We start from the raw sequence: 115,343 nt of genomic DNA, 5'->3' as shown, positions 1-115,343 counted from the left end.
ATCAAGATAAAATCATAGTTATTTTGTATCGGTTGCAAGGCTTTATATAAAAACGTTTCTCTATGATTTCTTTCCATCAAACTGACCTCAGCAACGGTCAAATCACTATTGCCAGGAATTAAATCGTAGCCACAAGTGGTGGTAAGACAAACTTGCTCGGCAAGACAATCATGTAGTAATACATCATTAGTGGTATGCACCAGTTGATTTTTATCAACGCCACTACCCATAGTTGCATTGCCCTGAGGATCTAAATCAATCAATAGTACCTGTTGTTTGTTTGCAGCCAGCGAGGCGGCTAAATTAATGGCCGTAGTGGTTTTTCCCACTCCCCCTTTTTGATTGGCAATGGCTATGACTTTCGCCATAATTATTCCTTAGTTGAGTTATCAATCAAGACACAGCAGCGTTCTCCTTCAACACTGTCAACCGTATAGTTTATTACGCGAAACGGTTGATGGATGAGTGCTAATTCAGCTTCAGGATAACGACCTTTCATCGCTAACCATTGCCCCCCTTGGGCAATTAGGTGTTGTGTCCAATGAATCATTTGTTCAAGGCTACTGAACGCTCGGCTTATTACTGTATCAAAACCTTCATCTGGGTGGTAGTTTTCGACTCGAAATTGTACAATTTCAAGGTTTTTCAAGTCAAGTTGTCGTTTTACCTCATTGAGAAAGCGCGTTTTTTTGCCATTGCTGTCGAGTAGAACAAATTGAATTTCTGGCTTGGCTATAGCTAAGGGAATGCCTGGTAATCCCGCCCCAGTTCCTACATCTAGAATTTTATTCCCCTTTATCCAGGGTAAAATAGCTAAACTGTCCAGTATGTGTTTGCTCACCATGGAATCCAGATCGCGCACTGCGGTGAGATTATAAGCCGCATTCCATTTGTTCAATAGGAGTAAGTAGTTGAAGAGTGGCTCGCAAAGCGAACTCAAACCAAACTGTTTTAGTCCTTCTTCTAGGTGTAATTTAACTTGTAGCATGGCTTACTCTTCTCCACGTCGAGCGGTTTCTCCGAGGGCGCTGAATGAGAGCAAGCGGATATTTTTTAACTCATTATTCATGCGTGAAGCCGATTTTTTTTCAAGTGAACTAGCAATAAAGACAGTGCCGCAGGGGTTACTCCTGAAATACGGCCAGCTTGCGCTAAGGTAGTAGGCCTGATCTTCGCTAATTTTTGTATCACTTCGCTGGATAGACCGGTGACTTGATGATAATCCACGGTGTCAGGCAATACTGTATTTTCGTATTTACGCAATTTTTCGATGTCTTGCTGTTGTCGCTCAATATAACCGGCGTATTTGTTTTGAATTTCTACTTGTTCCATTACATCTAGCGGTAATTCTGGTAAATTTAAGTCTTCCAGCATTAATAGGTGTTGATAATTGATTTCAGGGCGCTTTAAAAATTCAGAGGCGCGATTATCGTGGAGCATCGGACTGGTTAGCGTTTCTTTAAACACTTCATTATGAGTAACACGAACCCAGGTACTATGTAAAAGGGATTGTGCTTTTTCAATAGACTCGCGTTTTTCTGAGAATATTTGCCAACGCTTATCCCCCACTAAGCCTAACTCCCTACCTTTAGGTGTCAAGCGCAGATCTGCATTGTCTTCTCGTAATAGCAGACGGTATTCAGCGCGAGATGTGAACATTCTATAGGGTTCTTGAGTACCGCGGGTTATCAAATCATCGATGAGTACACCAATGTATGCTTCATCCCTACGTGGGCACCATAGATCTTTTTCCTGAACTTGTAAGGCTGCGTTCATTCCGGCAATAATGCCTTGTGCTGCAGCCTCTTCATAACCTGTTGTGCCATTGATTTGTCCGGCAAAGAACAAATTGGCTATGGCCTTAGTTTGCAAGAACGTGGTTAGTCCTCGAGGGTCAAAATAATCATATTCTATGGCATAACCAGGTCGTGTAATATGTGCCTGCTCAAAACCTTTAATAGTGCGTACAAATTGTACTTGGACATCAAACGGTAGACTGGTAGAAATACCATTAGGGTAGATTTCTTCGGTAGTTAATCCCTCAGGTTCAACAAAAATTTGATGCGATAATTTATCAGCAAAACGAACTACTTTATCCTCAATAGACGGACAATAACGTGGTCCCACCCCTTCGATTACTCCCGCATACATAGGGGATTGGTGCAGATTTTTACGAATAATGTCGTGAGTTGCTTCCGTGGTATGGGTAATATGGCAAGGGATTTGTTGTGGGTGATCATTGATTGATCCCAAGTAAGAAAATACAGGCAAAGGAGTGTCGCCTGGCTGTTCCGTCATTTGGCTGAAATCCAAACTACGTCTATCTATACGTGGAGGGGTCCCTGTTTTTAAACGACCAACCGGTAAGTCTAAATCACGTAAGCTGTTTGCTAAGGCAATGGATGGTGGATCACCTGCTCGCCCCCCGGAAAACTGATTCATGCCCACATGGATTTTACCACCTAAAAAAGTACCTACAGTAAGTACTACTGCTTTAGCTCTTAGAGTGAATCCCATTTGGGTTATTACACCAGTAACTCGCCCTTGCTCAATTAATAAATCATCAACAGCTTGTTGAAAAATATCTAGATTAGTCTGAGACTGTAATTGTGCTCTTATTGCTTGTCTATAAAGCACTCTGTCCGCTTGGGCTCGGGTAGCGCGAACGGCGGGGCCTTTTGATGCGTTAAGTATACGAAACTGAATTCCTGCCTGATCCGCGGCTTTCGCCATAGCACCATCTAAGGCATCTATTTCCTTTACCAAATGGCCTTTGCCAATACCACCGATTGCTGGATTGCACGACATTTGTCCAAGCAAGTCTACATTATGTGTGAGTAATAAGGTGCTTACGCCCATACGAGCTGCAGCGAGAGCGGCTTCAGTTCCAGCATGTCCGCCACCTACGACAATTACATCATATAACTTTTCAAGATTCATGTCTGATCACTAATTGAGCCAGAACGTACGCAAAAAAGAGCTATTTTTTGTTTTGCCTAAGTTCTGTGTTGTAACAAAAACAATCATTATACACTTTTTTAGAGGGATTTGTTATGCGAGGTGCAAATTTCTCGTCATCGACGGTTATTAACGCTACTGGCTAATCCTGAGGAGCTCCTGAGTGTGGCTGAATGCGCTTTGCAGGAGCGCCTTCGCGGTGCTCTGGATGACAGTTAAGGCAACAAATTGTCTGACTTAAATAAGAAAAGGGAAAGAGGTCTATTGGACATATATAGATGATTTTTCGAGTGGAGTTATGGTGACAATAATCGTCGGGCAATTAGTTGCCCGACCTATGTTGGTATCACTCTCTGAACAATATTTTATTGCGGTTGACTCTTATACTCGTCAGATTCATCAAATAAGAATGAGATGCTCAGATCCTCCTCATTTTGCTCCTCTATTTTTTCTGCTTGCGGCAATTGCGCCTCAGGCTGTTTCGTAGAGGAAGAGAAGAATGTTTGCGACTTTGCCGCTTTAGGATCCCAATGTTCAGGATCTTTACAGAACACCTCAAACTCCTGCTCATTAAACTCACCCAGCTTTTCTTTTTCAGGCTTAAACGCCGCATTAATAATGAAATGTGATGCAAGAGTTAAAGCGAGAACAGCACCTAATATGCCAAATCCTGCCCCGATCGGTAAAAAAACAAAACTGGCAAAAATTACAGCAGGAAGCAACGCTTCAAACAAAATGGAACGGATTAAATGCATGGTTTGTAAAACGACCATTTGCTCTTGATAACTGGTTTCTGCTTTTAGCTTTTTGATTTCAAGGAAAAGTAAACGTTTTTCATTGTCATCAAGCGGCGGATCATTTTTTAAGAATAAAGCTATTTTATTCGCACAATCTTCCTGTACCTCGCTTGCTGACTGTTTTGCCTTATAGATTTCTATACCACCTCTTACTGCATTGTAAATGACTGTAAGGGCAAAACAAAGCACTGCTCCTGTCACAACGAGCGCTAATGCTGCAGGACCTGCAATAGGAAGGAATGGAGTAGTTAACAAAGCAAAGGCTAACATTAAACCTGCGGCATATGTTATGTTATTGATTAAACTTATTTTTTGGTAGTCCCAATCTTTTTTGCATTGTGTTTGTGCTTTTTCTAAAGCGAGCAATTGAATTTTATACTCAATGAGCATTCTGTCGTAATCTTCTTGTGATTGAGTATCCTCTTTAGGCTTATTGATTTGCTCCTTCAATTTTTTAATATTAGTCTCATAATCTAACATTTCTTTATTGTGGCGCGTTTTTTGTTCTTCAAAATCCCATACAGCCATACTGATGTCAAAAACTAAAAGTACCAAAGTGAGGAGATCTCCCCAAGTTCCCAATACCCCTTTTCCAGTAAGCCAGAAAAAACAGACCATATTCGCTGTAGCCCATAAGGAATCATTAAGTAAAGTGAATTTCCTTTGGTCCCATTGAGTCAGGAATCGTTCTGTCCAGGGAGTCTTTTTCTCTTCTTTACTCATCCATGGACCACTAATGGTATGCTTGAGTAGGAGGCTTAAATTTAAAGCAAAACGGAAATAGTATAAGATCCAACTCATGTAGCCGGTATATGGATCGGGAGTTCTTATTGCTTGTTTGGCTTGTTCTACGTTGAAAATATCTGCAGGCATTAAATCCAGCGTGGTTTTTAATAGTGACGATCCCCAAACCCAATACAATCTTTTTTCATTAACTGCCCCCATTACTTCCTTGATTGTTTTAGTTTTACGATCTGCCCAGTCGACCATCATTCCTGCAAACCATTGTCCCCAAGAAAGACCTAGATATTGAACAGGATAGCCGTCTGTAGCATAGCCATGATCTGGAGCGAGCTTCATTTTTCTTGCTTTACGCTCTTCTTCATATTGGATGGCATCAATTAATTGGCAGCAATTTTTAATATGAGCGTTGTATGTTGTTACATTCTCTGTTTTTTGATGCTGTAATTCATGTCGCTTTTGCGTCATTAACAGTAATAAGGCAACTTGTAGATCACGTAATACTTGCTTTTTTTTCTCTGCAGTCATGAAAGGTAACATGGCTTGCTCTGTATCTTCTAAAATTGAGATGTAGTGATTAAGGGGGGTGAGAAAGTCGGCACCTCTATTCGTTTTAAGAAACTCTTTAACTTTCTTGTTATAGCTCTGCTTATCTTTCTTACCGTTAGAAACGGTTTTAAAATAGGACTGAAGAATTAAGCTGCTGGTTGCCATAACATCACCTCTGTATTTAGGAGTTTTTGGTGACTCACTGTCGATTGACGAAAAAGGTTATTTGTTAACACCATTGGCTTAGGTGTTACATGATTCCACCACACTATTGGTGTTGTAGGATCCTTTTTTATCAGTCACTCATTTCTAATTATGATACTAAAAAAACAAAATATGTACTTTTTTATAACATAGCACCTATTTTGCATACTACTTATTTGGAAAACAAGCGAAATGCTTGGAGATTTACATTATTGATACTAAAATTTGCACAAATTTTGGATATCTACGAGAGTTTTTACGTTTCAGTGAATTATATGAGGCATGATTAAAACCACGTTCAATACTGAATGATTAGGTTGTTTTGTTACATATTTACAATAATGATTTAGAGCATCCCAAATTATAACCATACTTAGTATGATAATAAAATGATTTAACATGTTTTAATAATGAATGGATGTTTTTTCAAATGGTTACAGAAAAAAATATCATAGTTCTACAGCTGTCACATCTCTTCTCGCATAGATGTCGTCGAAGCGTTTAATATCATCCTCCCCTAAATAGGTTCCGCTTTGTACTTCTATAACATAGAGTGGTTGATTTCCGGGGTTGCTTAAACGATGGCGTGTATTTTGTGGGATGTAGGTTGATTGATTGACAGCGAGGCGAAAGTTTTTGTTGTCATTAATGACTTCTGCTTCACCACCTACAACAACCCAATGTTCTGCACGATGTTGATGCATTTGCAGAGATAATTTCGCTCCTGGTTTAATCATAAGACGTTTTACTTTAAATGCCGGACCTTCAGCTAATATTTCATAATAACCCCAGGGGCGTGATACACGTTGGTGATCTTGAGTTAATTGATGATGGTCTTTGCGTACTGAATTAACCAGTTCTTTAACTTGTTGTGAGTAACGCTTATCGGCCACGAGTATGGCATCGTTAGTAGCAACAATAATTTGGTCCTGAATACCTACGGTGGTCACTAAAATATCTTCACTATTGATCAGACAATTGTAGCTGTCTTTCGCTATTACTTTACCGGTAATTGTATTGCCATGTTCATCTTGTTGATTGGCGTCAGCAACGGCGGTCCAACAGCCTAAGTCGCTCCATTGCATGGATACAGGAATAACCACTGCTTTATCCGTTTGCTCCATGATGGCATAGTCAATAGACAGTTCTTGGCATTGGGAAAAATACTCTAAATCAAGGCGTAAGAAATCATGGTGGTGTTGGCTTAAAACCAAGGCTTGTTCGCTAAATTGATGGATATTGGCGTTAAACTTCTGTAATTCATCAAGATAAGTTCCTGCCGTGCAAACAAACATACCGCTGTTCCAGAAATAATTACCTTGCTCTATAAATTCTGCAGCTGTTGTGGCATCGGGCTTTTCTCTAAAGCTGATTACTGCACGTACCTTTTCAGTTAAATTGAATCCTGACTCTATGTAGCCATATCCTGTTTTAGGGCTGTCTGGTGTAATTCCAAAAGTTACTATAGCCTTATGTTCTACGGCAAATTGCCCACCAACGAGCATGGCTTCTTTCCACGCATCATCATCAGCTATCCAATGGTCTGATGGTAAGACCAGCATCACTGCATCTTTACCCACAGTGCGGACTAAGTGATGAGCGGCACAAGCAATTGCAGGGGCGGTATTTCGTGCGCAGGGTTCTAATAAATAAGTCGTTGGGATATTAAAATTTTGTAACTGTTCCTGGCAAAGAAAATAATGGGCATCATTACTGACAATCAGCATTTGATTGCTGTTCAGGCTGAGTGCTCTTTGCATTGTTTGTTGTAGCAAAGATAATTCACCGTTTAAGGCCAAGAATTGTTTGGGAAAATTTTGGCGCGATAATGGCCATAAACGAGTACCGGAACCACCGGCAAGAATTACTGGATAAAGATTAGTCGTCATGACATCCCAAGTTGTGGCATAATTGCTTGGCATTTTAACAGGATTATTCATAAGCAAGCAATGCTCAAAATTATTACCCATGGAAAATGGAGCCGAGTTTGTAAGTCGGGCAACCAATAGCCCAATTTTGCAAGGCGTGATGAGCGGTCTTGAGTCGAGTTATTTGTAGCGCGATCTGCTTATCGTTGTGACGCAGGAGGACTTAATCATTTTTCCAGGTTCTAGAGCATTATTTGATGAGAGACTATTGAGGCGAGATAAAATGAAAAAAGCGGTAGTATTATTTTCCGGAGGGTTAGATTCAACCACTTGTTTGGCCCTTGCTAAATCTCAAGGCTTCCATTGCTATGGCTTGAGCTTTTCTTATGGACAAAGACACTCTGCTGAATTGCTTGCCGCAGCAAGAATTGCTCAGCATATGGGGATAGAGCACAAAATAATCAAGCTTGATGTAAATTTGTTTGGTGGTTCTGCGTTGACTGATACAACGATTGAAGTTCCTAATTATCAGGAAAGTGAAGCGATTCCTGTTACCTATGTGCCTGCACGCAATACCATTTTTTTATCTATGGCTTTAGGTTTGGCCGAATCTATAAATGCGAGAGATATTTTTATAGGAGTCAGTTCAATAGATTACTCGCACTATCCTGACTGTAGACCTGAGTTTATTCAGGCATTCCAAACCTTGGCTAATTTAGCAACTAAAGCCGGAGTAGAAGGCGATCGTTTTTCTATCCATGCTCCTTTACAACATTTGAGTAAAGCCAAAACCATAGAGTTAGGCAATAAATTAGGCGTTAACTACAGTTTAACTGTTTCCTGTTATCAGGCGAATGATGCGGGAGAGGCCTGTGGTCAATGTGACAGTTGTACTTTTCGACGGCAAGGGTTTGCTGCGGCGCATGTTAATGATCCAACGATATATCAGAAAGCATAGCCGTCTTTTTGTCTAGGAGCTGCCGCCATGTGGGATTTATTAACGCAATGGTATAATGAAAATAGAGTCTTAGTAGGGCTGTTTTTGCTTATATCAATTGGTATTGGGCTTCTCATTACGGGAGCCTGTTTTTTCTTTCCTTCTCTTTTAGTGAATCTTGCTTCCTTAACTTTTTGGGGGATGACGCCATTGGCTTTTTTACCAATGATACAATTGCCCTTGGCGTTGCTTGTTTTAGGAGCAATTACAACAACTGCTGCTTTTGCTGTGGGTATCGGAGGTTCTTTGATAGTAAATCAATTAGTCTCTATGGGGGGGCATCTATGGAGTCTATTTGCTAAAGAAACGACAACACCAAAAGAGCAGCCCATGAATGAAAGTTATTCTTATCTTCAGACTCATTTAAGAACTACTTCAGATTATGTGGAGGAGGTGTTTGATGAGGATTATGAAGAGATAAGCTCCAGTAACTCTTGTGAGCAGGAGGAGTTACGCAGTAGCTCGACTTATTCTCATTCCTCTCCCTCCTCTTCTTTGCGCTCAGGTGTTGATGATGAGCACAGCACATTTATTAGTTTTCCTCGTTGCGGAACTATTTAACGAATAGACTTCTTGGCAATCGCGACTATTAGTTCTTTAATCAAGTGTTCCACTCATCATTATCGATGGGTCTATTTTGTTCAGTTCGTTGTATTTTTTTCCTTGCGTGGATTTAAATAGGGTCGTCAAGAGGGGGGCGATGTTTAAAAATAAATGGTCGATGTTCTGAATTAGGCTATTTTGTCACATTTATAATAGAAAGTTCGTTTTTTGTACAAAAAAGGCTTGTTTTTTGTAATATTTTTTACAAATAACTCGATGACTTTACTCTTTTGTTACAACATATTGCGCATTTTTGATTCACATCTTGCAATGGCGTTGCTACAATGCGCCTCGATTTATAACCTTGGAGTAAAACAATGACAGCTAAAGACTTTTTTACAGGTTTTTTCTATTTACCTGCAAGAGCGTTTAGTACTATTACGGATTTAGTACTTGGTTCTTACAAGCGTAAAGATGATGGTAGTATTAAAGAGGCTTCTAAGGAAGCATCAAATACTAATCCTGGTTTACTAGGTTTTGTTTTTGAATCTGTGATGTATATTGCACGAGGCATTTCTAATTTCATATACAACCATCAAACAGCTATTGCTGCTGCATTCTGGGCTTCTTTAGTTCTTTCTGGCGCCGCTGCTCTAACTGTATTCTTATGGCCTGCTGCTTTAACTGCTGTCGCTACTTTCAGCATCTATGGTTTGTCAATCGCTGCTATCGTTGGCACTGAAGCTGCTGCTCAAATTGGCGCTATCGCTGCTCTTACTTTCGCTGTCACTAGCGTTGCTACTTATGCTATTGCTGCTGTTGTTAATACTATTAACTGGATCAAAAGCTGTTGCACTAAAACTAACCCAGACGAAAATAAAGGAAAGCAGTTTGATCTTGGGAACGAAGAAACAAAAGAAAACGAAGACACAAAAGAAAACGAAGCAACAAATAGTTCTGCTAAAAAAATGGCAGAAAAACTTGGAACTCCAACTCCATTTACTCAAGTTCAAAAAGAAGAGAAAAAGGATGACACCGCTCCAGTAACAGGAGTTAAAATGTTCGGAAAACCAAAAGGTGAGCAAGTTGTTGAGCAGACAGTTGAGCAGACAGTTGAACAAATGTCTAAGCCAGTAATGGTGTAATGCAATTACTATAATTGCTACGGCAACAATAAAAAACGCGGCTTAGGTCGCGTTTTTTATTGTTCACCCCAGCGTTTTACCAAACCACTATCTATATCAAATAAATCTAAAACTCTTCCAACGGTCTCATTAATTAAATCATCGATGTTTTGTGGCTTATTATAAAAAGCGGGTACTGGCGGATAAATAATGCCCCCCATTTGGCTAATAGCAACCATATTATTTAAATGTCCTAAATGCAAAGGAGCTTCCCTAGGAAGAAGGACTAGTTTTCGGCGCTCTTTCAAAACGACATCTGCGGCTCGTGTCAGTAAGGTACTACTAATTCCATGAGCTATTTCGCCCAAAGTTTTCATAGAGCAAGGAGCTATAATCATACCCATGGTTTTGAATGAGCCACTGGCAATACTAGCAGTAATGTCCATACACGGGTGATAGACGCTAGCCAAAGTTTTAAGCTGTGCTGCACTATAATCGGTTTCATGAGCTCTTGTTAATTGTCCTGCCTTACTAACAACCAAGTGGGTTTCAATATTTAATTGTTGTAGAACCTCAAGCAATCTTATTCCGTAGATAATTCCGGAAGAGCCACTGATACCTACAATAAGACGTGGATTTGGGGTCATGGAGTATCACATATAACGAAAAGTTAAGTTGATATTAGCAAATTATGGGTAATAACAAAAATTTACTTGGATAATTAAGTCAATTGTAGGTTGTTGGAGCAAGGCCTAACCTATCGCATCGAGCATTTTATCACTAGTCGAGACACTGGCCGTTGCTTTCTATGAGGGGCGCTTTGCGTTATAATTATTCATTTTCTCCTCGAGGTATTCTATATTCATGACAACAGAACGAAAAATGCTGGTGACCAGCGCGCTTCCTTACGCTAATGGTCATTTACATCTTGGGCATTTGGTAGAGCATATTCAAACGGATATTTGGGTACGCACTCATAAAATGTTGGGTATTCAATGCATTAGTGTCTGTGGTGATGATGCTCATGGAACTCCCATCATGCTTAAGGCCGAGCAGTTGGGTATTACTCCTGAAGCATTAACGGCTGAAATTAAATTAAGTCATGAACGTGATTTTGCTGCTTTTGCCATCAATTATGATTGCTATCATACTACTCACTCGCCAGAAAATCAGGCTCTAGCTTCAGCGATTTATGAGCAACTGCAGGCTGGTGGTAATATTATAAAAAAAACAATACGCCAAGCGTTTGATCCTGTAAAACAAATGTTCTTGCCCGATCGCTATGTCAAAGGTACCTGCCCTAAGTGTGGAGCTGTAGATCAGTATGGTGATAATTGTGAGGTTTGCGGCGCAACTTATTCGCCTACCGACCTTATTGATGCGGTATCTGCAATTTCTGGGGCTAAACCAATAGAAAAAGATTCAGAGCACTATTTCTTTGATTTACCTCGTTATGAACAGTTATTAAAAGAGTGGACTAGCCATGGCCATTTACAAATAGAGGTAGCGAATAAACTGAGTGAGTGGTTCGAGGCAGGCTTAAAACAATGGGATATTTCTCGGGATGCGCCTTATTTTGGTTTCCCTATTCCAGGAACAACAGATAAATTCTTCTATGTGTGGTTGGATGCTCCTATAGGCTATATGGCCAGCTTTAAAAAGTATTGTGATGAACAAGGCGTTTCTTTTGACGAGTTTTGGAACAAAGATTCCAAGACGGAGTTGTATCATTTTGTTGGTAAGGATATTGTTTATTTTCATGCCTTGTTTTGGCCGGCAATGCTTGCTGCTAGTGGCCATAGAATGCCAACCGCAGTATATACCCATGGTTTTTTAACCATTGACGGGCAAAAAATGTCTAAGTCCCGTGGTACTTTTCTTGAAGCACGCACCTATTTGAATCACTTAAATCCTGAGTATTTACGCTACTATTTTGCTGCCAAATTAAATGGCCGTGTCGATGATTTAGATTTAAATTTTGATGACTTTACGAATAGGGTTAATGCGGATCTCGTTGGCAAAGTGGTTAATATAGCGAGCAGATGTGCAGGATTCATTAATAAGCGTTTTGCTAATCGTTTGAGTAGCTCTTTAAGTGAGCCGCAGCTATATGCTGACTTAGTTAACGTTCGAGGGGCAATAATTGAAGCTTTGGTTGGGCGAGATTATGCACGCGCCATTCGTCAAATTATGGATTGTGCTGATAAAGTCAACCAGTACATAGATGCGAATAAACCTTGGGTTCTAGCTAAACAAGAGGAGCGCTTATCTGAGGTACATGCCATTTGTACTATGGGAATCAATCTGTTTCGTATTTTAATTACTTATTTGAAACCAGTACTGCCTATTATGGCCAAAGCTGCTGAAGGGTTCTTAAATTGTGAACCTTTATCATGGAACTCTATAGATACGCCTTTATTGAATCATGAAATTCATGATTTTCAACCTTTAATGGTTAGGGTTGAGAAAGAGAAAATTGAGGCCATGTTTGCACAAAACAAGGAGTCGGTAGCGACTGCTAATGCAAGCGCAAATAAGCCACAATCTGAAGAGCCTACTATTAGTATTGATGATTTTGCCAAAGTTGATTTACGTATTGCCAAAATTGTTGCTGCTGAACCTGTAGAAGGAGCCGATAAATTATTACGTTTACGTCTTGATTTAGGTGACAGCCAAAAACAAGTTTTTGCGGGAATTAAAAGTGCTTATGCCCCAGAAAATTTGATAGGACGATTGACTGTAATGGTAGCCAATTTAGCTCCACGAACTATGCGTTTTGGTGTTTCTGAAGGAATGGTATTAGCGGCTGGCGACGGGAAGGGAATTTATTTACTACAACCTGATGCAGGAGCACTGCCTGGCATGAAGGTGAAATAATGGCTTCTGTTAAAGAAATAGACGCACTTTTGCCGCAAACACAGTGCGGCGAATGTGGTTACTCGGGTTGTTTGCCTTATGCTGAAGCTTTGGCTCAAGGGAGCGCTTCTATTAATAAATGTCCTCCAGGAGGCGTTGCTACACTTCAATCTTTAGCCACGTTGTTGCATCTTGATGCAACGCCGTATATGCAAGAAGTTAAAGAAAAGACTCGCTCGCCTTCAGTAGCCATTATTCGTGAAGCAGAGTGTATCGGCTGTACTAAGTGCATTAAAGCCTGTCCAGTCGATGCAATTATTGGTAGTGGTAAGTTAATGCATGCCGTTATTGCTCATGAATGTACGGGCTGTGGTTTATGTGTTGCTCCTTGTCCGGTGGATTGTATTGACATGGTGTCTTTGCCGGCAGAGGAATATGATCGTGATTTAGCGCGGCAACGATTTAATGCCAAGCAAACGAGAGCTTTACGGGATGAGCATGAAAAGCAACAAAATTACCGTGAAAAACGGCAATTGGTTGAGCAAGAAGCAGATCGAGTTCAGGATATCCAAGCTAAGCAAGACTATATACAACAAGCTCTTGCTCGGGTAAAGGCTAAGAAGACATGATGAATAAGACGCAACGACATGAAGTTTTTGCCCGTTTTCGTCAGGAAAATCCTCATCCAACAACGGAACTACATTACAACTCACCTTTTGAATTGCTTATTGCCGTAATCCTATCGGCTCAAGCTACTGATGTGAGTGTGAATAAGGCGACGGAAAAATTATTTTTAGTAGCCAATACCCCTCAAGCCTTTGTCGATTTAGGGGTGGAGCAATTAAAAGAATATATTAAATCTATAGGCCTATATAATAGCAAAGCGCAGAACATCATTAAAACCTGTGATTTATTGATAACGAAGTATAAAGGACAAGTGCCTAATAGCCGTGAATCTTTAGAGTCTTTGCCCGGAGTTGGTCGTAAAACAGCCAATGTAGTGTTGAATACAGCATTTGGCCAACCAACAATGGCTGTGGATACTCATATTTTCAGAGTAGCTAATAGGATTGGCTTGGCTAAGGGTAAGACGCCTTTAGCCGTAGAGTTAGAATTATTAAAAAATATAGAGCCAGAATTTTTGCAAGATGCTCATCATTGGTTAATTCTTCATGGCCGTTATGTGTGTACCGCGCGCAAGCCGCATTGCAGTACTTGTCTGATAAACGATTTATGTCAATTTAAAGATAAAAATTTGACTTGATAACTTAAACTCTTCTTCATTCTCTTCTTACTTCAGTCGACTTTGGCCATTTTCAGGAAATTATTTTTATACTAATTAGCGGCAAAAGCCGGTATCCATATGCTGTTGAAAGACTGATGGGGGCCGACTTTCGTCGGCAATTCGGAAAAGGCCAAAGTCGGCTGCCTCAGTAAGTTTAAAAATAGTCTAGTTTGGATGATAAGCACTCTGTTTAAAAGACTAGTATTTCTTTTTCTTTACTCATACAATGAAATTTATACTGCCGCTAAGGAGAGCAATATGGGCTGGTGGAGTTCAGTCGTAGATGGCGCTAAATTTGTATATCAAGGATTGGGGACTTTAGCTAATGGGGCAACTAGCAGTGCTAAATGGCTTTGGAATAATACCTCAGTAAAAAAAGCTGGTGTGGCGGTATTTAAGTATGGATTTAATACTTTTTTCGAGGGCATAGACCAAATTAAGGCGTTACAAAAAGCCATCCCGACCTTGGTTAATAATGAAAGTGCTCGACAAATTGTAAATGAAGTTGCTCACTTGGTGACTTATGATGTGTTACCAATGGTAACACTTAATGCAATTAATAATGGGGTGCAGAATTATTTTCGTGAAGGATATCCCGATGATGCACCTTGGCTGGCTCCTTATACGCTTTTTTTATCTAGCTTGACATTAGTTAACTATGGAGTAACGGCATATACTTGGCGGCAAGGAAGCCAAGCGTCTGTTCGCATGCTTGCTTTAGCTGTCTATGGTCCTCCTGCCTTTAATTCTAATAAGGAAATAGCACTTACATCTAATTCCAATAAGGAATCAATACCTACACCTTCCTCTGATGAAGGTATAGGGGAGCAGTTAAACGGGATAGCACGAGAGCCAATAATATTAGCTGCAAATGACGGACTCGCTTGGGGCGTTAGTTTCATACCCGGTATTGGTCCCAAGGCAGCCTTGTTCATAAGAGTTCTTAGTAATGGCCGTTATATAACTCGACTAGTCACTCCAGAGCGCCCTGAAAATGACAAAGCAATGAAGCAAGAATCCGTATTGGCTTTAGGTTTAAGTTATGAGCTCTCTTGTGTCTTGATGGACTTGTTGTTTGAGCACACGGTTGGCTTACCTCCATTTTTATACCATAGAATTTTAAAGCAAGTATTGCTTCTGTTGCACGTCAATACTGCAGCGCATATGAATATACCTTCGGTCAAACCTGAGGACGCGACAATTTGGCCAGATCCTTTAAATACTTATGAATGGATATGTCGTTTTATCTCGAATGTTATTTTTGCTGGATTGATAAAAAGAATACCCATTGATTTTAAACGCCCTAAAGATGTTCCACCGTTAATTCCGCTGTCTTCGGCACTACAATTCATGACAGCGGCATTAAGGAGTGATCTAAAGAAAGAGGATTCAAGTCCTGTCACTGAGCCAGTTGTTCCATTGGTTGCTAGTCGTGATTTGGTTGTGCTGCCAACCAAATCTCAAGCGTTAACGGTGCAACCTAAGGAGCCGTGGAAATTGCCCTCATCTCTTCAGCGATTTGAAGGGGTAGTCAATGACCCAATTGGCACGCTTAAGTTTTTGGCATTACCGCCGATGTTTCGTAGTGTTGATGGTTTGATTAACGATGATATCATTTTTCGTCATTGGTCTGCTTTACGGGAAGGGTGGATTGGCGCCATTGATGCTATGAAAACCTATGGCAAAAGTAATGCTGCTGCCACATTGGCATGGGCTCCCAAAAGTGTTGCTGCGGTACTGTATTGGAAATTTGGCGTAGCTAAAGGCGTGACTCGCACTGTATTAATGTTAACCCAGGAAAAGGATTTTTGGGATTTGGCTAACGCATTGAAAGCTTGGTTTGAGCGCCATGATGTGAAATTTGAAGTAAAATTAGCAGATAGATCGCGGTTAGCATTATCAGGGGGGATAAAAAAAATCGAGCTGCCTTCGGTAATAAGTGATTCTTCACCAGTAGTTCCTGCAAAAACGCTAATATCTGAACGAAAACTTAAGCCAGTGATTTCCGCCAATGATTTGGTACCAACACGAAAGCAGTCTACCTCCTCTCCAATTAGTCCTCAGAGTTTGCTTACCACAAGAAAACGTGAAGGGGTCTCTAAAACTAGCGGAACCAAGCATGACGATGAACAAAGGACGGTTCCTACTTTGTCTATATCTAATCCTGAAAGTTTGTTTACAACGAGGAAACGCAGAGGGGGCTCTAAAATCAGCGAAGCGGCGCAGAATGATGAAGAAAAAACTGTATCTATGTATGATCCCGAAGATCTGCTGACGACGAGGCGAAGGGGACAGCGCGTTCAGGACAATGACACAAATTTTCATGATGTAACAGTAACGGAACATACTTTATAAAACATAAGTCAGCCGTTCTTTTCTGGCATCTTTGGTTTTATTCTCGGGATGGATTAGGCTGACTTGCCTTAATAAGAACAATAGTGCTATATTTGCGGCCCAATTAGAGCAATAGTGGCCTTGCTTCATCGCGGCTTTTGCCTGATTGCTACGCAGTAACCAATTCTAAGAGCCTCAATGAATTGCTTAGGATGTATTTAAAAATCAATACGAATAAGGGTTGTTGTCATTTTGTCTCACAGAAACAGTCACAAAAAAGGAAATGATAATGCTCCTTAGGACAAAACTCTTTAAGTTTGGCTCACTTGTTATACTACGGAACTTTGTCTAACATGATTCGCTGTTCATCCGCACAACAATCTTCTTGTTTTTTGTTTTTAATAGCGAGTATGGTTGCTTGTCTTATTTTATTAATTAATGTTTCTTTTAAAATCATTCTTCTTCAGGGAATTGTATTTGCTGCTAGTAGTTTAATTTGTCCCTTAATTGCGGGGTTTTATTTGGTGGTATTGCGAAATTGTTCTTTTAAAGAGCAGCGACACGTGCTTAATATCGCATTAATGACTCTTTATATGTTTTGTATCGGTGTGTACGTATTGGTAAATTTACCTGCCACTGAATACATGCATGATCATCCTGTCTATCAAATTATTTTTGAAGATATTCCTAAAAAATTTTTTGCAACGACTATTTCTTTTGCCTTAAGTTTTTATTTACCTCATTTGTTATTTTGTTCTAAAACTAATAATTTATTATCTTCACCAAAACAATGTATGCTTTGGGCTCTTTTAGGGGGCCTATGTTTTTTTTGTATGGATTTCTTTTTTTTATTTTCGGATCCCCATGCTCGCAGCTTTAAGCAAGTTTTTTGTGACTCACTAATAATTGCGTCTCTTTTTCTGCTCATTATTGGTGTGAGCTATTTATCTTTTTTGTTATTCGAACGAAAAAAAAATAGCGATTCGAGCTATTTTGAGGACTGTTCGACTTTCCCTCTTTATCACTATCTTGTTTGTTTGGCAGTATCGGTGATGTTGATGTGCATTGCCTGTGAGTACCGAATAGTCGCGTTTAATAAAGACAGCATTTTGACTGCTAGTTGCTTATTTTTTCCTATTACCATCATGATTAGTACCTTAATTAGTGAGTTATGGGGTTATCATGCCAGTTTAAAGCTAGCCTTAGTTTTAATAGGCGCTCAATTAATTTTTGATACTTTTTTGATGGGAATAGTTGCCTTACCTTCCCCTCCTTTTTTTAATTTGAATCCCTTCTACAATTATGTCTTACCGAGGCGACTCCCTGCTGCATCACTTTCTTTATTTGTTACTTTTATTAGCAATGCGATGCTGCTGCATTATTTAAAACATTCCCGGTGGAAAATGAATCGTTTGCTGCGTATTTTGATAGCGAACACCTGCGCCAACTCTTTGTTATGTCTTGTCGATTATAGTTTGCTATTTGGCGGTATTTATCCCTATGAGCAGATCATTAATTTGGTCATTAACGTTTGGCAATATAAATTATTGATGACTCTTGTTTCATTGCCTTTGTTGCTGTGGTTGTGTAAGCATTTGAAAAAGAATAATGCTCTAGTATTGCAGTTTCAGTAGTCATTCCTGAATGGTGTCAACTTAAAAAGTAGGTTGGCCATTTTGCTCCAACAACTTTCTCAAAAAGCTTAAGTTGACGCCATTAATCGTGAGCGATTACCAAATGGTTATCAATCCTTCTTCTGTGGTCTTTTCCAACCCAGAAGGGTTTTTTGTTTGGACTCTGTTAAGGTCAGCTCATCAGCAGGTGCATTTCTTCGTATGGTACTTCCCGCCCCAATAGTGGCGTTGGCGCCAACCGTTACCGGAGCAACTAATTGCGTATCGGAACCTATGAACGCCCCATCTTCGATAATGGTTTGATGCTTATTGACTCCATCATAATTACAGGTGATGGTGCCTGCGCCAATGTTCACCTGTTTACCTATAATCGCATCACCTAAATAGCTCAGATGGCTTGCTTTGCTTTCTTCGCCAAAAATCGCCTTTTTAGTTTCTACGAAGTTTCCTATTTTACAGTGTGAATCTAATTGTGTTCCTGCTCTTAAGCGAGCGAATGGGCCAATATGGCAATGATCAGCAATACGACAATCTTCTAGTACGCTATTAGCATAAATCTCACAATGGGCTCCCACGGTTACATCGGTTAAATGGCAATTAGGTCCTATAATACAACCGTCACCAAGAATAACCCGACCGGTAAAAGTACAATTGATGTCAATGAACACGTCGTGACCACAAGTTAATTCACCGCGAAGATCAAAGCGCTGGGCATCTGCAATCATAACCCCGCTTTCCAATAAGCTCTCTGCTTTTCTTTGTTGCCATATGCGCTCTAACTGTTGTAATTGCAATCGGTTATTAACTCCCTGAACCTCAACTGGATCGGTAACGGCCATAGTTGTGATTGGCGTTTTATTTTTAACCGCTAAGGCAATAATTTCGGTAAAATAATACTCCCCCTGGGCATTATTATTACTTAACTGTGGTAACCAGATTGCTAAATCAGCCGCTTTGGCGCAACAAATCCCTGTATAAATTTCTTTTATATTCTTTTCTTGCTCATTTGCATCTTTTTCTTCTACAATGGAACAAACTTTAGCTTGATTGTCTCTAATAATGCGTCCAAGACCATAGGGATTGTCTAAATGGGCAACCAGAAGTGCTAAAGTAGATTGATAGGAGTTTGCTGTACCGCATTCAATTAATGCCTGGATGGTTTTACGTTGAATAAGAGGAACATCAGCTGATAAAACCAAGACTAGTGATTCTGGCGGCACATGAGGTAAGGCTTGCATCACCGCATGACCTGTTCCAAGTTGTTCTGTCTGATGTACCCAGTTAACTGGTAAATCAGGGAGTGAATTCTTTATTTGTTCTCCTCCATGGCCATAAATAACATGTATTGCAGCGGGATTTAGTTGCTGTGCTGTTTCTACTACCCGTTCAAGCATGGGTTTTCCTGCTAGACGATGAAGGACTTTAGGGGTTTGGGAGTACATTCTTTTCCCTTGGCCTGCGGCTAAAATAATAATTTGTAAATTCATGAGATTTATGATTTCCTAAATTAATTACATAACAGGTGTTCAATTTAAACAGTCTGCACCATAGTTATGAATGATGTAAATACTGGATGTAATACTGACTATAATAAAAAAATTGCAGATAAAGGAGTAGAGCAATGACAATTTTTCTCACCGTACTAAAAAAATTAATTAAAGAGAAATTAACTACTACGTCAAAGAATTTAAAGTGGCAGGCACAATATCCTTTACTTTATACTCAAGCACTCTCTTTACAAAAGCAACACATTATCGACCTTTTAGAAATAGAAATTCAAGACTTTAAAGGGAGTGATGATGACGAAGCTGATGCCGTAGCCATTAAGAAGATAATAGGAGCTGCTCGAGTTAAAATTCAAGATAAACATGAACAACATCAAAAACCAAGAGATGAGGGAGATACTCTTGACATTTTAAGCAACCTAATCTTTCATATTGATGCTTTTTATACAAAGTTATCTACTTTTAATGATAAAATGAAAGCAGAAAATAGATTAATTTTAATTAATAAGTCCTGTAATTGTTTTGAGCCCGCAAGTATTATTTACTATCACTCTGCGTGTTATTTGGCGGAGGAGATTTTTAACCCATCTTCTACTCTTGATACAGTTATTCGAAACGCAAAAGAAGAGGCTGTACGTTCAAGAATTCAAGCCCTAAGTGAACGAATAAAGCCTGAAATGGAACTTGAAGAGCGTAAAGAGAAAGCGATGGAAGCATTAAAAGATCTTTCAACGGATAATCAGAATATTATTAACCCTAAATCAAAGGGGGGATTTAGTCTTCCTTTTTTTAGCTTCGGCGGTGTTGTATCAGTTAAGTTACCCTCCGAATGGTTTAATCCTAGCGAAGGTCGTTTTGGCCAAGAATTTAGTTTGGCAGTAAGTCTCGTTCAGGAATTATCAGAATACGATTTTAAGACAAAATTCAAGGGTGAGGTGGTGGAGCTAAAGGAGCAGGAAGATCCATCGCGAGTGACAATAAATATGTGACTATAACACGATAGGCTGGGTGACACTGAGTCCAGCCTATAACAACAAATAAATTTAATGCTGTAACTCACCACATAAATCAGTTTCCATCAGTTGTTTTATCTGGGTGATATCCAAGTTTTTACTCAATAAATACAAAAGCTTGCAATGAGCAGCTTCCGGAGTAATATCGTGGCCACTAATAAGACCGGCTTGTTTTAATGTATGCCCAGTAGCATATTGAGCCATTTCCACTCGGCCTTGTTGGCATTGAGTGCAATTAACGATGATTATTCCTCGGTCACAGGCCTCTTTTAAGAGCTTTAAAAAGCGAGGGTCATTATTTTGCGCATTGCCTGCTCCATAAGTTTCCAGGATGAGTCCACGTAAAGGCTGATTCAACATAAAATCCAATACATCGGACGCAAAGCCAGGGAACAACCTAAAGTTGGCAATAAAGTGTGGCATGATGGTTTGTAAATGAAAGGGTTTTTTTGAAGGTTGCAATAGCAGATGCTGATGTAATTTGATGTCTATACCTATAGAGGCAAGATGAGGATAATTAGGGGAGTCAAAGGCATTAAAGCATTGGGCGTTGATTTTCTGCGTTCTATTGCCGCGTAACAAGCGCTGATTGAAATAGATGCATACCTCGTTAATGGGTTGATGAGCACAGAGCCATAAAGAAGTAATAACGTTGTCTATCGCATCATTACGTACTTCAGATAAGGGAATTTGAGAACCAGTTACAATCACGGGTTTACTCAAATGCTCTAGCATAAAGGATAATGCTGAAGCGGTGTAGGCCATGGTGTCGGTACCGTGAAAGATAACGAATCCATCAAACTTATCGTACTCATGAGCAATATCATTGGCTATTCTATTCCATTCATTAACGGTCATATTGGAGGAATCAAGAAGTGGTTGATATTCCTTGATGATATATTCAGGCATATCCGGGTGCTTTAACGCTGGAATTTGTGCTAAAGTCGACTCTACATAACCCGATGCGGGTTCATATCCATGGGTTGTTTTCACACTACTGATAGTTCCACCAGTATTGATGATTAATATGCGTTTATTCATAAGTATTCAGGCATAAAATGTTTCCACTGATTATATAGTGCTTTGTGATGGATAGCGAAAAAATAAAAGCAAAATACGCGCACGAAGTGGTAATAAATATGGCGGATAGATGTTATTCGATGATCAATTCTAATAATATTTTCAGATTTAATTGCCAAGGTCTTGCTGTTTGTGGAAAAATCAAGATATTAACGATTTAGTCTAAGCAGTGACATCATGGTGATTGATCGAGCCGGTTACCGATTGAATGTAGGTATTGTCCTTGTCAACGAATCGGATAGAGTATTTTTGGGCAGAAGAAGTGGTCACGATGCCTGGCAATTCCCCCAAGGCGGCTTGGCCGCAGGTGAATCGGCCTTACAAGCGATGTTTCGAGAGTTGCATGAAGAAGTAGGTTTGGAAAAAGGTGATGTAGAGGTTATAGGTTCTACCAAGCGTTGGCTTAAATACCGATTACCGAAACAATATCTTCGTCATGGCAGTGACCCTTTGGTTATAGGCCAAAAACAAAAATGGTATCTATTAAAGCTTGTTGCTAGTGAGCAAAAAGTTAAATTGGATTTAAGTGAGTCGCCAGAATTTGATAGTTGGCGTTGGGTAGATTTTCATGAGCCAGAGGAACGAGTGATCTTTTTCAAACGGCAAGTGTATATCCAAGCGCTAAAAGAACTAGAACCCTTGTTAAAAAAAGCTCGCCGTACTCCCTACGGTATAAAACGGAAAAGAGGTAATCATAGGCCATAGATGCTAAAAGTATTAAAACGAATAGTCCAAGATGTAACCGCTGCTAAGCATTTAAAAGACGCTCTTGGCATATTAGTGCAGCATATTAATAAAGCCATTAATGCTGAGGCCGTTTCCGTTTACCTTATTGATAACAAACACGCTGAATATGTTCTAATTGCTACAGAAGGCTTGAATAAGCAGGCTGAATTTCGGGTGAGAATTGCTCTTGATAACGGTTTAGTTGGTTTAATAGGCCGAAGAGAAGAACCTATTAACTTGGAAGATGCGCCGTCTCATCCTGATTTTTACCATAACTCCTTATTAGGTGAAGAACATTTAAACGCTTTTTTGGGTGTTCCCATTATTCAGCATAGAAAATTATATGGCGTTTTAATTGTACAGCAAGTAGAGCAACGTTGCTTTGATGATGCAGAAGAATCTTTTCTAATTACTCTTGCAGCACAACTGGGCGGGATTATTGCCCATGCGGAGGCTACCGGTGAATTAGCTGAGTTAACTCAACCCAAACCTTTAGGTGTTGCTAAAGTTGAGGTCACACCAACTGCTTTGACGGGTATAGGCAGTGTTCCTGGCATTGGAATTGGTACGGCGGTCGTTGTTTATCCTTCAGCGGATATTGATGCTGTTCCGCGAGCCCCAGCAGAAGATCTGGACAGTGAGATTGTTGCTTTCTACCAGGCTTTAGAAGCGGCGCGAGATGATATGCGTCGTCTAAGTAAACGTATGAAGGCAACTGTTGCGGAAGAGGAGCACGCTTTATTTGATGTCTATTTGCGTATTCTTGACAAAGACAGTTTGGGCGCCGAAGTCGAGCAAGTTATTCGCGCAGAAGAAATTAGCGCTCAAGCTGCATTAGCGACGGTAATCAAAAAACATGTGGCGCAATTTGAAGGCATGGAAGATGATTATTTGCGCGAACGTGCCAGCGATTTTCGTGATTTGGGTCGGCGAGTTTTAGCAGAATTGCAATGGTCGCAGCGCGAGGAGATTTCATATCCTAAAAAAACCGTTCTCATTGGCGAAGAGGTCACCGCTGCAGCGCTTGCCGAAGTTCCTGAAGGGCAGTTAGCGGGGGTAGTGTCTGCTAAAGGCTCTAATAACTCTCATGTTGCTATTTTAGCTCGTGCTTTAGGCGTACCCACCGTCATGGGGTTACGTGGTTTAAAAGTTGAAAATATCGCCAAACGAGCATTAATCGTTGATGGTTATTATGGCCATGTTTATGTCTCTCCATCGAGGGCATTGCTCTCCGAATTTAAAGTACTCGCTCAAGAAGAACAGGATTTAAATCAAAGCCTAGTTAGTTTACGGGATAAGCCTGCAGAAACTACTGACAGTTATCGAGTATCCCTACAAGTGAATACTGGTTTAGCTATGGATGCGGGTATGTCTATGAGCGTTGGTGCTGAAGGGGTCGGTTTATATCGTTCGGAAGTACCCTTTATGAGTCGCGATCGCTTTCCGTCCGAAGATGAGCAAACCATTATTTACCGACAAACGCTTAAAGCGTTTGCTCCTCGTTTCGTTACTATGCGTACCTTAGATATAGGTGGCGATAAAATTTTGCCTTATTTTCCTATTGCAGAAGATAACCCTTATTTAGGCTGGCGCGGTATACGGGTTACTCTAGATCATCCCGATGTATTCTTGGTGCAGGTTCGCGCCATGATGCGAGCTAGTGAGGAATTAAATAATTTACGAATTATGCTTCCCATGGTCACTAACTTGAGCGAGGTCGAAGAGGCCGCTTACTTAATTGAGCAAGCTTTTGAGGAGCTATTAGAAGAGGGTTGTGTTATAGAAAAACCGAAAATAGGCGTCATGATAGAAGTTCCCGCAGCAGCCTATTTAGCGCGAGAAATTGCTAAACGTGTTGATTTTATTTCGGTAGGTAGTAATGACCTCACTCAATATTTATTAGCAGTAGATAGAAATAATGCTCGCGTTGCGGGTCTTTATGATGCATTACATCCTGCAATGTTACGCGTATTGCTTAAAATAGTTGAGGGTGGACATGCTGCAGGAGTTGAGGTCAGTATTTGCGGTGAAATCGCGAGTGATCCCCTCGCCGTTATTTTATTAATTGCTATGGGCTTTGATACCTTAAGTATGAACTCCTCTAGTTTGCCCAGAGTAAAATGGGTGATTCGCAATTTTGCTATTGCCAATGCACGTAAGATTCTTGCTGAAGTACTTGAGTATGAGCATCCGGCAGAAATACGGTTCCATTTACAAAAAGCATTGGAGGATGAGGGGTTAGGCAGTTTAATTCGTGCAGGGAAATCGTCGTGATTGTGGATTTGCTTTTTCACGGAGTTATTTATGCTGTCATTGGTGTCTTTGCGGGTTTTATGGCCGGTATTTTAGGTATAGGCGGTGGCATTATTGTGGTGCCTGGCTTAGCCTTTCTTTTTCAGATAAATCACTCTATTCCTGAATCCAGTATTATGCATGTTGCTACAGGAACCTCATTAGCGGTCATCACTTGTACGGCTCAAGCTTCTTTGCGGGCTCACCATACTATGGGTGAGGTTTTATGGTCTGTTTTTTACAGATTGTTGCCTGGGGTTATTTTGGGAGCGATCTCAGGAGCCGTGCTGGCCGCATTCGTTTCAACGTATTGGTTAAAAATTATATTTGCAGTTTTTTTACTGTGTGTTGCATGTAAAATGCTCTTTGATAAACAGGCAGAGCGCCCACAAAAAGCCCCTAAACCTTGGCTTGATCGTTTGGTCAGTTATTTCATTGGTTTAAAATCCGGGCTCTTGGGGGTAGGAGGCGGTATTTTAACTATTCCTTATCTTACCTATTGTGGAGTACCGATAAGAAAAATTCCTGCTATATCCAATTTATGTGGTATCACTGTAGCATCAGTGGGGACTATTATTTTTATCATTACAGGGTGGCACGCAATGGCCACTGTACCTTACTCCACCGGATACATCTATTGGCCTGCCGTTTTCTGGATAGCGATTCCTAGTAGTTTAACTGCCCCTTTCGGTGCTAGGTTAAATTATGTATTACCTGTGAAACAATTAAGATATGTTTTTATTATGCTCCTACTTTTAACAGCAATTAAAATGCTATTTTAAAAGGATTTTACTCTTTATGCTTACATTTCCTTATATAGATCCTGTGGCTTTTTCTTTGGGGCCAGTGAAGGTTCATTGGTATGGACTCATGTATCTCGTAGGTTTTGTTGCGGCCTGGTTACTGGCTTATTGGCGGACAAAACATTATAAGTTGGATTGGACCACTGAACAGATTAGTGATCTAATTTTTTATGCTGCTCTTGGTGTAATTTTGGGTGGCCGTATTGGTTACATGCTGTTTTATAATACTCAAGAATTGTTTCACCAACCTTGGATTTTATTTAAAATTTGGGAAGGTGGGATGTCCTTTCATGGCGGTTTGATCGGCGTTATCATTGCTGTTTGGCTGTTTTCTCGTCGATTTGGTAAGAAATTCTGGGAGGTCGGTGATTTTGTCGCTCCTTTAGTTCCTTTGGGATTAGCGGCCGGACGTGCAGGCAATTTTATCAATGGAGAGCTTTGGGGGCGAGTAACTGATGTTCCTTGGGCAATGGTTTATAGTCATGTTGATAATCAGCCTCGTCATCCATCAGAAATTTATGAATTTGGTTTGGAAGGTGTCGGTTTATTTATCCTGGTTTGGTGTTATGCTGCCAAGCCTAGAGCTACAGGGCGTGTTTCTGCTGTTTTTCTAATGGGTTATGCAGTATGTCGCTTGATAGCCGAATGTTTTCGCGAACCCGACCCTCAATTAGGGTATATTGCGTTTAATTGGTTGACTATGGGACAGCTTCTCTCTATACCGATGTTATTATTCGGATTTTGGTTATGGTGGGTTAAACGATGAAAGCTTATTTACAGTTATTAGAACATATATTACAGCAAGGAGCGGAAAAGACAGATAGAACTGGAACCGGTACCTTGTCTGTTTTTGGTTACCAAATGCGTTTTGATTTGAACATTGGTTTTCCATTAGTAACCACCAAAAAATTGCACATGCGTAGTATTGTCCATGAATTATTATGGTTCTTGCGCGGCGATACTAATATTGCTTATTTACAGGAGAATGGCGTTACCATTTGGGACGAGTGGGCTGATAGTGACGGGGATTTAGGCCCTGTCTATGGGCGTCAATGGCGCAGCTGGCCCACTGCAGACGGGCGTACCATTGATCAACTATCTGATGTGATACAACAAATTAAAACTAACCCCGATTCACGCCGTCTCATTGTCAGCGCTTGGAATGTGGGTGAGTTAGATAAAATGGCGTTAATGCCATGTCATGCCTTATTTCAATTTTATGTGGCGAATAATAAGCTTTCTTGCCAGTTGTATCAGCGTTCAGCTGATGTGTTTCTAGGGGTACCTTTTAATATCGCTTCCTATGCATTATTAACTCATATGGTAGCGCAGCAATGTAATCTTGGGGTTGGTGAGTTTATCTGGACAGGTGGGGATTGCCATTTGTACCTTAATCATTTGGATCAAGCCCGTACTCAATTAACAAGAGAGCCGTTTCCTTTACCTACATTACATATCAAATCTAAGCCTGAGTCTTTATTTGAATATAGCTATGATGATTTTGAGTTTGCTAATTATCAATTTCATCCGGCAATCAAAGCGCCGATAGCAGTTTAGGCAACAACTGCTCACGCCATGGCGTGAGCTTAAGTGATTTATTCCCTTATCTAGGAATGGTTGGTAAGGAACATATAGGTAAATTCCTCCTCTTCCTGACCATGCTCCATTTTGCTTGACTCCTTGAATTCCGGGCTGTGGTTGGGCAGTTGATGGATTTTTATTTGCTTATGTGGTTTAATATTGCCTCAAGTGGTCTAATGGTTTTCATCATGATTAAGAAAATAGTAGTAGTTTTATTAGCATCTTTAAGTATTGGTATAAGTACAGGACATAGCAGTAGACTTAGCAAATTCTTAAATAAATTAGATGAAGAGCAAAAGCAAAGAGACGCACGGGAATGGCAGCAAGATATGAATTTTGGTGATTTTGTATTTCGTTTACAAAAACGCTATGACGAGCGCGGCCAACATTGCCGAGATTATGAATTTCGTTCTCGCTCCAACCCCTACAGACATGGCTATTACACCGTTTGTGATTAAGCGCTATTAATCCTTGAGTTGTTGTGGTGTAAATAATCTATGTAGCACGGTTGCTTGCAAACGGGGGCAAGTCGTTGTGGGTTGGGCAACAAGTTGTTACCTTACCGAATCACTTAAAAAAATCACGGACTTTTTCCGGTAATGGTACGGATTTACCTTGTACATAGTCCACCCATACGACCTTACTGATGCCTTGGGCCATCAGCACTTCATTTTGATATAAATCATGATCCATGATCATACTGGAATTACCCAAACTATCGACGCTACTGCGTAGTGTTACCGTAGCCGGGTAGATAACTGGCTTAAAATAAGTACAGGCTACATGAATAACGACGGGGCCTATTTTCTCGGTTAAAGTGATATTAAGATCTCTTAACCATTCGATGCGTGCCTCCTGAAAATAATCAAAATAACGTGCATTATTGACGTGCCCTAATGCATCCATGTCTCCCCAAGCAATATCGAAGGTTTTTTGATGTACAGTAATTTTTTTATCGGTCATGATAGGTCCATAGGATCAACATCCACATTCCAACGGATTCCGTTGCTTAATTTGGTTATTGTTAACCACTCTCTTAATTGCGTCAACGAACTATTTAGTATTTTCCTTGAGTGGGATTTTATGAGTAATTGCATGCGATGTTGATTCGCCTTACGCGGTAAAGGGGCTGGGGCTGGTCCCATAACTATTAGTGGGTGAGTTTTAATTTGGTCTTTAGCCGCATGCATAAAGTTTAAGACTTTATCTATGGCATTACCTTGAGCTCGGATAACCGCCAAAAAGTGAAAAGGAGGTAATTCTGCTTGTTGGCGAGTAGCCAGTAAGGCATCAGCAAACTCATTATAGCCTTGTTGAATTAATAAATTGAGTAAAGGATGATCGGGCGCGTGAGTTTGGATTAATGCCTGACCAGCTTGTTCGGCCCGCCCCGCTCGTCCAGAAACTTGCGTGAGTAATTGTCCTAAATGTTCTATTGCCCTAAAGTCTTGATTGTATAAACCAGCATCTGCTTCAAGCACTACTACTAAGGATAACCGCGGAAAATGATGTCCTTTCGCTAACATTTGTGTACCAATAATGAGTTGCGCTTCGCCGCTGTTGATTTTGTCGAGATAAGTATCTAAAGCATGCTTTTTGCGTACTTCATCCCGATCTATACGAACTATATTGGTATGGGGAAAGCGCGTACTTAAAAACTCATGAATCCTTTGTGTTCCCGTGCCTACAGGGATTAGCTCTGTGCCTTTACAGTGATGGCATGCCATCGGTTTTTTTTGTGTCAAACCACAATGATGACAAATCATTTGCCCTAATTGCTTATGCAAGGTTAGGTGGCTATCACAGGCGCGGCAATCAGCCATCCATCCGCATTGATGGCAAAGCAATACAGGTGCAAAGCCCCTACGATTAATAAAAATCAGTACTTGATTCTTGTTCTGCAAATGTTCTTCTATGATCTTTAGCGTAGGTATTGCCAAGCCATGTTGGATTGTTTGGGAGCGTAAATCGATTAGTTGATAATGCAGCGGGGTTGTTGTTAACGCTTTATGATTTAATTTTAATAAAGTGTACTTATTTTGTTTACAGTTCTGCATGCTTTCCAAACTTGGAGTAGCAGATCCCAAAATAATGGGGATATTAGCGAAATGAGCACGCATTAATGCGGTGTCTCGGGCCGAATAGCGCACCCCCTCCATTTGTTTGAGTGAACTATCATGTTCCTCATCAATGATAATGAGTCCTAAATCGGGCATAGGAGTGAATACAGAAGAACGAGTGCCAATGACCATGCTCACGCGCTTTTCTTTAGCTAATTGCCAGGCAACTTGTCTTTCCGATTCATTTAAATTGGAGTGAATCACGGCTATAGGTTGCTTGAATCGCGCGGTAAAGCGAGATAATAGTTGAGGAGTTAAACCAATTTCAGGAACTAGGATGAGCACCTGTTTTCCTTGCTCTAAAACCTTCGCGATGACCTGCAAATAAACCTCTGTTTTACCACTGCCGGTTACGCCTTGTAATAAAAAACTCCGGTAATGATGTAAATGCTCTGCTATCGCAGTAACTGCTACCGCTTGTTCAGGATTAAGGGCGAGGGGCGGTGTTATCGATTGTTCTGTTCTTTCTGGAATAATAATCTGTTGTGACAATTGAATTATTTGTGCCGCAAGTAAGGCCATTATTGGGCTAGCATTAAAACCATTTTGCGTCAGTTTTTGTCTAGAAACCTGTTTTTGTTGTGTGTCTAAAAAATCAATAAGTTCTAATTGTTTGCGCGCGCGCGATGGGACTAGTTTTTTAGCTTCTTCTGCAGGTATTTTTAATTGATAAAAATCACCTACGGGTAATTGGCACGCTTGACCTAAACGATATTTTTTGGGTAAGGCTAAAGGGAGTACCTCAGAAAGAGGTGATTGGTAATAATTGCTAATCCACAAACATAAGGCAAGCAAATCCTCTGTAATTAATGGGGCATCGTCTATAACCGCACCGATGCTTTTTAATGATGTTCCAGTAAGTTGGGTTTGCCCTTTACTAATGACTATGCCCAGGCGGGTTTGATTACGAAAAGGAACCCACACTCTGCCACCGATACAAGGCATTAAGCCTTGAGCATCATAATCGAAATAATTACGACTGGTATGAGGAATACAGACCTGATACACCGTACTGGAGCTCGTTCGCAACTCTGCTACGGAGGACATTGGCGTTACTGCGCACTCAACGCCTCCTTGCCCCTCCACTACGAGTTGTGAACGAGATTTATTCATCTCAGCCACTCATGGCTTGCTGATTGTCCAGGGGCGGAGAAAACCTTGACCACTACTTTCTCTATGCGATGTCTATCGAGTTCTTCATGTTCTTTAATGAGTTCATTGACAAACCAACGTGATAATTCTTCAACAGTGATATTGGTCAGTGGCATGAGTGTCACGTCTTCTTTCAGGAAAGGAATTTTCTTATGGTTAAAAGTAAAGTAATAATATTCCTTATCTTCACCATACTCTAAAAATGGTGAATATTGTGGCATAAGAAATGTTTGGTTTAACTGACGACACAATTTATGAATTCGCTCCTTATAATAACGATAATCAAAGGTCATTCCATTTTCTTCTACCCAGGTGGTAAGGGCTAAATAAACATTGTACATATGCCCATGCAAGGGCTCTCTTTCTGTGGCGGAGAAAATAGTGGTATGGCCTGCGGAAAACTTCATGGATTCTTTTTGTAGTTCCACCGTTGTTAGATATCTTTTTATCATTTATAAACTCGCTCGTTTATCTTGTAATTGAAATCCATGTAAATCGATTTCCATGTTCTTAATTAGTGCCATGACCTTAAATAGCTCACCCATTTCGCTGTGCTGGGTTAGCTGTTTTATGGCCTGCTTCGCGGAGAATTGTTCCTGCTCACCTTCCAAATTATGGATTAAGCTTAACAAACCATTGGCTAGCAAAAAAGAGGCTTGATTAGTATAACCTGCAATATGGAATCCTGCTTGATGCCCTGCTTCGGCAACGTGAGTAAAATCAACGTGAGCAGTAATGTCTTGCTCTCCAGGATGTAATAAAGGATCTGGGTGACTATGATGTCTGTAATGACACATTAATGTTCCTTGATGTCTATCAGCATGATAATACTCGTGTCGCGGGAATCCGTAATCTATTAATAAGGCCACTCCTTGCTGTAGCATTTGGTAGACATTTATGAGCCAATCATCAAGAAAAAGATTAACTTCTGATAGGTAAGGTGTGGGGACGTCTTGCAGATGACTATTAACATAGCTAAGTAGTCGCGGGTTTTGACTGGGTTTGAATATCTCTTTTAATTGATGTTGTTCATTCAGGGTGATGTAGCTTTCCTGAACCCCATCTTCAGTGAGGATGAAGCGATTGACTGGCATCGCATCTAATACTTCGTTGGCTATAATAACCCCATTAAATGCATGTTCTGGCCAGCGTTCAAGCCAGTGTACCTTAGCGGCTAGATGAGGGATTGTTTGCTGAATTAGTTCTTGTTGTCTATGGCGCAGATTAGCACTGACTTCTAGAATGGCGTAAGATTGAGGTAAACAATCAAGTTCTTCTAAACGGCATAAGATATCCACACAAAGTCTTCCTGAGCCGGCACCAAATTCAAATAAAATTGGGGAGCTTAGGTTGGGTAATATTTGTTGGCATTGATTGGCCAGGGTATGGCCAAATAATGGGGTTAGTTCAGGTGCTGTAATAAAATCACCTTGTTTGCCTAATTTCGGTAAGCCAGAACTGTAATAGCCTTCGCCTGGGGCATATAATGCCAGTTGCATGAATTCTACGAAGGGTATTTCTTTGCGTTGGGCTAAGTGGGCATGCAGCGTTTGTATTAAACTCATAATCGATATAAATGACTTAAAATGGGGAACATACCTTGAATCAGGCAAACAAACAAGCAGCGAAAGTGGCTTTAGTGACTGGCGGGGCGCGACGTATTGGGGCAGCCATCGTTACTTTATTGCATCAAGCTGGATATAAAGTAGTGATTCACTGTCGTAATACTTTGAGTGAGGCTCATGCGCTTGCTGTAGAACTGAATAATAAACAACAAGATAGTGCTCTTATTTTGCAACGAGAGCTTACTGAAGATCTTGCGGCACAGGAAATAATGACAACAATATCTGATTGGACTGGCCGTTTGGACTTATTAGTAAATAACGCGTCAATTTTTGTGCGTACGGAGTATGATTCATTTAGCGCCACCGATTGGCAAGCGCTTTTTGACATTCATGTCAAAGTTCCTTTTTTACTTAGTCAGGCAGCTTATCCTTTATTAAAAGAGCGAAGTGGATGCATTATTAATATAACCGATATACATGCAGAAAAACCGCTGAAAGGATATAGCGTTTATTGCCAAAGCAAAGCCGCCTTAAAAATGCAAACGGAATCTTTAGCGCGTGAATTTGCCCCCGAAGTCAGAGTCAATGCCGTTGCCCCTGGCGCTATTATGTGGCCAGAAAATGTTAATAGTTTAACTAGAGAAGAGCAGCAAAAGATCATTGCAAAAACGCCGTTAAAACGGCATGGTAATCCCCAGTTTATTGCACAGGCTGTTTTAAGTCTGGCGCAAAACCCATTTATCACTGGACAAACATTAAACGTCGATGGGGGGAGAAGCTTGGTAGGATAGAGAGTACAGAACCGAGTCTAAGTATAAATCGAACCCTCGGCTCATAGCTGCGGCCTGGCAGATTTACCCGTGTTTACGCAACGATTTTTGACTGTCTAAGTCTTGTTTTACCCAATTAATTAATCCACCTAGGCTGAGCACTTCTTTCTGACGCTCAGATAAAGTATGTTGCACGATTACATCCTTGTGATTAATTTTTATGGTCCATTCTTCTTTATCTAAAATAGTCGGTAAGTTACTAATTTCGATGACATCATTGAGTTTGATTGCGTCATAGTCTTTAGGATTTTTGAAGACCAGTGGCAAGATGCCAAAATTAACTAAATTTTGCCAATGAATACGAGCAAAACTTTTGGCTATGACCACTCTTAGACCCAAATACCGAGGAGCTAATGCCGCATGTTCACGACTGGAACCTTGGCCATAATTGTCTCCCCCAATAATGGCATGGAATCCCTTATGCCTTTTGGCACGAGGTACATAATCCTTATCAACATGGGTATAGGTAAACTCACTAATTTTAGGAATATTACTGCGATACGGAAGTACTTTTGCTCCTGCCGGAGAGATCTCATCCGTTGAAATATTATTTCCAACTATCAGTAATACAGGTAATGTTAATGAATTGGGCAAAGGATCTAATTCAGGTAATGAAACAATATTTGGTCCCTTAACTAAAGAGATTTTTTTTGCCTCCTGCAATGTTAAAGGAGATTCAAGACAGGCACGATTTAATATTCTATTCTTTGGCAGCGTTATTTTAGGGTAAGGCATTTTTAATGTTCTGGGATCGGTGATTACTCCCATTAATGCAGATGCCGCTGCAGTTTCTGGACTGCACAAAAAGACGTGGTCTTCCGTTGTTCCTGAGCGCCCAGGGAAGTTACGAGGGACAGTCCGTAAACTATTTTTTTCAGTCGCAGGTGCCTGTCCCATACCAATACAGCCATTGCAACCGGCCTGGTGTATGCGGGCTCCCGCATGAATAAGACTGCCTAAGTGTCCATCACGAGCTAACTCTTCTAAAATAGTGCGAGAACTAGGATTAATGTCAAAGGAGACAGAGGGCTTTACTGTTTGTTTTTTAACTATTTCAGCAGCAATAGCAAAATCTCTATAGCCAGGGTTAGCCGATGATCCTATATACGCTTGGTAAAGCTCTTCACCTGCAATTTCTGCTACGGGAACTACATTACCAGGGCTGGTTGGTTTGGCAATAAGGGGTTCAAGAGTAGATAAATTGATTTCATCATGTTTATCGTATGTGGCTTCTTTATCCGCTTTAAGTTCTTTCCAATCGGCATCACGACCTTGGCTTTTTAAAAATTCATAAGTGATTTCATCTGAAGGGAAAACAGACGTCGTAGCTCCTAATTCCGCCCCCATATTGGCTATAACGTGCCTATCCATGGCTGATAAATGTTTTAATCCCTCTCCATAATATTCAATGATGTAGCCAACACCTCCTTTAACATCATAACGACGTAGCATCTCTAAAATAATATCTTTGGCGCTGACCCAATCAGGTAATGAGCCCGTTAATTTAACGCCGAATATTTTAGGCATTTTGATGTAGAGAGGATAACCAGCTATCGCCATGGCGACTTCTAATCCTCCTGAACCAATAGCAATCATGCCAAGAGAGCCCGCTGCGCAGGTATGGCTGTCTGAGCCGGCAAGAGTTTTTCCTGGGATGCCAAAATTTTGCATATGCACCGCATGACTTATTCCATTACCTGGCCTACTGTAATAGATACCAAAGCGTTTTGTCGCACTTTCCAGGAAAAGATGATCATCTGCATTCTTATTATCTTCTTGAATTAAATTATGATCGACATATTGCACCGAAACCTCTGCTTTGGTGCGTTCCAGGTCCATGGCTTCTAACTCGAGCATGACTAATGTTCCTGTAGCATCCTGGCAGAGCGTTTGATCTATTTTTAAGGCTATTTCTGTTTCTGGTTCCATCTTTCCATGCAGGAGATGAGCATGGATTATTTTTTGGGTGACATTCATGGCCATGTTATTTCCTTATAACTAGGGGGGATCATTGATAAATAATAGCACAATTATTTTGTGCCTAGTTAAACCATTTGCAGATCTAGGACGTGTTGCAAATAAAGTTCAATAGCTTCTATAGACGACAATTTATAAAATTGTTCTAATTGCTGTTGATGAAGCTGTTGTCTAAAATAATAACGTATTAGCGATTTACTTTGCAGTATCGCTTTAAACTCGTCTTCAAGACGGGCTAGACCTTCAAGATGATATAGGAATAATTTTATTTTCTCGGATTGAGTGATTTCCATAGCATGTTGTTCGAGAAGCTCTTGATAGAGCCAAGGGCGCCCACTGCCTGCTCTTGCTATCATAAAGGCATCACAGGAACTTGTTTTTATTGCTCTTTGTAAGGTTAAGCTGTCATGGATATCACCATTAGCAATCACAGGAATGCTGATGCTTTGTTTGATTTGCGCTATTTGCTCCAGGTCACAAGCAACATCATAATCGTCTATCCAGCGTCGACCATGAACAATGAGGGCATCAGCCCCGGCCTCTTCGATCCTTTTAGCTAGTGTTTCATCGTTGCTATTTCCCTGAATGCGAATTTTAACTGTTAGGGGGATCGATATGGTGGCACGAATTTTTTTTATAATATCGACTAGTTTTTGTGGTTCGTCCAAGAGGGCACTTCCCGCTCCTTTTTTACGGATTTTAGTTTTCGGGCAACCACAATTGACATCAATTAGATCAGCTCCGTGAGATTCTAATAATTGCGCCGCTTGCGCCATAATATGCATGTCATTACCTGAAATTTGATAGGAGAGGAGTTTCTCTTGGGGAGAACGGTAACGATAGCGAGATTGCGGGGCATGTTTGTTGATAATATCGACGGCCGAACTCATTTCTGTCACACAAAAGGCAGGGGGAGTGAATTGATAAAAAAGCTGACGAAAAGGAGCGCAACTGTAACCAGCCAAAGGGCCTTGAATCAACCTATTAGGAAGAGTTAAAGATCCTATTTGCCATGGGCTATTAATAATTGTGTGCATATAATGAATTCAAGGATATAATTCGCTCACATTTTACCATAGATCAGTAAATAAGAGCTCGACATTACCTATCGATGATGCATGAGCCATTGTTTTACTATGAGTCTCGTTATATATAGGGCTCAGGTTTGTTATATAAAAGCACTTTAGAAACAGGAAACATTTTACCATGGACAAGCGTTATTTATCTCCTTTAGAGTTGCTTAGTGTTGCAACACAACATGCTTATGCTGCAGATTATTTAATGCAGCAGATAACTAGTGGCAGCGCGCCTGGAGGGGATTCTATCGATGCTTTATCATCTGTTACTTCTCTGATGTATGTTGCGTTTCAACTGACGTTCAAAGCCTATTGTTTACACGAGCATAGACCTATAAAGGAATATAAAAAGTTAATGGAACTGGTTGAATTAAATAGTCATCTTGGTTTCTCTAGTCAGGAGCTGCTCTTGCTAAAAACGCTGTCACGTCAACAAGTGTTTAATAAGGGAATTAGTTATGATTTATGGGAGGATCAGCAACAACTACATGTGTTTTGCGAGGAAATTATCTCATTATATGAACATCTGCAACAGATGATGCCTCTGGAATTGCAGCCAGATTACCATTCATGAGCATCCAGGCTAGTATTTTCCCATAAAAGAAATTTTGGTAGATGCCTAGTTAAAGTAGAATAGATCCTCTTAAATAACCATGGGGCAAGGAGATCAAAACACTGGGCATGTCTTTTGATGTGCTAGAGGAATTCATTTTAATGAAATTACTATCCTAGCTTCATAATAAACTATTGAGATCTACTTAGCGGGTTTTATATAATATCAGACCAACACTCGCTAGGTAGTTGCTTTACTTGGCATCCGATTGAATTCACGTTAGGATTAAATCTTTTAAGAAGGTGAATGTAATGGAGCAGTTAGACGATAAAGTCGTGGTTTCTGTACAAGAGCAAATGTTACAACTCAGCAACCATCTGAACTCACGAATTTTAGGTCAAAAGGGCTTGATCTCTCGCTTGTTAATAGCCTTACTTGCAGACGGCCATTTATTAGTTGAAGGCGCGCCTGGGCTAGCAAAAACTCGTGCAATTAAGGAATTATCTGATGTAGTTGAAGGGGATTCTCATCGAATCCAGTTTACTCCAGATTTATTACCTGGTGATTTGACCGGTACAGATGTCTATCATCCTCAAGACAATTCATTTGTATTTCAGCCTGGTCCCATATTTCATCACTTGATTTTGGCTGATGAAATTAACCGAGCCCCTGCTAAAGTACAATCAGCTTTACTTGAGGCCATGGCGGAAAGGCAGGTAACCATTGGCAGTAAAACCTATCCCTTGCCCGAATTGTTCTTAGTCATGGCGACACAAAATCCAATCGAGCAGGAGGGGACCTATCCTTTACCTGAAGCTCAATTAGACCGCTTTTTAATGTACGTGAAAATTGGCTATCCTGATGCTAAAGTGGAGCATGAGATTTTAGCTTTGGCTCGAAAAGAAGCCCAAGGCACCCCTACTAGTAATATAAAGGTTAAGACCGAGAAATTAGCACAAAAAACTCTATTTGAAGCACGTCAGCAAGTGCTTAAAGTGCATACTAGTGAAGCATTGGAACATTACTTGGTGCAATTGGTTGTTGCAACACGTAATCCAGGTGTTTACAGTGCGGAGTTAGGTCGATGGTTGCGTTTTGGTGCTAGTCCGAGAGCCACTATTGCCTTGGATAGATGTTCTAAAGCCCATGCTTGGCTTGCTGGTAGAGATTATGTCACTCCTGATGATATTCATGCGATCGCTCACGATGTATTGCGTCATCGGATCTTATTGAGTTATGAAGCAGAAGCTGAGGGAGTAAATAGTGATGATTTCATTGATGCCTTATTACGTCTGGTCGCTATTCCTTAGAGGTTTTTATGGCTGATGGTGTTGTCGCAGAATTAAATGAATTGATTGGTCTTAGACGCTATGCTCAGTCAGTGCAATATCCACCTGAAATAAAAGCCCTGCGTTCTGGAAATCATTTATCTAAAATACGTGGTCGGGGAATGGATTTCGCTGAAGTGAGAAATTATCAGGCTGGGGATGAAATTCGTCACATGGAATGGCGAATTACTGCTCGTACCGGGAAACCTCACGTAAAACTCTATCAAGAGGAACGAGAGAGGCCTGTTGTGATTCTTGCTGATTTCAATCCGTCTATGATTTTTGGTACAAAAATAGCGTTTAAATCAGTAATTGCTGCTCGATTGGCCTCAATCATTGCTTGGACCGTTATTAAGCAAGGAGATCGAATTGGCGGCTTTCTTTTTTCTGCCAGTCAACATAGTGAATTTATTCCACGCGGACGTGATGCCGGGGTTCTTCCTTTATTAGCGGCACTGAGTCAGTATACTGATCAAACTGAAGCACAACGCGAGGAAAAACCAAGAATGCTTAGCGATGCTTTAGTGCGATTACGACGAGTCATAAGACCTGGAAGTATTTTGGTATTAATTAGCGATTTCTATTCTATGGACAGTGAGTGTGAGCAACACTTGAATCGGTTAAGAGGGCATAATGATGTTCTGGCTTATCACGTCTGTGATCCTATAGAGTTAGCACCACCTAAACCTCAGCAATATGCTATTACTAACGGTCAACAAGAAATTTTACTTGATACCAAGCTTGAAACGGTTACTACTGCTTATGAAGATTATTGCCAACAAAGGATACAGCAGTTAAAAGAGCAATTTAAAAGCTTACAAATCCAGTATGTACAAATTACTGCTGATGCGGATTTAGCACAGATTGTTCGTCTGACTTTTCCCAGGAGGACTCGTGGCTAAAGCGGATGAGTTAACACAATTAAAAGACATTCATCTCCCCGATTCTATAGGTTGGTGGCCATTAGCACCTGGTTGGTATGTGGTCATGTTGATGATCCTTGTAATGGCGATTGTATTTGCTTATTTCCTTCGTAAAAGACGTCGCGATGCTTTGGCAAAAAATCAAGCCTTAGAATTATTGAAGAATTACACCATTCAATATGAGAAAGAGAGAAATGCTCAATTAACAAGTGCCTGCATTTCAGAGTTATTAAGACGAGTAGCGTTAGTCTATTATCCACGATCGGCAGTAGCTAGTTTGCATGGTGATGGATGGATTGAGTTTTTAAATAAAACAGGTAACGGTGTGGATTTTTATTCTGTCAAATCCATGTTACTCGATTCTCCTTTTAAAACGAGTGAAACTGTGGATCTACAGCCGCTTATCATTCAGGCCCAACTTTGGATTAAGCAAAGGAGCGCGCCATGTTCGAACTAGCCACTCCTTGGGTTTTACTGTTCCTTCCTTTGCCTTTAATCATTTGGTATTTAGTGCCACGAGCAAAAGTAAAATTGCCAACGGCTTTAAAAGTTCCTTTTTTTGACGCCATGTTAAACATAGTGGAGCATGAAAGACATTCCATGTCCGCACAATCACTGTTATTAATTCCTGCACTAATCTGGGTATTACTGGTTTTTGCTTTGGCAGGACCTCGCTGGATTGGTGAACCTGTACCCGTGACTCGCGAGGGATATAACATCATGATGGTTCTGGATTTATCCAATAGCATGGATATCAATGATATGATTTTGCATGGACGCCCAATGAGTCGATTAGCGGTGGTGAAACGCGCTGCGTCACAATTTGTCCAAGATAGGACTGGTGATAAGATTGGTTTAATTCTCTTTGGTAGTCGAGCTTATTTGCAGACTCCTTTGACTTATGACAAGCACAGTATATTGATGCGCATTGAAGACGCTACGCCCGGCCTTGCAGGTCCAATGACATCCATCGGTGATGCTGTGGGATTAGCGGTAAAACGTTTGGAAGAAGTACCCGACACCGGTCGTATCATTATACTGCTAACCGATGGCGCTAATAACGCTGGTATATTAAGGCCACTAAAGGCTGCGGAACTAGCCAAAGAAGATGGGATTAAAGTTTATACTATAGGTTTAGGTGCTGAGGCTGATCCAAGAGCGCTGGCTAATGATCTGTTCATTCCTAATGCTTCCGCTGATCTTGATGAAGAGACGCTGAAAAAAATGGCACAAATAACTGGTGGTCGTTATTTCCGCGCTACAGATACGGAAACCTTACATTCAATCTATAAAACGATTAATGATTTAGAAACAACAACTCAGGAACAGGCTACAATACGGCCGCAAAAAGACTATTACCCTTGGTTTGTGGGATTGGCCTTATTGTTATGTTTTTTCTGGATGGCAGGAAAAACTGATCTTGTTCCACGAGTGAATTCTTTGCCTCGCCAAAGGGAGGTAAAATCATGATGGCTGAATTTCATTTTTTAAGACCTTGGTGGTTATTGGCTATTATTCCTCTAATAGGATTTGCTATTTTATCATGGCGGCAAGCCCCGCAGTTGCATGCTTGGAGTGAAGTATGTGATAGCCATTTATTAGCTCATTTGGTGCAGAAAAAGGGGCAGGGTAAGCGTATGACTTCTTTGTCTTTTTTATTTCTTAGTATTTTGTTTATGATTTTTAGCCTTGCGGGCCCGGCCTGGTACAAACTTCCAACGCCAACCTATAAGCCAATAGAGCCAAGAGTATTGGTTTTAGATATGTCTCCCAATATGATGGCGACTGATTTGACCCCTAATCGCCTTAGTCGCGCTAAATTTAAGTTGCATGATTTATTTAGTCGTAAAAATGAGGGGCAGTTTGGATTAATTGTCTATACAGGGGAGCCCTTTGTTGTGTCTCCTTTAACCGATGACGGGCAAACTATAACGTCGCTATTATCCGCGTTAACTCCAGATATTATGCCGGTGCGCGGACACAAATTAGAATCTGCATTAAATGAGGCAAGTAAATTGATTCAGCAAGCAGGCTATAAACAAGGACAGATTTTGGTTTTAACGGCGGATTCTCCTAGCTCAAGTGCCATAGAAACAGCGAATACCTTGGCTCAGTCTGGTATTTTCTCTTCTATTATGCCCGTAAAAGCAGATAAAAATTTGAATCCATTATTTCAGCAATTTGCGAACTCTGGCCATGGTCAGTTATTAGTCTATTCACCCGATTCAACAGACTTAGAGCAGTGGCTAAATTCTGCAGGTAAGAATACTGATTTTGCTCTTAATGATAAAGATAATATTCCTCTTTGGCGTGACGAAGGTCGATGGTTTTTAATTGTCGCTTTAGCTTTTTTGTTGCCAGTATTTCAACGTGGTTGGTTGCAGAGGGTAGCAGTATGATACGACGGGTACTCTTTTTAATAATTATTTTATTTTCGTCACCTATTTTAGCTTTTAGCTGGCAAGATTTATGGTATACCCCAGATCAGCAAGGCCAGTCATTAATGAATAGGGCACAATATAAGAAAGCAAAAGAGACTTTTGAACGTATGGATTGGGCTGCAACAGCGAGTTATAAAGCTGGGGATTATCAAAAAGCAGGAGAGTTATATAAAGGGCTAAAAACAGAGCAAGGTTATTATAACCAAGGTAATGCTCTAGCTCATATGGGTCAATATGAGCAAGCTATAGAGGCTTATAATAAAGCATTATCGTTAAATCCAAACAACCAAGACGCAATTTATAATCGTAAATTGCTTAAAGATTTATTGAAAAAAGATCAAGAGAAGAAGCAAAACAAAGATCAACAAAACAAAGATCAGCAAAACAAAGATCAGCAAAACAAAGATCAGCAAAACAAAGATCAACAAAGCAAAGATCAACAAAACAAAGATCAGCAAAACAAAGATCAACAAAGCAAAGATCAGCAAAACAAAGATCAGCAAAGCAAAGATCAACAAAGCAAAGATCAACAAAGCAAAGATCAACAAAGCAAAGATCAACAAAGCAAAGATCAACAAAGCAAAGATCAACAAAGCAAAGATCAACAAAACAAAGATCAACAAAACAAAGATCAACAAAACAAAAATCAGCAAAACAAAAATCAGCAAAACAAAGAACAAAGTCAGAAGAATCAGCAACAGAAAAAACTTAATAAAAGTGAAAAAAATGATCAAAATCAAACTGATCTAGAGCAGTCAGAAGGGGCTAGAGAAAAACAACAAGCAAAAGAGCAATGGTTGCGATTAATTCCCGATGATCCGGGGGGATTATTAAGAGAAAAATTTTTACGTGATCATTTAAGACGAGAACGTGGGTGGTATCAATGAAAAAGTTAATCATGGGCGCTGTTTTAAGCTTATTCAGTGTATTGGCACATGCTGAAATACAAGTGCAGGTTGAACCGTCACAAATAACGCGAGGGGAACCCTTTAAATTATCCCTAATTCAAGATGACCCTCAAAATCATGGCGTTCCTGATCTCACCGTATTACAAAAGGATTTCGTGATTCTCGGTACAGAAAGAAATGTAAGTTATTCAATAATCAATGGGCAAGCTCAATCGTCTAGCCAATGGATCGTGGCATTAAAAGCAAAAAAAACAGGGGTTTTAACTATTCCAGCTATAAAAATTGGTTTAGAGCAAAGTACTCCGTTTACAGTTAATGTGGTTGAAGGAACATCCACCCAAAGTACGCAGCCGCAAGTGAACGCCAACCAATCGCAGGATGTATTTTTAACTACAGAGGTTAAAGAGAAAAAAGCTTATGTAAATCAACAGATTACATATACTATAAAATTATATACCGCAAATGATACGCAATTATTGAATGGAAACTATCAAGATCCGCGGGTTGACGATGCTTTATTAATTTCCTTAGGAGACACTAAGCGTTATCCAGTAGTACAAAATGGTACGAATTATTTTGTTGAGGAGCAAAGTTATGCCATTTTCCCACAAAAAAGTGGCACCTTAAAAATAAAATCTCCTGTATTTACTGCACTTGTTTATGACCTAGTTCCTCAGCGTGTCCAGGCGCAAGATAAAGCAATCAATGTAACTGTTCAACCAATTCCTGCTCAATACACGGGAAAAATATGGTTACCAGCAAAACAAATTAAGTTAACCGAGCATTACGAAAACCCTAGTCAGACAATCAGTCAGGGCAGTACGTTAACTCGCATAGTGACTATAGAGGGTACGGGTATTCCCGCAGAATTATTACCTTCTTTAAAGTTCGAGGAAGCCAATGCCTTTAGTGTCTATCCAGAAAAAGGCGCTGATAAAAATCAAGTGAATCAAGGGGAAATCATTGGTAGCACGGAAATTAAAGTGACTTATTTATTTAATAAGGTTGGCAAAGCAATTATTCCTGAACTACGTCTTCCTTGGTTTAATACAGAAACAGGTAAGGAGGAAGTTGCCATTTTAGCGCCAAGAACTTTAGAAATTACTCCTGCAACAACTGGAGTGGTAAACAATGAAAAACCTAAAGCGGCCAACAAAGAAGTTGTTGTAAAGCAACCCCCAGCAGAAGCGTCATCTTCCTCACAAGCCAATAACTGGGGATGGGTAGCGGCCGCGGCCTTCGCTCTTGCTTGGATTATTACTCTTGGTTTATGGGGATGGCAGCGCCGTTCAAGAAAGCTGGGTAAAGGACAATACAAACATGCTTTAGATGAGCTAGAAAGGGCTTGTTCGGAAGGAAACCCAGCACGAGCTCGTGATGCGTTATTAAAATGGGCTTCATTACATTGGCCAGATGCACCTTTATTGAATTTAACAGACCTTACCAAATTAGTAATAGATGCTCATTTAAAGAAACAATTGCATCTGTTGTCACAAGTCTTATATAGACAAGAAGATGGAATTTTATGGCGAGGTGATGAGCTATTACGGGCAGTGCAGTCAATGAAGAGAACGCAATCGAATGTAAAACGAAAATCACAAGTGTTGCCGCCAATTAACCCATTTTAATTTGTAATGGTTCTCCGTTGGCTTTATGTAAATTTTGCAATTCAAATTCTGGATGTCTTGCATTAAAGCAAAATCTTCGGGTTATAGATAAGATCTATTATTTTGTAAGGAGCAAAGAATGCAGGTGAATGAATATGTATCCTTAGATGTACATGAATTGGCTTCTCTTATAAGAAATCGTCAAGTGAGTGCCAAAGAGGTACTTAATTGTGCCTTTGGGCGCATTGATGAAGTCAATCCTGCTATTAACGCTGTAGTGACGGATTGTTCTGCATTTGCTGAGCACTGTTTAAGCGAAATGCGTGGTGATGAGCCTTATTACGGAGTTCCTTTACTAGTAAAGGATCTAGGACATGCGCTTAAGGGAATTAGAAGTACAGAAGGCTCTCGTTTTTTTTCCAGCAATCAGGCTCCGCAAACGAGTGATTTACTAAAAAAGTTAATTGCTTTAGGATTTGTTCCCTTTGCTAAAACTAATACTCCAGAATTAGGTCTTTCATACGTTACTGAGCCGGTATTGTTTGGCGCTTGTCGCAATCCTTATGAGCTCAGTAGAACTCCCGGAGGCTCTTCAGGAGGATCGGCTGCTGCAATATCTTCTGGCATTGCACCTGTGGCTACAGCGAGTGACGGAGGCGGTTCCATTCGTATCCCTGCTGCCTGCTGTGGTTTGTTTGGCTTTAAACCGACAACAGGATTAACGCCAACAGGGCCCTGGGTTGGGGAGTTATGGTCTGGTATGGCTACTAATTTTGTACTTGCTCGATCCGTACGCGATACTGTTGCTTTATTTGGGAAATTGGCTAACTTAAACCAAGTGCATCCTCTTTCTGAGCAAAGAAGGCCATTAACTATTACTTATTTAGAGGGGGTTTTTGCCCCGGTTCCTGTGGCATCTCCTTATCATGCGGCGGTAAAGAAAGTTCAGATGTTATTGGAAGACGCAGGTCATCATGTAGATAAGAAACATTTAGAATTAAATCTGGATGCAATAGGTGAATGCGCTTTGATTCTCATTGCTGCTAATACTTGTGCGGCAATCAATTTACAACAGCGTATATTAGGTCGAAACGCGGAACGGCATGAGCTAGAGCCAATTACCTGGGAATTTTATCAACGAGGTAAAGCGATTCATGCGCATGAATTAATTAATGCAAAAAATAATTTATACCAATTACTGAATCCTCTTCATGAGTTCTTGAGGCATACAGACGTAGTACTAACTCCAGCTTTAGCGCAGTTACCATTGGAGATAGGGCAATTAAGAATGGATGATGAGTTTTTTAGCTATTTGCAGAAAAATACAGAGTTTTCGCCATTTACTTCTATATTTAACCAAGCAGGTCTTCCAGCTATGACCCTACCGGTGTCGTTTCATGAGCAATTGCCTATCTCCATCCAAATGGGGGCGGCTCAAGGCAATGATTTACTATTATTATCGTTGGCGACGGAACTTCAGTCCATGTTATCTGATTTAACTTTAATTCCTCCTATATAATTCAGTAAGCAAATTGTGGTTAGGCAATGCGTGTTATTGATATATTTAGTGGATTTTCTTTTCGGACTAAGCTAACTTATATTTTGAATAACCTATTGAAAAACAATAAGTTATTCATTATGCCTCATGGCTAACCAGTATCCTTTACTTTATTACCGCATTATTTATGTTTCTATGGTGTTTCTTTACTTTAGACAAACACCGCCTTATGAAACAGAACTATTTTGTTTTCAAGTGTGATGTATTTATGGGCTAAAGGACTATTGGGTCGTTGATTTTTCTTAATCTATTGATTCGATTATGCTCAAATAAAAAAGGATTTTTTATGAAGAACTTACCCAATACAGTAATTTTTGTTGGTGCAGGACCAAGCGCTTTATTTGCTGCACTCAGACTGGAACAGCTAGCTCAAGAACAACAGAAAGAAATAAAATTTATTTTTTTGGAGAAAGAACCTGTAGTTGGTGGTAAATGTCATACTTTTTCTGATCCTCAGCACCCCAATCTAAAAACAGAATGGGGGGCAGGGATCGTTGCTGCAAATTACGGTGTTGTTCTTGACGCATTAAATAAATACGATATTGGTTTTGAAGACATGATTCCTACGGTTCCTGAGACGGTTGAAATCAGAAAAAAATATGACAATTTGTCGCCTTCTGAAAAGATAACGTTCATGGGCCAGGTAACTCAAGAGATTACCGTATTTAATGGTGATTATGGGGTTTATAAGAGGGCAAAACAGAATAAAACAGAGCTTCCTGAGTCGTTATTAGTACCATTCATGGAATACGCCAAGCTAAGAAATATGCAGCATATTCCTCTTTTATTAAAGTCTTTCGTTCCTGGTTTTGGTTATGGCGATTTATCTCACTGTCCAACCTATAGCGTGCTTGAATACATGGGGAAAATGACCATTCCGGAAATTCTGGTTTCAGACACGATATTGCGGCAGCCTGGTTTGCTTGCCATTCATGGCGGTTTCCAGCTAGTAATGGAGAAAATTGCTGCTCATTGGGATGTGCGTTTGTCAGCTAAAATAACAGAGATTAAAAGAGAATCAGATAAAGTAACAGTACAATACCAACAAAATGGAATAGCTTATAGTGAAACAGCTGATGTATTAGTACTGGCGAACTCTCCTAAAAACTGGCCCACTTTGAATTTGGATATGAGCGAAACGGAACGTCAATGTGTAGAGCAATTAGAATCTTACCGTTATCCAGTTGCAGTTTATAGAATCAAAGGATTACCTGCTCGGCAATATTTTTTCCCAAATGCACTAGAAGAAAATGGGTTTGGGCAGCTCGCCCTAATTACATCAAGGGATAACCGTCCCGATCCAGAGGAGGGACGATTATGTACGGTTTATATCAATTTGCCACCTAACACTAAAGAATTTACTTTTGATCATGAGGCGATTAAAAGGGAGTTAATGACTATTGAAGGAGTTACCGACTGCTCTGTGGTAGAAGAGAAAATTTGGGAGGATTATATGTCTACTCTACCGTGGCATCTTCGCTTGGAGTTGGATAAAGAGCAGCAAAATGGTAATACCCTATATTTGGGCTCTTATGTACTCGGTGGATTTGAGGATGTTGCCTGTGTGGCCAATAAGGCTACTGATACGATCAATGAATTATTCTTTTCTAATAAGACTTATGAAGAGGATTTTTCCTGGGTCAATGTCGGGCGTGCATGGAGATTTTTCACTCAACCTGTTTACCCTCCGTTGGACTCTTTGGATGAGGCTCCTAAGCCTAAGGATAGATGCATTATCATATGATGAGTTAGTTCAGCCACTATTACTGTCATTATTTAACGTTATTCTCGGATAAGAATGTCACTTACATCGGAACCCTTTGTGCTGAGGAGATGCCGGGATACGAACTTGCTTATCTGAAGCGAACGTTATTTAATGACAGTGATTTTATCTTCTATTCATATCTTACTTTTTTCTATAGTGATTACAAATAAAAGGTAATAGGTTGATAATGGCTCTAAGAGGATAATATTGGGTCATTTATTAAGTAATTTGTACCTATTGCTCGTCATTTGTTACATTTCATGGTATAATCATAGATACTTGTATTATAAGCTTTTGGTTAAAATCTTGTTTTTCGTGAAAATCCCTGCCTTAGTGCTGCTGATAGCAGCTAATCTACTGCGACCAAACGTAACACTTTATTTTTTCTTAGAAGCACCTAGTGCAAGTATTTATTTAATTTTATTTGGAAAATCGAAATGTCTGTGAAAGAAACTGGTCACGTAAAGTGGTTTAATGATGCTAAAGGTTATGGTTTTATTAGTCGAGATAATGGTCAAGATGATGTGTTCGTGCATTTTCGCGCCATCGTTGGCTCTGCTGGACGTAAATCTTTGGTAGAAGGTCAGCGCGTAGAGTTCGTAGTGAGTAAAGGTGCTAAAGGGCTTCAGGCTGAAGAAGTAACTGCTCTGTAAAAACACATTTTTGAATCCTCTGCTTTTGCGTGTTATACGACATGAAAAAGTGGGGATGTGAAAGGTTGCCTTTTCCTTAATGTTCCGTGACGCGGTCACGGACTCCTGTAATGGTGAGGAAGTTTTACATCCTGCGGCAGAAGCGTGGGATGTAGAAATAAAGAAAGATGTGGTCTATTACCGGAAGAGACTATCCCTGCCCCATTTAAATAGCTATCAGTTATTTACGACCTTTAATAGGTTATTTTTTCCTGTTAACTATTTGTATCAATACCTGTTTCGTATAGAAACTAGGGAGTAAGGGTATTATTTATTAGATTTATTCGCAAAAAAAACAAAAGCTAGCTTTCATTATTGTCTTAGGTATAATGCTATTATCAAACTTGGTCAGGATGACTCAATGATAAAGTCCGCTACCCTGTTTTTGCTTGCCTGTTCTTTTAGTGTCAATGCGTCTCATGTCGTTAGTGGAACTTTTGAAGCGACGCAATCCTGCCCAGCCTATATCTCCAAAAATAAAAAAACCAATCCGGAACATTTAATGGTTCGGCCAACCTATCATTATCCACTCAAAGAAATTAATAAGAGTCCTCCTGACTGGGTGCGAATAGAGTTACCAGAAAGCCATAATACACTCCGTTGGGTCAATGCCAATTGTGGAATCACCGAGTATAATCAACGCGATACGAATAGATGCAGTGCTGATGCGGGAAGAGCTGATTCTTACGTTTTAGCTTTAAGTTCTCAACCTGGATTTTGTCAAACTTACGGTTATGAAGCAGGTAAACCCGAATGCAGTAAATTATCTCCTAACTCTTACCAAGCTACTCACTTAACGTTGCATGGTTTATGGCCCAATCAAGATGCCTGTGGACAGCGTTATGGATTTTGTGGTGTTAACCCGCGAGCCAATCATTGTGATTACTCTCCTTTAAATCTGAGTCCTGCTGTAGCGGAGCAATTAAAACAATTGATGCCTAGCTATCATTATGGCAGTTGTTTAGAGCGGCATGAATGGAATAAACATGGCAGTTGTCAAATATTAATGCCGGATGATTATTTTACTCTGGCAATGCGCTTAACAACAGAAGCGGATCAATCTGTTTTTGGACAATATTTAACCCATCATAAAGGTGAAGTAGTAAAATTAGCGACCCTACGTGAGTTAATTGCCACATCATTTGGCAAAAATAACGAGGATAAACTCTATCTAGGATGTAAAAATGGGGTATTAGTTGACATATTTATCCAACTGCCGCCACTAATTCCTTTTAACGAATCTTTAAATGTTTTAATCAATAAGGCTCCAGCCTATCCTGAACATGATTCTTGCTCTAGTAATGTGATTTTATCTAATTTTTCTAAAGAGTCTTGGTTTTAAGTAAGATGTGCTGTTGCACATTGCTAGAACTTATTCTAATGTAGAGGGATTATTGTTTCAGGAAATAAGAACATGTTAAAGCGGTGTTATTTATTGATTTTAATTGCCTTTTTTCTATCAGGATGTGCTCATCACTCACGACAAAAAATGCCTCCCCCACAGCTACAGTATTCTGGGCATAGTTTTAAACAATATCGACAGGTTGGTGCGTTTACTCAGGTCAATGCTCAAGGACGAATTAATCTCAATTTGCATACTGGTTATAAAAAGCCACAAGTTATATTAATGGGAGATCCCAGAGATCTTGCTCAAGTAACAACTGCCGTTAGTGGCACCACCCTTTATTTAGCGATAGGTAATGGTTATCCTCGTTATGGAGAGGTCACTGCCGATGTTAGAGGACAATTTCTTAATACCCTACGTTATACAGGAGCGGGCATAGTTAAAGGAAATAGGTTACACACGCGCTTTTTAGAACTTTATCTAGCGAATCAGGGCACCACGCAGTTGGGTGGCAGTATTGGCTTGCAAAAAATAGTGGTGGCAGGGAATGGTTTAACGCAAATCAGTGGCATTACCTCTCATGATGTGCAAATTCGTCTAAAAGGGAACCCTAAGGTTCAGTTAACTGGCTTTGCTAGTCTATCTAAATTAGATATAGAGGGTGGTGGTTGGCTTAGTTTTTACTGGATAAAGAGTAATCACTTAACGATTAGAGCAACAAAGGCGGCAAAAATCCAATTAGCTGGTATTGTTAATAGACTCGAAGTGGAGTTATGGGATAATGCTCGTTTTAAAGGCCGATATTTGCGCGCTCAACGCAGCTTTGTTAAGACACATGATAGATCCGTTGCTGAAATTTCCTCAGTAAACCATCAGAGCAGCCTGGCGACGGACGCGAGTGATATTTATTATTATAATATTCCTACAACACGCGCTGATTTTATGGCTAATAATGGCTCGGTATTGAATATGAGAGAGTGGAGTCTGTTCGATACAGAACAATTTAACCGTTACAATAAACAGTTCCCATAGAGCGTGTTTAATGGATTTAGCAGAAATAATTCTGCTAAATCCTAATAAAACAGTATGGGGCTAAGGTAGTGTGCGCAGTAGTTCCTCTCTTCCCTCATTATAACGATGGTTGTTTCCTTCCCCAAATTCCGTTAGCATTTCCACGAGACAATCTAGAAATGAAGATGAGCCCTCTTCTTGGGATGTTTCAGCGATTTCATCATCATTGGCCGCACTATACTCTAGGGCCAAATATGCAGTAGCTATAGTCATAACACCTAAAGCGAATTTTCCTACTTCTTTTGCTGTACTTGCCATAGTTTGAGAGGGTTGAGAAGGAAAAAAGGAAAACATTTAAAACTCCTTAAAATCAAATGAGGGAGAAAAATAATGTAGTTAGTTCATTTTTTCAATAGATTTTTTGCTATTTAAGCATTACTGATAACTATTAATGCATTGAATGATTTCTTGAACATCATTATCTAAGGGAAGGAGATGGGCGGAATTTTTTAACCAATGTATCGTTGCATTGGACAGAGATGAAAACAGTTTTTCTACTTCTGCAGAGGCAACAACTTCATCATAGGTTCCTAAAAATAAATCAGTTGGGCAGGTTGGTGGTATCCATTGATAATTTTGTGCTAAAGAAAGCATTTCAATGATGGTTACAATAGGTAGTTTTCTATAAGTAATTTCTGCATGCTGATTGGAAACAAGATTACCTGCAGAGTTGCGTAATTGGTGAAATCCCAAACATTTTAACACTTGAGCTAATTTTAAGGACATGTTGACATGCATATTTAACTTAAGAGCGGGAGCCAAAAGGAAAAGATGGTTTAGGGTAAAATGTTGGCTTAGTTCACAAGCTAATAAACCGCCTAGCGATAGACCGAGAACATCCACTTTGCGGTATTCCTTTAATAAAGACTTGCAAGCAATATGGGCACTAAGGCGCCAATCGTTTGCTGTTGATAGTGAAAATGCTTCTATACTCTCAGCATGTCCTTTTAAGGCTGGACAAACTATTGCGTCATAATGCTTTATTTGAGGGAGTAGATATCTAAATACTGCCGGCGTAGAAGAAAATCCATGGAGTAGGAGTAATGCTTTTTCATTACCAGAGCCTCGTTCATTTATTGGTTTTATAAGTGGAAGATCATCCCTTGTTAGCGAAGAAAGTTGCTTGCCTCGACGCATATAGCGAAAATCGTTATAATTCATGGTTAACCTTCGTATAATTAACTTGTACTTTGCTTCCGATAAAGTAATTGCAAAAGGAGAAGCATCCAAACTGCAAAATTAATGTAAATTAGCGATGACTGTCACTTATTATAAGGCAAATTTTGTTATGATGACCTTACTATATTGATATTATTCTACTAATTTGTGCATAGGATAAAAGTAACGTTATTTTGAATTCAGATAATGTCGTCATATTAACTAATGATGTGCTATCTTTAAATTAATAGAATAAGTTTTTTGAGGTTTATTTCATGTCCACTCCAGAAGACAATGTTAGCAGCGATCTAGAATCAACAACTCCTGATCCCGGAACAACTCCTGATCCCGGCACAAGCCCTAGCCCACAAAGTGGGCCAGCCCCGACTCCTCAGTCAGGAGGGGATGGGCTATTGGGGAAAGTAAAGAATGTAGCTAACAGCGCGGTTAGTAAGGTAGCTAATAAGGTTGGCGATCAGTTGAAAAAGACCCTTCTTGGTCAAGGCGGCGAAAACGACAAAAAAGATGACAAAGATAAAAAGAAAGATCCTATGTTGGAGATGATGGATAAGCTTGAGCAGTGGGTGACAAGCGTTAACCAAGGACTAAATAGCCTAATTGTCAAAGCTGTAGTAGCGGGATATAATAAAGCTAAAGGCAATTCTTCAGCACCAGATGCCCCGACTCCGGACGATCCAACGGCGCAACAGAGTTCAACACAGCAGACGACACCACAAGCTCCGACACCACAAGCTCCGACGCCACAAAGTAGCTCTACAACACAGCAAACGCCAGCGCCTCAGGTTGATAGTTCTGCTCCTCAGGTTGATAGTTCTTCTCCCCAGGTTGATAGCCCTGCTCCGCAGATGAGCAGTTTATCTCCGGCTCCTGATCCTGTTACTAATCCTTCACAATCATTGAGTTCAGCTAGTGACCAGCAATTTGACACTGGACAAGCTCCTAAGCCAGATAGTACCCCTTCTACTCCTGAAGTTACAGAAGGTTCTTCATTAGGAATGTGATTTAGGATGGGATTTATTCTTCGAGGGCCACCTCTTCTTGATGTGGCTCTAGGAAAAAAGTAGTCGGTTGCCTTCGATGACATCATTCATAAGTTATATAGATATAGGCCTTACATTACGTTCAGAATGAGCGTAACTGTTCTTTCAAGTAAGTGCCGATTTAAGCGTTTATAGCTCGGTTCCTGGTTACAACCTCAATCAATTGGTATAGCCTTGAATACGCGCTGCATCAAGGCTACATTCTTTTTTATCGTTCTAATAACTTATGTGGTAAACTTTCAATACGCCCTGCCTGTGTTACAACAACATAATTTAATTTGCGTTGTAATTCACTAATAGTGTCTGCGCCAGCATAGGTCAAACCTGATCTTAATCCACCCACGATGTCAGCAATAATAGCATCGGTATTTTCTTTGAAGGGTACCTCCGTTGCTACTCCCTCTGCGGTTTTCCATTCGTGCATCTCACCAAGAAAGGCTTCTTGCGCTTCTCTAGAGGCCATGCCACGATAGCGTTTTACTTTACTGCCATCTTCTTTCTGGATTGCCTCTCCTGGAGTTGGTGCTGTACCAGCAAGCATTCCACCTATCATGACAAAGTCTGCCCCAAAAGCGAGTGCTTTCACTATATCCCCTGGAGTTTTAATCCCACCATCAGCGACTATGGAGCGATCAGAACGAGAGCAGTCTTGAATACAGGTGAGCATAGGAACTCCAAAACCCGTTTTGATACGAGTACTGCATACAGAGCCTCCGCCTATACCTGCTTTAATAATGTCGGCGCCACAGGAAGCAAGATAGTCTGCTCCTGCATAGGTTGCGACATTTCCCGCCATGATACAGCGGTCTGCTAGAAGGTGACGTAAGCTTTTTAAAGTTTTGCCTACATATTTTGCATGAGCATGAGCAACATCAACGCAGAAATAGTCCGCCCCTGCATCACGCAAGGCTTCTGCTCTTTGTAGCTCAGCAGTAGTACAACCAACAGAAACAAAGACATTGCCTTTACATTTCTTAAACTCAGCAATGTTTTCTTCTATAGTCATGAAGCGATGTAATGCTCCCATGGCGCCTTTACTGTGCATGAAATTAGCCATGCCACTTTCGGTAATGGTATCCATATTGGAACTGATTACCGGGAGATTTAGACTGAGTTTGCCTAATCGATCGGTGCTGATTGTTTCTACAACTCTTCTTGATTCATGATGATTATATGAAGGGACAAGAAGAACATCATCAAAAGTGATGGCTTGATCGGTCATTTTTTATCCTCGTAAAACGCGTACTATAAATGCTCAGCAGCATAAAATGCAAGTCTTGATCGTTCTCCACGCGTTAAAGTCATGTGCGCACTATGCTCCCAATGCTTAAATCTATCTACTGCAAAGGTTAAACCAGAGGTGGTTTCTGTCAAATAGGGAGTATCGATTTGTTTGATATCGCCGAGACAAATAATTTTACTGCCTGGACCAGCACGAGTGACTAAGGTTTTAATTTGTTTGGAGGTTAGATTTTGTGCTTCATCGATAATGATGTAGCGATTTAGAAAAGTACGCCCTCGCATAAAATTTAATGAACGAATTTTAATTTTATTTTGTAACAGATCTTGAGTTGCTCCCCGGCCAAAGCTACCGCCGACTTGTGAGCCATGTAGTACTTCTAGATTATCCATTAATGCGCCCATCCATGGCGTCATTTTTTCTTCTTCTGTGCCTGGTAAAAAACCAATATCTTCCCCTACAGGAATGGTAACGCGCGTCATTAGAATTTCATTATAGCGGTTTTGATCGAGCACCTGCGTTAAACCTGCAGCGATGGTGAGTAATGTTTTACCTGTACCAGCCGAACCTTGTAAGGTCACGAAATCAATGTCTGGATCAAGCAGCAAATTTAAAGAAAAATTTTGTTCTCTATTTCTTGCATTGATACCCCAAACTGAATGTTTAGGTTGAGTATAATCGCGAACAATTTGCACGATGGCATTGTTGCCATCTAATTTTTTGACTAAGGCTTGGAATGAATTATCTTCTGTACTAATACCATCATTGGGATTCCATTGTGATACTAATGGTCCTGAAACACGATAAAAGGTTTTACCGCTTTCTTGCCAAGAATCCATACCTTGAGCATGAGTGTCCCAAAAATTGTTATCTAGTATATGTAATCCACGATGGAGAAGATTAACATCATCTAACACCTGATCATTGTAGTAGTCCTCTGCGGGAATACCCAATATTCCGGCTTTGATACGCAAATTAATGTCTTTAGAAATGATAATGACTTGCTTTTTGCCCGTGAATTTTTTTTGTAATCCTAAGGCTGTGGCAAGAATAGTGTTGTCTACTTTATGCCCAGGAAGAGAAGAAGGAACGACCTGTGCAAATTCATCAGTTTGAAAAAAAAGCTTACCACTGCTATTTTGCTTATGAGAATTAACAAAACTAGGAATAGGCAATCCATTAACTATCTGTTCATGAGATGCATTGCTCATTAACTCTACTAACATACGGTTTGTTTGTCTTACGTTGCGGGCAACTTCTGAGGTTCCCGTTTTATGACTGTCTAACTCTTCTAATACCACCATGGGTATATAAATATCGTGTTCATCGAAATGATAGATAGCAGTTGGATCGTGCATTAAAATATTAGTATCAAGCACGAACAGCTTATGCCCAGTTTTGCTAGTATCCATAGGTCACCCCGTAAACTAAAATAGAGTTTCTTCTCATTCAAATCACCTACAGTTTTAGTAGGTTTGTTAAATGGAAAGATCTACCTTCATTGTGCTAAGGGAGGGGGTGTCCCGTCAAGAATTATATTTTTTTACAAGAGGATACAGAAAATCACTTTCATCACCTATACTTAAAAGACTATATCTTCAGCGAGGCGTTCGGCTTTTAATTCTTTATTGTGAAAGACAATCAATGCACATAAAGCCATAGAAAATAGAAAGAAACCAACATGGTAAATACTTTCATGACTAACTAAGCGGCCAGAAAAAGTACCTAGAGCAGCAAAACAAAGTAAGATAAGACTACGAACAGCTGATGCAGAACCTCTATAATCGTCAAAACATTGTAAGGCTCTAGAGGTCGATCCTCCCCAAAGAAGCGCTGAGCTCAGTATGTAAATCCCCAGAATAATTGCATTGAATAGTGGATAATAATTCCACTGCAGGTATTCGCCACATAGAAGCATTAGGCTACTGGTTAATGCTAATTGAATAGCAATATTGATCGTTTTATCAACGCCAAGGCGTTTAAATAAATAGGATGCTAATAAAGAGCCAAATACAAAACCGGCTGCGGTGATCATTAACAAAAGTCCCATATAATCAGGTGAGATCTGTTTATGGGCATAATAAAATGGGGCCATGGTAAGAAAACACCACTCTCCGCAATTTAATAGACCGAATAAGGCTATATAGGAGATGAACGTTTTATTTTTTAAAATGTGGCCATAGATACTGATTCTATCTTTAAAAGACAGTGAGTTCATTTCTTTAGATGTGTTTTGTTGTAGTGAAAATAACATGATGAAGCATAGGACTGCAGAAAATACGGCAATGCAATATAAATTAGCATGCCAACCATAGAGGACGTCTATTTTCCCGCCAATTGCAGGGGCAAAAAGAGGCATTATCGCTGTGAGGGTTCCAACCAATGTCATAATGCGTGCTCCCTCATCCTTAGGGAATAGATCTTGCACCAAAGCCCAGCCTGCTACTGGAACAACAATGCCTCCGGCTCCTTGCAAAAAGCGGCATAGTAAAAGGGATTGAATTGAAGTTGCAGTCAAGCTGAGCATGGAGCCTATAAAAAAAATAAGCATTCCTAGGAATAAGGTTTTTTTCCTTCCAATGAGATCTGCAATAATTCCCCAGAACAATACTGTTGCAAATTGTCCAATGAGAAAAATGGAAATAATCATTTTGGCATCATTTGAAGAGATAGAAAAATGTTGAGCAATTTGCGGTAGGCTGGGTAGTAAAATATCAGTAGACACTAGAGTTAGTATGCAGGTGGCTACGACAATCATTAGTTGGATATTGCGGTTATACATGATCTACTCTTGATAAGGAATGCTTATTTAGATAATAAATCGAGCTAATTGTAACAAAATTTAATCGCTTGTTCTAGAGGAAGTGCTTTTTTTAAGGCAAAGAGAAATTAATTGCACAAAAAAATGTTATTGCTCTCCGGTTACAAGGGAGTTATTCGCTTGCCGGTTGGGCGAAGACTCATGGCCGTCAAACTAAGAACCAAATATCCTTCCAAGATCCTCTCCATCGAGGATGAGGAGGAATGTGCCTCAATGCCGGATTACGACTTCGTCTAAGCGGGACTATACATCCTTAAGTTGACACCATTACGTGAACGCTTAGCGCTGAGATGCTAAGACAATGGCTTTAATGTATTAAGCACTTCTTCTACATGCCCTTTCACACTAACTTTGCGCCATTCATGTTTTAAAACCCCGTTAGGGTCGATGATGAACGTACTGCGTTCAATGCCACGTACCTGCTTGCCATACATGGATTTCATTTTAATGACATCGAATAATTGGCATAAATGCTCTTCACTATCACTGATTAATTCGAAAGGAAAATTTTGTTTTGCCTTAAAATTTTCATGTGATTTTAGACTGTCGCGTGAAATGCCGAAGATGTGAGCGTTTAAGGCCTGGAATTGAGAATAGGCATCTCTGAAGTCTTGTCCTTCTGTGGTACAGCCAGGAGTTGCATCCTTGGGGTAAAAATAAAGAACTACGGTTTGGCCTTTATAGTCGTTAAGATGAGCGTTCAGGTTATTAGTCGCTTTAAATTCAAAATTAGGCACCACGTCATTTATATTCATTAATTATCTCCGTATTCTAGGGCTTGTTCACCTTGCTACTCTCTTGGCCAAACCGCCTCTAATATTTAATTGATTTTTTTCATGATACGGGAGCGGTCTCTTTGCCACTCTCTGTCTTTAATCGTATCCCGTTTGTCATGTTCTTTTTTACCTTTAGCCAGAGCAATCTTCAATTTAATTTTATTTTTTTTCCAGTATAAGGAGAGCGGAACAATAGTATAGCCTTGACGTTCTACACTACCTATCAAGTGATTTAATTCCTTTTTATTGAGTAATAATTTTCGGGTGCGTGTTGGATCGGGTATGGTATGCGTTGATGCTGTGGATAACGGCTGGATTTGAGCGCCTAATAAAAAGGCTTCTCCATATTTGATAATCACATGTGCATCCGAAAGATTGATTTTCCCTGCACGTAAACTTTTGACTTCCCAGCCTTCAAGAGCTATCCCTGCTTCATACTGTTCTTCAATGAAATAATCAAAACCGGCTTTTCTATTAAGCGCAATACTAGAATCCGATTGCTTTTTGGCAGTCATAAGATACCTAATGTATAAAAAAATATTATTATAGCTGATGTCTTGGCAATTGAGGACTTCCTTTATTCGAGTTTCTTCAAATCTCTACTGTCTCAGGAAGTTGCTTCGGCGGTATGGTGCTCGAATCTATGGGTATGCTCCAGTTCTGTGCTCCGTTCCTCCTCACTCTTCGCTTGATACAGCGAATTTCGAAGGAAGTCTATTTATTCTTCATCGGATTGCCTTTATAAATAAGATAATTGTCGTTATCATGATGTTTCTACTTATCTACAGGCTACGTGCCTGATTAGGTCTCAATAGGGAAATTGATCATGAGGAATATATTATTGATCTTAGCGTTGCTAATAAATAACGCTATTCATGCAGGCACCATTCCTGAATTCTATGGCTCAATAGAAAAAGTTGCTGTGGGCAAGGCAACACTATCTTATTATCATTTTGGTCATGGTAAACCCTTAGTTTTAGTCACGGGACACGGTAATAGTATGACCATGTGGCATCCTGAGTTTCTAAAACAATTAAGTGAGCATAGAGAAGTGATTATGTTTGATTATCCTGGAATAGGAGAGTCAACTATTGACGGGGCGTATCCCAACAGCATGGAGCAGTTATCCTTATTAGTTCTATCCTTCATTGATAAGCTTAAGCTAGATAGACCCGATATACTGGGTTTTTCCATGGGCGGAAGTTTAGTGCTGTATATGGCTACTCAAAATAGTAGTCGTTTTGATCATCTTATTGTTGTTGGAGCAAAAGCAGGAGGCAAGCAAACCATTTTGCCGCAACGAAGATATTTCGACATGCTAAGTGATCCTCATGTTCTTCCCTCCGTTGCAATAAAGACGCTGCTATTTCCTAGCAAAGCGAGGAAGCAAGCTGATGATTATCTCAATATTCTCAATCAGTTTCCCCCTCAAAAAATGAATAATGCTGCGCTAAAAGCCCAGGCTCAAGCGGTTGAGGCTGAAAATACAGGTGAGGGTATTTGGAGACATCTCATCTTTATTAAAAATAAAGTTTTGGTTCTCAACGGAACTCATGATGTATTAACCCCAGTGGAAAATGCGGTGATGATTACAGATGCAATTCCTGGTGCTTGGCTTATTCAACTTAGAGATACAGGGCATGGGGTATTGTTTCAGGAACCTGAATATTCTGCGAAGATTATTGATTTATTTTTGCGCTCTTAGTTTATTGGTGGCTAGCAAATAGATTGAGGCATTTTGATTGCAGGGGGCGGGTTAAGGATGAAATGAGGTAAATTTTCCCCCTCCCTCGAGGGAGGGGATACGGCATGGAATACTATTCAGTAGTTCGATCAAGATTTCGATCGTGTTTATAGTCTTGAGGAAGCTGAGGGTAAACACGTTCTAGTTTGTTATTGACTGCTACTCTATCATCAAAGACAAAACAATCACCTTCCCAAAGTGATTTATCCTCAGGCATGGTTTCTATATAGTTGAGAATTCCGTCTTTCAGATGATAAACATTATGGAATCCTAGTTCTTTTAAATAAGCAGTTGATTTTTCACAACGTATCCCACCAGTGCAGAACATAGCGATTTTATTATCTTTCTTATCTTGTAAATGTTGTTGCACATATTCAGGGAAGTTTCTGAAATTTTCTGTATTGGGATTTATTGCGTTTTTGAACGTACCCAGATCAAACTCATAGTCATTACGTGTATCAATCAGAATAACTTCTGGATCTTGAATAAAGTCATGCCATTCTTCTGGGCTAAGATAAGTGCCTACTAATTGTGTCGGATCTACTTCTTTTATGCCCATGGTCACTATTTCTTTACGCAGTTTGACTTTAGCTTTGGAAAAAGGATTTTCTTCGTCAAAAGTTTCTTTAAAACGTAAATCTGCTAATCTGGAATCTTGATGAAGGTACTGGTAGTACGTATCCATGTCTTCACGTGTTCCGGCAAAACTACCGTTAATCCCTTCTTTAGCTAAGATAACGGTTCCTTTTATATTGGTCTCATGCATTTTTTCGAGCATAGGCTCACGCAGCATTTCAAAATCAGCCAAAGAAACAAATTTATAAAAAGAAGCAATAACTATATTTTTCACTTTACTACCTGAAAATAACAAAAATAACTAGAAAATATCATTTACTCACTATTTAATCAATAGGAATGAATTAAATGCATAGTACAAAAGAACTCGTTTAGTACAATTAAAGAGAAAATTGACAACTCTTTAAGTGCAGTCGTATTATTATTGATCAGGCTATGCTTCCATCATAGTCTTTAATTCAAGGAGGAATTATGATTGATTATAAAAGGATTTTTCGTAAATTGTCTATTGTTTTAATCTTTATCCCGTCATTTTGTTTTGCTTCTCTTCCAGTAAAATCAATGGTTGTTTTTGGTGATAGTCTTTCGGATATAGGGAATACAACTCACCTGCTTAAAAGTTTACGGCAAGAGGAGAATCCTGCTTTTATTGTTGCTCCTTTTAAAGCTTTTGTAATTAATAAGATGGTTGATTTTGCAAATGAATATTATGTTCCGCAGATGGTTCTTGATGCGGGTTTAAATGTAGTAACTGATTTTTTTGATCAAGAATTGGCTCCTTATATTGCTACGTTGATCAGTAGAATTAAATTAGTACCCATACTGCCAGGAAAGCCTTATTGGAATTCAAGATTTTCCAATGGTCAGGTATGGAATGAGTATTTGGCGCAAATGTGGTCCGTCCAAAAAAGCGATGAGGATGTCTACCTTAATAAATCCTTTGGTGGTGGTTGGGCTGCAACTTATGATTATCAATTAACTGTTTGGAATTTGATTCGTCATCCTTTGGGAACGATTAAAACACTCATTGTTGGTAAGCTGATTCCTCCAAGCCTTGGGTTAACCGTACAAGCTTATTTAATGGAGCATAGCAAACTAGATAATCAAGCCGTATATTTCGTGTTTTCAGGAAGTAATGATTATATCAATGTTCTGTTATTCGAGGATAATTACAATCCCGCCATTATGAGTAATTATGTAGATAACGTAGTTGAGGGGCTTAGTTCGGCTATTTTAAAGTTGGAACAGGCTGGAGCGAAACGTTTTGTCATTATGGGGATCCCTCATTTGGGTGAAACGCCACGGTTTATTAAAACCACTGACCGAGACGTATTAAATGCGGCAGCAGATCAACACAATCAACGTCTGGCGGCACGTGTTGAGGAATGGAAAAAGTTGTATCCCAAGGCTGACTTTTTATTTATAGACATACAACAATATTTGGCAAAAGCGCTAAATAATCCCTCGCAATATGGATTTTCTAACGTTGCAGATGCATGTATCGATGTGAAGTTTCCTATGTTTGATGCACTTGCCCGTTCTCCTTTTGCCCATAACTATGTGTTGAGGTACGCACAAGTATTACATTATAAAGACCCGCAATTGGCTTTCGGAGAGAGTAATTATCAAATATGTGATACCCCGGAAGAGTATTTATTCTGGGATGAAGTACATCCAAGTACTCGTGCTCATCGTCATCTAGCATTTGAGATTTGTTCTACTATGAAAGAGCATGGATACTCCGTAAATTGTGAGGCGCCCGATGTTTCTAGCTAGAAAGTAATTTATTGCCTGTTTTTTTTATCTAGTCCAGGTACTTTTATTGTTTATTTTAGTGATTTAAGAATGTTTATGGCATAATTCGCAATTTTGTTGTTGATATACTTTATACATAATGATGTTTTTGACATCAGTTATCAATAGACTTCTTTCTGAACCCATTGATTTTGAAAGAAGTCTATAGCTTAAGGAATGTGCCTAATGATGATCAACTGATGATTTTTGATTGAATTACTAACATAGAATTTACAAGAAATTGGATTAAATATTTTAATAGACTTCTGCGGAAACTCGCTACAGAGAGAGAAGTACGAGGAGACGTGACGTAAGTACATGAGGATTCGAGCATCGCATCGACGAAGCAATTCTCCTCTGGAGTAGCGTTTCTGAGGAAGTCTAATGAAAACGCTTAATCTGACTCTGTATGAAGAAAAAAATAGAGCGTAATTGGCATTTTTTGTAAATCTAAATAAAAATAAATAAGTGAGTCTACAAAAAGTAGTCACTAATGAGGAGTCGGTTATGTGTGGGATTATGGGTGCTGTTTCAGAACGTGATATTAGCAAAGTTTTGCTAGAGGGTCTGCGTCGACTGGAATATAGAGGTTATGATTCGGCTGGTATTGCTGTGATTGATTATCACTCCCGTTTAAAAAGGGTAAGAATGCAAGGGAAAGTACAGAATCTGGCTGATGCGATGCAAGAAACAGCAGTAGCGGGTAATCTTGGTATTGCCCACACTCGTTGGGCAACTCATGGTAAGCCGTCGGAGCAAAATGCTCACCCCCATTTATCCCATGGCCAAATTGCTTTGGTTCATAATGGCATTATTGAAAATCATGATCATTTACGCCAGCGACTTATTGCAAGTGGTTATCAATTTACCTCTGAAACAGATACAGAAGTTGCGGCTCATTTAATCCATTTTCATTACATTCAGCATGAAAATTTATTACTCGCTGTGCAAACTGCAGCAGCCGAGATGCATGGTGCTTTTGCTTTGGGGGTTATTCATCAACAAAGACCTCAGGAGTTAGTTGCCATTCGCAAAGGCAGTCCTTTAGTTCTTGGACTGGGTATAGGGGAAAATTTTATTGCTTCTGATGCGCTCGCATTAAGAGCTTTTGCTCAAGCAGTTATTTATCTAGAAGAAGGCGATAGCGCTTGTCTTACTGCACATGAAGTGAAAGTTTATAATTTTGCTCGTAGCCAAGTTGAGCGAGTGATACATCCATTAAATAACGATGCCGAAGTTGCTAGCAAAGGTCCTTACAGACACTTTATGCTGAAAGAAATATTTGAACAGTCCAAAGTATTAACAGATACCATCGAAGGAAGAATTAATAGTCTAGAGGTATTGAGGGCTAGTTTTGGCGAACGTGCATCCCATATATTTCCACAAGTAAAACAAATTCATATTGTTGCCTGTGGTACTAGCTATCATGCTGGAATGATCGCCAAGTATTGGCTGGAGTCTTTAGCAAGACTTCCTACGCAAGTAGAAATTGCTAGTGAATATCGATATAGAGATGTCGTCGTTCCAGAAGGAACCTTATTTATTACTGTATCTCAGTCAGGTGAAACAGCGGATACCCTGGCTGCTTTACATAAAGCAAAAACCTTGAATTACTTAGCTAGTTTAGCTATTTGTAACGTAGCAACAAGTACCTTAGTTAGAGAGGCTGATTGCGTCTTTCTCACTCGTGCTGGTATAGAGATTGGCGTTGCGTCTACTAAAGCGTTTTCAACACAGTTGGCATCGTTTCTTATGTTGGCAGTTGCCCTTTGTGAGGATGAGCGTTCACCGACGGTATTAAAACAGTTACAAGAACTACCCGCGTGCTGTGAACGTGTGTTACAAATGAATACGGAAATTGAGTCTTTAGCTTCTTTATTTGTTAATAAAGCACATGCCTTATTTTTAGGACGAGGAGTGCAATATCCTGTGGCATTGGAAGGTGCCCTAAAATTAAAGGAAATCTCTTACATCCATGCAGAAGCTTATCCTGCTGGGGAGCTAAAGCATGGTCCTTTAGCTTTAGTCGATAAAGACATGCCGGTTATTGCCGTGGCACCAAATGATGAGCTCCTCGATAAGTTAAAATCTAATTTACATGAGGTCAGTGCGCGCGGCGGTCAATTATTCGTTTTTGTTGACGATGGGCAAACGTGGGAGCCCAGTGGTGCTCGATTAATCAAAGTGCCTTCTTGTGGTACTTGGATTGCCCCCATAGTCTATACGCTTCCTCTGCAGCTTTTAGCTTATCACGTTGCTGTTGCCAAAGGGACTGATGTGGATCAACCACGAAATCTTGCTAAATCGGTGACTGTAGAGTGAATAAAGGGCAACAGTTTTGGGTCGAGTTGTGGCGCGAAGGGCGTACTCACTTTCATAGGGAAGAAGTAAATCCGGATTTAATTGCTTATTGGCCCAGTTTGCACAATGCACTTAATGCAACAATACTCGTTCCCTTGTGTGGAAAAAGTCTTGATATGCTTTGGCTAGCTCAGCAGGGGTTCAATGTTATTGGTATCGAGTTAAGTGAGGACGCTGTGAAGCAATTCGCTGCCCAACACCAGTTAGACTTGCAGCATGAAACATTAGGTCATATATCCCATTATTTTACACCTTCTATCAGTTTATGGGTTGCCGATATTTTTGCCTTAGCTCCCTCTCTTATTGCCCCTGTTGATGCCATTTATGACCGGGCTGCTTTAATTGCATTACCTGAAAAGTTAAGAGCTGGTTATGTTGATAGTTGTTTGCAGTGGCTTAAACCACGGGGAGCTATTTTACTTAAAACGCTAAGTTATAATCAGCACGAAATGGAGGGGCCTCCTTTTAGTGTTTCTGATGAGGAAGTGATTCAATTATATCGCGATCAATGCTCAGAAATTCAATGTATAAAATCTTCTGAACGTGAAAAAAATTTAGATGACCACCTCTTTCAAAGAGGGGTAAGCAAAATCAAAGATAGTGTATGGTCTATTAGAAAAAAGTAAATTCAGTATAATAGGCCAAAGGTTGTCATTCAGAGCCTAGCGAAGAATCTCCTTGTGGGTGGGCGCGAAGCCTTACTCTGGAGCTCCTCAGTTCTATTTTGGATGACAGAGTAGTTTTGTTGTTAAGTGGGTTTGTTAGTAGTGTGGACATATTTTATATCGCAATGTGGACTGCGATGAGTATATAATGTGGCGATTTTTTATCATGTATTACGGGGATGTGAATGGCTCAAGAGAAGTTGACGTCAGCTGCGATTATTGCACAAGAACTTAAAGTCAAAGTAACGCAGGTAGAGACTGCTATTCGTCTGCTAGATGAAGGGGCAACAGTTCCTTTTATTGCTCGTTATCGTAAAGAGGCAACAGGGGGCCTTGATGATGTGCAATTACGTATTCTTGCAGAGAGATTAATTTATTTGCGTGAATTGGATGAGCGACGAGCAGTTGTTTTACAGTCCATCCAAGAACAAGAGAAATTAACGCCTGAATTAGAACAGGCTATTTTAGCTGCGGATACCAAAACGCGCCTGGAAGATTTATATCTACCATTTAGGCCTAAGCGGCGTACTAAGGCGCAAATAGCTATTGAGGCGGGGCTAGAGCCTTTGGCGCAGGCATTATGGAATAATCCAATCCTATCTCCTGATGAAGAAGCGATAAAGTATATTAGCGCGGAGCACGCCGTGGAAGATGCGAAGGCTGCTCTTGAAGGTGCTCGCCATATATTGATGGAGCATTTTGCCGAAGATGCTGAGCTAATTAATGAATTACGTGAATATTTATGGCAACACGCTATCGTTAAATCAGTGGGCAGCAGTAAGAAAAAAGAAACTGCTAATAAGTTTGCTGATTATTTAGATTATTCTGAGGCGATTAAAAAAATTCCATCCCACCGAGCCTTAGCCTTATTCCGTGGTCGTAGAGAGAGTGTTTTACAAATAAGCCTCACTTTATCAGAAGCAGATGCTAATTATGGTGAAAATAAAGTAGCTGAATATTTCAACATAGTGGATCAACAGAGAAATGCGGATAGCTGGTTGATGGAAACCGTACGCATGACTTGGAAGGTAAAGTTATTCACCAAGCTAGAGTTAGAATTGCTGACTCGGTTACGTGAGATGGCCGATGAGGAAGCAATTAAGGTATTTTCTAGGAATTTACGTGATTTACTTCTTGCTGCTCCTGCTGGGCCAAAAGTTACTATAGGTCTTGATCCCGGTATTCGTACTGGCGTGAAAGTTGTTGTTGTAGATACTACTGGTAAGTTACTCGATTTCACTGTTATTTTTCCATTTGCTCCACAGAACGAATGGCATCAGTCCATTGCCGAACTGGCGAAGTTGGCGGTAAAACATGAAGTCACTCTAATCAGTATAGGTAATGGGACTGGCTCTCGTGAAACGGAGCGATTAGTTGCGGATATGATAAAAATGTATCCTGATATGCAACTTACTAAGATGATGGTGAGTGAAGCAGGGGCTTCTGTTTACTCTGCTTCAGAAATAGCAACTAATGAGTTTCCTGATTTAGATGTGAGTTTAAGAGGGGCTGTTTCTATTGCCAGAAGATTGCAAGATCCTTTGGCCGAATTAGTAAAGATAGAAGCAAAATCAATTGGGGTAGGTCAATACCAGCATGATGTGAATCAGGCTCGCCTCGCACGCAGCCTCGATGGTGTTGTTGAGGATTGTGTGAATGCTGTGGGTGTCGATATTAATACGGCTTCAGCCGCTTTACTTGCGCATATTTCCGGGCTTAATGAGTCTTTAGCAAAAAATATAGTGCAATATAGGGACGAACATGGGGTATTCGTTAATAGAAATCAATTAAAGAATGTGAATCGAATGGGAGAAAAAGCATTCCAACAAGCTGCGGGTTTTCTCCGCATCATGAATGGTGATAATCCCTTAGATGCTTCTTGTGTTCATCCTGAGGCTTATCCTTTGGTAGAAAAAATAATTACGGATAAAAAAGTTGATATTCCTCATTTAATAGGTAATAGAGAGTTGCTCAACAGTATTAAGCCAGAGCAATATGTTGATGAGCATTATGGACTACCCACCATACGAGATGTTTTACGTGAGCTGGAAAAGCCAGGGCGCGATCCTCGTCCTGAATTTAAGACGGCTCAATTTAAAGAGGGTGTTGAGGACATTAATCATTTGCACGAAGGAATGATTCTTGAGGGGGTCGTGAGTAACGTGACTAATTTCGGTGCTTTTGTCGATATTGGTGTGCATCAAGATGGTCTAGTGCATATCTCTGCAATGACTAATCGTTTTATTACTGATCCTCGCGCGGTAGTTAAAGCGGGTGATATAGTTAAAGTAAAAGTTGTTGAGGTAGATAAGGAACGGAAGCGTATAGGTCTGAGCATGAAATTAGAAGACGAAAGTTCGGCTCCTGCTCAGAAGAAAGTAGTTAAAACCCAGCAGCCTAAAAAGCAGCCAGAGGGTAAAAAGGCGGAATCCAAGAGAAAGCCTGAAGCGCCTAAAAAAGCGGAACCAGTGAAAAAGACGGTTTTTAATACGGCTATGGCTGATGCTTTAGCTAAGCTTAAGCGTGGTGGATAATGATGATAAAAATGCCTAAAGGAGAATTAACTATTCAGACCTTGGCAATGCCGTCAAATACCAATGCAAATGGCGATATATTTGGGGGATGGATAGTCTCCCAAATGGATCTAGCCGCTGGAGTATTGGCAAAAAAGTTGGCTCGAGGACGAGTTGCTACGGTGGCAATCCACTCCATGACCTTTTTAAAACCTGTCCATGTGGGGGATGTCGTTAGTTGTCATGTCGAATTGCTCAAGCAAGGAAATACTTCAATGACCGTTGGTGTTGAAGTATGGGCCTATTCAGTGGTCCTAAATGAGCAATATCAAGTGACTGAAGGTGTGTTTGTTTTTGTTGCCATAGATGAACGTGGAAAACCAAGACAGGTACCTAAAACAGCATGACTATCTCCTCTGAAGAATTGCATCATGTACTTGCAGAAATGGCGGCATTGATTGAGCAAAATGACGATCCTGATCCTCAGCTATATACCCCTTTTTTCCTACACCCAGAATTTGCCTTCGAGCTTATAGAGCTTATTAATAATTTGGAAGAGGAACTGGTTCACGAAAATCCGCCGCTTTATTCGGCTTGTATTTTCGCTTTGGACATTTGCGTTGCTCAATTGCAGGCTGCAGTGGATGCGAATAATAAACTCGGAGTGAAATCTTTAAATCAATTAATGAATCTATTAGCTGAGTTAATTAATACCAATAAACACTCGTTAAGCTTTTGGCTCCCGGTATTAAATGCATTTTATGAGGTGCATGTTGAATTAACCCAAGAGTTAAAAGATGCTTATTTTGAATTAGCCAGTAATGAAGACGATGTCATTGGCGAAGGAGATCCATCATCTCATTTAGAATCAATTAGAGATCTAATTCATGAGTTATCGGATCTGTCTGTCTTTGATATAGCAGAGAATTTCTTCGCACAAAGTTATGCTATGCCCCCTGAGTTTTTTGCCGATTTAATTATTGATTTATATAATATTGAAGAAGGGCGGGAAATCGCTTTATTGATCTTGTTGCACCCTAAAGCAGAGGTCAGAGCTATTGCTGCGGCCACCTTAGATCTGTTAATGGAAGAAATTACGTTGACTTCCACTTCCCTCTCTCGCTTACAAATTATCAAATATTGGTATGATGAATCATATCATTCGACTTTTGATCGCTGGATTAAGATGCAGCGTAAAAAAGGCGTTATATTTGCGCATGAGACTACTTGTCCTAAAATACTCATTAGAGCGACCGAAGTCGATGGCAGTGGTTCGCAGGGTATTTTTATTCAAGTACGCAAAAATAAAAAAAACAGACTTTGTGGTTTGCTAGTCAATGAAAGTTCGGGTATTAAAGATGCATGGATAACACCAATAATTTCTGCGGCAGATGTAAAAGATTATTATAAGCAGGCCTTCGCTGAGAATGTCACCTTACGAGAAGTAGACGGCCATTATTTTGAATTAATAATAGAACATTTTCTTGCTGTAACTGTGGCGCGCGGCGATATCCCTTATCTGCATTTTCTAGAAATCCAAGAATTATTAGGATTTCGATTCAGACCCCATAAGCTGGATCTGGATTATCTTTTTGAGCAATTAAGTGTGCAAATCGTTCCCTTTACTCAAGAAGTTATTCAGGAAGCGCTGCAGCGCTCCAAAGCCTGGTTGAAAAGTAAAGCGTTTACCGAGTCTTGGTATATAGAAAATCCAATAGTCGATAAAATTGTCAATCATAACAGCAGCTTTGTTGAGGGGGTGAAGGTGTGTCGTATGGCTGATGCTATGGATGCTGTATTTACCGAAGAGATGGAGTTAAATAGGAATAAATGGCAATTTCATTTTTTGTGGGTAGCACTGTGGAGTAAAGCAAAACCACGGAAAAATGAAAAAACATGGCAAGATAGTTTCCTTATTGCCTATACTATTCGCGAAGGCACCCCATTGAAAGAAATCCCTGTAATGAAAGAAATTTGTCGCCAAACGGTTATCAATAGTGTTGAAACCATGCAGGAACGAAGAACACATTTGAGCCAAGAGTAAGTAAGAATTATATTGCTAAGAGCTTATTGACCAATTCATAGAACAATATTTATTAAAAAGAAGGTTGCACTCGAGATTCTTCATAGCAAGGGATATCTGGTGCGCCGCAGATATCAGCAGCAATGGCACAGGGATAAGTGATAAACAGGCTGCCTACCGCAAGGAATACCCCTATTGCTGCAAATACGCAAGTTATTGTAGTAAGAACAGGTAAAATTGGTATTACGAAGGTGAGAATTCCACTCATCACTGTAGCTGCAGCTAAATTATCAAGGCTCTCAGCCTTGCTACCGTTCCCTGCATTGGCAATTCCAAAAAAAGTAGTAGTGTACGGCGAGATGGCAAATTTTGCACAGTCTCTAAAGAAAGAACTATAACCAGTAGTTAATGCTAGAGTATTTGACATTCATTGTCTCCTGATGAGTTAACTTCAAGAAGTCGTTCTATCAATGACGAGTGTTCACATTATAATCGAGAAATATTAAAAAATATTAGGAAAGAAGCGGCAATTAATTGCTTTTTGGGAAAAGTCGCACTTTTTCATGTGGATATATAGAGTTAGGTGCTAATGCTATGGAGCAAGTAAATCGAGAAAAAACCCAAGTAGTCGTTCTTAACTATTGACCTAATGATGCCAACCTATGTTAAAAAAGCTTAGGTTGACGCATTAGACAAGTTACCTGGGCTCTTCTCCCGATGCAGCAATCTATATTGCTAAAACAGATCCACTTTCAAGTTCAAACTCTTCCTCACAGCTCTTTCCAGTGCATGCATCAATAGCAATAGCAAATGGATAAGTCGCGATCATACTAAGAGCGGCAAGCGATGCGGCAATCATAGATAATGTAGTAGTGAATGCTGAAATAATCGGTAGAATAGGTACTACGAAGGTAAGAATGCCACAAACAACAGCCGCTGCGGCTACATGTTCAAGAGAGTCTTCTTCTCTACATCCATTGGCACTTGCAATTCCTAAGAATGTAGAAGTGTAAGGAGATACGGCAAATTTGGCACATCCCCAAAAAAAAGAACCGTAGCCACGAGTTAAAGATAGAGTAGCGGACATTGATTGTCTCCTTGTAAAGTTAACTTAAAAAAGCAGTTCTACCGATGACGAGCCTCTGATTTTGTGTTGGTTTCGAATCTCGATATTGCTTAACTGCAGGCGTCATTATAAAGGAGAAACCTTAAAGGAATATTAAATTACTAAAACAAATGATATTGATTCGTTCTTTTTGTTTTTTTATGAGTCAAATGGTGGCGTTAACTTAACGTCATTTTCGGATAAGAATGTTACCGACTTCGGAACCGTTCGTGTTGATGTGTGTGGGGGGGGGGACCTCGTTTCGAAGCCATCCATTCAGATAAAAATCTTGTGTGTATGCTTCGAAACGGGACAAAAAAGCGCCTCCTCAGTATGAACGGACTGGGGAGATGTCTAGCACTATCTTCATTTTTACATCAACTCGATGTAGGTTGTTTTTAGAACCCTAAACTCCACTTGTTTGCTTGAGATGGCTTTACAGCCGGTTGATGAATGTCTTTTATATCATAAATAATATCGTCTCTTTTCACCCAGCGTTCATCAAACCAGTGCACGTAGTCTATGACTTGATATCCCATCTTCTTCAGATGATCTACTCCAATTGGTTGTAGCTTGTCTTTTTCTGTTTCAAATAGTTCGGCAACGCGTAGTGTATAAAATGGATTTTCAGGTACAGCTTGCATCGCCATTTGATAATGTTGGTTGATATCGGCAGCCGTAATATCAAAATACAGTTGGGCGTCAGCTAATAGAAAATGTGCTTTTCCTAGTTTTAGGCATAACTCTTTGTCTTTGGTTCCTTCCAATAGTGTGATTAATTCTTTTAATGTTTTGATAAAGGTGGCTATAGCTTGTTGATGTTTGTTTTTATGCTCATTTAACTGAGAAAGATCCGTTGGGGGATAAGAAAAAGAAATTGTTTCACGTAGAGTATCAATGTGACGCATGAGCCCATTAGCAAGAGCAACCGTCTGCAAGCATTGTTCTTCTTTATCTGTCGAATGGCATTCTCTCAAAAGAGTAATAGCCTTTTTAATAGTAGCAATATCACTTTGCTCTGGTTGGTATAAATCTAAATCAGCATCAATTAATGCTTTTGCATACAAACGCTTATGAATGTATACCTCTTCTAAGTTTTTTTCGGTTGGGTTTAAATGATGTGCTGCTTTTTTCTGAATAAGGCTAAAATGATAATTCTGTAGTGCATCATTCCATTCTTTTTTAGCTCTATGATTTTTAGCTAGATCATATTTTTTTTCTGCAGCATCAAAAAAAATTTGAGCTAATTTTTGACGTTCGGACGTAGAAAACACAATAGTCGATTCATGTCTTTTAAATACATCATAAGCTTTTACATAATTTTTCTCTTCAATGGCTATAGAAAAAGATGCTTCCGGGCTAATTTCTTCAATATTAGAGTACAATTGTTGTGCTAGGGTATATTGTTTTTTTTCTAAATGGTATTTCACCAGGATAGCTGCTATGGATGAATCTTTTTGAATTAAGGCAAGACGCTCTGTTTGTGGAATAGTCAGCAAGTAATTCAGGATTAATTTGGAATCTGTCAATGAATCAATTAAATTAAAAGCACTTTGATATTCTCTTTGGGCAATATGATGCTCAATAAAGCTTTGCACATTGTTCTTGGCAATTTCTGGATCATAGACCAATGCTTTTGCAAATAGGTCTGGGCGCGGATCAGTCCAAAATAGTCGCCCCAAAAAAGAAGGAATGGGGGTATTCTGCGCTTTGTTACAATAATAGCATGCGGCTGCTTGTGCATATTTGCTATTAGGTAAAAAAACAATGTCTGTTGGCGAGATATTGCTTTGGTCAAGAACTGCGATCACTTCGGCAATTAAACTGTCATTTTGCGGATCTAATTGAGGGATTAGTGCAAAGGCATTTATTTTTGCCCAACTTTCACCAAACTGGTGATGTGGGTTAAGTCTTTGAGAGTTCACATTAAGATGTGGTTCGAGCCTAAAATAACTTTTAATAAGTTCACACTGTAATTGTGCTGTAGTTAGATCATTGTAATTACGTACTACCAAGTCCTTAACTTCAGATAACCTATGGTAATAGGACAGGGGCAAAAAATCGGGTTGAGGAAATTGTTTTGTATAGCCATAATAAGCCAGTTTGTTCAAAGTATAGGAAACTTTTTCTGGATGGCAGTAGTTTTCAAAACCAAGCCAGCCTTTAATCGTTTGCAAGACATACATGAACCAGTTAGTAGGTCTTATTTCATATCCATTCGTATAAAGATAGCGGGCTGAAATTAATTGGTTCCACAAATTATTATACTGTATTTCATTGAGTTGCCAAAGAATTACATCCGGGTAGTAAGCCATTGTGTCACGAAGATATTCGGGGATATTCTTGAGTAAACTACTATTAATATAAGGCATGTATTAGTCCGCGCAATCCAGAACGATTGCGCGAGTATATTAAATTTTTCTTAAGAAACTATTAAGGGTTTTGTCTCAATTTGAGAGTGTAATACCCCAAGTTGGGCCGACATGGGGCGCATGTGTTGCACGTTATTTGTAGAGCATCATTACTATTTCTTCATATTATGATTTTTACTGTTTGAGTTTGTGTAGATGTTTATGTATTGTAAAAGGACAGCTCTTAATGAAAAGGAGGCAAGACAACTTATTATGTATTGAATTTTTAAAATCATAGATTTGAGCCTCTAGAGAGAAAGATTCTGCTCGGTTGGTTTAACTACTATAAGCTAATGGCTATTCAGGGAGAAAACCATGATGCGACGATTCATAAGTGGTACAAAGCCTCAAATAAGGACACAAAAAAGTAGTTTTTTCACTCCTCAACGGTCCACATCTAGTGTGCACTCCGTCAGCGTCGAACAAGAACCTATAGTAGCTCATCAAGAAAAAAAGGTTGGTACACCAGCTACTCATTCTCAAACTGCTCCAACAGACAAGTTTTTTGCGCAGCTAAAAAAAGAAGAGCGTAGACAATTTACTAACAAAAGGCGTAAGCGCTTTGATTATGTAGACAATTATAGCGCCGCGCTTGCATTACCTTATTCCAATGAGGCATTAAGACAGAATCAGAATGAGCAAAGCGCATTATTGGCTATGTCAAAAGATAATGTGATTGAACACTCTAACCGACGGGTGGATTTGTTTTTTTATACATTAGTCGCTTACTATAAAACAATGTTCATTCCCGTAAGAGGCCATACTCATCTGCAGCATGGACGTGGCCGTCATGTATGTGATGATAAATGCGTCACCGAAGCATGTCATAGTAGTTTTACTCCTGCAGTAGTGGATAAAACTATCTACCAAAATAGTCGATTCAGCAAAAAGCGTAGAAGCCTACTTTGTGGTACTCATCTTTTGGAGAGTCTAAACTCCACTGTTGAATTACCCTCAGTTGCTAATGATTTAGATGATGTGTTAGAAAAAATTTATGGCGATAGATGCCTGCAAATACTCCGCGAGGTATCTTTAGGGCGGAGCAGTCCTATTGACGGATTGAATCAATTTCTAAAAGAAATTCAAGAGGTACTTATCGATATACAACAGCAAATTGCGACCAACAAATATAGCTCCTTACTAAGCCATTCATTAGTGGGAAAACGAGAGGATCATTCTAATCTAATTGAGTTAGTGTTGCGTGGCACTTTACGAACCACGTTATCGAAAAAAACACAGAAAGCCTCTGATGAGTACATTCAACTGCTACTTAGATTGACTCCGCAAGAAAAAGAGTCATGTAATAAAGATGAAGGTAGTAAAGAAGCGTTATATTTGGAGAAAATTATAACGATGCAGGAGGAGATCTTGCAGGCCCAAAATAATAAACTCCGTGCAAGACCGTAGTTTTTTGCATGCAGCGATTGTCTTGATAATTTAAGGCAGTTGCTGTTTTCTTGCCCCTAATAAACTGAGCTCCATTTTTGTCTTTAATTTAATCTTTGCTATGCTTTAAAATACTAGTTCACACAACATTATGAAGTTAAAAGATTATTGGCTTTATTCACTATTGATTAAAAAAGGACATTAATGATGAAGAAGGGCGCTCTTTATTTATTAGCTTTTATTGGTGTTTTGTCCTTATTATATGGTGCATATTCTTCCCTATTCCGTGTTACTGGTGCAACAATGTATGGCGGCAGAGTTTCCTCTGTTCCTGGAGGCGCCTCTCCTATGATTGCTTATGCCAAATTGGATAATGCAGCAATGACTCCCGGCACACCACCAACATCTCCTCCTCAAGAAAACATCATGAGACGGATGATTATTCGTAATGCAAATATCACATTACAGGTAAGTAATATAAATCAGGCCATAGATACTATTGCCAACATGGCTAATACTTCAGGAGGATATGTTGTTCGTTCTAATGTCAGTCAGAATACAGGCAATACTTCTGCTGAAATCAGTATTAGAGTTCCTGCGGAAGGTTTAAATAGTGTATTAAAACAGTTGAAATCACTCGCAACACAAGTGACCCAGGAGACTGTGAGCGGTGAGGATATTACCCAACAATATGTCAACTTACAAAGTCAGCTGGAAAACTTGCAGCAGTCAAAAAGCCAGCTTGAGAAAATTATGTTGGGGGCAACTAAAACTGAAGATGTGCTTAAAGTACATCAACAGCTGAGTGAGACTCAAGGACAGATAGATGTCCTTGTAGGGCAAATAAAATACTATAAAGAATCAGTAGCCTTATCTTTAATCACGATTACTTTGAATATGAATCCGAGCATTCAGAGCGAATATCAAAAGCAATGGAGAATTGCTGAAGTATTCAAGGGGGCTTATGTCAATTTAATTGATGGGTTACGCAATTTTACCTACAGTCTAATTCAATTTGTTGTTTATTTTTTACCATTAATCCTGCTGTGGGGTTGTTTGTGTCTCATCTTGTTTTGGATAGGAAAAAGAATCTATACTCTTTTTAATCGCTAATTATGCCTAATCTCCTAAGCTGCGATTTGTTTGGCATAGCGCCTCGTCATCAGCAAAGTATTTTGCTTTGTACTATAATCGTAATCTAATAGTATTTTTTCTAATTTTGTAATGACCTAATAAGGATGTCTTGTTATTTATGAGAAAAAGACCAATCAATTTTAATGCTGGGCCTGCCGCAATTCCCGAAGTGGTGCTAAAAACGATAGGGAATGAATTATTAAATTGGCACGATACCGGCGTTTCCATTCTGGAGCTAGGGCACAGGACTACAGAGTTTTCTGCGTTAGGTGAAAAACTAGAGGCCTCTGTACGTCGTATTTTAAAAGTTCCTGACGAATTTGGTGTCTTATTTTTACCCGGAGGGGCTCAAGTTCAATTTGCCATGGCTACTATGAATTTAGTTCGAGGCTTTTCTCATGCGAACTATGTTGAAACAGGTTATTGGTCAACCATGGCTATCAATGAAGCCCGAAAATATATTGATGTTCACCTCGCTGCTAGCGGCGCAAAACAGAACTTCACGACTATTCCCGAGGTAAGTACCTGGGACATTCAACAAAACGCAGCATTTCTACATTTTACAGATAATGAAACTATAGGTGGTGTTGAGTTTCCGTTTGTACCTGAAATTGATGGCATGGTGTTGGTGAGCGATATGAGCTCCAACATTTTCTCAAGAGCGATTGATTTTTCACGATTAGGATGTATTTATGCCTGCGCTCAAAAAAATCTGGGTATAGCGGGTATGTCTTTAGTTATGGTGCGCCGCGATTTATTTGATAGGGCGCTTCCTGAAACACCTGTGGTTTTTCACTATGCAACACAAGACAAAAACCATTCCCTTGCCGCTACACCGCCTACTTTTGCTTTCTATGTTGCTTCTTTGATATTGGATTGGCTTGAGGATAAAGGCGGCGTCGCGGTCATGGCTACACGCAGTGAGCAAAAGTCACAGTTACTGTATCAATATATTGATGAGAGCAATGTCTATCATAATGCGGTCATGCCGCAGTATCGTTCTCGCCTTAATGTGCCATTTACGTTAACTGATTCTGAGCAAGAGCCCTCTTTTTTCAAAGCAGCAGAACAACAAGGGCTATTGTATTTACAAGGACATCGTAGCGTTGGAGGAGCAAGAGCTAGTCTTTATAACGCGATTAGTTTGCATGATGTAAAACGACTCATTGAATTTTTACGTTTCTTTGCAGCACCCTAATGGTGGATTTATGTCCTATATAGACTCTGACTTATGGCAACCTAAAACTCCAATTGATGTCTTCTTTTTCGATTGGGATGGTACCTTATCATTGATTGAAGGAGTCGATTTATTAGCTACTATGAATGGCGTTGCACAGCATGTACATGAAATAACACAGCGATGTATGTCGACCGCAGGGCTTACCGTAGCAGACTATAGAAGGCGATTAGACTTTATTAAGCCAAGCCAAGAACAAATAAAGCAACTGGCTAAACAGTACGACACTCATTGTGCTCCTGGGGCGCGTGCAGTCATCAATCTTCTTAATCATCTTGGGAAAAAAATTTATATAATTTCTGCGGGTATTAAATCAGCTATTTTACCTTTAGCAGAACAGCTTGGTATTCCCGAGAGTAGAATATTGGCCGTTGATGTCTATTTTAATGTGGATGGGAGATACGAAGGCTTTGATGAGCATAGTGATTTAGTCAAGCCCAAAGGTAAATCCTTACAAATAAGCAAAATTTTAAATGCGAAAGAGCATTCTTTATTGTTAGGTGATGGATACACTGATTGGGAGGCGCAAACATCGGTGACCCGATTTGTTGGTTATGCTGGGGCGTCTCCCAAAACTTGGGTGCAGGAGCATTCTTATTTTTACATTCAACATAGCAATTTATTGCCTGTATTGGCGTTAGGTTTAACTCATGAAGAACAATTAGCTCTTACAGGGGAGTTCCGTGCTTATTACGAGCAGGGACTAAGTGACCTACAAAAGGGCCTCGTTCTAGTTAAGGAGCCTTGATAATGTTCAACATACAAATTCTTGACAATATCGCACCAACGGCATTAACCCTGTTTGCTCCGTCCAAGTATCTAGTAGGGAGCAATTTTGATGATCCTGATGTTATTCTAGTTCGCTCTCGTCAACTGCACCATCATTCTTTTTTGGGGCAGCTTAAAGCAGTAGGACGCGCGGGTGTGGGTACCGATAATATTCCAGTGGCTTCTTTGACGACTCTGGGTATCCCTGTATTTTATGCTCCTGGAGCAAATGCCAATGCTGTTAAGGAACTGGTATTGGCTGCGATGTTAATTGGCTATCGTCATTTGGATGAAGCAAGGACATTTTTAAGTCGCCTAGGAGAGCAGGACAAAGAGTCATTATCTCGAGAAATTGAGTCGCAAAAAAAGAAATTTGTAGGCCATGAAATTTCAGGAAAAACCTTGGGGGTAATAGGATTAGGGAATATAGGTGTTAAGGTCGCTAATGCGGGGCATGCCTTAGGTATGCGTGTATTAGGCTATGATCCTCATATGACGCTTACCAATGCTTTAGCATTAATGCCTAGTGTAGAGAAAACTATTGATCTGAATACAGTACTCTCCAGTGCTGATATTATTACCTTGCATGTACCTTTAACTGCAGATACTACTTATCTGATTAATGAAAAAAATGCCCCATTCATAAAATCACAGGCATTGTTACTTAATTTTTCGCGAGAGCAAGTAATTAGCGAAGCAGCAATAATTCATCAATTAGAAACGCAAAATCTTCTAGGCTATATTACCGATTTTCCGACCCCTAGCCTTGCTGCTCACCCGCAAGTATTAAGCTTTCCTCACTTGGGAGCAAGTACTACTGAAGCAGAAGCGAATTCAGCGGAAATGGTAATTCGTAACATCTCTAATTATCTTGAGTTTGGGACTATTGAGCATTCAATTAATTATCCTGATACATTTTTATCAGCAACAAAGATGCCTAATTGTTATCGTCTTGTTGTCATCAATCATAATCAACCTGGGGTGATCGCTCATTGTACGCAGAGAGTTTCCCAACTGAGTTACAATATTGAGCGTATGGTAAATACCTCTAAAGAGAATATTGCGGTTAATCTTATCGATATCTCAGGGAGTAAAGAGCATCTGGAGAGGTTGGTTAAAAACTTGCTTTCTATAGAGGATATTATTAGGGTTCATATTATTCCTTTTCCAGATATGCCGTCATGATTTTTGTGCAGTGCAAAATTATTTTTTATAAAAAATAATTTTGTTAATGAACTCTTAAGCTTTGGTGTTTTACACTGATAAAAAGCAAAGAGGAGATGACCATGCCAAACAAAAAATTAGCTGAACGTTTGAATTATGAATTAGACGAACTTGGTGTTCCTGCTTTAATGGCTGAGCGCGTTCAAGTGTGTGCTAAATTATTTAAATTACCGCCATTTCAAATTGAAGCTTTATTAAATGGTATCGTTGCCTTTAGTAACAACGCCATGCAAAAAGTTGCTGATGAACTTAATGTAAGTAAAGATTGGTTGTTAGGTGATAGCAAAAAGAGCGTACAACATTAATCTAAGCAACCAACGTAGCAACTGTCTTGAACTACATCCAGTAGTTGCTACTTTTGCTATTCCTGTCATCTCGAACGTAACGAAGGCTCTCCTGTAAAACGCGTTGTGCCTGATTCAGGAGATTCTTCGTCGCAAGCACCTCTGGATGACTGCGCCAGGCAATTTTTTGCCTGGCATAAAGTAACGTTTACATGTCCTGCGTAAGTTGTGTATAAATTATCTCATTCTCCTTTCGCCACTGTCGACGTGAGAATAAACTAGGTTCGGTAATGACAAAGAGAACGTCTCTTGCTGAATTGACTGGCTCCTTGTTAATAACAATACAGCGTACAAGAAATAATCAGAATGATTAATGCCTACCAAATGATTATTCCGAATTAATATTTGCAGTCAATATACTTCATGATCATTGATTTTTATGAGCATTCTTACTAAAAAAACCATAAAGTGTCTTTTCTAGGATTTTGATGGAGGCTTTGGAGGCAATTTGTATCTATAGAGGCAATATAAATGGGGGTGGGATATCTAAATAGAGCCCTTTTCCGAACGAGGCTGGGTTCTTAATGACTTCAATTGAAGGAATAAATGAGTAGCGTTCCCCTAATGAGGTCAACTTAAGGGATGGAGCCTGGGGGAAGGTGCAGCCCTAACCCGAGAGCGAAATCTGATTCGAGCCTTGATCCCGGATTACGATTTACTCCATCCAGGCGACAATTTTATCTAAGTTGACGCCATTATGTGAATGATTACTCTGCCCGAACGATTGTTTCCACCCAATTAGCGAAAGTGGTCATCAGCTTGCTTAAGAATAGGCGAGTATCTTCATTAGTAAGCTCTCCCTTGTCATTAAATAAATTTCCTGCGAATCCTATATAGGCTTCCGGCTGTTGCAATACTGGAACGTCAAGGAATACAAATGATTGTCTTAAATGATGGTTTGCTCCAAATCCACCAATAGCACCAGGAGAAACACTGACAACTGCAGCTGGCTTTCCTCCCCAGATACTATGGCCATAAGGACGTGATCCGACATCAATAGCATTTTTGAGAGCCCCGGGCACCGAGCGGTTATATTCAGGAGTAACAAATAATATGCCTTGGCATGATTTCATTTGTTCGCGGAATTTGCTCCAAGCAGCAGGAATGTTATCTCCCTCATCTAAATCTTGGTTGTATAATGGTAAATCACCTATAGATATTATTTCTGGCTTGAGTGATTCGGGAGCAAGAGACATTAGTACTTTGGCCATTTTAAGATTTAAAGATTCTCTGCGTAGGCTGCCTACGATAACTGCGATTTTTTTACTCATAACACAAACTCCTTGTGGTTTATTATTTCTTCAGGAGAAATTTTAAATAAAATATTTAAGTCATTAGTCTGCTCAGAATAGAGCGAATCTTAAGTGGTAACTGGAGAATTTCAGATAAAGAAACGCCCCATTCATTATAAGGATATCTCTATCATATAAAGAATAGGGCGTAATAATGATTTAGGCTACTATTTCAACTTCTTCAGCTTGAGGACCTTTTTGGCCATTACTAGCTTTGAACATTACAGTGGCGCCTTCAGCAAGAGTTTTGAAACCGCTGCATTGGATTGCACTAAAGTGTACGAAATAATCTTTACCGCCACTTTCTAGAAAACCGAAACCTTTGGACTCGTTAAACCACTTTACTGTACCGCGTATTTTTTCTGACATTTTAATTTCCTAAGTTGTTACCAAGCCATTGTAGCATTATTTTATTAATTGTGGTGTTTTTTTATTAACTATTTTTAAATCTTTTTAAATTTAATTGTATTCGGTATGAAAATCAAGCAGATTCATAAGTTTTTTTACTATAAAAATCATTCATTGCTCAATTCTAGTAGTTCTTTGGCATGAGATCGAGTCTGCTCTGTTACGGTTAATCCACCTAACATACGTGCAATTTCATCGATTTTTTCTGCTGTGTCTAGCTTGGCAATATGAGTTAGAGTCTGTTTATTGTCACTTTGTTTTTTTACCAGGAAATGATGATGAGCTGCAGCGGCTACTTGTGGTTGATGGGTAACACAAAATACTTGTAACCGCTCCCCTAACTTACGTAGCATTTGTCCCACTAATGCAGCGGTAGCACCGCCTATTCCAACATCAACCTCATCAAATAATAAAGTAGGAGTGGAACCTCTTTGGGCAGTAATCATTTGTATAGCAAGACCAATACGGGATAATTCACCGCCGGAGGCGATCTTGCTGAGCGAATCAGGCTCCATGCCTGGATTAGTACATACTCTATATTCTACTTTGTCCTGGCCATGGATCTGCATTTTTTCTAATGGGGTGATGTCTATCTCTATCCAGCCTTTGGGCATACCTAGCTTTTGTATGCTCGAAGTTATTTCTTCAGCTAATTTTTGGGCATGATGCTTTCTGGAGTCTCTGAGTATTAATACAGCCTGTTCATAGGCTTTAAGTTGTTGATTAAACTGCAATTGCAGATGCGCCAATCGGCATTCTGTATCTTGTAGACTTTCTAGTTCTTCTTGTAGTTGTTGCTTATGGGCTGGGAGCGTGGAGCTATCAATATGATATTTTCGTGCCAGGTGATGGATTGCGCTCATTCGTGCTTCAACTTCATGTAAGCGTTCAGGATCTATTTGAATGCGATCGGCAAATTGTTGCATTTCATCTGCGGCTTCCTCGCATTGAATCATTGCTTCGTTAATCAATACACTGACATTTTTAATTTGAGTTTGTTCCTGAGGCAGTTGATTCACTAGCTGCATGACATGATTTAAACTAGAACGAATATTAGGTTGATCATCTCCGTTTAGGAGGTCATTGACTTGCTGGCTTCGCTCTAGATACTCTTTAGCATGATGCAGCATTTGATGCTCTTGATGTAAGCTATCAATTTCCCCCTCTTGCAGATTGAGTGAGTCTAATTCATCAATTTGGAACTGTAATAATTTGATTCTATCCGTTTGTTGTTCTTGGTTTTGCAGTGAATCAATTTCTTGTTTGATGTGTTGGCATTGTTTGTAAAGCGCCGCTATTTCTTGCAGCATATTGTGGTGATTGGCGTAGTGATCCAGTTGCTGCCTGTGAGTGGGGTGCTGCATCAGCGTTTGATGCTGGTGCTGACCATGTATCAGTACTAATTTCTCACTCAGTTCTTTGACCTTTTGTTGCGGAAGCGGTTGGCCATTGATATAGCATTTGGAGCGTCCTTCTGCATAAATAATGCGTCTTAAATAGATCTCTCCTTCCTCGCAACGAATCTCATGCTCTGCTAACCACTGAGCTGGTTCTGATTCTTTCTCAAAGTTAAAGCGAGCAGTAATGTCGCATTTTTCTTCACCAGGGCGAATGACCGAGGCATCAGTTCGCTCCCCTAATGCTAACATTAGAGCATCTATCATGATGGATTTTCCCGCGCCGGTTTCACCAGTAAAGGCGGTCATACCGTGAGTAAAATCCAACTCTAAATGTTTAACAATAGCGAAATGTTCAATGCACAAGGTTGTGAGCATGATTTATCCCTGATGTTTGGATTCCCAGCCAAGCTTACTACGTAATGTATCATAATAATGGTAATCAAGGGGATGTAACAAGCGCAGATGGTTGCTATTTTTTTTAATGGCAACTTTTTGTCCTGGCTTTACCATTCTGGACTCATGTCCATCGCAACTAATACGCAAATCAGTTTCATTAAAGAGGCTGATGTGCAATTCAATTTTTGATTCACCATCAATGACAATGGGGCGGGAACTTAGACTGTGAGAAAACATGGGAACTAAAACTATGGCATTTAATTGTGGGTGCATAATTGGTCCCCCTGCAGACAGCGCATAGGCAGTGGATCCGGTTGGTGTTGATAATATCATTCCATCAGAGCGATAGCGACTTACTAATTGCTCGTTGACGTAAACAGAAAACTCAACCAGATGGGTTTCACTGCCGCGACCTAAAACAACATCATTTAATGCATTGCCTTCATAATAAGTGTGATCTTGATCGTAAATGCGAGTATGGAGCAAGAATCGTTTTTCTTCCTCATAACGGCCATCCAAAACATCACTTAATTGAGTTTCTATATCTTGGGGTAAAATATCTGTTAAAAATCCCAAGCGACCTCGGTTAATCCCAATGACCGGTGTATTAACTTGTATCGCCATACGCGCAGCGGACAGTAAACTGCCATCGCCACCAACCACAATGATTAAATCTTTAGGCTCTCCCATAGCTTCTCGAGCCAGAACAGGAATATTCATATCGAAACCAGCGACTGTATCGATGTCTTGATAAATTTGTATGTTCAGTTTCGATAAAAATTCAGTCAGGCGGTGCAAGCTTTCGCTGACCCCCTGACTTGCTCTATGCTGTCGAGCGTATAAGATGACTCGGTTAAATTTTTGTTTCATCTTGGTTATTATTCTTCATCTTTATCCATTCGTGACGCTTTTTTACGGTCGTGTTCTTTTAACGCTTTTTTGCGTAAACGAATAGAAAGAGGGGTTACTTCTACCAATTCATCATCGTCAATGAATTCCAATGCTTGCTCTAAAGTTAACTTGATTGCAGGAGTCAAAATGATATTTTCATCAGTACCAGAGGCGCGCATATTGGTTAATTGCTTCTCTTTAGTGACGTTCACCACTAAATCGTTATCTCGAGCATGAATACCAACGATCATCCCTTCGTAGCACGAGGTTTGGTGTTCAACAAATAAACGGCCACGATCTTGTAAATTAAAGAGAGCGAAAGCTCTAGCTGCTCCTTGGCAGTTAGCTATCAGAACACCGTTGCTCCGCTTCCCTATACGTCCTTTAATTGCAGGTCCGTAATGATCAAAAACGTGATACATTAAACCAGTACCTGAAGTACAGGATAAAAATTCATTGTGAAAGCCAATTAAACCGCGAGTAGGAACGATATAATCTAGTCTAACCCTTCCTTTACCGTCCGGAACCATATCCTGCATTTCCCCTCGGCGTTCACCCAACTTTTCCATAATGGTGCCTTGGTTAGTTTCTTCAACATCTACCGTAAGACGCTCGTAGGGTTCTTGTTTTTCGCCGTCGACTTCTTTAATAATCACTTCTGGTTTACTAATAGCTAATTCATAACCTTCGCGACGCATAGTTTCAATAAGGATGGATAAATGTAACTCTCCTCGTCCTGAAACTTTAAATTTATCAGGATCTTCATTGTCGTCAACACGTAAGGCCACATTATGCAGTAATTCGGTGTCTAAACGTTCACGGATTTTGCGAGAGGTTACAAATTTCCCTTCTTGTCCTGCAAAAGGCGAGTCATTGACTTGGAACGTCATGCTAATAGTCGGCTCATCAACAGTAAGAGCAGGTAGGCCTTCAACCATATTAGGATCGCATACTGTATCAGAGATATTCAGGTTTTCGATACCAGTTATAGCGACTATGTTACCGGCGCCGGCTTCATCCACTTCTACTCGCTCTAGACCTTTAAAACCAAGGAGTTGTAGTAGACGACCGGTACGGATGTTGCCATCTTTATCAATGATCTTAACTGGTGATTTTGCTTTAATCTGGCCACGGGTAATGCGTCCTATACCTATAGTTCCAACATAGGAAGAATAATCCAGAGAGCTGATTTGCATTTGGAACGGGCCGTTGATATCTACCGGGGGAGGTGACACTTTGTCTATGATTGTTTGTAGTAAGGGAGTCATGTCCTTAGCTTCGTCTTCTAAATTCAACTTAGCATAACCATTTAATGCAGAGGCATAAACCACAGGGAAATCTAGTTGCGTATCATTGGCTCCCAAATTATCAAATAAATCAAACACTTGATCCATGACCCAATCCGGTCTGGCGCCTGGTCTGTCTATTTTATTAATGACAACAATCGGGTTTAGGCCACGAGCAAAGGCTTTTTGAGTCACAAAACGTGTTTGGGGCATAGGTCCATCAACAGCGTCTACTAATAATAGAACGCTATCCACCATCGAGAGAATTCGTTCGACTTCACCACCAAAATCGGCGTGCCCAGGGGTATCGACAATGTTGATTTGATAACCGCCCCAATAAACGCAAGTATTTTTAGCTAGAATAGTGATACCACGTTCTTTTTCAAGAGCATTAGAGTCCATCAATCGTTCAACAGTTGGCGCTCTTTCATTTAAAGTACCTGTTTGTTGTAGTAGTTTGTCTACAAGAGTAGTTTTACCATGATCGACGTGAGCGATAATGGCAATATTACGAATTTTTTCAATCATAAATAACCTTTAGTTGGGAATAGCGAGACCTATTATCTAAAAATATAGGTAAAAGCGGAGTATTTTTTCATAGACTCAAAATTATACATGAATTGCTGACTAAATCCTATCCGCTAGATAGGGATAATTATAGTTATCTAGGAGTTTCCTTCTAGATCTTGATGAAAAAAGTGGAGATCAATAAAATAAAGAGGGCTTATTTTTAAAGAACGAATATGAGCTACTCTAAAGAAGTTAAGGCGGTTTTTTTATTGCCGATAATGACACAGGGAAGTATCTTGGCGCAAACAACAGCATCAATCTGCGATTTAACAACAGAACATCCTTGCCTGGTACAAGATAGCCAATCTCAATTTTCCTCCATTTCATTACTACGTGATGCTTTTATGATCGCGACAATCCTGATTTAACTCCTTACTATGAGCAACGAGTAGATTTTCTTATCCATTTTTATCCGTTTGCGCGTACCGTGTTGATGGGATATAGCGGTACATAGTCTCAGTGGAAGAATGTTATTTCCTGCGATTTGCTGTTTGTTAATAACAGCCATTGTTCTATTTTTAGTGAATTAATTACAAGCGCAAGAGTTATTCTTTTACGATCAAATACCCAATCGCTCTATAAAATAGTTCAAATAAAAATATCTATCGGCATAAGCTTTGCTAGACTAATAGTGAGGGATAAAAAAATGGGGGTATTTATGAAACAACTGATTTTACATCCCACCGATATTAGTCAATGGCACGCTTTAGTGAATGAAGCACAAGCTGCTACCCGACTTATCTTGAATGAAAATACCGAAAGCTACCTGGTGTTCCTCTTAATGCGTTTTTCTCAAGGGCCAAAACTCATTGAATCTGTAGTCGCACTTGATTTTCTTGAGTCAATGCGCAAACCACGTCAGCTACAATTAGAGTTATTACGGGATGTGGGGGATAAAAGTCTGTTATTTTGTGGTCTGTTTCCAGGGATAGCGGAGCAACGACATGTAAGTCTTAGCTATTTTTCTGATATGGGGCAAGCAGCTTATTTGACGATCGGAGAATTACACGATAGTCAGAGCGCTGACTTATATTTTCAATTAAGTGCCCAATTTATCACGTTACAACAGGTCTTGCAGGCAATGCGAGGGGAATATTTGCAATTTCGCCAAGCAGATGGAGGGATCATCTCTTCTACTAATCTTACCTTGCAATAAAGATTAGGCTTGTTTGGCAAGAGTTTAGTTAATGAAGTCTTAAGTCGTAGGATGAGTCCTTTGGCTCAGTATGAGGCTCTTACGTCACTCAATACCCTTTGTTGGGCCAGGGGCACAACCTACATTACTGTTTGTCGTTTGCAAGTGGCGATACGAAGAAGATTTATTTGCGAAATAGTAGCGTCACGTCTATTGGATCAAACGAGTATTTTTTATTGCAAAAATCGCAATTAATCTCAATGGCTCCCTGTTCTTTTAATATTTCCTGGGCCTCTTCTTCTCCGAGAATGGTGATAACCTGTTTCATTTTTTCCACATTACAATGGCATCGAAAATGAGTGGGGCGGCTTTCAAATATTCTGACATCTGTTTCATTATAAAGGCGATAAAGTAACGTTTGATTGTCTAAAGTAAGTAACTCCTGTTCACTTACGGTTTGACCTAATTGCACCGCATATTCCCAAAACTGCTCTCTTTGCTCCGTATCTTGTCCTGGCATCAATTGCAGTAACATACCTGCGGCCATATCCTCATTAACAGCGAGCCAAACCCGAGTAGCAATTTGTTCTGATTGAGCAAAATAAGCCATTAAATTTTCGCTCATAGAGGTAGATTGCAGCGGTACCATACTTTGATAGATTTGCGTTTGTTTGTATTGATTAATAGTAAGAACCATTTGACCTTGAAGAAATGCCGTTGCGTAATCAATAATTTCAAGATGTTCCGCATATTTAGCGAAGGCTCTAATATTTAATTCATGATCGCATTGCACCAATAACAGTGGTAGACGTTCATCGCCTTGGAATTGCAGGCTTAAGTTACCCTCAAACTTAATACTACTAGCTAATAATAGACAGGAAATTATTGCCTCACCTAATAGGTTTTTAACCATGGAAGGGTAATTACGCTGCTTCATTATGGTTTGATAAGTGTGCTCAATATGAACTACTTCACCACGAATATTGGCATGTTCAAAAATAAAGCGTTGAATGGTATCTGATTCTTTCATTAAAAACTCATTATAAAAATTCAACTATTCTATCATAAATTGTCTGGAGAATTTAGAGGAATAAAATGATACTCCAGGTGAAGGTTAGATTAATAATAGCAAGTAATACCGCAGCGGAGGCTAAATCTTTAGCTAATCCTGAAAGGTCATTGCGCTCTGTTCCAATGCGATTAACTGTAGTTTCTATAGCGGAATTAATAATTTCTACTATGAGGAGCAAACATAAAGAACTTAGTAAGAGAATATATTCGATGGCATTTTTCCCTATATAAAAAGCACAGGGAATGGCAATTAACGAACAGATAACTTCGACTCTAAATGCCCATTGGGAACTCCATGCATTTTTAAGGCCATTCCAAGAATAGAGAAAGGCTTTATATAAACGTAAAAAAACTTGGAACATAAAAGTTACTGCCTCTAAATACTATATAGGTTAGCGTTTTTTCAGAATCGTACCCTACTTTTTCAAGCGAGTGTTCCATGGAGAAAGTAGGGCGGTCGGTAAGAGCCCAAAGACTCTCTTATTAGTTACAATCCATTATGAAATCGTATTGCCATGTCAGCAATACGCGCACCAAATTGTTGGGCAGTTGACAGATCGCCTGGCAAAGGGCCTTCTTCCGAAGAGGAGTCAACGGGTGATTGAGCCATTGCACCAGCATATGAACCTAGATAGTTGAGGTCATTGCGGACTGCTGCTTTAGTATTTGCCGACTGCATACCGGTCCCAACCCAAATCATGCCATGTTGCATTGCTAAGGTAAAAAAGTAATGTAGCGTTGACAGTTTATCACCATTCATTGAACCTGAATTGGTAAAACCAGCACAGATTTTATCTTTCCAAAGTGATTGCATCCACGCTTTGGAGGAGGCATCAGCAAATTTTTTGAATTGCCATGACGGACCGCCCATATAAGTTGGCGAGCCGAAAACAATGGCATGAGCTTGTGCAATTAAGGCCCAAGACTCTTCATTGATATCACCATTACTATCTATTTGTATTAGATTAGCTTGGATGCGGTCTTGATCTTTAAATCCATGAAACACCGCATCAGCTTGCTTTGCTGTATGACCGTATCCGCTGTGGAAAATAATTTGAACGTTTATCATTTCTAGTCCCTTATTATTAATAAAACGAATTCAATAAAAATACTTATAAAAGAAACTCATGAATATTCTTGAGTGAAGTAGTATTAATTTTGCTGCGATTTGGTAATAGACCTCTTTCGAAGCGCTACTTCAGAGGACAATTGCTTCATTGATACGGTGCTCTACCTGTATATTGCGGTTTTGCGCTCCGTGTTTCCTCGGACTTCTCTCTCTGAAGCGAGTTGTCTAATAATAATTAGCTTATAAAGAATAGCACATCTCCTCATGAGTTCACTATAGTATCTTGTTACCCTCGTTTTTTACTATAATTTTGTTCATACTAGGGTAGCTGTAGGCTCAGAATTTATAGCTCCTCCAACATAAGGAAATGGGAGACATGTCCAAAATATTAATTACAGGGTCAACCGATGGCCTTGGTAAAATGGCAGCACAATTGCTGATAGAACAAGGACATAAAGTGGTATTGCATGCTCGAAATATTCAGCGCGCTGCAGAAGTAGCGAACGCTTTGCCGGGAGCACAAAAAGTAGTAATTGGTGATTTATCGCGTATTATGGAAATAAAAGCCGTTGCAGAACAAGCCAATCAGTTGGGGCACTTTGATGCCATTATTCATAATGCAGCAATAGGCTATCGTGAACCTCATCGTGTTGAAACTAAGGATGGCCTTTGTCATGTATTTGCAATTAATACTCTTGCTCCTTACATCTTAACTGCATTGATAGATAAGCCTAAACGCTTGGTCTATTTAAGTTCGGGAATGCATTACAACGCAGATACTTCTCTTTATGATTTAAACTGGATGAGACGAGAATGGAATGGGGCTGAAGCTTATGCGGAGACTAAATTTCATAATACATTGTTGGCTTTTGCAGTAGCCAGACTATGTCCTGAGGTACTTTCCAATGCTGTTGAACCTGGATGGGTTGCCACCAAAATGGGGGGGCCAGAGGCTCCAGATGATCTTGATGCTGCTCCTAGAACACAAATTTGGCTTGCTACTAGTAATGAGCCCGAGGCGCTTGTCTCTGGTCAGTACTTTTATCATTTGCAACCCCGTCTTCCCAATCCCGATGCGCGAGACATCAGGAAGCAAGAGCACTTTCTTGAATACTGCGCTGAGATTTCCGGGGTTTATTTAAATAACGTGCGTCGAACGACATAATACATCGCTTATGTCGGGCGCATATTAATTTAGTAGATAAAAGGATTTTATATGATCGTTTTATATTCTTACCCACAATTATTTGATATTCCAGATAACAATCCCTTTGGTTTAAAAGTAGATACTTTTTTAAGGCTCGCTAAATTGCACTATAAAGTAGAACATCTACTCAATACTAAAGATGCTCCGCGCGGACAATTGCCCTACCTCTCCGATGGTGATACGGTCGTTAGTGAGAGCAATTCTATAATCAGTTACTTAACTGAAAAGTATGGAATTATGCTCGATGCGCAAATAACAGATACGCAGAAAAATCTTCATTTCTTAGTGACTCGGATGCTTGATAATCATTTATATTGGGTGATGTCTTATTCACGTTGGCAAGACGATCGTTATTGGCCTTTATTTAAGGCGGAGTTCTTAAGACAACCTTTAGATTTATCAGAGAGCCTTCTTGAACAGTTTCGAGCATTTAATCTTGAAAAATATCATTATCAGGGGATAGGGCGATACTCTCAACAAGAGGTGTACCAAGCGGGGCTAGACGATCTAACGATAATTAATACGCTTTTAGGAGGTAATGATTTCCTATTTGGCAAAACCATACACGTGGTGGATGCTTGCTGTTATGGTTTTTTAGCAAATATTCTTTATTTTGAAATAGATACCCCTCTGAGAGACTTTATTATCAAAACGAAAACACTTCATGATTATATTAATAGAATTAGAGCTCTTTTAGATTACTAAGTGGCTAGGCTTCTTGCACTCAAGCAAAAGCCAAGCCTATTGTATTCACTTGCAATTTTATTTGCGCTCCCTTAGCCTATAATTTGTCATATAGTACAAGGAGTTGATATGTCAAAAGAAAAAGTCGATACAGAAGAGACAAAAAAAACAGCGATCTTGTTAGCAATTGAAAATTTATTATTAGCCCCACTTTATTATTTTAGTCCTAAAGCTGGTTTTACCGCATCGGTGGCTCTTACAGGAGCAACATTATGGCAATTGCATGAATTAGGTAAGGATAAGCGGTCTGTTGAAAATTTATTAAACCAAGCAGGCTCATTTTTCTCATCCAAAGCAGATGCGTCTAGTGCTGATATTGATAATGCTGTAAGCAATATAGTTAAAGGCGGAGCGACAATCTATGATGGATTTGTCCCTAAATAAATTAATAATCTCACTGAGAAAGGATGTCTTATGCTAATAAGGATTTTATTCCTTACTCTATCCTTGTTGGGGGCTAGCGCCCATGCGATAAAGACACCCCAGGCTCAATATAAGGTGATTATTATTGGCTCAGGAATTGCTGGATTGGAAGCCGCGCATTATTTACAAGATCATGGAATAGATAATTATATTATCCTTGAAGCGCGCGATCGTGTTGGTGGTCGAGCTAATACAATCTCGCCTTGGCCTAACTCAGTGCTGGAACTAGGTGCTGCCATGATTCATGGCGATGATCCTCGCGATCCCTTGATGAAATTAGTACAAAAATGGAATTTGGCTACAATGCCTGTCAACAACGAGTCCGCTGTGTTTTATGATGCCGATGGTAAAGAAATTTCAGATTCATTAGACGCCTCCTTCCAAAAGCTTTATGCGGAGTTTGAAAAGCTGGTGGCACAAAAGCAAGATGCTCCTGAGCTCAATGCTAACGTCTCTGTATCTGATGTAGTTGTAGAGCTTATTAATTCGCATCATCTCAATAAAGAAATGCAGCACGGATTTTTGTATGAGGTTTCTGACAAAATCGAACAGGAATATGCCGCCGATATTCGCGATTTATCCGTAGTATGGTACGACAATGAAGAAACTTTTCCGGGACGTAATCTATTTCTTACCCATGGCTATCAGGACATTATTAATGGTATAGCAAAAAAGGTTAATCCTCATATTTTACTTAAGCAAATTGTCAGCAAAGTCGATTATCAAAACAAAGAGCATATTGTTGTCACTACTACAGATGGCAAGCAATTTACTGGGGAATACGTGATTTGTACCCTTCCCCTTGGTGTGCTTAAAAGTGGTAGTGTGAGGTTTATACCGCAATTGCCACAAGATAAAATCCTGGCAATGAGCCATCTTAATATGGGAATTATGAATAAGGTATTTATGTTATTCCCTAAAGTGTTTTGGGATACGGAGCAATACATCAGTGTTGTTTCTCCTGCCTATTGGTCAGGGAAAAACTGGATAGATAAAGGCGTTTGGATCGAGTTTGATAATCTTAATGCTTTTTTCCATCAACCTATTTTAGCCGCTATAGTTACAGGTGATTTTGCGCGGGATCTAGAAAATAAAAGCGATGCAGAAATTATCCAATCAGTGATGAGGCGATTGCGCGCTGTTTATGGGGATAATATTCCTGAGCCAATAGCTCATGTTATTACTCGTTGGGGTAAGGACCCTTTTAGTGTTGGTTCTTATTCTAGTATACGTCCTGGGGCTTTAGAGGATGGGAATGATTATTTGAATTTGGCGAAAACGGTAGATGGACATCTTTTATTTGCTGGTGAGGCTACAACAAATATTTATCCATCAACAGTATATGGCGCTTATTTGAGTGGAGATAGAGCGGCTCAGGAATTATTAAATCATCTCAGTGAGAAATGACATGCTGCATTCACGGACTAAGCTGATTTCTATCATTATCATCGTATGGATATTGCTTGTTTCGCTGATTTTAATTGCGTCCGAATCACTTTTTGTTAGTGGCTTTGAAAAATTGGAGCGGGATCTGGCTGCAGACAATGCCAATCGAGTTGCTCATGTCTCTCTGTCGACCTTAAATTATATTTATTTGCAAAATCTAGATAACGCGTACTGGGATAAAACCTATGATTACATGCAAAATAAAAATCCTAATTTTATTAAAGATAATTTTCTAAAAGATTTTTTTATCGATAACAAGATTAATTATGTCTTGATTTTTGATAATGATAGAAAAGTGGTCTGGTCTAGTGGATTTGATTTAATTAATAAGGAAAATATCCCTGTAGCATCTGATACGATGACATTTTTCAAAAATAATGGTTTGAACATGTTACATCATAAAAAGGACTATTATTCCGTGATAAAAAGACAATATGGGGCATCCGGCTTTTTGCAATTAGCCAATAATAACGTGGCTTACTTTAGTAACAACTATATTAAAGATTCTAACGATACTAAACCTTCTTTGGGATATATGGTGTTCGGACGAATATTAACCCCCGAATATTTAAAGCAATTAAGTGACGATTTAGGCTATCCCGTCAGTTTGATTCCATTAGCCAAGATGGAAAAAAATCCAGAAGACAAAAAAATACTGGAACAATTAACGCAACATGATGTCATTTATACGGAGCCATTAAATAACGACATTTACTTAAGTTATTTCCTAATTAAAGATTTTACCAGCAACCCCATTGGGGTGATTCGCATTGAGCAACCAAGAAAAGTATATAATGAGAGTAAACGCTCTGCTTTAGATAGTCAGCTGATCCTTTTAGGCTTATCCATTGTGGCTATGTTAGCCATGTCTACGATGGTTTATCTATTTTTCAGGAAGCAGGATTTAATCACTCGTTCATTCGAACGTTTTGTTCCTCATCAATTAATAGAACTACTACAGAAGTTGAATATCCTTGAGGTGGGGTTAGGTGATAACTCAAAGAGAACCATTTCTGTATTATTTATGGATATTCGTAATTTCACTACTATTTCTGAAACACTAAGTCCTCAGGAGAACTTTGACTTCATCAATATGATCTTGAAACGAATAGCTCCAGTGATTGCTGAGAATAATGGTTTTATTGATAAATATATTGGGGATGCGGTGATGGCGCTGTTTCCTAGAGAGGAGACTAATGCTGATGATGCAGTAAAAGCGGCAAAAATGATACTTGCTGAACTTACTAAACTCAATCGAGAAGGTATATTAAAAACTAAAGATGATGTGAAAATCGGTATAGGGATCAATAGTGGTGAAGCAATGTTAGGAATTATAGGCGCTGAAGGTCGGTTAGAAGGAACGGTGATTAGTGATATGGTTAATACCGCATCACGTATTCAGACTCTTACTAAAACTTATGGCCATGAGATACTCGTCAGTGAAGCCTGTTATAAGGCGATGAAACATCCCGAGTTATATACTATTGAGTTGGTGGATAAGGCATCGTTGAAAGGTAAATCGATTAAAATAGCAATATATTCGGTTAGTTAATAAAAGGCCAAGCTTACAACGCGGCAATAAGGCAAAAGATACAGGTTATGCAAGAGGTCTACTCAGTTAATGGCGTCAACGTAGCCCTAATCCCTGATTACGATTTCGTCTAATCAGGGCCACACATCCTTAAGTTGACGCTATTATCTGAACTATTACACGTCCTGCGGATTAGCTTCAAATTGTAGAAATAGAAGAGGGTTTATCTATCCTATAAATTAATCGGATAATCGTAATGAAAAAGGATTAAATTTTGTATGGGTATCATAATAATCGATTTGTTCCGATCTTTTTAAATAATGAGTTAATGAATAAGTAACTGGGAGCATAATAAATTCATATCCTAATTTTAAAAGATATTGGGTTAAGATGATTTCCCAAATAATTTTGGCTGGCAAAACATTCCAAAATGCGACATTGCAAAAAATAATACTATCGATTCCAGCACCTATTGCCGTGCTGCTCATGACACGTAAGGATAAATACTTTCCTGCGGTTATTACTTTTAAATAAGCCAGAGCCATAGAATTTAAGAATTCACCCAAAAAATAGGCGAGCATTGATGCAACGAAAATTCTCAATGAGCCACTGAATACCAACTCATAAGCATGAGCGCCATGGTTGGTGTTTTTATCCCAGATGGGTGACGCGGGTAATTGCACTGCTAACCAGGTAAATAGGGCTACAAAAGCACTACAAGCAAGGCCACCCCAGATGATTAAACGACTGACCTTAAAACCATAAACCTCAGTCAAGATATCATCAAAAAAATAAGTTAATGGGAAGAATATCAGGGCAGCAGGAAAATTGATAAAAAAATCTTTGGTTAGATAGATTTGAACCACCTTAAATGCAGTTAAATTAGATACAATGAGAAAACTGACAAAAAACATACCCATTAAAATAATTTTTTTAGAGGGTAGCTGCTTATTTTGGGCAACAATATTGGGGGGAGAGGCAAAGTTCTTCTGTTCTTCAGTTAAGTACATAACAAATGATTCGATAGTTATATTCGGGAAGTATATTCTATCAAAAAAAGGGTAATTCGCCCATTTTTAATCGAAGCTGAAGTCAATTAATTGACCAAGTGGTTCTGATTTTTGCTTTGCAATAACAGTATTTGGTTGTTCATTTAGAGATTAACGATACTACGCAATTGATCAGTAAGCGGGAAAATTCGCTAAAGTCGAGACAAAGGTAGTGCAGAAAAAGTTCTGTTAACATGCCCCAATTAAACTTGGCCTAATGAAAATTTTTGCAGCCAAAAGAAAGAATTGGACTAATAAGCTATGTTTACAATTACATACATCAAAAGGAACTGATATGGAAAATAGAAATAATATCATGACTCATTCCGATGCAAAAAACATGCAACGTCAATGGGGATGGCTTTTGGGCTTAGGAGTTCTGCTCTTGCTCCTTGGTTTTATTGGTTTAGGAATGGACATCTTACTAACGATAATCAGCATGTATTTTTTTGCCGCGTTACTCATGGTTTCTGGATTATCGCACTTTGCCGATGCTTTTAAATATAAGAAATGGAACGGTGCGGTTTGGCAAATTCTCATTGCAATATTCTATCTTATTGGCGCTGGTATCGTCTTATATGATCCTCTATTAGCCTCAACCATCATTACTGCTTTACTCGCTTGGACGCTTATTATTATCGGCGTTACCCGTATTGGCATGTCCCTGTCCTTACGAGACACAAAGGGCTGGGGGTGGATCTTATTTGCGGGGATAAGCTCCTTGATCCTTGGTTTCCTGATTCTATTGCACTGGCCAATGAGTGGATTATGGGTCATCGGATTGTTTATTGCTATTGATATGATCATTAGCGGTTGGACGTACATTTTCATAGCAATATCCCTACGCAGAGCCTAATCGCTCTGATTTCCAAAGCAGGGATCGTCATCCCTGCTTTGGTATTATCTAAACCTCCGAGAATTTTAAGTCTGCATTGCGGCGTTTCGCCCGACACACAATATCGCCAAATAAAGTATATTTTGTAAATTTGGCAGGTATGTTTGTTCTAACTACTTTGTGGTCCACCCGTTACGCCGTTTTCAGTATTTGCAACAATTGGCTCTTCTTCTTTTTTGCCAGTAGATGTTGTCAGTGTATTAAAGAATGAAAACTGAGTACAAACAGTGCTTACGACTGCAGCAATACCTGCACCTATTAATGAGACTAAGTTCTTTCCTTCTTGCATTTCAGTAGAAGCAATTTCTTCAATTTCATTAAGTTGGTCAGTAAACATAGTATCTAGACTAGTTGTCTTTGTCTCATTCGCTATTCTATTCATTGTTTGCGTCCGATATGCTAAATATAGATTTTCTTTTCTACGAAGATAGGTCGTATCCATAGCCTCTCTCCTTTTCTCCGCTTCGACATAGACAGCAAGCCAGTTTCTACGAAAGGATGGTAAATTATTTAGTATAGACAGATTTTGATTCACTAATTCGATATCGTTTTTTTGCCGAGCAATGTTAATCGATTCTTCGAGTAAACCCTGGAGTGTTTTTATTTGAGAGGTCTCATTTTTATAATCAACTATTGTAGTCGGAGTGTCTTCTAGCATTGCCTTAACGAACGCATTGTATCGGTCAGATTGTGAGTAGCGTAATGATTGAGGTGAAGGAAAGAAAAAATAGTCCTTTGTTTCCTTTGCCTGGTGGTAGTAACTAAAAGTAAGTGTATGCTCTTGCAATTGTTGTTGCTTATTTTTTAATAATTCTTTTAAATATAAAAGACCCAGAGTTCCGCTTTCTGTATATCCTGTTTGAGGCTGAAGTTGCTCTGAACCTGCACAAATGTTAAGATAATACATTCCCTTTATATCCGATGGCGTAATTGACCTATATTTAACTTCTATCCAATCAACTGGTTTTATTATACGATCCTTGGTAAGAATTAAAACCTCAAAATGAGCTACTCTTATACTATGGCCATTAGTAAAAACATACCCTACAGCCTCATTATCATCTAGATTGTTTTGAATCTTTGCGATTTCTTGCAAAACCTCATTTTTATCTAAGTTAACATCTTCTATATCGTGTAATAAATTTATTTTATATCCATCAATTTTTTTATTAAAAAGATCAATACACTTTCTTGATAAACCCATACATATATTATCTAGATCAGCTAACTCGTTTTCACTTAAATGTTGCTTGATTTGCCCGTGCTCGTCGAGAAATGAGCCTATAGCCTTTTCTATTTCATTATAGTGGTTTGCAAATGGATTAAACGCCATACGTGCTATATGAAAAACGTCATTTCGCGCAGAATTTCTTTCAACCCAATGATTGACCAGGTAAGCCGCATATTTATACTTATCATTCAGCTGAATTTGCTCTTTAATTTTTTCTTGTTTTTCTGCGATAATGGATAAACCAGATGAAGTACAGCCATTAATTAATATTTTAATTTGATGCTTTTCATAATAATGAGAGACAATATTTTTAAAATCAGATGCGTATAATTGATAAGAGTTATAGTCTCTTTTTTCAATGTAATCTTTCCTCTTGTTTTTTTTAGCTAATAAATTACCGTTTACAATGGTTGGCATGGAAATCACCTCAAAATGGGTTTGAATGAAATACGATTAATAAGATTTTATCTCGGTCGTTTTGTATGTTATATAGACTCTTGTGGATAAATTCGTCCGTTTTAAACACGGATAAAATTTTTGTTGGTTGCTTTAATCAGTTTTTCTGGAGAATTTATATTTTTGAACTATCCTTTTAAAACCCCCTCAAAAAAATAAAGGAACAATTATGAAAAATTCCAACATATTTTCCCCTCTATTTAAGAAAATAGACAAGGTTATTTTAGGTATTGATGATGTCAATGAGATTGAAAACAATACCGAGCATTCTGATTATTACCATTATGTAGAATACAAGGACGAAGAAGAGTTTGATGTAGAGCGATCTATTAATTAATAGTTGCTTAGCAAAGAGTCCTTAAGCGATAATGTTTGTTTTTTGAACGAGAATTAAATCTATGCTAAATAGCCAGCAAATGGCTGCCGTACATTATATAGATGGGCCTTTGTTGGTTCTTGCTGGTGCAGGAAGTGGTAAGACCAGGGTCATAACGCAAAAAATCGGTTATTTAATTAATACCTGTGGTTATGCAGCAAAGTCGATATGTGCAGTAACTTTTACCAATAAAGCCGCTAACGAAATGCGTGCTCGGATCGCTGCAGTTTTACCAGCTCCTAGTCGGCGAGGCTTAAAGATTGCGACCTTTCATACTTTAGGTTTAAGTATGATTAAACGAGATGTTGCTCTTTGTGATTTGAAGAAAGGATTTTCCATTTTTGATAGTGAAGATTGCCTACAGATTTTACGAGGCTTTCTTCCTGCCAATAAGGCGAACGAGCGGGATGTTATCTTGCAAATTCAACAGCAAATTTCACGATGGAAAAATGATTTTTTATCTCCAGACGCAGTCTGGCAACGCTCTGCCAATACGCCAGTATATGAAGAGGCTGCTCTAATTTATCCCCGATATCAACAGGCTCTCAAAGCGTATAATGCTGTTGATTTTGATGATTTGATTCGGCTTCCGGTCGATTTACTAACAAAACATCCGGAGGTATTAGAATATTGGCAAAATAAAATTCGTCATTTGTTGGTGGATGAATATCAAGATTCTAATACCAGTCAGTATCTATTAGTAAAAAAGTTGGTTGGGGTACGGGCTCACTTTACTGTTGTGGGAGATGATGATCAGTCGATTTATGCTTGGCGTGGGGCTAAGCCTGAAAACCTAGAGCAACTACAAAAGGATTACCCTCAATTAAAAATAATTAAACTGGAGCAAAACTATCGCTCGACCAGCCGAATTTTGCATGTTGCTAATCACTTAATTGCTAATAATCCACACTTGTTTGAAAAGAAATTATGGAGTGAGTTAGGCTATGGAGAGCTATTACGGGTAGTTAGTTGCAAAGATGAAAATGATGAAGCTGAGCATGTTGTCGCTGATCTGATTAGTCATAAACTACGCGTTAGAACCAATTATAATGATTATGCCATTTTGTATAGGGGCAATCATCAATCACGTATTTTTGAAAAAGTGCTAAGACATTATGGTATTCCTTATCGCATCAGTGGCGGCCAATCGTGGTTCGCTAAGGCAGAGGTGAAGGACGTCTTCGCTTATTTAAAATTGTTGTGTAATGAAGCAGACGATGCTGCTTTCTTACGGACGATCAATACTCCCAAACGGGGGATTGGCGAAGCCAGTCTTGATGCTTTGGGGCGTTATGTGCAAGGCCGAGGCATTAGCCTTTATGCTGGCGCCGATCATTTGGCCTTGAGTGAACATTTGGCGGATAAACCACGCGCGGCGCTATCTACTTTTAAAAATTGGTTGCATGAAGTTAAAACCAAATTAGCCTCCGGTCCAATATTAGAACATTTAAAAGAAATGGTCGAAGACAGTGGTTATGAAGCCCATGTTTATGAACAAAGCGACACTCCCGCGAAAGCGCAAAAAAAGATGGATAATGTTTGGGAATTAATAGAGTGGGTAGGGCGATTATTAGCTAAGAAGCCAGAACAAACTTTAGGTGATGTAGTCAATAAATTAATTTTAATTGATATCTTAGAACAGTCCGATGAGCAAGATGCAGAAATGGTGCAATTAATGACATTACACGCATCCAAAGGATTAGAGTTTCCCTACGTCTATTTAGTGGGTATGGAAGAGGAGTTATTACCTCATAGAGTCAGTATTGATGAAGATCAAATTGAAGAGGAGAGACGACTTGCCTACGTTGGCATTACACGCGCACAAAAAGGGCTGTGTTTTACCTTAGCCAAACAACGGCGCCGTGGGGGTGAACTTCTAGACTCATTACCTAGTCGATTTTTAGAAGAGTTACCTCAGGATAATTTAGAGTGGTTTGGTAAAGGCGGAGAGCGCTGTGAAGAGAAATCGAAAAAATTAGCTCAATCTCACTTGGCTGGCTTAAAGAATTTATTGAGCTAATGCTCCTTATAGGTAGCCCGTAGGGCTACCTTGTTCTTGTTTTATCCCATCGCTCTAATGGCGTTAACGCGCTCGGGCAATTCTTCTATGAAATCTTGCGTATTGGTATTTTCATTATCCCATGAGAATAAGCGATGTCTGTTATACACCGATGTGGTTTTTGCTTCATTCAATGCGGCTTCTAATGTATCACCAGGTTGGGGATTGCGTATCCTGCTTTTTAATTTATCTAATTCAACGACTTTTTCATTTGTTAATTTCTCATCACATAGAGTGCTCTTTAAGTGGTTTTCTTGGTGCTTTTCAATAAGAGAAATAGTCTGTTCTACTTGCCATTCTTTTGATGGGCGCTTGGCTTCTGTCGGTAATTCAACATTAACTTCCTCTTTATTGCCTCTTTGTTTATTCCATGCATCCCCAAAACTCAGCACTCTTGCCTGAGGTACAGGTGTTGATTCATCAGAGGTCGTTGTCTCTTTAGTGTTTTGAGAGGCGTTAAATTGACTTGCACCAGAATCCCATAGCGCTGCTAGTGCATAAATAGGTAGGGTTATAGTTTTAAGAATCCAGGTAGGAATGTCCTCATTGTGTTCGTGGCCTGCGTCTGCTCCCAAGCGTTCTTGTAGCAAGGTTTTAGTATCGTGGTGAGCGTGTTCTTCTTCTTCCTCTTCCTCATGCTCATGACCTCCTACGAAGTAATGCGCATCCTCAAAACCTTCACTAATCATGGCAATCAGTGCTGCAACTATTTGTGGAACGCCTGGCATACGATCAGCGGTAACTGCGATACTAATTAAATGTCCCAAGAAGAGAAGCATACGCAGCGGGGTAATGGTCAGCTTTAGAATTAGGCGAAAAGGATTAAGTATTTGTAGCCAGTTCTCAGTTGCTATTAAATGTTTAAATCCTTGAACTATAGGTTCATATATTTTCTGCCATAGGTTCCCCTGTTGAACGGTTTCTTCTGCCCAATCGAGACCTTCATCTACCAAATCTAAAGATTCGGCTGTATTTTGAAAGATAAACACTACAGCTGATGAGCCAGTAATTATAGGATTGATAATGCCCATGACAAAACTGGGTATTTTTTTCATCCATTCAAATATGGGTTGTACATTGTTGGCGATAGTCCACCAGGTACCAGCAGTGCAGACAGTAAGTGCTACAGCTAGGGCTCCTAGGATGAGAGCCATTGCGGTCATAAATACATTGCGAATAGTTAGACCTTGGCTTAAATCATCGCGCAGTTTGTTATACCACTTCAGGATGGTGTTGTTATTCACTAAATCCGTCACCGCGTTTAAAGTCAACATACCATAGGCTGCACCGGCGATAAGCGCCATAGGCACTATCATAATTGGCCAGAAAGCGAAGGGAATAGCGGCAAAAAATGGGATAACAGCAAATGCTTCAGCTATGAGGTAGGTGGTTCCGGCTCCCATGAATAATGCCGATAATAGGCTGAATGCCTTGATGATTTGAAATTTGGAATTACGATCTGTAAGTTGTTCCTGCCATTGCTCTTGCTCTTGTTCGGGTCGTTGCAGCCATAATCGCAATTGTTGGGCATAGGCTGATTCATCTTTGGCTGGCTTATTTTTTGCGGAAAATAATTGAGCGGCGAACCACCGTTCCATGTCCTTAAGAGTTTTTTCTACCTGTTTTTTTCTGTTTTTACTTTCTTCATTGAGCTCTTTATGACCAAAGGCAGCTAATAATTTAAGTTGTCTTTTATAGTCTTTAAAGAATTGAGGGCAATTAACATCATGAATATCTTCTGGGAAATGGGCTAATAAGTACTCTTTGGCTAACTCATTTTCTAAGTGATTACGTTTAAATAACTTTTTAAAAGCTCCTTTTATATTTTGTAAATAAATTTCTCCCTCATAGGTCACCGATAAAGCAAAAGAGGCAAAAGCTAGAGGCAACATGGGCAGAATGGCATACATGCCACTAAAGCTTAAGAGGCCAAGAATTAAGCTTGCTCCGGCGGTGAGGAATATTAAGGAAAGGTTGTAAGGAATTTTTCTGACCTTGAAGGGTGTATTTTTTGTATTCATTGTAGTATATTTGCCCATTGGTAGTGGAAGTAAAACTTTATCGCAAATGAAAATGATTATCAATACCAATAAGATCAAAAATAAAACATTGTTGCTAATTGTTTTTTCTACGCAAGTTTACTGGCATGATTTTCTTGATCATGCATACCCAGGATATTGTCGAAATGAGAGAGTCAATAGACCTTTCCTGCTCTAAACTGGAAGTTTCTAAAGAGGAGTAATGGTTAGTTTTATTCTGAAGTTGTGGGAATTTTCGGTATGGAAAAAGCAATAGACTAAAAAGAGTATTTTGGAGTATCTTGGATATATTACTGTTTTTGATAGCAAATAAACTTAGGAGAGGAAATGCATTTAAATCAATGGAGCACGTGTATCACCGCAGGTCTCGTTCTTGTTAGTAATTCGCTATTTGCAACTAATACACCTCATGAGCAATTGCAAGTACCTCAGTGTCTTGCTGCTAAAATTACTACTGCTCACGAAGTTTTAGCGGAAAATAAACAATTTAAAATTATAGATGTTCCGGCAAGTGAGGTAGACGGCCTGACTGTACTGGCAGATAAAGTGAAATGTGGTCATTTTATCAATGTGAGCCATAAATTATCAGGAACTTCCTTATTAGTCCAAAAACAATCAGCACAAAGGACTCTTGAAAAAAGTCTAATTAAATCCCTTAATACCCCTAAGCTAAATGCGGATACTTATGAAATCAAACATCAAGACGAAGTGAATGCCGCTTTAAAAGAGGTTGTAGCTGATAATATTTGGCAAACATTAACACATTTGGTTTCCTATCATAATCGTTCTGCAACTAAAGATACTGGCGTTGATGCTGCGAATTGGTTAAAAGCTCAGTTCGAAGCTATGGCTACTGAATATGGTCGTACAGATACTGCAACGTTTTTTGTGAGCACTGGCTGGTATAAGCAACCTTCATTAGTTACTGTGATTGGGAAAGATATCGATGCTCCTGGTATTGTCATAGGCGCTCATATGGATACTCTTGATGGTCGCATGCCTGGTGCTGGGGATGATGGTAGTGGTTCTTCTAGTGTTATGGAGGCTGCGCGAGTTTTATTAGCATCTAAAGCAACCTTCAAACGTCCTATTTATATTATTTGGTATGCTGCTGAAGAGCGCGGTTTAGTGGGGTCTCAATATGTAGTGCAACACTTTATGGAGAAATCAGTCCCTGTAAAAGCTGCGATTCAATTTGACATGACAGGTTATAGAGTAGATCCTAAAGATCCAACGATGTGGGTATTCACTGATTATACCGATAAACGTTTAAGCAACTATGTCGCCAAATTAATCGATACTTACGTCCATGTTCCCGTAGATTACTCTCGTTGTGGTTATGGATGCAGTGATCATGCCTCTTGGACTGACGAGGGAGTACCCGCTGCGTTCCCTTGTGAATCCAATTTTGAAGATCACAACCCCTATATCCATAGTGCTTCTGATACCATGGACTTATTGAGTCTGGAGCATATGACTAACTTTTCTAAACTAGCTGTAGCGTTTGCTATAGAGTTAGCTTCTGAATAATTGTTCATCATCTTCTCTGGATATTTCGATATTCAGAGAAGTCTATTATGCATTCGATGCTTAGCATATTTTCTAAAAAGTTGTAGAATTCATAACATCTTATAAATGTCCCATGATTACTTTTTAATGAAATCAAATCCCTTACTAAAAATTATTCTCGCGAGTGCTTCTCCACGACGCCTGCAAATATTGCAAGAGCACGGGTTAACTGCTGTGGTTATGCCGGCTGATATTGCAGAAATTCGTCAAAAAGACGAGGAAGCTCATGTCTATGTCACTCGGTTGGCTAGAGACAAAGCACAAGCTATCTTACCGCGGGTTGCGGAGGGCTCTGCCAATTTAATTTTAGCGGCAGACACTACTGTGGCTTATCAGAATCATATTTTAGAAAAACCACGCGATGAGGCTGATGCCTATAGAATGCTGCATATGCTTAGTGGCAATTCTCATGAGGTCTATACAGGCTATGCGCTAATTTTTCTACCACAACAAAAATGGTGTATTAATTATGTGACAACCCACATTACCTTTCATACCTTAACCGAGCTGCAAATAAAAAATTACATTGATTCAGGCGATCCTTTTGATAAAGCTGGGGGATATGGTATTCAGAAAGTACACGATACCTTTGTTAAAGAAATAAAAGGCTCCTATTACAATGTTATGGGATTGCCTATTGAAGAGATTGCGCAAAAAATTTCCCTTGGCTGTTTAATCTAGAATCCTAGTCGTTACTCCAGATGCTTTTGCTTGCTAATAACGGCCATTATCCTATTAGACCTCTTCTATAACCTGAGTCTTTTGCCTTATTGCTGCGTTGTAAGCGTTTCTCCCGTGCTCATTTACTTCATGTAAACTCCGCTCCTCGAAATGCTTACGCCTTGCACTAAAACAAAATATACCGGTTATGCAAGAGGTCTATTTTCAGCGAATTAATTAACAAGATCTGAAAATGCTTTTTTAATCTCATTTTCAGCTTGTTCCATCGATTGTTTTTTAATTGATTCACTTAAGTGCAACCCTTCGGCACGGATAATTTTAATTTCATTGATACCGATAAAATTAAATATAGTCCTTAAGTAATTCTCCTGGAAGTCTTTAGCCCGCATCACTTCGTCACTTGAATAATGATTGCCACGAGTAGAAATAATAGTAACTCGTTTGCCTCCGGACAAACCCATTACTCCTTGCTCTGTATACTTAAAGGTGCGACCAGCGACCAAAATACGATCAATCCAAGACTTCAGTTGCGTCGAAATGGTAAAATTATACATTGGTGCCCCAATAACAAGCTCATCCGCATTTAAAAATTCGGTAATCAGTTCCTCTGATAATTCTAATTCTCTTCTTAACTCAGGAGAAAGCTCGTTAATAGGTTTTTGCTTGGCTTGGAGTAACTCACTTGATAAATGACCAATTGTCTGGGCATTTAAATCACGATAAATCATTTCTGACTTAGGATTTTCACGTTGCCAGTAGTCAAGAAACTGGGTCATTAATTGACGAGAAATAGAGTAATCTTCCAATATGCTGCTGTTAATAGCTAATAAGTTCATCATAGTCTCCAATAAGTATCTTTATATTAAGCATATATTTAAAACAATGATTAACAAGATAGCTATTTCATGAAATATTGTCCTATAATTAATAACAATCAATTGGTTTATTTAATTATGCGTCATAATAATCTCTTACCCGATCTCAATGATTTATATTTTTTCTGCCGTGTTGTCGATGACGGTAGTTTTACTCAAGCCAGTCTAGGATTGGAAATTACTAAATCAAAATTAAGTCGCCGGATTTCAGAACTGGAAAACCATTTAGGGGTACGTTTGTTGAATCGCTCAACACGCAAATTAAGCTTAACCGATGTGGGAAACTTAGTATACGAATACAGTAAAGCGATGGTAAATCAAGCCAGTTTTGCGCAAGAAGCCGCAATTCAAGCTCAATCAACACCCAAAGGCCGAATTTATGTGACCTGTCCTACGCTTTTTGCGCAATCAGAGTTTAATCAAATCATTATTGATTTCATGCGTCTTTACCCCGAAGTCCGCATTAACCTCTATGCTAGTGATCGCAAGGTCGATATCATTGAAGAAGGTTTTGATGTCGCGTTACGTTTTCAAGCCCATGAATTGAATGATTCTAATTTGATAATAAGAAAATTAGGTGAAAGCAGTCATCGCCTGGTTGCTACACCCGTCTATTTACAAGGATATCCACCACTTAAATCACCCACTGAATTAACCAATCATATTTGGCTTGGAAAAACCAAAGCCGATGGTGCAAGCCAACTTCAATTAACTAATGCTCAAGGGCAAAAAATCAGCATTCCTTTAGTTGCCCATTTGGAAAGCAATGAATGGACTATCTTAAAACAGGCGTCACTTGCCCATCAAGGCATCACTCATCTCCCCATTGAATACTGCCAGCAAGAAATAAAAGATGGTCAACTTATTTGCCTTCTTCCTGAATGGTCTCTAGCTACTGCAAGCTTATATTTAATTTACCCCTCCAAACGGGGCTTAATCCCTGCTGTGCGCTATTTTATTGATTTTGTTGGCAATGCAACACAAAAAGGCTGTGCTGCGCTCAAAAGGGAAATGAGCTGGTCTATACCTACAAAGGAGCTAAATAATGATGCCAATTAAAATGCCAGTACTTTTTATTGGTCATGGAAGCCCTATGAATGCTATTGAGGAAAATGCCTTCACTGCAATGTTAGAGCATCTGGGCAATGAATTACCACTTCCGCAAGCAATCCTATGTATTTCCGCTCACTGGATAACGTCTGGTAGTTGGCTTACATCTATGCCTGTTTCTAGAACAATTCATGATTTTTATGGATTTCCGCAGCCATTGTTTGAGGTGCAATATCCTGCTCCAGGAAGTCCTGCCTTAGCTCAAAAAATAAAAGAACAAATAAAACAACCCCATATTCATCTCGATGAAAACTGGGGGTTGGATCATGGTTCATGGTCAATACTGAGACATATGTACCCACAAGCAAATATCCCTGTTATCCAATTAAGTATCGATATGTCCGAACCACCCGAATATCACTTTAACTTAGGTCAACAGCTTAAAGAACTACGCACAGAGGGCGTATTAATTATTGGTAGTGGAAATATTGTACATAATCTCAGTATGATTCGTTGGAGTAAACATGCAAAAGCCTACCCTTGGGCCTGCGAATTTGATAAGCAAGTGAAAGAATATCTTCTAAAGAGAGATTTTGCTCCGCTCATGAACGAATTACCTTTTACGGCAAGTGGGCGCTTAAGTGTGCCAACACTTGATCATTATTTACCTCTAATTTATGTTTTAGGCTGTTCAGATATAAATGACCAGTTAACCTTCATCTTTGAGGAAATTGAGCTAGGCTCCATTTCCATGCGTAGCTTGAAATTCCATTAAATTCTTATAACAGAGCCGGCAACGGCTCCTAATGAAGGCATAGATTAATGACTCTGACTGGGACATTTAACTAATTTTACGAACATTAATCTTGCGTCCTTTCAATTTTCCATTTTGCAAATATTGCTGTGCCTTGTCGGCATGGCTGCGGTGAATTGCAACATAGGAGTGCATGGCCGTGATGTTAATTTTGCCAATAGTGTTTCCAGCTAACCCTGCATCTTTGATCAATGCGCCAAGAATATCTCCTGGTCGAATTTTATCTCTTTTACCAGAGGCGAGGCATAGGGTAACCATTTCTGGCACTAATCTGGTTGAGTGGTTGTTTGCAAATTCATTAGCGTTTCCCCAGAGAATAGGGTGTGGCAGATTATCTTCTATAGCGCAAATTCGTTGCGCATCTGCCGGTGTTGTAATGCTAAAAGCGAGGCCTTTATTCCCAGCCCGTCCGGTTCGGCCGATACGATGAACATGGACATCATGATCAAAAGCGAGATCAAAATTAATAACTGCCGAAAGCTCCTTAATATCAAGACCTCGTGCTGCAACGTCAGTGGCGACCAAGATTGAACAACTTTGGTTGGCAAAACGCAAGACAGCCAGATCGCGATCTACTTGTTCCATATCCCCATTTAAAGCGATGGCACTAAAGCCTTCATGAATGAGTTCGTCCGTCACATCCACCGTTTGTTGTTTGGTATTACAGAAGATTAACGTCGAAACTGGTTTAAACTGCAACAGTATTGATTTCAATAAAGAAAATTTCTGGGATTGTTTTGTTACTTCATAAAAACGTTGTTCGATATCAATTTCAGTATGAGGGGTTGCAATAAGGACTTCTTTGGGGTTGAACATGAACTGTTTTGACAGTTGTTTGATTTCCTCAGGATAGGTGGCAGAAAAAAGTAAGGTTTGGCGTTGTTTTGGGCAAGCAGAAATAATGTTTGTGATGTCATCAAAAAAACCCATATCCAGCATTCTGTCTGCTTCATCTAAAACTAAAGTTCTCAGGTGAGTTAAGTCTAAGGAGGTGTTTTTTAAATGCTTAAGCACTCTCCCCGGTGTTCCTACAATTATATGAGCTCCATGTCTTAATGAGTCCAGTTGAGGTTTCATAGGTATACCACCGGACAAATTAATAATTTTAACATTAGACATCAAACAGGCTAATCGACGGATTGCTTGGCTGACTTGTTCTGCCAGTTCACGGGTAGGACAAAGAATCAGTCCCTGTACTGCAAAAAACGAAATCTTTAAATTATTTAATAAGGACAAACCAAAAGCAGCTGTCTTTCCACTTCCTGTTTTTGCCTGAGCAATAATATCCTCATTATTAAGAATTATTGGAAGACTTTGCATTTGGATGGGAGTCATGTTTTCATAATTTAAAGAATCGAGACTCTTTATTAATTCTTGGCGCAAAGGCAGCTGGGAGAATGATAATTGTTGATTAGTTAGTGTGGATTGAATCATTGCGAGCGCTTCTGTTTTATAATAAGGGTGTAGATTAACATTTTTTAGTTCAATTTTGAATCAATTTATTTTTATTCCGGGTTTATTGAAAATGAAATTCTAATATTTGGAAGACCCTGGAATGCCTATAGAGCTAAAATTAAATACCTCAACCGATTAATAGCTAGGAGATAACTTTGACAAATATCACTGAGGGAGTGGTTGAACAACGCGTTCTAAAAATATCAATAGTGGTGACCTGCTTTTTATCACTGATAGGTATTGTCTATGGCCTGCTCTCTGGATCATTAGCCATCGTGTTTGATGGTATGTTTGATATGATTGATGCAGTCATGTCCGTTCTCGCATTCTTAGTTACCCGACTTTTAACCAGTGAAGGTAATCGCCGATTTCAATATGGCTATTGGCATGTTGAACCAATGGTATTAGTCTTTAACGGCAGTATACTTATCTTGGTTTCAGCCTATGCTTTAATAAATGCCATTGGCAGTATATTGTCTGGTGGAAGAGAAATGAATTTCGACATAGCGCTTATTGTTGCCTCATTTATGGCCGTATTATCAATAAGCATGTATGGTTATGTGCGACATAAAAACCTAAAAATTAATTCTGAGTTTTTAAGACTGGATGCCCATAGCTGGCTCATGTCAGGATCGATTTCATTAGCACTTTTAGTTGCATTTGCCATCGCCCAATTGATGGAAGGGAGTCGATACCAACACCTTACTCCGTTTGTTGATCCCTTCGTCTTAGCTATCATGTCGACCTTTTTGTTTTTTGTGCCCATGTCTACAGTACGTAATGCAATGCGCGATATTTTTCTCATCGCTCCATTCAGTCTTGATGAGAAAGTAAGGCTCTTTTTAGATGATCTCATCATACGATATGAATTTAAGACTTATTCAAGCTACGTCGCCAAAATTGGACGGGCACAGTTTATTGAAATTCATATTGTAGTACCGCCTGAATACCCAATCTCCAGCGTTGAATCATTGGATGTAATTCGTCATGAAATAGCGTCCGCTTTGGGGGGAGAGAGCCCGCAGCGTTGGTTAACTATAGTGTTTACTGCCAATGATCGTTGGATTTAGCAAGCCTAATAGGTTTCGACCAGTTTCGCTTAAGTCGTCAATTTTAGGCTCTTCGAGTCTTTGTGTTAAAGTTTCTATTTCCATTAAGGAGATTTCTGATATTTTCAGTGTTTTTTGTTTCTGAACACCTGTTCTGCGCAATAGCTGAAGAACCCCAGCAAAATGGCACAGCAAAAAACAGGTGGAACCTCTTGGTGTTTACATTTCTTGGTTACTTGCGTTGTTACCCTCTAATGGAGGACAACCAAACTCCTCAGTGACCTTGTTTTCTGAATTTACTGTCTGTAAGCGAACAGGAAATTGCCATAAGGTATGAAGATGTTTGAGCACGTCAGCCGTTGTTTCACCTAAAGGTACTGAGTTATGCTGTGCATGTCTTAAAGTCAAAGACCGATCACCTTGCAGATCCACTGAATAGATTTGAATATCTGGTTCTAAATATCCTAGATTGTATTGTCTGGATAGAGCCTCCCTAATGCTCTGATATCCTAATTCGTCATGTATGGCATTAATGTATAACTCTGGACTACGATCATCATCTACGATATGGAATAATTTTAAATCACGGATTAATTTAGGAGAAAGATATTGCGCGATAAAACTTTCGTCTTTGAAATTACGCATGGCAGTATCAAGACTAGTTAGCCAGTCAGTATTAGCTAAATAAGGGAACCATTTCTTATCTTCCTCTGTAGGGTTTTCACAAATCCTTTTGATGTCCTGCATCATATGATAGCCCAACGTATAGGGATTAATTCCATTATAATAAGGGCTGTTATAAGGTACTTGCATAATGACATTTGTATGGTTTTGTAAGATTTCCAGCATAAATTCGTCAGTAACTAGACCTTCGTCATATAGTGCATGCATGATGGTGTAATGCCAGAAACATGCCCATCCCTCATTCATCACTTTAGTTTGGCCTTGGGGATAAAAATATTGGGCAATTTTTCTTACAATACGGACAATTTCTCTTTGCCATGGTTCTAATAAAGGAGCATTTTTTTCAATAAAATATAAAATATTTTCCTGTGGCTCTGCTGGGAAACGTGATTTTGGTTTACTGGTACCTTCTTGTTTGCTGTGAGGTATTGTTCGCCATAATTCATTAACTTGTGATTGCAAATAAATTTCACGGTTTTGTTGTCTTATTTTTTCTTCCTGAATGGATAATGCGGCGGGGTGCTTATACCTGTCCACGCCATAATTCATCAATGCGTGACAGGCATCAAGAGTTGCCTCTACCTCATCAATACCATGCCGTTCTTCGCAGTCACTAATGTATTTTTTAGCAAAAACCAAGTAGTCGATGATTGCATCAGCGGAGGTCCACATCTTAAATAGGTAATTATTCTTAAAAAAAGAATTATGGCCATAACATGCATGAGCGATAACTAGGGCTTGCATTGCTATGGTATTTTCTTCCATTAAATAAGAAATACAAGGATTTGAATTGATCACTAATTCATAGGCTAAGCCCATTTGTCCTCTTTTATAACTTTTTTCAACGCCAACGAAGTGTTTTCCAAAAGACCAATGGTGATAACCTATAGGCATACCGACGGAGGCATAAGCATCCATCATTTGTTCGGCTGTAATCACTTCAATTTGATTGGGATAGGTATCTAGTTTAAAACTTTTTGCAATACGCGCTATTTCACGGTCGTAAGCCTGTATTAACTCAAAAGTCCATTCAGCGCCAGTTGATAATGGCTTCTTTTTCATACGGTTTTCCTTTTAAATAATTCGCGAAATACTGGATAAATATCTGCTACCGTATCAATATTTTCCATGGCAAAATTAGGATGTTTTTCTTTTATCTGTTGATAGACCTCCCATAAACTTTGATGATGGCGAGGCATAATCTCTATATAAGCAAAATATTGGAGTAGGGGCATAATTTTTTCTTGCAACAACTCCTGACAATAAGGGGAATCGGCATTCCAATTATCACCATCCGATGCTTGAGCCACGTAGATATTCCAGGCTTGGGGTGGATAACGGGCTTCTATTATCGTATGTAATAACTCTAAAGCGCTTGACACTACGGTACCGCCAGTTTCTCTGGAGTAAAAGAATTCTTCTTCGTCTACTTCCTTCGCTGAAGTATGGTGACGGATAAACACTAACTCAATTTTTTCATAGTTTTTCGTCAAAAACATGTAAAGCAAGATAAAAAAGCGCTTGGCAATGTCTTTCTTGGCTTCATCCATGGAGCCGGATACATCCATCACACAAAACATCACTGCTTGCGTAGACGGGGCGGCAATACGTACTCGCTGATTGTATCTAAGATCTATGGTATCTATAAAAGGGACGGTTTGAATCTTCTTTTTTAAAAACTCAATTTGTTTGCGCAAATTTGAAATAGCAACATTATCAGGATCTGGAGATTCTAATAGTTGTGCTAATTCCACTTCCGCATCTTTTAGTTGCTTTTTATAAGGGGAGGCTAAGGCAACTCGGCGGCCAGTAGCTTGCTTCATGGAGCGCAGTACATTGATATTATTAGGAATCCCGCTGGTGGATACTCCTGCTCGGACTGTTTTATAAGTAGTCAGACGAGCTAATTCCTTTTTGACCAAATCCGGTAACTCTAAATCCTCAAAATAAATTTCTAAAAACTCTTCTCGGGAGAGTTCAAACACAAAATTATCCTCTCCTTCACCACTATTACTCGCGTTACTTCCGTCGCCTCCAGCTCCCCCGCCACTAGGTCTTTTTATACGGTCTCCAGTAATGAAGTTATCATTGCCAGGCAATACACGTTCAATCTGTCCGCCATGACCACGATGAAATTGAGGTTCAGAAATGTCTTTTGCGGGAATAGTGACTTGTTCCCCTTGATCAATTTCCGTAATACTGCGCTTCCCTACGGCATCAGACACCGCGCGTTTAATTTGATTTTTATAGCGGCGAAGAAAACGTTGACGATTAACCGTACTCTTTTTGCCTGCATTTTGTCGTCTATCTATCAATTGCGACATAATTTTAGCTCCACACCTTGCTCAGGGTAAGGTTTATTTGGGTCAGAGCAGGGGGAACAAAATCGTCCGCCCTGTGTTATTTTTTAATTTAATAAACAATATCAATAACTCTGAAACTCTGACTCTTTCTCATCACACTAAGTGTTATACCTTATGGCATCATTGCGATTTACGAACCCGCAAATACCATTCACAAAGTAACCGAACTTGTTTTCGTGTGTAGCCTTTTTCCACCATTCGAGAGATAAACTCTTCATGCTTTTTCTTATCATCTTCAGAAGCCTTGGCATTGAAAGAAATTACAGGAAGCAAATCTTCGGTATTAGTAAACATTTTCTTCTCAATGACGGTTTTTAATTTTTCGTAACTATTCCAAACCGGATTTTTACCCCTATTATTTGCTCTGGCACGTAAGACGAAATTAACGACTTCATTTCGGAAATCTTTAGGATTGGATATACCTGCTGGTTTTTCAATTTTTTCCAGCTCTAGATTTAATAGGCCGCGATCAAAAATTTCTCCTGTATCAGGATCTCTATAATCTTGATCTTGTATCCAGAAATCTGCATAAGTAATGTATCGGTCAAAAATATTTTGCCCATATTCTGAATAGGATTCCAAATAAGCTGTTTGAATTTCTTTGCCTATAAATTCAACATATTTTGTTGATAGATATTCTTTGATAAAGGTAACGTAGCTTTCATGTTGCTCTTGTGGTAATTGTTCTTGCTCAATTTGACGCTCAAGAACATACATTAAATGCACAGGATTAGCTGCAACCTCGCTGTGATCAAAGTTGAATACTTTAGAAAGAATCTTAAAGGCAAAGCGAGTGGATATTCCGCTCATCCCTTCATCTACACCTGCAAAATCCTTATATTCTTGATAGGATTTTGCTTTGGGATCTGTATCTTTTAAACTTTCACCATTGTAAACACGCATCTTAGAGTAAATACTGGAGTTTTGTGGTTCTTTTAAGCGAGTCAATACGGAGAATTGCGCTAACATATCCAATGTTCCTGGAGCGCAATGAGCATTGGCCAGGGAGCTGTTATCGATGAGCTTCTGATAAATTTTCATCTCTTCAGAGACGCGTAGACAGTACGGTACTTTTACTATATTGATTCTATCTATAAATGCCTCGTTGTTTTTGTTGTTTCTGAACGTTTGCCACTCAGATTCGTTCGAGTGAGCCAAGATAATCCCTTCAAACGGGATGGCAGATAATCCTTCGGTTGCGTTGTAATTGCCTTCTTGAGTAGCCGTCAATAACGGATGCAGAACCTTGATAGGAGCTTTAAACATTTCCACAAACTCTAAGAGCCCACGGTTAGAGCGACAAAGTCCACCAGAATAGCTGTAGGCATCTGGATCATCCTGGGAAAACTCTTCTAGTTTTCGAATATCTACTTTACCGACTAGAGATGAAATATCTTGGTTATTCTCATCACCCGGCTCTGTCTTCGCGATGGCAATTTGTTTTAAACGAGAGGGCTTTACCTTAATGACTTTGAATTGGCTAATGTCGCCATTAAATTCTTGTAAGCGTTTTACCGCCCAGGGGGACATTAAATAACGTAGATAACGAGTAGGAATACCAAAGCGTTCTTTTAATAATTCGCCATCTTCATCGGGATTAAATAAAGAGAGCGGGGACTCAAAGACTGGTGATCCTTTAATGGCATAAAATGGTGTTTTTTCCATTAAATCTTTTAGTTTTTCAGCAATTGATGATTTACCACCACCAACAGGACCTAGGAGGTAAAGTACCTGTTTTGTTTCTTCTAATCCCTGAGCAGCATGTTTTAAGAAGCCAACGATTTGCTCTATAGGCTCTTCCATCCCATAAAACTCTTTAAAAACGGAGTAACGTGGAATAATTTTATTTGAAAAAATACGTGATAAAACGGGATCATGGCGTGTATCTAACATTTCTGGCTCGCCAATGGCCATTAATAAGCGTTCCGCAGGATTAGCGTAAGCAGAAGGGTCGTTTTTGCACAACTCCAGGTACTCATCCAAACTTAACTCCTCTGCTTTGTTATCAACAAAGCGTTTGGTGTAACTTGCTAAAAAATCTTGAGTATTCATGTATCATCCCCTTTTACTTATCCCTGAGAAGGATAGAACTAGTTTTTGTATTTTTTACAGTCGCTTATCCAAACAAAAGTAAAAAATTACATCTTTTATTTCTTAGTATAGTAGTTAAACTAGTAGCTAAATAGTATCTTCTCAAATTAATTTTATACATAAATCAATTAACTTAATTGTTTTTTTTAAAGGAAAGCAACTATCATGCCTGACACGACTATTTATTTGAAAAATTATCAGCCTCCTGCTTTTAGCATAGACACTGTAGATTTGAATTTTGATTTGTATGATGACCATGCTTTGGTAAACAGTAAAATAAGGCTAATTCGTCAACATGAAGGCGCTCTGCGTCTTTATGGCGATGAGTTGGAGTTAATCAGTATCCATATGAATGGGGTAGAGTTAGAGCCATCAGCATATACCCTGGATGGGGATGATCTGATGATAGAGCGCTGCCCCGATGAGATGATTCTTGAGATAGTGACTCGTATTCGCCCACAAGATAATACAGAGTTATCAGGACTTTATCGTTCCAATCATTTATTTTGCACTCAGTGCGAGGCAGAAGGGTTTAGGCGAATTACTTATTTTCTAGATAGACCTGATGTATTGGCAAAATACACGACTCGTATTTCAGCGGATAAAAAGCATTATCCTATTCTTTTATCCAATGGGAATTTAATCGACTCCGGCGAGACTGTTGAGGGGCGTCATTGGGTAGTATGGCAAGATCCTTTTAAGAAGCCGTCGTATTTGTTTGCTTTAGTCGCTGGAAGTTTAGCCTGCATGATGGATGAATTCATAACCGCCTCCGGACGAAAAGTCGATTTACGTATTTACGTTGAGCCTGGCAATGAAGATAAATGTTCTTTTGCCATGGAATCATTAAAAAAAGCAATGCGTTGGGATGAGGAAGTCTATGGCCGGGAATATGACCTAGATATTTTTATGATAGTTGCGGTCAGTGATTTCAATATGGGCGCAATGGAAAATAAAGGGTTAAATATTTTTAATTCCAAATACATTCTGGCTCGTCCTGATACAGCAACTGATGATGACTATGTTGGTGTTGAAAGTGTAGTTGCTCATGAGTATTTTCATAATTGGACGGGCAATAGAGTCACTTGTCGCGACTGGTTTCAACTTAGTTTAAAAGAAGGATTAACCGTATTCCGTGACCAAGAGTTCTCTCGGGATATGAACTCACGAGATGTTTATAGGATTGCTGATGTAGATGGTTTACGTAATGCGCAGTTTCCTGAGGACGCAGGTTCTATGGCACATCCAGTCAGACCCGAGTCTTATCAGGAAATTAATAACTTCTATACGGCAACTATTTACAGTAAAGGAGCTGAAGTTATTCGTATGCAACATACTTTGCTCGGAAAAGAGGGATTTAGACGAGGAATGGATTTGTATTTCGAACGGCATGATGGTCAGGCGGTGACTATTGATGATTTTGTTGCTGCTATGGAGGATGCTAATAACGTTGATTTGGCCCAATTCAAACTTTGGTATAGTCAAGCCGGCACTCCAGTGGTTCAAGTGGAGAGTGATTATACGGGCGGTAGTTTAACATTAACTATGCAGCAAAGTTGTCCACGAACTCCTGATGGCCTGGAGAAAAAACCTTTC

100 protein-coding genes (2 of these 100 only partly in view) are annotated in these 115,343 nt (G+C 39.5%); 59 read left to right on the top strand and 41 right to left on the bottom strand.

Features of this window, described 5'->3' with window-relative positions; all coding sequences use genetic code 11:
• The 5 genes from LFA_RS16670 to LFA_RS16650 all read right to left on the bottom strand — a co-directional run.
• On the bottom strand, positions 1-368 hold the 5' portion of the coding sequence (locus LFA_RS16670; RefSeq protein WP_045097167.1) for a ParA family protein. Its footprint begins 403 nt before the window's first position; the window shows 368 of its 771 coding nt (coding positions 1-368); the start codon lies at positions 366-368; its stop codon lies off the left edge, out of view.
• A gap of 2 nt (positions 369-370) precedes the next feature.
• Positions 371-988 carry a 16S rRNA (guanine(527)-N(7))-methyltransferase RsmG gene (gene rsmG, locus LFA_RS16665; RefSeq protein ID WP_045097166.1) on the bottom strand — a complete coding sequence of 206 codons (618 nt, stop codon included), beginning with the start codon at positions 986-988 and terminating at the stop codon, positions 371-373.
• Positions 989-1,065: 77 nt separating this feature from the next.
• Complete coding sequence (gene mnmG, locus LFA_RS16660; RefSeq protein WP_045097165.1) at positions 1,066-2,940, bottom strand: tRNA uridine-5-carboxymethylaminomethyl(34) synthesis enzyme MnmG; 1,875 nt, start codon at positions 2,938-2,940, stop codon at positions 1,066-1,068.
• A gap of 383 nt (positions 2,941-3,323) precedes the next feature.
• On the bottom strand, positions 3,324-5,210 hold the full coding sequence (locus LFA_RS16655; RefSeq protein WP_045097164.1) for a hypothetical protein: 1,887 nt from the start codon (positions 5,208-5,210) through the stop codon (positions 3,324-3,326).
• Positions 5,211-5,698: 488 nt separating this feature from the next.
• Positions 5,699-7,138, bottom strand: a complete 1,440-nt coding sequence (locus LFA_RS16650) for a mannose-1-phosphate guanylyltransferase/mannose-6-phosphate isomerase (protein ID WP_045097715.1) — start codon at positions 7,136-7,138, stop codon at positions 5,699-5,701.
• Positions 7,139-7,400: 262 nt separating this feature from the next.
• Here LFA_RS16650 and queC point away from each other — a divergent pair, with 262 nt between their 5' ends.
• The 3 genes from queC (at position 7,401) to LFA_RS16635 (ending at position 9,802) form a co-directional block, all read left to right on the top strand.
• Positions 7,401-8,075 carry a 7-cyano-7-deazaguanine synthase QueC gene (queC, locus tag LFA_RS16645; protein WP_045097163.1) on the top strand — a complete coding sequence of 225 codons (675 nt, stop codon included), beginning with the start codon at positions 7,401-7,403 and terminating at the stop codon, positions 8,073-8,075.
• A gap of 27 nt (positions 8,076-8,102) precedes the next feature.
• A complete protein-coding gene (locus LFA_RS16640) occupies positions 8,103-8,675 on the top strand; it encodes a hypothetical protein (RefSeq protein WP_045097162.1) in 573 nt (190 codons plus the stop codon).
• Positions 8,676-9,034: 359 nt separating this feature from the next.
• Positions 9,035-9,802, top strand: a complete 768-nt coding sequence (locus tag LFA_RS16635) for a hypothetical protein (RefSeq protein ID WP_045097161.1) — start codon at positions 9,035-9,037, stop codon at positions 9,800-9,802.
• 56 nt (positions 9,803-9,858) lie between these two features.
• Here the strand turns inward: LFA_RS16635 and LFA_RS16630 are convergent, their stop codons facing one another.
• On the bottom strand, positions 9,859-10,428 hold the full coding sequence (locus LFA_RS16630) for a UbiX family flavin prenyltransferase (RefSeq protein ID WP_045097160.1): 570 nt from the start codon (positions 10,426-10,428) through the stop codon (positions 9,859-9,861).
• Positions 10,429-10,645: 217 nt separating this feature from the next.
• On the opposite strand from LFA_RS16630, the gene metG reads away from it, so the two are divergent.
• The 5 genes from metG (at position 10,646) to LFA_RS16605 (ending at position 17,890) form a co-directional block, all read left to right on the top strand.
• On the top strand, positions 10,646-12,658 hold the full coding sequence (metG, locus tag LFA_RS16625; protein ID WP_045097159.1) for a methionine--tRNA ligase: 2,013 nt from the start codon (positions 10,646-10,648) through the stop codon (positions 12,656-12,658).
• A complete protein-coding gene (locus LFA_RS16620; RefSeq protein ID WP_045097158.1) occupies positions 12,658-13,266 on the top strand; it encodes an RnfABCDGE type electron transport complex subunit B in 609 nt (202 codons plus the stop codon). The genes metG and LFA_RS16620 overlap by 1 nt, the downstream gene beginning before the upstream one ends.
• Entirely contained in the window at positions 13,266-13,901 is a 636-nt protein-coding gene (gene nth / locus LFA_RS16615; RefSeq protein ID WP_045097714.1) for an endonuclease III, read from the top strand. The genes LFA_RS16620 and nth overlap by 1 nt, the downstream gene beginning before the upstream one ends.
• 279 nt (positions 13,902-14,180) lie before the next feature.
• Positions 14,181-16,277, top strand: a complete 2,097-nt coding sequence (locus tag LFA_RS19045; protein ID WP_052674024.1) for a hypothetical protein — start codon at positions 14,181-14,183, stop codon at positions 16,275-16,277.
• A 332-nt stretch (positions 16,278-16,609) separates the two neighbouring features.
• The gene (locus LFA_RS16605) at positions 16,610-17,890 is read left to right on the top strand and encodes a VUT family protein (RefSeq protein ID WP_045097157.1); all 1,281 of its coding nucleotides are present in this window, start codon (positions 16,610-16,612) and stop codon (positions 17,888-17,890) included.
• Between the two features lie 110 nt (positions 17,891-18,000).
• On the opposite strand, the gene glmU is transcribed toward LFA_RS16605, so the two are convergent.
• Positions 18,001-19,377: a bifunctional UDP-N-acetylglucosamine diphosphorylase/glucosamine-1-phosphate N-acetyltransferase GlmU gene (gene glmU / locus LFA_RS16600; protein WP_045097156.1), complete on the bottom strand. Its 1,377-nt coding sequence runs from the start codon at positions 19,375-19,377 to the stop codon at positions 18,001-18,003.
• A 134-nt stretch (positions 19,378-19,511) separates the two neighbouring features.
• On the opposite strand from glmU, the gene LFA_RS16595 reads away from it, so the two are divergent.
• Positions 19,512-20,384 (top strand): hypothetical protein, encoded by an 873-nt coding sequence (locus tag LFA_RS16595; RefSeq protein WP_052674023.1) that lies wholly within the window; start codon positions 19,512-19,514, stop codon positions 20,382-20,384.
• A 54-nt stretch (positions 20,385-20,438) separates the two neighbouring features.
• Here the strand turns inward: LFA_RS16595 and ansA are convergent, their stop codons facing one another.
• The gene (gene ansA, locus LFA_RS16590; RefSeq protein ID WP_045097155.1) at positions 20,439-21,449 is read right to left on the bottom strand and encodes an asparaginase; all 1,011 of its coding nucleotides are present in this window, start codon (positions 21,447-21,449) and stop codon (positions 20,439-20,441) included.
• Positions 21,450-21,665: 216 nt separating this feature from the next.
• On the opposite strand from ansA, the gene LFA_RS16585 reads away from it, so the two are divergent.
• From LFA_RS16585 to LFA_RS16560, 6 genes are all read left to right on the top strand, one after another.
• Positions 21,666-22,193 (top strand): RNA pyrophosphohydrolase, encoded by a 528-nt coding sequence (locus LFA_RS16585; RefSeq protein ID WP_045097154.1) that lies wholly within the window; start codon positions 21,666-21,668, stop codon positions 22,191-22,193.
• Positions 22,194-24,488, top strand: coding sequence for a phosphoenolpyruvate--protein phosphotransferase (ptsP, locus tag LFA_RS16580; protein ID WP_045097153.1), 2,295 nt, complete (start codon positions 22,194-22,196; stop codon positions 24,486-24,488). It abuts the gene before it with no gap.
• Positions 24,485-25,288 carry a sulfite exporter TauE/SafE family protein gene (locus tag LFA_RS16575; RefSeq protein WP_231865873.1) on the top strand — a complete coding sequence of 268 codons (804 nt, stop codon included), beginning with the start codon at positions 24,485-24,487 and terminating at the stop codon, positions 25,286-25,288. The genes ptsP and LFA_RS16575 overlap by 4 nt, the downstream gene beginning before the upstream one ends.
• 16 nt (positions 25,289-25,304) lie before the next feature.
• Positions 25,305-26,075 carry a prolipoprotein diacylglyceryl transferase gene (gene lgt / locus LFA_RS16570; RefSeq protein ID WP_045097152.1) on the top strand — a complete coding sequence of 257 codons (771 nt, stop codon included), beginning with the start codon at positions 25,305-25,307 and terminating at the stop codon, positions 26,073-26,075.
• Positions 26,072-26,866, top strand: a complete 795-nt coding sequence (gene thyA, locus LFA_RS16565) for a thymidylate synthase (protein ID WP_045097151.1) — start codon at positions 26,072-26,074, stop codon at positions 26,864-26,866. The genes lgt and thyA overlap by 4 nt, the downstream gene beginning before the upstream one ends.
• A 215-nt stretch (positions 26,867-27,081) precedes the next feature.
• A complete protein-coding gene (locus LFA_RS16560) occupies positions 27,082-27,348 on the top strand; it encodes a hypothetical protein (protein ID WP_045097710.1) in 267 nt (88 codons plus the stop codon).
• 109 nt (positions 27,349-27,457) lie between these two features.
• Here LFA_RS16560 and LFA_RS16555 read toward each other — a convergent pair whose 3' ends face one another.
• The 4 genes from LFA_RS16555 to LFA_RS16540 all read right to left on the bottom strand — a co-directional run bounded on the left by LFA_RS16555 (position 27,458) and on the right by LFA_RS16540 (position 31,727).
• The gene (locus LFA_RS16555; protein WP_045097150.1) at positions 27,458-27,853 is read right to left on the bottom strand and encodes an acyl-CoA thioesterase; all 396 of its coding nucleotides are present in this window, start codon (positions 27,851-27,853) and stop codon (positions 27,458-27,460) included.
• Positions 27,850-30,057: a primosomal protein N' gene (locus LFA_RS16550; RefSeq protein WP_045097709.1), complete on the bottom strand. Its 2,208-nt coding sequence runs from the start codon at positions 30,055-30,057 to the stop codon at positions 27,850-27,852. The genes LFA_RS16555 and LFA_RS16550 overlap by 4 nt, the downstream gene beginning before the upstream one ends.
• Positions 30,058-30,119: 62 nt before the next feature.
• Complete coding sequence (locus LFA_RS16545) at positions 30,120-30,611, bottom strand: 6-pyruvoyl trahydropterin synthase family protein (RefSeq protein WP_157010443.1); 492 nt, start codon at positions 30,609-30,611, stop codon at positions 30,120-30,122.
• Positions 30,612-30,614: 3 nt separating this feature from the next.
• Complete coding sequence (locus LFA_RS16540; RefSeq protein WP_045097148.1) at positions 30,615-31,727, bottom strand: class I SAM-dependent methyltransferase; 1,113 nt, start codon at positions 31,725-31,727, stop codon at positions 30,615-30,617.
• 35 nt (positions 31,728-31,762) lie between these two features.
• Here LFA_RS16540 and LFA_RS16535 point away from each other — a divergent pair, with 35 nt between their 5' ends.
• Entirely contained in the window at positions 31,763-32,518 is a 756-nt protein-coding gene (locus LFA_RS16535) for a pteridine reductase (protein ID WP_045097147.1), read from the top strand.
• A gap of 63 nt (positions 32,519-32,581) precedes the next feature.
• Here the strand turns inward: LFA_RS16535 and LFA_RS16530 are convergent, their stop codons facing one another.
• Entirely contained in the window at positions 32,582-34,534 is a 1,953-nt protein-coding gene (locus LFA_RS16530; RefSeq protein WP_045097708.1) for an aconitate hydratase, read from the bottom strand.
• Between the two features lie 68 nt (positions 34,535-34,602).
• A complete protein-coding gene (locus LFA_RS16525) occupies positions 34,603-35,571 on the bottom strand; it encodes a tRNA dihydrouridine synthase (RefSeq protein WP_045097146.1) in 969 nt (322 codons plus the stop codon).
• Positions 35,572-35,740: 169 nt separating this feature from the next.
• On the opposite strand from LFA_RS16525, the gene LFA_RS16520 reads away from it, so the two are divergent.
• The 13 genes from LFA_RS16520 to LFA_RS16460 all read left to right on the top strand — a co-directional run bounded on the left by LFA_RS16520 (position 35,741) and on the right by LFA_RS16460 (position 49,762).
• Positions 35,741-36,184 carry a hypothetical protein gene (locus tag LFA_RS16520; RefSeq protein WP_045097145.1) on the top strand — a complete coding sequence of 148 codons (444 nt, stop codon included), beginning with the start codon at positions 35,741-35,743 and terminating at the stop codon, positions 36,182-36,184.
• A 290-nt stretch (positions 36,185-36,474) separates the two neighbouring features.
• Complete coding sequence (locus LFA_RS16515) at positions 36,475-37,473, top strand: AAA family ATPase (protein WP_045097144.1); 999 nt, start codon at positions 36,475-36,477, stop codon at positions 37,471-37,473.
• Between the two features lie 8 nt (positions 37,474-37,481).
• Positions 37,482-38,393 (top strand): DUF58 domain-containing protein, encoded by a 912-nt coding sequence (locus LFA_RS16510; RefSeq protein ID WP_045097143.1) that lies wholly within the window; start codon positions 37,482-37,484, stop codon positions 38,391-38,393.
• Positions 38,386-38,871: a DUF4381 domain-containing protein gene (locus tag LFA_RS16505; RefSeq protein ID WP_045097142.1), complete on the top strand. Its 486-nt coding sequence runs from the start codon at positions 38,386-38,388 to the stop codon at positions 38,869-38,871. Before LFA_RS16510 ends, LFA_RS16505 begins: the two co-directional genes overlap by 8 nt.
• The gene (locus LFA_RS16500) at positions 38,859-39,884 is read left to right on the top strand and encodes a vWA domain-containing protein (RefSeq protein ID WP_045097141.1); all 1,026 of its coding nucleotides are present in this window, start codon (positions 38,859-38,861) and stop codon (positions 39,882-39,884) included. Before LFA_RS16505 ends, LFA_RS16500 begins: the two co-directional genes overlap by 13 nt.
• Positions 39,881-40,813: a vWA domain-containing protein gene (locus tag LFA_RS16495; protein ID WP_045097140.1), complete on the top strand. Its 933-nt coding sequence runs from the start codon at positions 39,881-39,883 to the stop codon at positions 40,811-40,813. The genes LFA_RS16500 and LFA_RS16495 overlap by 4 nt, the downstream gene beginning before the upstream one ends.
• Positions 40,810-41,742, top strand: a complete 933-nt coding sequence (locus LFA_RS20705) for a tetratricopeptide repeat protein (protein ID WP_045097139.1) — start codon at positions 40,810-40,812, stop codon at positions 41,740-41,742. The genes LFA_RS16495 and LFA_RS20705 overlap by 4 nt, the downstream gene beginning before the upstream one ends.
• Positions 41,739-43,391 carry a BatD family protein gene (locus LFA_RS16485; protein ID WP_045097138.1) on the top strand — a complete coding sequence of 551 codons (1,653 nt, stop codon included), beginning with the start codon at positions 41,739-41,741 and terminating at the stop codon, positions 43,389-43,391. Before LFA_RS20705 ends, LFA_RS16485 begins: the two co-directional genes overlap by 4 nt.
• Before the next feature lie 118 nt (positions 43,392-43,509).
• The gene (locus LFA_RS16480; protein ID WP_045097137.1) at positions 43,510-44,889 is read left to right on the top strand and encodes an amidase; all 1,380 of its coding nucleotides are present in this window, start codon (positions 43,510-43,512) and stop codon (positions 44,887-44,889) included.
• Between the two features lie 325 nt (positions 44,890-45,214).
• Positions 45,215-46,672 (top strand): FAD-dependent oxidoreductase, encoded by a 1,458-nt coding sequence (locus tag LFA_RS16475; RefSeq protein WP_045097136.1) that lies wholly within the window; start codon positions 45,215-45,217, stop codon positions 46,670-46,672.
• Between the two features lie 458 nt (positions 46,673-47,130).
• Positions 47,131-47,346 (top strand): cold-shock protein, encoded by a 216-nt coding sequence (locus LFA_RS16470; protein WP_045097135.1) that lies wholly within the window; start codon positions 47,131-47,133, stop codon positions 47,344-47,346.
• Between the two features lie 400 nt (positions 47,347-47,746).
• Complete coding sequence (locus tag LFA_RS16465; protein WP_052674021.1) at positions 47,747-48,727, top strand: ribonuclease T2 family protein; 981 nt, start codon at positions 47,747-47,749, stop codon at positions 48,725-48,727.
• Positions 48,728-48,799: 72 nt separating this feature from the next.
• Positions 48,800-49,762, top strand: coding sequence for a GIN domain-containing protein (locus tag LFA_RS16460; protein ID WP_045097134.1), 963 nt, complete (start codon positions 48,800-48,802; stop codon positions 49,760-49,762).
• A 60-nt stretch (positions 49,763-49,822) separates the two neighbouring features.
• On the opposite strand, the gene LFA_RS16455 is transcribed toward LFA_RS16460, so the two are convergent.
• Together LFA_RS16455 and LFA_RS16450 are read right to left on the bottom strand one after the other, a co-directional pair.
• Positions 49,823-50,095, bottom strand: coding sequence for a hypothetical protein (locus LFA_RS16455; protein ID WP_045097133.1), 273 nt, complete (start codon positions 50,093-50,095; stop codon positions 49,823-49,825).
• An 81-nt stretch (positions 50,096-50,176) separates the two neighbouring features.
• Positions 50,177-50,962, bottom strand: coding sequence for an alpha/beta hydrolase (locus LFA_RS16450; protein WP_045097132.1), 786 nt, complete (start codon positions 50,960-50,962; stop codon positions 50,177-50,179).
• Positions 50,963-51,234: 272 nt separating this feature from the next.
• Here LFA_RS16450 and LFA_RS19040 point away from each other — a divergent pair, with 272 nt between their 5' ends.
• Entirely contained in the window at positions 51,235-51,981 is a 747-nt protein-coding gene (locus LFA_RS19040) for a hypothetical protein (protein WP_052674020.1), read from the top strand.
• A gap of 247 nt (positions 51,982-52,228) precedes the next feature.
• On the opposite strand, the gene LFA_RS16440 is transcribed toward LFA_RS19040, so the two are convergent.
• The 5 genes from LFA_RS16440 to smpB form a co-directional block, all read right to left on the bottom strand.
• Positions 52,229-53,242 carry a guanosine monophosphate reductase gene (locus LFA_RS16440; RefSeq protein WP_045097131.1) on the bottom strand — a complete coding sequence of 338 codons (1,014 nt, stop codon included), beginning with the start codon at positions 53,240-53,242 and terminating at the stop codon, positions 52,229-52,231.
• Between the two features lie 23 nt (positions 53,243-53,265).
• Positions 53,266-54,672, bottom strand: coding sequence for a PhoH family protein (locus LFA_RS16435; RefSeq protein ID WP_045097130.1), 1,407 nt, complete (start codon positions 54,670-54,672; stop codon positions 53,266-53,268).
• Between the two features lie 170 nt (positions 54,673-54,842).
• Complete coding sequence (locus tag LFA_RS16430; protein WP_045097129.1) at positions 54,843-56,042, bottom strand: MFS transporter; 1,200 nt, start codon at positions 56,040-56,042, stop codon at positions 54,843-54,845.
• A gap of 332 nt (positions 56,043-56,374) precedes the next feature.
• The gene (locus LFA_RS16425; protein WP_045097128.1) at positions 56,375-56,836 is read right to left on the bottom strand and encodes a peroxiredoxin; all 462 of its coding nucleotides are present in this window, start codon (positions 56,834-56,836) and stop codon (positions 56,375-56,377) included.
• Positions 56,837-56,901: 65 nt separating this feature from the next.
• Positions 56,902-57,372 carry an SsrA-binding protein SmpB gene (gene smpB, locus LFA_RS16420; RefSeq protein WP_045097127.1) on the bottom strand — a complete coding sequence of 157 codons (471 nt, stop codon included), beginning with the start codon at positions 57,370-57,372 and terminating at the stop codon, positions 56,902-56,904.
• Positions 57,373-57,683: 311 nt separating this feature from the next.
• Here smpB and LFA_RS16415 point away from each other — a divergent pair, with 311 nt between their 5' ends.
• The gene (locus tag LFA_RS16415; RefSeq protein ID WP_045097126.1) at positions 57,684-58,562 is read left to right on the top strand and encodes an alpha/beta fold hydrolase; all 879 of its coding nucleotides are present in this window, start codon (positions 57,684-57,686) and stop codon (positions 58,560-58,562) included.
• Positions 58,563-58,674: 112 nt separating this feature from the next.
• Here the strand turns inward: LFA_RS16415 and trhO are convergent, their stop codons facing one another.
• On the bottom strand, positions 58,675-59,451 hold the full coding sequence (gene trhO / locus LFA_RS16410; protein ID WP_045097125.1) for an oxygen-dependent tRNA uridine(34) hydroxylase TrhO: 777 nt from the start codon (positions 59,449-59,451) through the stop codon (positions 58,675-58,677).
• Between the two features lie 197 nt (positions 59,452-59,648).
• Between trhO and plaC the strand changes: the two genes are divergently transcribed.
• The 6 genes from plaC (at position 59,649) to LFA_RS16380 (ending at position 68,554) form a co-directional block, all read left to right on the top strand.
• Positions 59,649-60,953: a lysophospholipase/glycerophospholipid:cholesterol acyltransferase PlaC gene (plaC, locus tag LFA_RS16405; protein WP_045097124.1), complete on the top strand. Its 1,305-nt coding sequence runs from the start codon at positions 59,649-59,651 to the stop codon at positions 60,951-60,953.
• A gap of 525 nt (positions 60,954-61,478) precedes the next feature.
• A complete protein-coding gene (gene glmS / locus LFA_RS16400) occupies positions 61,479-63,293 on the top strand; it encodes a glutamine--fructose-6-phosphate transaminase (isomerizing) (protein ID WP_045097123.1) in 1,815 nt (604 codons plus the stop codon).
• Positions 63,290-63,958 carry a thiopurine S-methyltransferase gene (locus LFA_RS16395; protein WP_045097122.1) on the top strand — a complete coding sequence of 223 codons (669 nt, stop codon included), beginning with the start codon at positions 63,290-63,292 and terminating at the stop codon, positions 63,956-63,958. Before glmS ends, LFA_RS16395 begins: the two co-directional genes overlap by 4 nt.
• 224 nt (positions 63,959-64,182) lie before the next feature.
• Complete coding sequence (locus LFA_RS16390) at positions 64,183-66,531, top strand: Tex family protein (protein WP_045097121.1); 2,349 nt, start codon at positions 64,183-64,185, stop codon at positions 66,529-66,531.
• Positions 66,532-66,533: 2 nt separating this feature from the next.
• A complete protein-coding gene (locus tag LFA_RS16385; protein WP_045097120.1) occupies positions 66,534-66,917 on the top strand; it encodes an acyl-CoA thioesterase in 384 nt (127 codons plus the stop codon).
• Positions 66,914-68,554, top strand: a complete 1,641-nt coding sequence (locus tag LFA_RS16380) for a hypothetical protein (protein ID WP_045097119.1) — start codon at positions 66,914-66,916, stop codon at positions 68,552-68,554. The genes LFA_RS16385 and LFA_RS16380 overlap by 4 nt, the downstream gene beginning before the upstream one ends.
• A 52-nt stretch (positions 68,555-68,606) precedes the next feature.
• On the opposite strand, the gene LFA_RS16375 is transcribed toward LFA_RS16380, so the two are convergent.
• The 3 genes from LFA_RS16375 to LFA_RS16365 all read right to left on the bottom strand — a co-directional run bounded on the left by LFA_RS16375 (position 68,607) and on the right by LFA_RS16365 (position 72,010).
• On the bottom strand, positions 68,607-68,960 hold the full coding sequence (locus LFA_RS16375) for a hypothetical protein (RefSeq protein ID WP_045097118.1): 354 nt from the start codon (positions 68,958-68,960) through the stop codon (positions 68,607-68,609).
• 300 nt (positions 68,961-69,260) lie between these two features.
• A complete protein-coding gene (locus tag LFA_RS16370; protein ID WP_045097117.1) occupies positions 69,261-69,620 on the bottom strand; it encodes a hypothetical protein in 360 nt (119 codons plus the stop codon).
• Positions 69,621-70,036: 416 nt separating this feature from the next.
• Positions 70,037-72,010, bottom strand: a complete 1,974-nt coding sequence (locus tag LFA_RS16365) for a hypothetical protein (protein ID WP_045097116.1) — start codon at positions 72,008-72,010, stop codon at positions 70,037-70,039.
• A 354-nt stretch (positions 72,011-72,364) separates the two neighbouring features.
• Here LFA_RS16365 and LFA_RS16360 point away from each other — a divergent pair, with 354 nt between their 5' ends.
• The 6 genes from LFA_RS16360 to LFA_RS16335 all read left to right on the top strand — a co-directional run bounded on the left by LFA_RS16360 (position 72,365) and on the right by LFA_RS16335 (position 78,103).
• Entirely contained in the window at positions 72,365-73,456 is a 1,092-nt protein-coding gene (locus LFA_RS16360) for a hypothetical protein (protein WP_052674019.1), read from the top strand.
• Between the two features lie 183 nt (positions 73,457-73,639).
• Positions 73,640-74,548, top strand: coding sequence for a DUF4349 domain-containing protein (locus tag LFA_RS16355; RefSeq protein WP_231865871.1), 909 nt, complete (start codon positions 73,640-73,642; stop codon positions 74,546-74,548).
• Positions 74,549-74,687: 139 nt separating this feature from the next.
• On the top strand, positions 74,688-75,767 hold the full coding sequence (serC, locus tag LFA_RS16350; RefSeq protein WP_045097114.1) for a 3-phosphoserine/phosphohydroxythreonine transaminase: 1,080 nt from the start codon (positions 74,688-74,690) through the stop codon (positions 75,765-75,767).
• Between the two features lie 10 nt (positions 75,768-75,777).
• Positions 75,778-76,554: an HAD-IB family phosphatase gene (locus LFA_RS16345; RefSeq protein WP_045097113.1), complete on the top strand. Its 777-nt coding sequence runs from the start codon at positions 75,778-75,780 to the stop codon at positions 76,552-76,554.
• A gap of 2 nt (positions 76,555-76,556) precedes the next feature.
• Positions 76,557-77,759 (top strand): 3-phosphoglycerate dehydrogenase family protein, encoded by a 1,203-nt coding sequence (locus LFA_RS16340; RefSeq protein WP_045097112.1) that lies wholly within the window; start codon positions 76,557-76,559, stop codon positions 77,757-77,759.
• A gap of 101 nt (positions 77,760-77,860) precedes the next feature.
• Positions 77,861-78,103, top strand: coding sequence for a hypothetical protein (locus LFA_RS16335; RefSeq protein WP_045097111.1), 243 nt, complete (start codon positions 77,861-77,863; stop codon positions 78,101-78,103).
• Positions 78,104-78,849: 746 nt separating this feature from the next.
• On the opposite strand, the gene LFA_RS16330 is transcribed toward LFA_RS16335, so the two are convergent.
• The 5 genes from LFA_RS16330 to typA all read right to left on the bottom strand — a co-directional run bounded on the left by LFA_RS16330 (position 78,850) and on the right by typA (position 84,343).
• A complete protein-coding gene (locus LFA_RS16330) occupies positions 78,850-79,413 on the bottom strand; it encodes an NADPH-dependent FMN reductase (protein ID WP_045097110.1) in 564 nt (187 codons plus the stop codon).
• Positions 79,414-79,593: 180 nt separating this feature from the next.
• A complete protein-coding gene (locus tag LFA_RS16325) occupies positions 79,594-79,803 on the bottom strand; it encodes a cold-shock protein (RefSeq protein WP_045097109.1) in 210 nt (69 codons plus the stop codon).
• Between the two features lie 146 nt (positions 79,804-79,949).
• The gene (recN, locus tag LFA_RS16320; RefSeq protein ID WP_045097108.1) at positions 79,950-81,617 is read right to left on the bottom strand and encodes a DNA repair protein RecN; all 1,668 of its coding nucleotides are present in this window, start codon (positions 81,615-81,617) and stop codon (positions 79,950-79,952) included.
• A gap of 3 nt (positions 81,618-81,620) precedes the next feature.
• On the bottom strand, positions 81,621-82,508 hold the full coding sequence (locus LFA_RS16315; RefSeq protein ID WP_045097107.1) for an NAD(+) kinase: 888 nt from the start codon (positions 82,506-82,508) through the stop codon (positions 81,621-81,623).
• Between the two features lie 8 nt (positions 82,509-82,516).
• Positions 82,517-84,343, bottom strand: coding sequence for a translational GTPase TypA (typA, locus tag LFA_RS16310; RefSeq protein WP_045097106.1), 1,827 nt, complete (start codon positions 84,341-84,343; stop codon positions 82,517-82,519).
• 215 nt (positions 84,344-84,558) lie between these two features.
• Here typA and LFA_RS16305 point away from each other — a divergent pair, with 215 nt between their 5' ends.
• Positions 84,559-84,753 carry a hypothetical protein gene (locus tag LFA_RS16305; RefSeq protein ID WP_045097105.1) on the top strand — a complete coding sequence of 65 codons (195 nt, stop codon included), beginning with the start codon at positions 84,559-84,561 and terminating at the stop codon, positions 84,751-84,753.
• A 290-nt stretch (positions 84,754-85,043) separates the two neighbouring features.
• Positions 85,044-85,541 (top strand): hypothetical protein, encoded by a 498-nt coding sequence (locus LFA_RS16300; protein WP_045097704.1) that lies wholly within the window; start codon positions 85,044-85,046, stop codon positions 85,539-85,541.
• A gap of 163 nt (positions 85,542-85,704) precedes the next feature.
• On the opposite strand, the gene hslO is transcribed toward LFA_RS16300, so the two are convergent.
• The 3 genes from hslO to LFA_RS16285 all read right to left on the bottom strand — a co-directional run bounded on the left by hslO (position 85,705) and on the right by LFA_RS16285 (position 87,660).
• A complete protein-coding gene (hslO, locus tag LFA_RS16295; RefSeq protein WP_045097104.1) occupies positions 85,705-86,550 on the bottom strand; it encodes an Hsp33 family molecular chaperone HslO in 846 nt (281 codons plus the stop codon).
• 52 nt (positions 86,551-86,602) lie between these two features.
• Entirely contained in the window at positions 86,603-86,953 is a 351-nt protein-coding gene (locus LFA_RS16290) for a diacylglycerol kinase (protein WP_045097103.1), read from the bottom strand.
• 125 nt (positions 86,954-87,078) lie between these two features.
• The gene (locus tag LFA_RS16285) at positions 87,079-87,660 is read right to left on the bottom strand and encodes a flavodoxin family protein (protein WP_045097102.1); all 582 of its coding nucleotides are present in this window, start codon (positions 87,658-87,660) and stop codon (positions 87,079-87,081) included.
• Positions 87,661-88,036: 376 nt separating this feature from the next.
• Here LFA_RS16285 and LFA_RS16280 point away from each other — a divergent pair, with 376 nt between their 5' ends.
• The 5 genes from LFA_RS16280 (at position 88,037) to LFA_RS19035 (ending at position 93,032) form a co-directional block, all read left to right on the top strand.
• On the top strand, positions 88,037-88,825 hold the full coding sequence (locus tag LFA_RS16280; protein ID WP_045097101.1) for an SDR family NAD(P)-dependent oxidoreductase: 789 nt from the start codon (positions 88,037-88,039) through the stop codon (positions 88,823-88,825).
• Between the two features lie 51 nt (positions 88,826-88,876).
• On the top strand, positions 88,877-89,572 hold the full coding sequence (locus tag LFA_RS16275; RefSeq protein ID WP_045097100.1) for a glutathione S-transferase family protein: 696 nt from the start codon (positions 88,877-88,879) through the stop codon (positions 89,570-89,572).
• 108 nt (positions 89,573-89,680) lie between these two features.
• Complete coding sequence (locus LFA_RS16270; RefSeq protein ID WP_045097099.1) at positions 89,681-89,995, top strand: hypothetical protein; 315 nt, start codon at positions 89,681-89,683, stop codon at positions 89,993-89,995.
• A 30-nt stretch (positions 89,996-90,025) separates the two neighbouring features.
• Positions 90,026-91,441, top strand: coding sequence for a flavin monoamine oxidase family protein (locus LFA_RS16265; RefSeq protein ID WP_045097098.1), 1,416 nt, complete (start codon positions 90,026-90,028; stop codon positions 91,439-91,441).
• Between the two features lies 1 nt (position 91,442).
• A complete protein-coding gene (locus tag LFA_RS19035) occupies positions 91,443-93,032 on the top strand; it encodes a CHASE4 domain-containing protein (protein WP_052674018.1) in 1,590 nt (529 codons plus the stop codon).
• 218 nt (positions 93,033-93,250) lie between these two features.
• Here the strand turns inward: LFA_RS19035 and LFA_RS16255 are convergent, their stop codons facing one another.
• Complete coding sequence (locus LFA_RS16255; protein WP_052674017.1) at positions 93,251-94,021, bottom strand: queuosine precursor transporter; 771 nt, start codon at positions 94,019-94,021, stop codon at positions 93,251-93,253.
• Between the two features lie 334 nt (positions 94,022-94,355).
• On the opposite strand from LFA_RS16255, the gene LFA_RS16250 reads away from it, so the two are divergent.
• The gene (locus tag LFA_RS16250) at positions 94,356-94,916 is read left to right on the top strand and encodes an HdeD family acid-resistance protein (protein ID WP_045097097.1); all 561 of its coding nucleotides are present in this window, start codon (positions 94,356-94,358) and stop codon (positions 94,914-94,916) included.
• A 148-nt stretch (positions 94,917-95,064) separates the two neighbouring features.
• Here the strand turns inward: LFA_RS16250 and LFA_RS16245 are convergent, their stop codons facing one another.
• Positions 95,065-96,603 (bottom strand): hypothetical protein, encoded by a 1,539-nt coding sequence (locus tag LFA_RS16245; protein WP_045097096.1) that lies wholly within the window; start codon positions 96,601-96,603, stop codon positions 95,065-95,067.
• Between the two features lie 208 nt (positions 96,604-96,811).
• Here LFA_RS16245 and LFA_RS20085 point away from each other — a divergent pair, with 208 nt between their 5' ends.
• Positions 96,812-96,979 (top strand): hypothetical protein, encoded by a 168-nt coding sequence (locus LFA_RS20085; RefSeq protein ID WP_172653482.1) that lies wholly within the window; start codon positions 96,812-96,814, stop codon positions 96,977-96,979.
• 61 nt (positions 96,980-97,040) lie between these two features.
• The gene (locus tag LFA_RS16240) at positions 97,041-99,038 is read left to right on the top strand and encodes a UvrD-helicase domain-containing protein (protein WP_045097095.1); all 1,998 of its coding nucleotides are present in this window, start codon (positions 97,041-97,043) and stop codon (positions 99,036-99,038) included.
• A 41-nt stretch (positions 99,039-99,079) separates the two neighbouring features.
• Here LFA_RS16240 and LFA_RS16235 read toward each other — a convergent pair whose 3' ends face one another.
• Positions 99,080-101,098: an efflux RND transporter permease subunit gene (locus LFA_RS16235; protein ID WP_045097094.1), complete on the bottom strand. Its 2,019-nt coding sequence runs from the start codon at positions 101,096-101,098 to the stop codon at positions 99,080-99,082.
• A 345-nt stretch (positions 101,099-101,443) separates the two neighbouring features.
• On the opposite strand from LFA_RS16235, the gene lapA reads away from it, so the two are divergent.
• Both lapA and LFA_RS16225 read left to right on the top strand, forming a co-directional pair.
• Positions 101,444-102,646, top strand: a complete 1,203-nt coding sequence (gene lapA, locus LFA_RS16230; RefSeq protein WP_045097093.1) for an aminopeptidase LapA — start codon at positions 101,444-101,446, stop codon at positions 102,644-102,646.
• 126 nt (positions 102,647-102,772) lie between these two features.
• On the top strand, positions 102,773-103,366 hold the full coding sequence (locus LFA_RS16225) for a Maf family protein (RefSeq protein ID WP_045097092.1): 594 nt from the start codon (positions 102,773-102,775) through the stop codon (positions 103,364-103,366).
• A gap of 212 nt (positions 103,367-103,578) precedes the next feature.
• Here the strand turns inward: LFA_RS16225 and LFA_RS16220 are convergent, their stop codons facing one another.
• Entirely contained in the window at positions 103,579-104,205 is a 627-nt protein-coding gene (locus LFA_RS16220; RefSeq protein ID WP_231865870.1) for an FMN-dependent NADH-azoreductase, read from the bottom strand.
• Positions 104,206-104,319: 114 nt separating this feature from the next.
• Here LFA_RS16220 and LFA_RS16215 point away from each other — a divergent pair, with 114 nt between their 5' ends.
• Positions 104,320-105,300, top strand: coding sequence for a LysR substrate-binding domain-containing protein (locus tag LFA_RS16215; RefSeq protein WP_045097701.1), 981 nt, complete (start codon positions 104,320-104,322; stop codon positions 105,298-105,300).
• Positions 105,287-106,066: a 4,5-DOPA-extradiol-dioxygenase gene (gene ygiD, locus LFA_RS16210; protein ID WP_045097090.1), complete on the top strand. Its 780-nt coding sequence runs from the start codon at positions 105,287-105,289 to the stop codon at positions 106,064-106,066. The genes LFA_RS16215 and ygiD overlap by 14 nt, the downstream gene beginning before the upstream one ends.
• Before the next feature lie 66 nt (positions 106,067-106,132).
• Here ygiD and dbpA read toward each other — a convergent pair whose 3' ends face one another.
• Complete coding sequence (gene dbpA, locus LFA_RS16205; RefSeq protein ID WP_045097089.1) at positions 106,133-107,539, bottom strand: ATP-dependent RNA helicase DbpA; 1,407 nt, start codon at positions 107,537-107,539, stop codon at positions 106,133-106,135.
• A 176-nt stretch (positions 107,540-107,715) separates the two neighbouring features.
• On the opposite strand from dbpA, the gene LFA_RS16200 reads away from it, so the two are divergent.
• Positions 107,716-108,630, top strand: a complete 915-nt coding sequence (locus tag LFA_RS16200) for a cation diffusion facilitator family transporter (RefSeq protein ID WP_045097088.1) — start codon at positions 107,716-107,718, stop codon at positions 108,628-108,630.
• A 198-nt stretch (positions 108,631-108,828) separates the two neighbouring features.
• Here the strand turns inward: LFA_RS16200 and LFA_RS16195 are convergent, their stop codons facing one another.
• The 3 genes from LFA_RS16195 to LFA_RS16185 form a co-directional block, all read right to left on the bottom strand.
• A complete protein-coding gene (locus LFA_RS16195; protein ID WP_045097087.1) occupies positions 108,829-110,355 on the bottom strand; it encodes a SpoVR family protein in 1,527 nt (508 codons plus the stop codon).
• A complete protein-coding gene (locus LFA_RS16190; protein WP_045097086.1) occupies positions 110,352-111,617 on the bottom strand; it encodes a YeaH/YhbH family protein in 1,266 nt (421 codons plus the stop codon). Before LFA_RS16190 ends, LFA_RS16195 begins: the two co-directional genes overlap by 4 nt.
• A gap of 159 nt (positions 111,618-111,776) precedes the next feature.
• Positions 111,777-113,708, bottom strand: coding sequence for a PrkA family serine protein kinase (locus LFA_RS16185; RefSeq protein ID WP_045097085.1), 1,932 nt, complete (start codon positions 113,706-113,708; stop codon positions 111,777-111,779).
• 204 nt (positions 113,709-113,912) lie between these two features.
• Between LFA_RS16185 and pepN the strand changes: the two genes are divergently transcribed.
• On the top strand, positions 113,913-115,343 hold the 5' portion of the coding sequence (pepN, locus tag LFA_RS16180) for an aminopeptidase N (RefSeq protein ID WP_045097084.1). Its footprint extends 1,161 nt past the window's final position; 1,431 of the gene's 2,592 nt are visible here — the first part of the coding sequence; its start codon is at positions 113,913-113,915; the stop codon falls past the right edge of the window.

Origin of the sequence: Legionella fallonii LLAP-10 (assembly GCF_000953135.1) — a bacterium.
In the GTDB taxonomy this organism is placed as follows: domain Bacteria; phylum Pseudomonadota; class Gammaproteobacteria; order Legionellales; family Legionellaceae; genus Legionella; species Legionella fallonii.
The sequence above is the reverse complement of the archived record's forward strand: the minus strand, read 5'-3'. Positions and strand labels throughout refer to the sequence as shown.

Bases quoted from the DNA above. Each gene is read 5' to 3' on its own strand.
- LFA_RS16635 (WP_045097161.1), top strand. From the start codon at position 9,035: ATGACAGCTAAAGACTTTTTTACAGGTTTTTTCTATTTACCTGCAAGA.
- LFA_RS16630 (WP_045097160.1), bottom strand. From the start codon at position 10,428: ATGACCCCAAATCCACGTCTTATTGTAGGTATCAGTGGCTCTTCCGGA.
- LFA_RS16290 (WP_045097103.1), bottom strand. From the start codon at position 86,953: ATGTTCCAAGTTTTTTTACGTTTATATAAAGCCTTTCTCTATTCTTGG.
- LFA_RS16515 (WP_045097144.1), top strand. From the start codon at position 36,475: ATGGAGCAGTTAGACGATAAAGTCGTGGTTTCTGTACAAGAGCAAATG.
- LFA_RS19035 (WP_052674018.1), top strand. From the start codon at position 91,443: ATGCTGCATTCACGGACTAAGCTGATTTCTATCATTATCATCGTATGG.
- LFA_RS16475 (WP_045097136.1), top strand. From the start codon at position 45,215: ATGAAGAACTTACCCAATACAGTAATTTTTGTTGGTGCAGGACCAAGC.
- LFA_RS16455 (WP_045097133.1), bottom strand. From the start codon at position 50,095: ATGTTTTCCTTTTTTCCTTCTCAACCCTCTCAAACTATGGCAAGTACA.
- LFA_RS16225 (WP_045097092.1), top strand. From the start codon at position 102,773: ATGAAATCAAATCCCTTACTAAAAATTATTCTCGCGAGTGCTTCTCCA.
- glmU (WP_045097156.1), bottom strand. From the start codon at position 19,377: ATGAATTTACAAATTATTATTTTAGCCGCAGGCCAAGGGAAAAGAATG.
- recN (WP_045097108.1), bottom strand. From the start codon at position 81,617: ATGCTCACAACCTTGTGCATTGAACATTTCGCTATTGTTAAACATTTA.
- LFA_RS16550 (WP_045097709.1), bottom strand. From the start codon at position 30,057: ATGTCCTCCGTAGCAGAGTTGCGAACGAGCTCCAGTACGGTGTATCAG.
- ansA (WP_045097155.1), bottom strand. From the start codon at position 21,449: ATGAATAAACGCATATTAATCATCAATACTGGTGGAACTATCAGTAGT.
- mnmG (WP_045097165.1), bottom strand. From the start codon at position 2,940: ATGAATCTTGAAAAGTTATATGATGTAATTGTCGTAGGTGGCGGACAT.
- typA (WP_045097106.1), bottom strand. From the start codon at position 84,343: ATGATTGAAAAAATTCGTAATATTGCCATTATCGCTCACGTCGATCAT.
- ygiD (WP_045097090.1), top strand. From the start codon at position 105,287: ATGATGCCAATTAAAATGCCAGTACTTTTTATTGGTCATGGAAGCCCT.
- LFA_RS19040 (WP_052674020.1), top strand. From the start codon at position 51,235: ATGTCCACTCCAGAAGACAATGTTAGCAGCGATCTAGAATCAACAACT.
- dbpA (WP_045097089.1), bottom strand. From the start codon at position 107,539: ATGATTCAATCCACACTAACTAATCAACAATTATCATTCTCCCAGCTG.
- LFA_RS19045 (WP_052674024.1), top strand. From the start codon at position 14,181: ATGGGCTGGTGGAGTTCAGTCGTAGATGGCGCTAAATTTGTATATCAA.
- LFA_RS16390 (WP_045097121.1), top strand. From the start codon at position 64,183: ATGGCTCAAGAGAAGTTGACGTCAGCTGCGATTATTGCACAAGAACTT.
- LFA_RS16220 (WP_231865870.1), bottom strand. From the start codon at position 104,205: ATGATGAACTTATTAGCTATTAACAGCAGCATATTGGAAGATTACTCT.
- LFA_RS16460 (WP_045097134.1), top strand. From the start codon at position 48,800: ATGTTAAAGCGGTGTTATTTATTGATTTTAATTGCCTTTTTTCTATCA.
- LFA_RS16440 (WP_045097131.1), bottom strand. From the start codon at position 53,242: ATGACCGATCAAGCCATCACTTTTGATGATGTTCTTCTTGTCCCTTCA.
- LFA_RS16540 (WP_045097148.1), bottom strand. From the start codon at position 31,727: ATGAGTTTAATACAAACGCTGCATGCCCACTTAGCCCAACGCAAAGAA.
- rsmG (WP_045097166.1), bottom strand. From the start codon at position 988: ATGCTACAAGTTAAATTACACCTAGAAGAAGGACTAAAACAGTTTGGT.
- LFA_RS16355 (WP_231865871.1), top strand. From the start codon at position 73,640: ATGATGAAGAAGGGCGCTCTTTATTTATTAGCTTTTATTGGTGTTTTG.
- LFA_RS16470 (WP_045097135.1), top strand. From the start codon at position 47,131: ATGTCTGTGAAAGAAACTGGTCACGTAAAGTGGTTTAATGATGCTAAA.
- LFA_RS16375 (WP_045097118.1), bottom strand. From the start codon at position 68,960: ATGTCAAATACTCTAGCATTAACTACTGGTTATAGTTCTTTCTTTAGA.
- LFA_RS16425 (WP_045097128.1), bottom strand. From the start codon at position 56,836: ATGAATATAAATGACGTGGTGCCTAATTTTGAATTTAAAGCGACTAAT.
- LFA_RS16530 (WP_045097708.1), bottom strand. From the start codon at position 34,534: ATGAATGTCACCCAAAAAATAATCCATGCTCATCTCCTGCATGGAAAG.
- LFA_RS16240 (WP_045097095.1), top strand. From the start codon at position 97,041: ATGCTAAATAGCCAGCAAATGGCTGCCGTACATTATATAGATGGGCCT.
- LFA_RS16430 (WP_045097129.1), bottom strand. From the start codon at position 56,042: ATGTATAACCGCAATATCCAACTAATGATTGTCGTAGCCACCTGCATA.
- LFA_RS16485 (WP_045097138.1), top strand. From the start codon at position 41,739: ATGAAAAAGTTAATCATGGGCGCTGTTTTAAGCTTATTCAGTGTATTG.
- LFA_RS16655 (WP_045097164.1), bottom strand. From the start codon at position 5,210: ATGGCAACCAGCAGCTTAATTCTTCAGTCCTATTTTAAAACCGTTTCT.
- LFA_RS16415 (WP_045097126.1), top strand. From the start codon at position 57,684: ATGAGGAATATATTATTGATCTTAGCGTTGCTAATAAATAACGCTATT.
- LFA_RS16480 (WP_045097137.1), top strand. From the start codon at position 43,510: ATGCAGGTGAATGAATATGTATCCTTAGATGTACATGAATTGGCTTCT.
- glmS (WP_045097123.1), top strand. From the start codon at position 61,479: ATGTGTGGGATTATGGGTGCTGTTTCAGAACGTGATATTAGCAAAGTT.
- hslO (WP_045097104.1), bottom strand. From the start codon at position 86,550: ATGAAAGAATCAGATACCATTCAACGCTTTATTTTTGAACATGCCAAT.
- smpB (WP_045097127.1), bottom strand. From the start codon at position 57,372: ATGACTGCCAAAAAGCAATCGGATTCTAGTATTGCGCTTAATAGAAAA.
- lgt (WP_045097152.1), top strand. From the start codon at position 25,305: ATGCTTACATTTCCTTATATAGATCCTGTGGCTTTTTCTTTGGGGCCA.
- LFA_RS16360 (WP_052674019.1), top strand. From the start codon at position 72,365: ATGATGCGACGATTCATAAGTGGTACAAAGCCTCAAATAAGGACACAA.
- LFA_RS16585 (WP_045097154.1), top strand. From the start codon at position 21,666: ATGGTGATTGATCGAGCCGGTTACCGATTGAATGTAGGTATTGTCCTT.
- queC (WP_045097163.1), top strand. From the start codon at position 7,401: ATGAAAAAAGCGGTAGTATTATTTTCCGGAGGGTTAGATTCAACCACT.
- LFA_RS16215 (WP_045097701.1), top strand. From the start codon at position 104,320: ATGCGTCATAATAATCTCTTACCCGATCTCAATGATTTATATTTTTTC.
- LFA_RS16435 (WP_045097130.1), bottom strand. From the start codon at position 54,672: ATGGATACTAGCAAAACTGGGCATAAGCTGTTCGTGCTTGATACTAAT.
- LFA_RS16280 (WP_045097101.1), top strand. From the start codon at position 88,037: ATGTCCAAAATATTAATTACAGGGTCAACCGATGGCCTTGGTAAAATG.
- LFA_RS16255 (WP_052674017.1), bottom strand. From the start codon at position 94,021: ATGTACTTAACTGAAGAACAGAAGAACTTTGCCTCTCCCCCCAATATT.
- LFA_RS16315 (WP_045097107.1), bottom strand. From the start codon at position 82,508: ATGAAACAAAAATTTAACCGAGTCATCTTATACGCTCGACAGCATAGA.
- LFA_RS16235 (WP_045097094.1), bottom strand. From the start codon at position 101,098: ATGAATACAAAAAATACACCCTTCAAGGTCAGAAAAATTCCTTACAAC.
- LFA_RS16270 (WP_045097099.1), top strand. From the start codon at position 89,681: ATGTCAAAAGAAAAAGTCGATACAGAAGAGACAAAAAAAACAGCGATC.
- LFA_RS16510 (WP_045097143.1), top strand. From the start codon at position 37,482: ATGGCTGATGGTGTTGTCGCAGAATTAAATGAATTGATTGGTCTTAGA.
- LFA_RS16300 (WP_045097704.1), top strand. From the start codon at position 85,044: ATGAAACAACTGATTTTACATCCCACCGATATTAGTCAATGGCACGCT.
- thyA (WP_045097151.1), top strand. From the start codon at position 26,072: ATGAAAGCTTATTTACAGTTATTAGAACATATATTACAGCAAGGAGCG.
- LFA_RS16195 (WP_045097087.1), bottom strand. From the start codon at position 110,355: ATGAAAAAGAAGCCATTATCAACTGGCGCTGAATGGACTTTTGAGTTA.
- LFA_RS16365 (WP_045097116.1), bottom strand. From the start codon at position 72,010: ATGCCTTATATTAATAGTAGTTTACTCAAGAATATCCCCGAATATCTT.
- LFA_RS16450 (WP_045097132.1), bottom strand. From the start codon at position 50,962: ATGAATTATAACGATTTTCGCTATATGCGTCGAGGCAAGCAACTTTCT.
- LFA_RS16620 (WP_045097158.1), top strand. From the start codon at position 12,658: ATGGCTTCTGTTAAAGAAATAGACGCACTTTTGCCGCAAACACAGTGC.
- LFA_RS16305 (WP_045097105.1), top strand. From the start codon at position 84,559: ATGAGCTACTCTAAAGAAGTTAAGGCGGTTTTTTTATTGCCGATAATG.
- LFA_RS20705 (WP_045097139.1), top strand. From the start codon at position 40,810: ATGATACGACGGGTACTCTTTTTAATAATTATTTTATTTTCGTCACCT.
- LFA_RS16640 (WP_045097162.1), top strand. From the start codon at position 8,103: ATGTGGGATTTATTAACGCAATGGTATAATGAAAATAGAGTCTTAGTA.
- LFA_RS16190 (WP_045097086.1), bottom strand. From the start codon at position 111,617: ATGTCGCAATTGATAGATAGACGACAAAATGCAGGCAAAAAGAGTACG.
- LFA_RS16555 (WP_045097150.1), bottom strand. From the start codon at position 27,853: ATGACCGATAAAAAAATTACTGTACATCAAAAAACCTTCGATATTGCT.
- LFA_RS16330 (WP_045097110.1), bottom strand. From the start codon at position 79,413: ATGAGTAAAAAAATCGCAGTTATCGTAGGCAGCCTACGCAGAGAATCT.
- nth (WP_045097714.1), top strand. From the start codon at position 13,266: ATGAATAAGACGCAACGACATGAAGTTTTTGCCCGTTTTCGTCAGGAA.
- LFA_RS16335 (WP_045097111.1), top strand. From the start codon at position 77,861: ATGCCAAACAAAAAATTAGCTGAACGTTTGAATTATGAATTAGACGAA.
- LFA_RS16500 (WP_045097141.1), top strand. From the start codon at position 38,859: ATGTTCGAACTAGCCACTCCTTGGGTTTTACTGTTCCTTCCTTTGCCT.
- ptsP (WP_045097153.1), top strand. From the start codon at position 22,194: ATGCTAAAAGTATTAAAACGAATAGTCCAAGATGTAACCGCTGCTAAG.
- LFA_RS16380 (WP_045097119.1), top strand. From the start codon at position 66,914: ATGACTATCTCCTCTGAAGAATTGCATCATGTACTTGCAGAAATGGCG.
- LFA_RS16285 (WP_045097102.1), bottom strand. From the start codon at position 87,660: ATGATAAACGTTCAAATTATTTTCCACAGCGGATACGGTCATACAGCA.
- LFA_RS16185 (WP_045097085.1), bottom strand. From the start codon at position 113,708: ATGAATACTCAAGATTTTTTAGCAAGTTACACCAAACGCTTTGTTGAT.
- LFA_RS16340 (WP_045097112.1), top strand. From the start codon at position 76,557: ATGTTCAACATACAAATTCTTGACAATATCGCACCAACGGCATTAACC.
- LFA_RS16245 (WP_045097096.1), bottom strand. From the start codon at position 96,603: ATGCCAACCATTGTAAACGGTAATTTATTAGCTAAAAAAAACAAGAGG.
- LFA_RS16250 (WP_045097097.1), top strand. From the start codon at position 94,356: ATGGAAAATAGAAATAATATCATGACTCATTCCGATGCAAAAAACATG.
- LFA_RS16525 (WP_045097146.1), bottom strand. From the start codon at position 35,571: ATGCACACAATTATTAATAGCCCATGGCAAATAGGATCTTTAACTCTT.
- LFA_RS16275 (WP_045097100.1), top strand. From the start codon at position 88,877: ATGATCGTTTTATATTCTTACCCACAATTATTTGATATTCCAGATAAC.
- LFA_RS20085 (WP_172653482.1), top strand. From the start codon at position 96,812: ATGAAAAATTCCAACATATTTTCCCCTCTATTTAAGAAAATAGACAAG.
- LFA_RS16495 (WP_045097140.1), top strand. From the start codon at position 39,881: ATGATGGCTGAATTTCATTTTTTAAGACCTTGGTGGTTATTGGCTATT.
- LFA_RS16345 (WP_045097113.1), top strand. From the start codon at position 75,778: ATGTCCTATATAGACTCTGACTTATGGCAACCTAAAACTCCAATTGAT.
- LFA_RS16265 (WP_045097098.1), top strand. From the start codon at position 90,026: ATGCTAATAAGGATTTTATTCCTTACTCTATCCTTGTTGGGGGCTAGC.
- LFA_RS16650 (WP_045097715.1), bottom strand. From the start codon at position 7,138: ATGACGACTAATCTTTATCCAGTAATTCTTGCCGGTGGTTCCGGTACT.
- LFA_RS16325 (WP_045097109.1), bottom strand. From the start codon at position 79,803: ATGTCAGAAAAAATACGCGGTACAGTAAAGTGGTTTAACGAGTCCAAA.
- LFA_RS16370 (WP_045097117.1), bottom strand. From the start codon at position 69,620: ATGTCCGCTACTCTATCTTTAACTCGTGGCTACGGTTCTTTTTTTTGG.
- LFA_RS16385 (WP_045097120.1), top strand. From the start codon at position 66,534: ATGATAAAAATGCCTAAAGGAGAATTAACTATTCAGACCTTGGCAATG.
- LFA_RS16605 (WP_045097157.1), top strand. From the start codon at position 16,610: ATGATTCGCTGTTCATCCGCACAACAATCTTCTTGTTTTTTGTTTTTA.
- LFA_RS16465 (WP_052674021.1), top strand. From the start codon at position 47,747: ATGATAAAGTCCGCTACCCTGTTTTTGCTTGCCTGTTCTTTTAGTGTC.
- serC (WP_045097114.1), top strand. From the start codon at position 74,688: ATGAGAAAAAGACCAATCAATTTTAATGCTGGGCCTGCCGCAATTCCC.
- lapA (WP_045097093.1), top strand. From the start codon at position 101,444: ATGCATTTAAATCAATGGAGCACGTGTATCACCGCAGGTCTCGTTCTT.
- plaC (WP_045097124.1), top strand. From the start codon at position 59,649: ATGATTGATTATAAAAGGATTTTTCGTAAATTGTCTATTGTTTTAATC.
- metG (WP_045097159.1), top strand. From the start codon at position 10,646: ATGACAACAGAACGAAAAATGCTGGTGACCAGCGCGCTTCCTTACGCT.
- LFA_RS16595 (WP_052674023.1), top strand. From the start codon at position 19,512: ATGACAATTTTTCTCACCGTACTAAAAAAATTAATTAAAGAGAAATTA.
- LFA_RS16520 (WP_045097145.1), top strand. From the start codon at position 35,741: ATGGACAAGCGTTATTTATCTCCTTTAGAGTTGCTTAGTGTTGCAACA.